This is a genomic window from Paenibacillus chitinolyticus NBRC 15660, assembly GCF_000739915.1.
In the GTDB taxonomy this organism is placed as follows: domain Bacteria; phylum Bacillota; class Bacilli; order Paenibacillales; family NBRC-103111; genus Paenibacillus_F; species Paenibacillus_F chitinolyticus.
The window spans coordinates 1-115,343 of record NZ_BBJT01000005.1 but is presented as its reverse complement, the minus strand read 5'-3'; the positions used below and the strand labels follow the sequence as shown (position 1 = coordinate 115,343).

Sequence of the window (115,343 nt, the reverse complement as noted above, 5' to 3'; positions counted from 1 at the left end):
AAGGGAATCGGGGAAAAAATGCTCGCGAAGATGAAGCCTTACCTGCAAATTAATCCTTGAGGGGGATTTTGGAAGGCGGTATGAAGAAAAGAGAGCATGCGTAAATGTCGGAATTGAGAAAATCTACTAAACTTTCTTTCATTTTATGAGGAAATATGAGAAAATAGGCCCAATCAAACAGATTCATTCATTGCCACGTAAATGCGATAAAGGAGGAAAGAACCATGTCCGAACAACGTCCTTATTCTTTGGAAACCTTGGCCGTACACGCCGGCCAGCAAATCGATCCAACCACGCTTTCCCGCGCGGTGCCTATTTATCAGACGACCTCTTACGGGTTCCGCGACGCGGACCACGCAGCAGATCTGTTCGCTCTGAAGGAATTCGGCAACATTTATACCCGCATCATGAACCCGACGAGCGATGTTTTCGAGCAGCGGATAACTGCGCTTGAAGGGGGAGCGGGGGCTCTCGCGACCGCATCCGGTCAAGCAGCCATTACATACTCGATCCTCAACATAGCCGGAGCCGGTGACGAGATCGTATCGGCGTCCAGTTTGTACGGAGGAACCTATAATTTGTTCTCGACCACCCTGGCGAAGCTTGGCATCCAGGTGAAATTCGTCGATCCTGCGGATCCGGAAAACTTCCGTAAAGCGATTACGGATAAAACAAAAGCTTTGTACGCCGAAACGGTAGGCAACCCGAGAGGGGACCTGCTCGATATCGAAGCCGTAGCCGCGATTGCGCATGAGAATGGCATACCGTTGATCGTAGACAATACGTTCCCGACGCCTTACCTGCTTCGCCCGATTGAGCACGGTGCCGACATCGTCGTGCATTCCGCGACGAAGTTTATCGGCGGACACGGGACTTCCATCGGCGGTGTGATCGTTGACGGAGGCAAATTCGACTGGAAGGCCAGCGGCAAGTTCCCCGGTCTTACAGAACCGGACCCGAGCTACCACGGCGTCGTTTACGCCGATGCCGTAGGGCCGATCGCCTATATCATCAAGGCGCGTGTCCAGCTTCTCCGCGATATGGGGGCATCCATTTCGCCGTTTAACTCCTTCATGCTTCTGCAAGGCCTGGAGACGCTTCACCTCCGTATGGAGCGTCACAGCTCCAATGCGCTTGCGGTGGCACGTTTCCTCGAAGCCCATGAAGCGGTCGATTGGGTCAGCTACGCCGGTCTGGAGAGCCACAGCTCGTACAAACTGGCGCAAAAATATTTGCCTAAAGGCCAGGGGGCTATCCTGACCTTCGGTATTAAAGGCGGATTGGAAGCCGGCCGCAAAGTGATCGAACAGGTGAAGCTGTTCTCTCATCTTGCCAACGTGGGCGATTCCAAATCTCTGATCATTCATCCGGCAAGCACGACTCATCAGCAGCTTAGCGAGGAAGAACAGCTGAGCGCGGGAGTAACGCCGGGCATGATCCGTCTGTCGATCGGTACGGAAGCGATCGACGATATCTTGCATGACCTGGAGCAGGCCATTCTGGCCAGCCAGCAGTAGGTGCGGCGATGACGGGGCGCAAAGACTGGGACACTTACTTCATGGATATCGCCTATATGGCTTCCACGCGCTCGCAGTGCAGCCGCCGGCATGTCGGGGCCGTGCTCGTGCAGGGCAAGAAGCTTCTCGGCACGGCATACAACGGGGCACCCATGGGAGTTCCGGACTGCTCCGAGGAAGGATGCATGCTTGTCGAGGAGTACGAGCTGCACGTCGCGGACGGTAAGGAAGAAATGATCCGCAAGCAGCGCTGCATCCGTACGATTCATGCGGAGCAGAACCTGCTTCTGTTCACCGACCGCGAGGACCGCGAGGGTTCCAGCGTCTACGTGACGGACCAGCCGTGCTGGACCTGCTCGAATATGCTGGCTAACAGCGGGGTGCGGGAGATCGTGTTTCACCGGCCGTATCCGAAGGACAGTGAAAAGGTGAGTGCCTTAATGGCCGCGAGGGGAATCGCCTTCCGCCAAATACAGGGATACGAGCCGCCCGAGGGAACGGACCACCGGATTGTCAACTGAACGAGTTCGGCGAACGGATCGTTGTCTGTGGGATGCGTTCCCCGGCAAGCTGTTACACTGAACGGAATACAATTAGCGTGAGGAAGAACCTCCGCCGCTCCAGTAGGAGCAGCGGAGGTTCTTTTTGTTGTCCGGTGGAACAAAAGGATTCGGGATGTGGCCGCCGCATGAGGGATACGTTTACTTGGTGAGGGAAGGAAGCGTCAGCGATTACGCGGTTTCCCTATTTAAGCAGGAGCGGAGTGATCTGGAGTTTTGGCCGCCGGGAACCCAGAAGTCTCAAAGGCCTGAAAGGCCTCAAAGGCCTCAAAGGCTTCAAAGGCTTCAAAGGCTTCAAAGGCTTCAAAGCCCCCCTAACCCCGTAAGCCCCACACACCCCAGAAATTTTAATCCTGAAATCTTGGACTTCTCTAAAATTTTGTCTAATTCATCAAAGCTGCAAATCCCCCCATATACTCGACGGGTTGTCCAAAAAGTCCGAATCGAACCCCTATTTTTAATTTTAAATTGACTGAAAGAGTTTGTGGGCTTCTATTTCCTAAACGAATGAGCTTATCGCACATACAGGGAGAGATATGAGAAATGCGTTTAAACCGTAATGACATAGTAGGTTTGGCGGTTTTGTGGGTGATCGGCTACGCCGCGGCCATATACGCGTCCAAACCGTGGATGACCGCCTGGAGCGCCGCAGCTTTCGCCGCTGCGGCCGCGGGTGTCATGGCGCTTCGTCTGCCGAAGCGCCGATGGATCGCTGCGGCGCTTGTCGCCGCCGCAGCCTGCTGCTATTACGTCGATACGGACCGGCGTAACAGCACCGCTCTGCCCGCCGCAGCCGCGGCTGCCGCCCACGGCAGCCAGGTGAGCGTGGCGGGCACGCTGGCCTCGCCTGTCGCCGTCGACGGCGACAGAGCCTCCTTCGAGCTGCGCGTCTCGCAGCTCGGGGAGAGCGGCAGCGAAGCGGGCGCTGCCGAAGGAGCTCCGCCGGAGGAGCGGGTGCAGGTGTCCCTGCGCCTGCTCAGTCCGGCGGAGCAGACCGCCGCCGCATCCTGGCGGCGGGGAGACCGGCTCGCCATGCAGGGCGAGCTGCAGGAGCCCGCTGCCGCGCGGAACTTTGGCGGATTCGACTACCGCAGCTATTTGCGCCAGCAGGGCAAACACTGGCTGCTGGTCGTCAAAGGCGTCCAGCAGGTGCAGCACGGTCCGCCGGCGCCTATATCCGCCGCTCTCACGAGTCCGCGGCTGGCGGCCGAGCGCCTCCTGCGGACGACGGATGCTCTCCGCGGCTATCTGGGAAGCCGCATCGACGAGATTTTCACGCCCGAGCAGGCGGGTTTTATGAAAGGCATGCTCATCGGATTAACCGATGATATGGACCCCGGCCGGTACAGCCAATTTTCGAATCTCGGACTGACTCATATTCTCGCGATTTCGGGGCTGAACGTGGCTGTTTTTCTGGGCGTTCTGATCTGGATGCTGAAAAGGCTCGGGCTGCCCAAAGAAACGTATCTGCTCGTTGCCGTCTTTCTGCTGCCTTTCTACATCCTTCTGACGGGAGCTTCACCGTCCATTGTGCGGGCGGGCCTGATGACGATGATCGGTCTTCTCGCCGTCCGTAAAAACCGGATAAAAGATATTTTGCAAATCGCCTGCCTCGTCGGGTTGGGGCTGTTGATCTGGAATCCCTATTATTTGCTGGACGTCAGCTTTCAGCTTTCTTTTCTGGTGACGCTCGGATTGATCGTCGGCGTTCCCCGCGTTACCGCCCTTTTGCCCCTCAAGAACGGCGTACTCCGCAATACCGCCGCCATTACCCTTGTGTCCCAGCTTGTTTCATTTCCTGTCTCCATCTATTATTTCAATCAATTCTCGCTGCTTTCCTGGCTCGCTAACGCGGCCCTCGTGCCGGTTTTCAGTCTGCTCATTTTCCCGGCGGGCTTGATTGCGACATGTCTCGGGCTGGTGTATGTTCCGCTCGGCCGTTTGGGTGCTTGGGTAACCGAAATGGGGACCGGATTTGTTTTCCGCATCGTTGAGTGGCTGGATCAGTGGGAGGGATTTCGGACGATCTGGCCGTCCCCTTCGGTGTTTTGGATTGTGGTTTACTATCTCCTGCTTGCCGGCATTTGCGGGGGCCTCGAACGTCTGGTTCGGAGCCGCCGCGTTCAAAATGAGGACGGCACTCCGCAGCTTGATGCGCCTGCTCCCGGGCGGAGTATGTTTACCCGGTACGGAACGTCCTCAGCAGCCGTAATCGCGCTGGGTCTTGGCTGGCTCGGGCTTCTTTATTACGGTTACACGCCTGATCGCTGGAGCTCGGAGGCCTACGTGGATATGATCGACGTCGGACAGGGAGACAGCATCCTCATACGGACACCGGCGCATAAGTATATACTGGTAGACGGGGGTGGGACCGTATCTTTCCGCAAGCCCGGGGAGGAATGGAAGCTGCGCAGAGACCCTTACGAGGTAGGAAGGAAAACGCTGGTCCCCCTTCTGAAAAAAAGAGGTGTCCACAAACTCGATGCCGTTATCCTGACCCACGAAGATGCCGACCACAGCGGGGGACTCCAGGCTGTCCTGGAGGATATTCCGGTAGAGGCGTTCATTTTCAACGGCACCTACAAGTCCGGTCCCCAAGTAGAGAAGCTGTTCCGTACCGTTATAGATAAAAAAATACCGCTTATTTCCGCCGCTTACGGAAAAACACTCCGGATGGACAACCGGACACGGCTCGACTTTCTCGCCCCGCTGCCGGAGAACGGGCAGCTTATGGCGGGGAGGGACTCGTCCCGGGACGCATCCGGATCCGGACAACCTGCATTTCCCGATCAGCGCACGGCTGGAAAAACGGGAGCCGAGTTTGCACCGTCGGCCGCACAAGATAATTACGGCTCCACCGATAACCCCATTGTTCTGGAAAACGAGCAGAACGGAGTTTCCGTCGTTTTTCTGATGGAAATGGAAGGGACGAGGTGGCTTTTTACCGGGGATATGGATGTAAAAGCGGAGCGCCGCGTCATGGAGCTTCTGCAATCGCGGAACTCCGTTCCAGGAACGCACGGGACGAAACTTCCGCAGTCCGACACCGGCGCGAAAGAACCGGACGGCACGGAAGACGGTACTCCGCAGACTCCCGGGATCGATGTTCTTAAAGTGGCCCACCACGGCAGCAAAACGTCAACCGGAAGCGAATGGCTCGGCTACTGGAAGCCACGGACCGCGCTTATTTCCGCAGGGGTCAAAAATATGTATAAGCATCCTTCGCCGGACGTTGTCGCAAGACTGGAAAGAAACGATATCCGGGTCCTCCGGACGGATTTACTGGGGGAGATCCAGCTGCTGGTAAAAAACGGGGAGATTTACGTCCGTTCGGTATTGTCCGGTAAGCCTGCGGCTTCGGGGGATAGTTGATCGAGATGCCCTAAACAGCGAAGAATGTGCGCGCTCCCGTGAGAGTTTGGGTTCTTCCGCACTGCGCAAGGCTCCCGGCGCACGATGGTTGGCGTTACAGGAGGGCGGTCAATATATGCAAGGTGCACATTATACGGTGCATGACGGGGGTCTGGCGGTCTTTCATTAGCATATGGCTGAAAAGCCGGTATGCGTTGCCGCACTGCGCGCAGGGAGCTTTCCCCGGTGCGAATGGAACTTATGCCCGGATTCGCGGGTATTGGAAACTTTTTACGGACGGCAGGCAATTTTAAGATTGTTTTCAGCCGAAAGAAACATTTTAGCAACAATCTTGTGCTATTGTTAAGGGACGGAGTTTTTTAATGCGGAAAGTTCGACCGGGAGTTGGGAATTGTTCGCTTATTACGCGTACTTTCCCCATTTTGTTAATAATCTCCGGCTTAAGTGTACCTTCGGAAAAATTTTTGATATTCTTATAGAATGAAAGTACTAAATTTGATGATAAGTTGCAACATTCATGTACATAAATGCGTCTGTATAGTTGCAAGAGAGGGGGATTCTTGTGGTAGCGCCCGAAATGGTAAAAGCGGCACAATCGGGTGACCGGGAAGCGCTAGTTACCTTATTAAGACAAATTGAAACCCATGTCTACCGCACGGCTTATTACCTGCTGGGTAATGAGCAGGATGCCCTCGATGCCTCGCAAGAAGCGCTTATTCGTATTTATACGAAAATCCAGTCTTATGAAGAGAAGGCTCTTTTTAAAACGTGGGTTCAGCGTATTGTGACCAATATCTGCATCGACAAATTCCGCAAGACGAAGCCGACCGTATCCATTGAAGAACACGAACTTACGTTCACTACCCCCAAGGACGTTGAGGACGAAGTGATGATCGGTTACTTGGCGCAGGATATTCAAGAGGCTATCGAGAAACTGCCCGAGCACCACCGATCGGTCGTTGTTTTGCGGTATTTGCAGGATTTCTCCTATCACGAGATTGCGGATTGCCTGGGGCTTCCGCTGAACACGGTTAAATCCTATCTTTTTCGGGCGAGACAGCAGCTTCAAGGGTTACTTCATGAATATCAGAAAGGAGGTGTTCGGGGATGAATTGCAAAGAGGTGAAAGAGCTGATGCAGAGAGATCTCGACGGAGATTTGAACGATCTGGAGCGGCAGCGTCTCAATCAGCACGTCCAGGAATGTTCGGAATGCGGCACCATGCTGCAGCGGCTGCGCCTGCTGTCCAAGGAATTGGAGAACCTTCCGAAAATCATGCCGCCATTCAGTATCGTCGATTCGATTCTTCCGCAGCTTGAGCGGCTGGATGAAGAAAAGTCCAACCGGCGCGAAGAAGCCGCAGGTCTGTCTCCCGCAGTCGGCCGTTCCCCGCGTTCCCCGGAACAGCTTCCTTGGACTCGCCGCATAGCCGCGCATGTCTCCTGGAAAACAGTCAGCGGCGTTGTGGCTGCCGGCTTTGTACTCGGGTTTTTCGCGTTCAACATGGACCGTCCGGCTCAATCGGGTCCGGCGGGCATGTTTTCGGCCTTGACCGGAACAAATACGGAAAACGCAGATACGGGGGCAAAAGCGGTGCAGCCTGCCATCATTCCGGATGAGAACGCATCGGGCAAGCAAAGCGGCGGTACGCCGACGGCGCCGCCTGCGACCCATACGCCCGGAGATTCCAAAAGCGCCGGCAAGTCGCAGACGGATTCAAACGGCGAAGCGAATCGGACGGATCGGACCGCATCGACCGGAGATACAGACAAGGGAAGCGGTGCGGAACAGCAGAAATCAGGTTCCGATTCTCCGAAAGAAGAAGGGTCCCGCAAGGAACAGCCCGGAACGACTTCTACCCCGCAGCCGAATAAACAATCGGACGCTTCTGCGAACGAAGGCAAGGCCCCGGTCGGTACCGACAATCCGACTGTGGACCGTGGAGTATCTCCAGGCTCCGGCGATACGTCCGGCGGTACTTCGGGATCGGGAGACGGACAGACGGGCGGCAAGATCGCCACGACCGATCCGGACAAGAAAGATGTCCACACGTTCACTGCCGCAGGTACCGGAGGAACGTCTCCCGACGGCAAGCTGAGCGCGAAGATCGAAGAGCACAAACTTACGATTGTCAAAACGGACGGAACTTCCGTTTACGTATCCGCCAAGCAGTGGAAAGAGACCGATACGCTGCGGCTTGTCGGCTGGAACGGCAACGACGAGTTCGTCTACGAAGTAAGCAGCGGCAACACGAAGCAGGAGTATGTCGTCTCCTTGAAAACAAAGCAGGAGCGTGCCAAATAAGGCATGCTTCTTTTTGTGTCTGACACGCACCTTTGACGGCTTAGCGCGTATGCTGTATTAACAATCGATCAAAGAGAAATTATCGCAAAGCTGAGGAGAATGACAGGAGAAAACGCGGGTTTACTGTCACTCGGTCAAGAGTTTCTAGAGCTCTTCTCCGGTGTTTAAATAGATGCTGCTCGTACGGGTAACATGCGGTGGCAGCGTATTCTCTTTCTGCTCAGGCAAAGGGATTACGGCAAGACGGTGGGATTCCGTTTTGACGTAATCCCTTTGTCATTGGTAAGATGAGAGCAGGGATTTATGCAGAGGGGAACGAACGAATGGATTACAAACAAGCGATGAAAAGCATAGATGAACAAAAATTCGCTCCGGTGTACGTCGCCTATGGAAGCGAGTCTTATCTGATCGAGCAGTTTATCCGGAGACTTACCGATAAGATGATCGAACCGGAACATCTCGATTTTGCGGTAAGCAAATACGATTTGAATGAGGTTCCCGTCCAGAATGTCATTGCCGACGCCGAAACGCTGCCTTTTATGGTGCCGCGCAAACTGATTATCGCCGGGAATGCCCAGTTTCTCACAGGCAGCAGGGACAGCGGGAAGGTCGACCACCAACTGGACCGTTTAACGGAGTATTTAGGGGCTCCCGTCGATTTTACCGTCCTTGTCTTTACGGTTTCCGTGGACAAGCTCGACGAGAGGAAAAAGCTGGTGAAGCAGCTCAAAGAAAAAAAGGCGCTCGTGCCCTGCCTTCCGTTGACGGCCGAAGAGCTGCAAGCCTGGGTGCGCCGGCAGGCGAAACGGGAATCCTTAGAGCTTGGGGACGGAGTCGTCGACCAGCTCGTATTGTACACGGGCGGGCATCTTCAGTCGCTGGCCGCGGAGATCGAGAAAATTTCTCTTAACGTCGGGCGGGGAGGAACAGCGACCCCCGAACTGATTGATTCTCTCGTGGTTCGCAGCACGGAGCAGAATGTGTTCATTCTGATCGAGCAGGTGGTCCAGCTGCGGCTGGACCGGGCGTTTGCGCTCCTGGAGGAGCTCCTCAAGCAGAAAGAGGAGCCGATCAAGATCGTGATGCTGATGGCCCGTCAATTCCGGATTATGCTCCAGGTGAAGGAACTCTCCAAGCAGAGCTATTCGCACCAGCAAATCGCAGGGCAGCTTGGCCTACACCCGTACGCCGTGAAGGTAGCGGAGGGACAAGCCCGGGCATACGATGTCGAGAAGCTGAGCCGGATCGTGTCGCAGCTAGCCGATCTCGATTTTAAAATGAAGAGCGGTGGCATCGACAAGGTACTCGGCCTTGAACTCTTTCTTCTCGGCCTGGCGGCTTAAGCCGGGCGGGGAAACCGGCGGAAGCAGAGCTTTCGCGGGCACGAAGAGGGGATGTGGGGGCCGGGAAAGCTCCACGGCAGTGCCAAAATCCAAGAGCCGATTCCCCGGGTCCGGCCGCTTAGGCCGATCTTTTGGTACGGCCGGGCCGGATCATCAATGGGACGGGGGTACTCGCGTACAGCAGACCAACTTCATATAGGTTGCGTTCCTTTGCGGACGGCCAGACTCGCCATGTATGCAAAAAAAAGACCGGAGCCAAGGGCTCCGGTCTTTTTTATCACCTATGTGTAGGTCCTGCTTATTAGCCTTGTGCGGAAAGAGCGTTGAGCTTCTTCGCTAAACGGGACTTCTTGCGGCTAGCTGCATTTTTATGGATTAATCCTTTAGAAGCTGCTTTGTCCAATTTTTTGGTAGCGTTGATCAGAGCTTCTTTAGCGGAATCTACGTTATTGCTGGCAACCGTTGTTTCGAAAGCTTTAACAGCTGTACGAAGAGCGGACTTCGCGGAAGCGTTGCGCAGGCGACGTTTTTCACTTACTTTCACTCTCTTGATCGCGGATTTGATGTTTGGCATTGACATTCACCTCCTACTTCAGGTACACAATCGAACGTTTTCCATGATTGTTGACAACTCTAAGTATTTTAACACGCTGACTTTTAAAAATCAATAGCTGACGGGGAGGCTTTCCACACCCGCTTTCCGGGAACGTTCATCGGTATAAATTAGGGTCCGTGTCCGCAAACTAGGGCCATACAGAATGGACAGGAGGAGATCTTAATGGCGGATCTTAGCGCGTATACGGTCCGGACCGATCTTGCGCTCGAGGCGAGAGAACTGGCGTCCGAAGCAAGGAAAAGCCCCGAAATACCGGGAGTGGTCTCGGATATATGGGAAGACGGCGGCATGCGCATTACCCAGATTCAGGTTTTAAACGATGAAGGGGCACAGGCCATCGGCAAGATGCCGGGTCAGTATATGACGATCGAAGTGCCTGATTTGAGAAAAAAAGATACGCAGCTCCAAGACCGTGTAGCTACAAAGTTCGCCCAGGTGTTTGAGCAGTATTTGCAGAAAGCGGGAATCGGCAAAGATTCCAAGGTGCTCATCGTCGGGCTGGGCAACTGGAACGTGACTCCCGATGCGCTCGGTCCGCTCGTGGTTGAAAACATCCTTGTCACTCGGCATTATTTCGAATTGATGCCGGGCCAGGTCAGCCCCGGCTACCGTCCCGTCAGCGCGGTTGCTCCGGGCGTACTGGGGACGACAGGCATTGAGAGCAGCGAAATCGTCGAAGGGATTGTCGAGAAGTCGAGACCGGATCTCGTGATTGCCGTGGACGCTCTTGCTTCGCGCGCGCTGGAGAGGGTGAACACGACGATCCAGATCGCAGACACCGGGATCAATCCCGGTTCCGGTATCGGCAACAAACGCCGCGGTTTGACCCTGGAGACACTTGGCGTGCCGGTCATCGCAATCGGTGTGCCGACGGTCGTGTACGCATCCACGATCGTAAATTCGTGCATCGACATGATGCAGCACCATTTCCGCACCCAGACGTCCAACACGCATGAAATTCTCGGCATGCTGGACGATTTGCCGGAACAAGAACGGCTGTCGCTTGTCCGCGAGGTGCTGAATCCGCTCGGGCACGATCTTCTCGTCACTCCGAAGGAAATTGACGAATTTATCGAAGATATCGCGAATATCATCGCTTCCGGGCTGAATGCGGCTCTGCACGAGGCGGTAGATTCGGCGAACGTTGCCGCCTATACGCATTAAGCATAAGCGGCGGAGTCTTGCGGCCGGTTCCTCAGGGAACCGGTTTTTTTGTGCGCGGGGCGGCGGATTTTTTTCGGAGAGAGAGTTCTAGTGAAAGAGTGAAGTTCATAGATTGGGAGTAGATAGATTCGCCGCCGCGAGGCGCGAGCCGCCTAAATCCGGACATGTACAAGCCCATTCGCTAGGAGGAATCCCCATGAAAAGGAATGCCGTCACCTTCAATCTCAGCAAAATCCGCCAAACGTTCCAGAGCGCCGGAGTCATCGGAAAAACCACGATATCGCTTAGTTTGTTTACCCTCTGCCTGTTTATCCTGCTTGGGGTCGGGAGCATGCTGCAATCGAAGTTGTCCACGTCGCCCGTTTCATCCATGAAAGGGTTGGCGGCTTCGGTCTCCAATCAGTTTTTTCTCGACATGCTCGGATTGGAAGTTCCTCATTTGAGGAACGACAGTCGTAAATTCACTTTTTCCCAGCAAAATATGATGAGCTTTGCGGTCCGGTTCCTGACCGATGTGAACCCCGGCGATCCGAAAAGTCTGATTGCCCAGGAGGTCCCCGGTCTGAAAGCGGACAAGAGCACCGTGCTGCGCTCGGGCAAAGACGGCGATGCAAGCGGTCCGGTCGAATACACACCCGCGGAAGGAGCGGTGAACGGGACAACCGGAGGGACGGCCCCGGAAGCATCTTCCGCCCCGTCACCCGCGCCAAGCCAGGCGCCCGCGGATCAGAAGCCCAAAGGACCTGGCCGGAACATCGCTTTTATTTATCAGTCTCACAGCAACGAATCGTTCCTCCCCGAGCTCAAAGGCGTCACCGATCCGGATAAAGCCTACGATGCCAAAACGAACGTGACCATGGTCGGCAAGAAACTGGCGGAAGCATTGGAAAAAGAAGGGGTAGGGGCCGTTCATTCCGATGCCATATACCCGAATATGATTAAAGATTTTAAATATGCCTACTCTTATAAATATTCTCTCCAGACGCTGGAAGCCGCCGCGAACGCACATCCGGACCTGAAGTTTTTCTTTGATATCCACCGCGATTCCCAGGAACGCAAACGCACGACGGTTACGCTGAACGGCAAAGACTACGCGCAGGTGTATTTTATTCTGGGAGGAGACAATCCCAAGTGGAAAGAAAACGAAGCATTCGCGGGGAAAATCCACGAGGTGCTGGAAGCAAAGGCGCCCGGCGTTTCCAAAGGCATTCACGCCAAGACAGGCCACGAGGTAAACGGCGTCTACAATCAGAACTTCTCGCCGAACAGCGTGCTGATTGAAGTGGGCGGCCCTTACAACTCTCTGGAGGAATGCTACCGGACGGTGGAGCTGCTGGCAAAAGCGGTGTCGGAAGTGATTCTCGATGCGGAAAAAGTAACGGCTCCCGCGCAAGGCAAAAAGTCGTAAGCCGCGGGCCGGTTAAGGCTGGAAGCGGAACGGACAAAGGGATGCTTCATTCAAGAAAAATTCAAATTAAGAACCGGAGGGATCATCATGCCGCGCTGGTACTGGAAGCTGTTCGTATACGGAATTATTCTTTGCTTCTGCATCATGTTCGGGGTGGACCTGGCCTCGCGCGGCATGAACCGCATCGAGGGCCCGGGAGGCGGCTCCGGGGGAGCGGCGCGAACGGGCGGGAGCGGCGGTCCCGCCACATCCGGCTCCCTGCCGGAGGAGACGTTCATCCGGACCGGAGGCGGCCGGAGCGGCGGGCAGCAGCCTGGCGTTACAAGCCAGGCGCAGGGAACGGGGGCATCCGCGCCAAGCCCGGCGGCAGGCCCGGATGCGGCGGCCGGTAACGCCGGTTCCGCCCGGACGGCGGAAAGCGCGAACCGGCCTGCGGAGACGCCGGCCCCGCCGAAACCGACGCCCCGTCCGCTCGGGACGGGAGATCCGCTTGAGGCCGGATCGATGAACCACCTGGGCAACAAGCTGGGAGATTTGCTGCAAATCACCGCTCAAAGCGGAATGGACGGCGTGGTTTCGATGTTCGAATGGGTCGTCAAATAAGGCAAAACACCCCATAACGGTTTAGCATTGCCGCAGCCCCGCCGGACTGATATAATAAAAGGTACTGTATGTAACTGTGTGGGGGTTAGGCATGACTGACATTCGGCAAAGACAAAAGCAAATTCGAAACTTTTCGATTATCGCACATATTGATCACGGTAAATCTACGCTCGCGGACCGCATCCTTGAATTCACAGGGGCTCTTTCGTCTCGTGAAATGCAGGAACAGGTTCTCGACACGATGGACCTTGAGCGGGAACGCGGTATCACCATCAAGCTTCAGGCGGTACGCCTGAACTACAAGGCCGACGACGGTCAGGAATATATCCTGAACCTGATCGACACTCCGGGACACGTCGACTTCACGTATGAAGTTTCGCGGAGTATGGCCGCCTGCGAAGGCGCGCTGCTCGTTGTGGACGCGGCCCAGGGGATTGAAGCCCAGACGCTGGCCAACGTATATCTGGCCCTGGACAACAATCTGGAGATTCTCCCGGTCATCAACAAGATCGACCTGCCGAGTGCCGATCCGGAACGCGTCAAGCAGGAAGTGGAAGATGTGATCGGGCTGGATGCGAGCGAAGCGGTTCTGGCTTCCGCCAAAGCCGGTATCGGCATCAAGGAAATTTTGGAGCAAGTGTGCCAGAAGGTACCCGCCCCGCAGGGCGATCCGGACGAGCCGCTGAAAGCGCTCATCTTCGATTCGCACTACGACCCGTACAAAGGCGTTATCGTGTACGTGCGTGTCGTGGACGGCGCTATCAAGGCCGGCACGAAAATCAAGTTCATGGCGACGGGCAAAGTCTTCGACGTGATCGAAGTCGGCGCTTTCAAGCCGCGCATGTCCATCGTAGACGAGCTGAACGTCGGCGATGTCGGCTTTGTCGTGGCCGGGATCAAGAACGTCGGCGACACGCGCGTCGGGGATACGGTCACGAACGCGCTCAAACCGGCGGCGGAACCGCTGCCCGGCTACCGCAAAATCAATCCGATGGTGTTCTGCGGGCTTTACCCGATCGAAACATCGGATTACAACGATCTGCGCGAAGCGCTCGAGAAGCTGGAGCTTAACGACGCGTCGCTAACGTACGAGCCGGAGACGTCCTCCGCGCTCGGCTTCGGTTTCCGCTGCGGATTCCTGGGCCTTCTCCATATGGAGATCATCCAGGAACGCATCGAGCGCGAATTCAACATTCCGCTGATTACGACGGCGCCAAGCGTTATTTACCGCATCACGATGACGAACGGCGAGATCATCGAGATCGACAACCCGTCGAACTATCCGGATCCGCAGCGCATCGACTTCGTTGAGGAGCCTTACGTGAAGGCGTCGGTCATCGTGCCGAACGACTTTGTCGGCGCGATCATGGAACTGTGCCAGGGCAAGCGCGGCGAGTTCATCAACATGGAGTACCTGGACACGAACCGGGTAACGCTGTCTTACGACATTCCGCTTGCGGAAATCGTGTATGACTTCTTCGATCTTCTGAAATCCCGGACGAAGGGTTACGCTTCGTTCGATTATGAAATTTCCGGGTACAAGAAATCCAACCTGGTCAAAATGGACATTATGCTCAACGGCGAGCAGGTGGATGCCTTGTCATTCATCGTTCACCGGGACGGCGCCTACAACCGGGGCCGCATTATTTGCGAAAAGCTCAAAGAGCTTATCCCGCGGCAAATGTTCGAAGTGCCGATTCAGGCCGCCATCGGACAGAAAATCATTTCGCGCGAAACCGTCAAGGCGATGCGGAAGAACGTTCTGGCCAAATGTTACGGCGGCGACATCTCGCGGAAACGGAAACTGCTGGAGAAGCAGAAGGAAGGCAAGAAGCGGATGAAGCAGGTCGGCAGCGTGGAAGTGCCGCAGGAAGCGTTCATGGCGGTACTTCGTATCGACGATAACTAATTTGAATGTATGACCGAGAAATAGGAGCCGCGCGCTCCTATTTTTATTGCCTTCGATCTTTTCCGCATTTCATAGTACAATGAAGGAACGGCTTCATGCCGGACCCTTTCTGGAAAGGAACTACCCGCAATGAACACACGTTATACCGCCCCCGAGGCGGTTTATATCCATATCCCTTTCTGTACGAACAAATGCTTTTACTGCGATTTCAATTCTTATGTCCTTAAAGGCCAGCCCGTCATGGACTATCTGGATGCCCTTGAGCGTGAGATGGAGCGTACGGTGCAGGCGCAGCCGCCCGGAAAGATCGCGACGATCTTCGTGGGAGGAGGCACGCCGACGGTTCTGCTGCCGGATCAGATGGCGCATTTTCTGAAGCTGGTGAGAACGTATTTCCCGGATCAGCATGAGAATCTGGAATTTTCCATGGAGGCCAACCCCGGGACAACGGACCTCGAAAAGCTGACAGCGATGAAAGAAGGCGGCGTCAACCGCATTTCATTCGGCGTCCAGTCGTTCGACAACGGCCTGCTGGAGACGATCGGCCGCATTCATAACACGGACGACGTTTACCGGAGCTTGGAAAATGCGGCGAAGGCGGGCTTCGACAACATGTCGATCGATTTGATGTTCGGGCTGCCTAACCAGACGCCGGAAATGATGGAGAAGACCCTGAACGCGGCACTGGCTCTTGATCTCAAGCATTATTCGATCTACAGTTTGAAGGTGGAAGAGAACACCTTGTTCCATACGATGTACCACAAAAACCAGCTTCCGCTCCCGAGCGAGGACGACGAGCTGGACATGTACCTGCTCATTATGCGCCGTTTGAAAGAAGCGGGCTACGGTCAGTATGAAATCAGCAATTTCGCACGCCCCGGTTACGAAAGCCGGCACAACACGACGTACTGGCGCAATCAGCCTTATTACGGCCTTGGCGCGGGGGCTCACGGCTATGCCGAAGGACACCGCCATGTGAATGTCAAAGGCGTCCAGCCTTATATTGACCGGACGAAAGAGGGCCTCCCGCATCTGGAAAGATTCCCTGTGACGGAGCAGGAGGCGATGGAGGACTTCATGATGGTGGGCTTGCGTCTCTTGGAAGGAATCAGCGGAGACGATTTTACCGCTCAATTCGGTATTCCGGTGGAGGAGAAATTCGGGAAGACTCTGGAGGACCTGATCAGTCGGGGGCTCCTGGAACGTTCCGGAAACAAGATCCGTTTGTCGGAACAAGGAATTTTGTTCGGCAACGACGTGTTTGCTTCCTTCCTCGAATAGCGGCAGGCAAGAGCGTGGATGCGCTCGTCTTTTACAGGTCAACATCCCTTCAAAATTTTATAAAATGCCACTTGTGCGATTATGCATGCTGATGTATATTTATTCAATATACCAATTCCGCATAACGATTGTACAAGTGGTTTTTTTTATTTGTTCCTATTTTTACCTATATTTTCAGCAGGCGAATGGTGGGATGCGAGATGACAGTGGCTTGCCGCAGAGCAACGGAAGACGATATAGAAGAACTCGTACATATTATACAAGGATATGCACGTCAAGGGATTATGCTCCCCCGAGACCGCGAGATGGTCCGGCAGCATTTGGATACTTTTGTAGTGGCGGAAGACGAAGGCGCGCTGATCGGCTGCGGGTCGCTGACGAGGCTCGGCGAGAATCTGGTGGAAATCCGCTCGTTGGGCGTTTCCGAGGATTACAAGGGGCAGGGCGTCGGGACCAAGCTGGTGGATTCCTTGCTGGAGGAGGCGCAGCGCCTGTCCGTTACGAAGGTAATGGCCCTCACATACGAAGTGAAATTTTTTCAGAAAAACGGCTTTAGAATCGTGCCGAAACATATCTTTCCGGAAAAAGTGTGGACCGATTGCATCCACTGTAAAAAACAGTACTGCTGCGACGAGATTGCGGTACTCCGGGAGTTGGATTGAACTTGACAACAGGCCGAAAGGTCTGTTATTTTTGTAGTAGGAATTAGCACTCGTTAAGGTTGAGTGCTAACGAAGCGGATCGTGCCCGAGGGGCACATTCATGCGGCGGTTTACCCATATGCAAAGGAGGAGTTACTATGTTGACGGAGCGTCAGCGGATGATTTTGAATGCCATTGTAGATGATTATATTCGTTCCGCGGAGCCGATCGGTTCCAGAAGCATTTCCAAACGGGGCGATGTCGGTTTCAGTCCGGCCACGATCCGCAACGAAATGTCGGATCTCGAAGAATTGGGCTTTCTGGAGCAGCCGCATACGTCAGCAGGCCGTATTCCTTCTCATAAAGGGTACCGTTATTATGTAGATCACCTGGTGCGGCACGGTACACTGGACGCTCACGAGCTGGAGACAGTGAAGCTTTTCTTCGCGGAGAAGGTCCAGGAGATGGAAGAAGTCATCCAGCATACGGCGAATATGTTGTCCGGTTTGACCAATTACACATCGATTGTGCTCGGCCCCGAGGTTTTTACCAATACGCTGAAACATCTGCAAATTATTCCGCTGAACGACAAGACCGCCGTTGCGATTATCGTGACGAATACGGGGCATGTCGAGAATAAAACCGTTGCGATCCCCCCAGGATTGCCGATGAACGAAATCGAGAAGGTCGTCAATTTGTTGAACGCGCGCCTTCAAGGAGTACCGCTGCTGCAGTTCAAGTCGAAGCTGTATACGGAAGTGGCCGGCGAGCTGAACAAGTATGCCGTGGGCTACCACGAGCTTCTGACGATGGTCGAGAGCGTGCTTGAGAATGACGAGAAAGACCGCATTTTCCTGGGCGGCACGACCAATATGCTGACACAGCCGGAATTTAAAGATGTGGATAAAGTTAAAAATATTTTGGATCTGCTGGAGCAAACTCCGGTTTTATTCAAATTGGTGACTTCATCGCCTACAGGACTCCAAATCAAGATCGGTTCGGAGAACAGTCTGGCCGCCATGAACGATTGCAGCCTGATTACGGCGACCTATTCGTATGACGATCAGCCGCTTGGAACGATCGGGATACTCGGGCCTACGCGGATGGAATATGCCAAAGTGATCCGGCTTCTCGAGCACTTGTCCGCCAATATGGAAGTTCTTCTGTCAAGGTGGTACAAATAAAGAGACCGGTTTACAATGAGATTTTACACGAAGTTTAAGCGGGATTAGCTGGGGCAAACTTAAACGTGGCCGGCAGGCGCCGGCCCGTCCACTCTTTCAAGGAGGTGAACACGACAAGTGAGTACCGAAGAAACAAAGAACATCAACCCGGATACGAACGCCGCGGAAGCAGAAAAAGCTACATATGACGCGGAACAAGCAGAAGCTGCCGAAGCAGCGGCTCCTGATGCGGAAGGCGCGACGAACGCGGAGCTGGATGAGCTTCGTAAAGCGGCCGAGGAGAGCCAGCAGCGTTTGCTGCGCGCTCAAGCCGATTTCGACAATTTCCGCCGCCGTACACGCCAGGAGAAAGAAGAGTTTGCGAAATACGCTTCTCTTAAGCTGATCGAACAAATGCTGCCGGTCATCGACAATTTCGACCGTGCGCTGGTTTCCAGCCGCGAGACGCAGGATTTCGAAGCTCTTACCAAAGGGATCGAAATGGTGTACAGACAGCTCGATCAGGTGATGACCCAGGAGGGTCTGACGCCGATCGAAGCGGTAGGCCAGCCCTTTAACCCGGAATTTCACCAGGCGATCATGCAGGTGGAATCGGATGAGCATGAAGAAGGCATCGTTGTGGAAGAAGTCCAGAAGGGCTACATGCTGAAGGATAAAGTGATCCGTCCTTCGATGGTTAAAGTCAGCATGTAAGCCGCAGGGGCTTTAGGCCCGGCGAATTCATATATACACACCCCTAATAAGGAGGAAATAGATTATTATGAGCAAAGTAATCGGTATTGACTTAGGAACCACCAACTCCTGCGTAGCCGTAATGGAAGGCGGCGAAGCCGTCGTTATCCCTAACGCCGAAGGAAACCGCACCACTCCATCCGTAGTGGGCTTCAAGAAAGACGGGGAGCGTGTTGTGGGCGAGACGGCAAAACGCCAGTCCATCACGAATCCGGACCGTACGATTATCTCCATCAAGCGTCACATCGGTACGAACCATAAGGAATCCATTGACGGCAAGGACTACACGCCTCAAGAGATTTCCGCGATCATTCTGCAAAAGCTGAAAGCCGACGCGGAAGCTTATCTGGGCTCTCCGGTAACGCAAGCGGTAATCACGGTTCCCGCTTATTTCAACGACAGCCAGCGTCAAGCGACCAAAGACGCCGGTAAAATCGCCGGTCTCGAAGTGCTCCGTATCGTCAACGAGCCTACCGCGGCCGCACTTGCTTACGGTCTGGAGAAATCCGAAGATCAGACGATCCTCGTGTACGACCTGGGCGGCGGTACGTTTGACGTATCTATCCTTGAACTCGGCGACGGCTTCTTCGAAGTTAAAGCGACAAGCGGCGACAACAAGCTGGGCGGCGACGACTTCGACCAAGTGATCATCGACCACCTGACGGCTGAATTCAAGAAAGAGCACGGCATCGACCTGAGCAAGGACAAAGCGGCTGTGCAGCGTTTGAAAGATGCGGCCGAGAAAGCCAAGAAAGAGCTTTCCAGCGTCCTGACAACGACCGTTTCCCTGCCGTTCATTACCGTTGTCGACGGAGTGCCTCAGCACTTGGAGCTTAACCTGACCCGCGCCAAGTTCGAAGAGCTTTCCGCTTCTCTGGTTGAAAGAACACTGGGCCCGACTCGCCAGGCTCTGAGCGATGCAGGCTTGTCCCCAAGCCAAATCGACAAAGTCGTACTGGTCGGCGGATCGACTCGTATTCCGGCTGTTGTCGAAGAAATCAAAAAGCTCATCGGTAAAGATCCTCATAAAGGGGTTAACCCGGATGAAGTCGTTGCTCTGGGCGCTGCCGTTCAAGCAGGCGTTCTTACCGGCGACGTTAAAGACGTGGTCCTTCTGGACGTAACTCCGCTGTCCCTCGGTATCGAAACGGCAGGCGGCGTATTCACCAAAATGATCGACCGCAACACAACGATTCCTACGAGCAAATCGCAAGTGTACACCACTTACGCGGACAACCAGACGAGCGTGGAAATCCACGTTCTGCAAGGCGAGCGCTCGATGGCTAACGATAACAAAACACTCGGACGCTTCATGCTGGGAGATATTCCTCCGGCTCCGCGCGGCATTCCGCAAGTCGAAGTTACCTTCGATATCGACGCGAACGGGATCGTTAACGTGTCCGCTCTCGATAAAGGTACAGGCAAAAGCCAGAAGATCACGATCACTTCTTCCAGCGGCCTGAGCGACGAAGAAATCGATAAAATGATGAAGGATGCGGAGGCGCACGCCGAAGAAGACCGCAACCGCAAAGAACTCGTCGAAGTCCGCAACCAGGCTGACCAACTTGTTTACAGCACGGACAAAACGATCAAGGAACTGGGCGACAAAGTAGACCAAGCCGAGATCGACAAAGCGAACGCGGCGAAGGAAAAAGTGAAGCAGGCGCTCGAAGGCAACGACCTGGATGCAATCAAAGCGGCTACGGAAGAGCTGACCGAAGTGGTTCAGCAGCTTTCCGTGAAGCTGTATGAGCAGGCTGCTCAGCAGCAGGGAGCGGGCGACGCGGCAGGCGAAGCGTCCGACGCCGGCAAGAAAGACAACGTAGTCGATGCGGATTACGAAGTAGTTGACGAGGACAAAGACAAGAAATAAGGGAATTTCACACCGGGAACTGTCAGACACAAAGAGAAGTCAAAGCCGTCCGAAAACGGCTTTGACTTTCCCTATGTTTTGACAAGACCGTCCGGTTGGGGTTGCCGTTAAAGCAGCGGGGGTGGAGCGATGAGTAAACGGGACTATTACGAAGTGCTGGGCGTGGGCAAGGACGCGTCCGCGGAGGATGTCAAAAAAGCGTATCGGAAGCTGGCGCGCCAGTATCATCCGGACGTAAATAAGGCAGACGATGCCGAAACGAAGTTCAAAGAGGCCAAAGAAGCGTACGACGTATTGGGCGACGATCAGAAGCGTTCGACGTATGACCGTTTCGGGCATGTCGATCCGAATCAGGGAATGGGCGGCGGAGGTATGGGCGGCGCCGATTTCGGAGGATTCGGGGACATCTTCGACATGTTCTTCGGGGGCGGAGGCGGCGGCCGGCGCAATCCGAACGCGCCTCAGCGCGGAAGCGATCTGCAGTATAACCTGCAAATCGAATTCAAGGAAGCGGTATTCGGCAAGGAGCTTGACCTGCAGATTCCGCGCACGGAAAACTGCGACAAGTGCTCGGGTTCGGGCGCCAAACCGGGGACACACCCGGAGACTTGTACCACCTGTCAAGGTTCGGGTCAGCAGGAAGTGGTTCAGAATACGCCGTTCGGCCGTATCGTGAACCGCCGTCCTTGTTCGACCTGTAACGGCCAGGGCAAAATTATCCGTCACAAGTGCGGAGAGTGCGGCGGCTCCGGCAAGGTCAAGAAACAGCGCAAGATACACATCAAAATCCCGGCCGGCGTAGACGACGGCGCTCAGCTGCGCGTCAGCGGAGAGGGCGAAAGCGGTACGCGCGGAGGCCCGGCGGGTGACCTGTACGTCGTTATTCACGTAAAGGCGCACGAATATTTCGAGCGCAGGGACGACGATATTTATCTGGATATGCCGCTGACCTTCGTTCAGGCTGCGCTCGGCGCGGAAGTGGAAGTGCCGACGCTGACGGAGAAAGTGAAGCTCAAAATTCCTGCGGGCACGGATACGGGAACGTATTTCCGCCTGCGCGGCAAAGGCGTACCGAAGCTTCGCGGCTACGGACAGGGCGACCAGCACGTGCGCGTCGTGATCGTGACGCCAAAAAACATGACCGAAGAGCAAAAGGATCTGCTCCGCGAGTTCGCGAAAGTAAGCGGAGAAGATACGAAAGAGCACGAGGAGTCCTTCTTTGACCGGATGCGCAAAGCGTTCCGCGGAGATTGATTCCCGGATAGAGTACCGCATGGCGCATGCCTGCGAAGCAAGCACCTTTCCCTGGCGGAGAGGTGCTTTTTCTTGTGCGGATGGTTAAAATTTCGGGCTGGAACATCATGCAATTTCCTGTATAATAATTCGTTGTGCCCTTATAGAGGCGCTCCGCCACGGGAGCGCGGACGGCAATTTTCAACGCAAAAGGAGAATCTTACGTGAAACCCAACATGGAATTGCAGCGGACGCTTAAGCTTTGGCATATCGTGGTCATCGGCCTTGGATATATGGCTCCTATGGCGGTGTTCGATACGTACGGAATCGTGTCGGAGGAAACGGGAGGGCACGTCCCGGCCGCTTATGCGCTGACTCTGCTGGCGATTCTTTTCACCGCGTCCAGTTACGGCAAAATGGTGAGAGTTTACCCGACGGCCGGCTCCGCTTACGCATACGCGCGGAATACGATTCATCCGTATGCGGGCTTTCTGGTCGGCTGGGCGGCGCTGCTGGATTACTTATTCCTGCCCATGATCAACGCTCTGCTGACCGGCATTTATTTGTCCGCGGTTTTCCCGGAAATTCCGGCCTGGATCTGGATCGTCGGTTTTGTGCTCTTTATTACGGCGCTGAACCTGCTTAAGGTGAAAATAACGGCTTCGGTCAACACGTTCCTCGTGCTGTTCCAGATCGTCGTTGTCATCCTGTTCGCCGCACTCGCCGTAAAAGGTCTCATGAACGGGCAAGGAGTCGGAGAGGTGTTTACCGCTCAGCCTTTCTACGCCCCGGATATGTCCATCCCCGCCCTGCTCGTTGGCGCCTCGATCCTGTGCTTCGCCTTCCTCGGATTCGATGCGGTATCGACATTGACCGAAGAAACGGTAGATCCCGAAAAGAACACGCCGCGGGCCATCATTCTCGTCGCGATGATCGGCGGACTCCTGTTTATGACGGCTTCCTACTTTACCCAGTCGCTGTTCCCGGACGTTTCCGTATTCGAAGACCCGGAGGGAGCTTCACCGGAAATCGCCCTGTTTATCGGGGGCAAGGTGTTTCAGCTCGTGTTCCTGTCCGCGGCGCTTTCGTCCACACTGGCTTCGGGCCTCGTTTCCCTGACCAGCGTTACCCGGCTTTTGTACGCCATGGGCCGGGACAGCTATTTGCCGAGGAAATTTTTCGGATATGTGCATCCAAAAACGGGGACGCCGGTCTATAATGTCCTGTTTATCGGCTGTATATCGCTGATCGCGTTAAAGCTCGATCTCGTGACGGCAACCTCGTTTATTAACTTCGGGGCGCTGATTGCGTTCACGTTTGTGAACCTTTCCGTCATTATCCATTATATTTTCAAAAAGAAGCAGAGAAGCTTCGGCGATTATATGCGGTATCTGGTTGCCCCTCTGATCGGAGCGGGATTTGTGGCGTACATCTGGACGCATCTGGACCGTCATTCGATGACACTGGGATTGATCTGGACGGCAGTCGGCGTCGTTTATCTGATTTATCTGGTTGCGGTCGCGAAACGGGACGTGAAAAAAATCCAAATGGACGATTCCGGCAATTAATGAAAGCTGGCGGATAAATCGTAAGAAATCCGGTTCAAACGGACGACGATAGGCCCGAGCGGGCGTTGCCTGCTGCATAAAAAGAGCCTCTGTAAAGCATGCTAATTTTTAGCTTGCATAAGGAGGCGCAAAACGATGAGTGAAAACCGGAACGAACAGATTTCTCAGCTGATTCCGATCGGCAAAAACGAGGATGTGGAGTTCAGCTCGGAAGAAGCCGACGCGGAGGATCTGGAAGCCCTGCAGCGCGCGAATGCCGCGGACAGCCGTCAGGAGCGGCAGGGTTCATGAGCGAGAAGAGCATACTCGCGACTTTCCGCTCCCCCGAGGAAGCCCAGGGGGCGGAAGCCAAGCTGAAAGCACTGCGGGTGATCGACATGCAGATCGCCAGGTTCGACCGCTTTCAGGGAGAAGGCGTTCAGCGGCAGATGAATCCGCTGACCGGGGATTTCGCCAGCCTCGGCAACTTGACGCAGAGTGCCGAGTGGTATTCGCACGACGCCGGCATTCTCGCGGCGGCGGACCCTACCGCCAGCGGAATGAGCGACGGCGGGTCGGGGATGCCGACCGGCCGCGATATTCTGCTGACGGTCGTGGTGGACGAGAGCACGCATCACCAGGCGATGCGTGTGATCCGCGAATGCGGGGGCGAGATCTGACGTCCGGCCTGTAACCCGGCCGGACGCTGCGACCGCTTCCCCGCACAGGGGCCAGCCGTGGCCGGTTACACGGCGTATGGCGCGCATAACGCGCAACCGACGCGCGGCCGGTGAAATCGCGCTGCCGATCAGCCGGAAGCCCACCGGCATCGGCAAAAGCTCTCACCTCCGGTTTCACAGCGGAGAGTGAGAGCTTTTTTGCATACTCCGCATAAGCCGGTATCGCGGCCGGTGCGGACGGTTTTACCGGACTTGTAAAGTATAGTACAATAACAAGATATGTGAGCGGATAAGCAAGGTTAAAATCCGCAAGGGGGAACAAGCTGCGATGCGTTGGCATGAAATTACGGTAAACACGACGGAACAAGCCGTTGAAATGATTTCTAATTTTCTTCATGAATTTGGAGCCGGAGGGGTTTCCATCGAAGAATCCGGCACGTTGAATAAGAAGCGGGATACTTCGCTCGGACAGTGGTACGAGCTGCCTTTTAACGATATTCCGGAAGGCCGCGCCGTTATCAAAGGGTACTTCGTGGAAGGAACCGACCTGGAATCCATTATGACTACGCTCAAGCAGTCGGTTGAAGGGCTGGCCGAATTCGGCATCGATACGGGGAATCCGTCTTACGAGCTGCGCGAGGTGGACGACGAAGACTGGGCGAACGCCTGGAAGCAGTATTTTAAACCTGTCCGCATTACGGAACGTTTAACGATCAAACCGACATGGGAAGAATATACGGCATCGGAAGGCGAGATTATTCTGGAGCTCGATCCGGGAATGGCTTTCGGAACGGGAACGCATGCGACCACGTCGCTGTGCCTCAAGACCCTTGAAGAGGTCATCAAGGGCGGCGAAGATGTGATCGACGTGGGTACGGGATCCGGCATCCTGTCGATCGCTGCGGCCAAGCTCGGAGCCCGGCGCGTTCTTGCCGTCGACCTTGACCCGGTTGCGGTTTCGAGCGCAAGCGAGAACTCCAAGCTCAACGGCCTGGAGGATCAGATTCACGTGAAGCTGAGCGATCTCCTGGGCGTTTTCAAAGAAAGCGAAGCGGGCGGGGGCGCGGATCTCGGCGTGAAACTCCCCGTTCAGGTGGTCGTCGCGAACATTTTGGCGGAAATTATTCTGCTCTTCCTTGACGATGTATACAAAGTGTTGGCGCCGGGCGGCTGCTATGTCGTGTCCGGGGTCATTCTAAGCAAGCAGAAAGATGTGGAAAACGGCCTTCTCGCCGCAGGCTTCGAAGTCGAGGACGTGCGCCGCGACGGAGAGTGGGTCGTGCTGATCGCGCGGAAACGGTAGGCGGGCGGCATGGGGGATTTCAACGCCATTTTACAGCTGCTGCCGTTCACGCTGCTCGTGCTCATCATCGCCTTTACGGTGCATGAGTTCGCGCACGCCTACTCGGCTTACAAATTCGGGGACCCTACCGCTTACAAGGAGGGCCGGGTGACGCTGAATCCCCGCGTCCATCTCGATGTGCTGGGGACGCTGCTGTTCGTCATCGCCGGGTTCGGCTGGGCGAAGCCCGTTCCCGTCCGGCGCTCGAATTTCAAAAAGCCCCGCCTTATGGGCGTCATCGTCAGCTTCGCCGGGCCTTTCAGCAATCTGGTGCTCGGTTTTCTCGGGCTTATCGTATTCTATGTGCTGCTGAATTACACGGGAATCGTGGGCTGGTCCGCCGGCGTTCAGAAGGCTGTGCTTATTTTTATGATTCTGTTCGTGAAAATGAACGTGCTGCTGTTCATCTTGAACTTGCTTCCGGTTCCTCCGCTCGACGGATACCGGATTTTGGAGGATGTGCTCCCGGTCGCCGGGCGCGAAAAGCTCAGGCAATATGAGCAGTGGGGGATGCTTGTCCTGCTGCTGGTTGCGTTTGTCCCGCCGTTGTACCGGGTGACGCTGGGGCCGATTTTCTCGCTGCAGTACGATATCATTTACGCGTTTAACGATCTGATCGGTTCACTGTTCGGCCAGCGGCTGCCCATCGACCAGTTTTTCAGACTGATCCGATAAAAGGGCGCCGCGCTGTTCTCACGGAGGGGACAGGCCTATCTCATAAATGGCGCAGAAGGCCGGGCAGCCCCGGCCGGTTTTGTGAAAATTTGTGCCAGCGGTAGCTTTTGAGACCAGAACATTGTAAGATGAAATGTACGCGATTTTTAGCATTTTCGACAAAGAAAAGAGTGGCCGCAATGCAAAGATATTTCATTCCAGCCGGAGATTTCGGCGCGGATTCCGTCGCGATTACAGGCGACGATGCCCATCATCTCGTGCGCGTCATGCGTGCCGAAGAGGGCGACCGCTGCATTTGCAGCGACGGCGTCAGCCGTGAAGCGATCGTTGAAATTACGGCGGTCGACAAAAACCGCGTCGAAGCGAAAATCGTCGAGACGCTGGAAATGAGCGCGGAGCCTGCCGTCGAGGTATGGATCGCGCAAAGTCTGCCGAAGGGCGACAAAATGGAGACGGTCATCCAGAAGGGGACCGAAATCGGAGCCGCGCGTTTTCTGCCGTTCGTGTCCGAACGGACCGTCGTCCAGTACGATGCGAAGAAAGAAGCCAAGCGCGCCGAGCGCTGGAATAAAATAGCCAAGGAAGCGGCGGAACAGGCGCACCGGAACCGGATTCCGGTCATCGAGCCCGTGCTTTCGTGGAAAGCTCTTTTGAAGCTGGTTTCCGAAGCCGCCGACGGAGCCTGGATCTGCTACGAGAAAGAAGACGGATTCGGCATCGGAACGGCGATCCGCCGTTATTTCGGATCACGGGACAGCCGGACGGACGAAATCGGAGCTTCGCGGACAGCGGGTGCGGACAGCGCAGCGGACGGAAAGCCGTCGAAGCTGCTGCTTCTTGTAGGCCCCGAAGGCGGATTCACCGAGCAGGAGATCCGCGAGGCCGAGGCTGCGGGCTGCGTGTCCGTGTCGCTCGGACGGAGAATTTTACGCACGGAGACGGCCGCTATGGTCGGGCTTGCGTGCATCCTATACGAATCCGGAGAGATGGGAGGATAACTTCATGTCAACTGTGGCATTTCACACCTTGGGGTGTAAAGTTAATTTTTACGATACCGAAGCGATCTGGCAGAAGTTCAAAGGCGAAGGGTATGAACAGGTCGATTTTGAACAGACGGCGGACGTTTACGTGATTAATACGTGTACCGTTACGAATACCGGCGACAAGAAAAGCCGCCAAATGATCCGCCGCGCCGTGCGTCGCAATCCGGAGGCCATCGTGGCCGTGACGGGCTGCTACGCGCAGACTTCGCCGGCCGAAATCATGGCGATTCCGGGCGTCGATCTCGTCATCGGGACGCAGGACCGCGACAAAATCATTTCCCTGGTGAAGCAGTTCCAACAGGAGCGCCAGCCGATCAACGCCGTGCGCAATATCATGAAAACGCGCCAGTTCGAGGAACTGGACGTACCGGATTTTGCCGACCGCACCCGCGCGTTTCTGAAAATCCAGGAAGGCTGCAACAATTTCTGCACCTTCTGCATCATTCCGTGGTCGCGCGGCCTTATGCGCAGCCGGGAGCCGGAGAGCGTAGTCAAGCAGGCGCACATGCTCGTTGACGCGGGCTACAAAGAAATCGTGCTGACGGGCATTCACACCGGCGGCTACGGTGAAGATATGGAAGATTACAGCTTGGCCCGCCTATTGTGGGATCTGGACAAGGTAGACGGTTTGAACCGGATCCGGATCTCCTCGATCGAAGCGAGCCAGATTACGGACGAAGTACTGGAAGTGCTCGGCGCCTCCGATAAAATGTGCCGTCATCTGCACATTCCGCTCCAGGCCGGCAACGACCAGGTTCTGGCACGGATGCGCCGCAAATATACGACCGCCGAATACGGCCGTAAAATCGAGCTGATCCATAAAGCGCTGCCGGGCGCGGCCATCACGACGGACATCATCGTCGGCTTCCCGGGCGAAACGGACGAAATGTTCCGCGAAGGCTATGCCTTTATGGAACAGATGAAGTTCGCCGAAATGCACGTATTCCCGTATTCCAAACGGACGGGAACGCCCGCCGCGCGGATGCTGGACCAAATCGACGAAGAGATCAAGAACGCACGCGTTCACGAGCTGATCGATTTGTCGGAGAGAATGCAGTTGGAGTACGCCAAGCAATATGTGGGCAAACAGCTGGAAGTCATTCCGGAGCGCGCCTACAAAGGTGCCGCCGAAGACAGCGGCCTGCTGATGGGCTACAGCGACAACTATATACAGATGGTATTCGAGGCGCCGGAAGAGATGATCGGCCGGGTATGTACGGTCGAAGTGCAGGAAGCCGGCGTGAACGAATCCAAAGGCAAGCTGATCCGCGTGGCGGAGGAGCAGTCCGCGGCCGCAAACCGGATCAAAGCGATTGTCTGATAAACGTTTTATAGCGGGTTGACAGACCCTGGGCACGGTGTTAAGATGGGGTACAATTCCATTGATTTCCATCTACCGGACAGCCGGAGACATAAGCGAGAGCTTATTGTTTCCGGCTTTTTTGCGTAGCCAAAAGGAGTGAAGCGTACGGGCCGCGGGAAGAAGAGGCGGCGTTTTTTAAGGATGGGGGGTGTGAATGAGGAAGGTTGTCTAGTGGCTATGCATACTTTTTAATCCGACTAAAAACATGTGAAAAGTTTAATATTCGGTGTGTGAAATACGAACATGAAGGAGCGTGGGAGCATGGGAAACGCAGTTTCGGAAGTGGAATTCGGCTGGTTTATTCCGACCACGGGTGACGGCAAATATATCGGAGTCGAGCCGGAAAGGGAATCATCCGCCGACTATATGATTCAAGTGGCGCAAACGGCGGAGGAAGCGGGCTTTACGTTCGCCCTTATTCCCACAGGCGGATCGTGCCTGGATGCCTGGATTGTCGGCTCCATCGTCGCTTCGCATACGAAGACGCTCAAGCCTCTGGTGGCAATGAGGCCGGGGCTGATCGCGCCCGTGCTTGCCGCCAGAATGGCCGCCACGCTCGACGTCCTGTCCGGCGGCCGGGCTCTGATCAACGTCGTAACGGGCGGATCTCCGTCCGACTTGTCGGCTGCGGGAGATCCGCTCGCCGGCGATCATGACGAGCGGTATGTGCGCACCCGGGAATTTCTGCATATCGTCCGCAGCGTGTGGACGCGTTCGAACGATGGCGGGGAGAAATTTCTCGCCGGCGGCGGGTACAAGTACGGCGATTCGGAGAAGGTCGAATTCAGCGGGAAGTATTACCGGCTCGAAGGAGGAGCGGCACTGCCTCTGCCCGTGCAAAAGCCTTATCCCCCTCTTTATTTCGGGGGCAGCTCCGAAGCCGGGAAGCGGACGGCCGTCGAAACCTCGGACGTCTACCTGATGTGGGCGGAGCCGCTTGCCTGGATACGGGAGCAGATCCGGGAAGTGGAGGAGATCCGGGCCGAAGTGAAGGCGTCCACCGGGAAAGAGCGCGAGCTCCGCTACGGGCTGCGTGCGCAGGTGGTCGTCCGTGAAACGGAGGAGGAAGCCTGGAAAGACGCGTGGGAGATTATTTCCAAAGTGGACGACAGCGCGATCGAATGGTCCAGCCACCGTTTTAAGGAAACGGATGCGACCAATCAGCAGAGACAGAACTCGCTGCGAGAAAGCTCCCGGGCAAACGGATATGTGATCGGCCCGAATTTGTGGGCGGGCATTTCCATCGTGCGCGGGGGCGGCGCCATGACGTTCGTCGGCAGCGCCGAGCAGGTGGCGGACCGGCTGCTGGAATTTACGGCTATCGGCATTTCTTCGTTTATTCTTTCGGGATATCCGAATCTGGAAGAAGCCCGGATTACGGGAGATTTGCTGCTGCCGGTTTTCAAAAGAAAGCTGGCGGAGCGCGGAGCCGCAGTGGACCTTGCTTTTTCAGGGCATGGGGAGAAGATTGAGGCGTAGGCTGACTCGGGGTGGCCGCACAAGAGACTCGAACCGGAACGAAAGGGGAGAAAGAATGAAAGCTGCACATGAAACGGTTCCGGCGGCGGATGAGAGAAGACGTGGTTACTGGCGGGCGATACCTTTTGCGCTCCTGATGACTCTGCTGCTTTCGGGCTGCATCGGCAGAGGGGAGCAAGCTATAACGGAAGGGGCGGCCCCCGCCGGACAAAGCGGGAAAGACAAAGTGACGGTGAGCATCGGAATCCAGCAGAGCCTGGGACCGCTGCTGATCGCCCGGGAGAAGAAATGGTTCGAGGAAGCATTCGCGAAAGCGGGGGCGGAGGTCAAGTGGCAGGAGTTTCAGAGCGGTCCTCCCCATTTCGAGTCCATTACGGCCGGACGGCTCGACTTCGGGATCGTCGGAAACGGGCCTGTCATTGCCGCCCAGGCAGGCAAGGTGGAGTTTAAAGAAATCGCCGTAAGCGGCGACGGGAAGAAAGGGAACGCGATTCTCGTTCCGAAAGGCAGTCCGCTCCAAACGGTGCGGGATCTCAAAGGCAAAAAAATCGCCGTGGCCAAAGGCAGCAGCGGCTGGATTTTTCTGTACAGGGCAATCGTCCAAGCCGGTTTAAAGCCCGACGACATCAAAATCGTCCAGTTACAGCCGGATGAGGCGAGGCCCGCATTCCAGACGGGGGCGGTGGATGCCTGGGCGGTCTGGGAGCCGTTTATAACGAGCGAAGTCGTGACGGGAGGCGCATCGGTACTGGCGGACGGAAAGCAGCTCGATCTGCTCGGGCCGGGCTTTATCGTTGCGCGAAGCGAGTTTACCCGGGAACACCCGGAGTTGACGGTGCTTTTCCTGAAAACGTACGAGGAAGCCAGGCTGTGGCTGACGGAACATCGGGAGGAGGCGGTCGGCATCTTGGCCAAGGCCAAAAAGCTGGACCCCGAGATCGTGCGGAAAGTGCTGAGCAATCTCGAAGCGCTGAACGCGGTCATTACGCCGGAATTTGTGGAGGCTCAGCAGTCGACAGCGGATTTTATGCTCTTGCAGGACGCGATCAAGCAGAAAATCGACGTGACCAAGGTGGTGGATAATTCTTTCATCGAGCAGGCGCTGAAACAGGCTGCGGCAGGAAAATAAGCGGCAGGCGGAGCGCAAGGCGCGCCAAAACGGGTTGGCTGCGCAAGTTTCCGGAGAGCGGCCGCACACTTTTTTATCGGATAGGAAAATAGAGAAAAAAGAAGCTGCGGATCGGCTGCCTATAGAGGCGGAGGTCCGTTTTTTCATGGGCAAAAACGCGCCGTGTGTTTAAAACCTGTTTTCCCGGTGGTAATAGGTAGCAGACATGTTACATACACAGCTGGATGGAGGGGGACGCATGGCCGACACCGAGCAGACGGATAAGCCCGGAAAAAAAGATCGAACGACATCGAAGAAGAAGAGAACAGCGCGTAAAATCGCCGGTTTTGTCGTTCTGGGAGCATTAGTCGTTGTACTTGGTGCAGGAGCGTGGGCAGCGAAGACGGGAATCGAGATGTACCGGCAGACGGATCTTTCGAAGCTGGCGCAGGAGCCGCCGATGCCGCTGCGGATTTACGATGTGAACAAGGAGCTGATCACGGAGCTGACCAATTCCAGAATGGAATATGTTCCGTATTCGGCGTTTCCGAAAGTGCTTACGAATGCGATTGTTGCGGTGGAGGATTCCCGGTTTTACGAACATGACGGGATTGATTACAAGGGGCTGAGCCGCGCGTTGTTTACAAATGTGAAAAACGGGGAGGTTGTGCAGGGAGGGAGTACGATTACCCAGCAGCTTGCCAAAGTGAAGCTTTTCAGCTCGGAGCAGACGCTTGAGCGCAAAATCAATGAAGCGGTGGCCGCGCTTAAAATCGAAAACAATTACGGCAAAGAGCAGATTCTGGAGCTGTATCTCAATTATATTTACTACGGGCGCGGCGCCTGGGGGATCGAGCGGGCTTCGCAGATCTATTTCGGCAAAAGGACACAGGAGCTTACGCTGGCGGAGGCGGCGCTGCTTGCGGGGCTGCCCAAGTCGCCGAATGCGTATTCTCCGCTTAACAATCCCGATAAAGCGAAAGAGCGCCGGGACCTCGTGCTCGGCATGATGGCGTCGCAAGGGAAAATTACGGCCGCGGAACGCGACCTTGCCCAGAACGAACCCATTAAGCTAACGGAGAATACGTCTCTTTCGGCAAGCAACAAGTACCCCACTTACGTGGATTATGTCATTCAGGAGACGCTGGATAAAACGAAAATGTCCGAGCAGGAAATTTTATCGGCGGGGCTGGAAATTTACACGAACCTGGACCCGAAAGTCCAGGATGCGGCGGAAACCGTCTACCGGGACAAGAAAAACTTCCCCGGGGACAAAGGCGGGCTGCAGAGTTCCGTCGTCGTCCTGGATGCGAAGACCGGCGCGGTGAAAGGCCTGGTCGGCTCCCGCAGCGAAACGAAGGAGTTCCGTGCGTTTAATTACGCGTCGCAGCTACAGCGCCAGCCGGGCTCGACGATCAAGCCCGTGGTCGTGTACACGCCGGCGCTGCTGGCCGGCTTCAAGCCCGGCGATCTGATCAACGATGTGGAAACGGAATTCGCCGGAGGCTACAAGCCGAACAATTACGGCCATCGGTTCCACGGCTGGGTGACGATGGAGGAAGCGCTGGCCCAGTCCTATAATGTGCCCGCCGTGGCGATGATGAAGGAAGTGGGCGTCGAGAAGGCGCTGGCCTTCGGACGCAAAGCGGGTCTTCCGCTGGAAGATGACGACCGGGTTTACGGCCTTGCCCTTGGCGGCATGAAATACGGCACTTCCCCGCTAGTCATGGCGCAAGCTTACACGATGTATGCGAATGGCGGCAGCCTGGCTCACGCTTACGCGGTCACGCAGGTGAAAGACCGAAACGGCAACGTCATCCTGGAGCAGCAAACGAAAACGGAGCGGGTGATCGATGGCGATACGGCCTACACGATGTCGGAGATGCTCCAGAAGGTTATCACGGAGGGATCGGGCCGCAACGCAAGGCTTAACCGCGATGTGGCGGGCAAAACGGGAACGACGCAGCTTCCCGATGTGGCCGAGTTCCGCACTTCATCCGGGGGCGTTATCGATGGCTCCAAGGATGCGTGGTTTGTCGGCTATACGCCGGAACTGGTGACGGCCGTGTGGGTCGGTTACCCGGTGACGAACCGCGAGCATTACCTGACGACAGGCGGCGATAAGCTTCCGGCCGCCATTTTCCAGAAAATCATGAGTCAGGCGCTCAAGGGACAGCCGGTCACCGCATTCAAAGCTCCCCGAGGCTACCGCCTTGCCGGAGGAAAAATCCAGCGGATCAACGGGGAGAACGGCAAAGCCTACGCCGCCGTCGATTCCGGAGAGCGCCGAAGCGGAAGCCGCACGCGGACGGAGGATTCTACGGCCGGGGAAACACCCGCGACTCCGCCGCCATCGCCGCCGTCGCAAACGCCGGCGGATGGGACGGACACCGCTCCCGGAGGGAAAGAGACCCCGGCGGCGGGCACCGGAAGCCCGCCGCCTAAGGACGGGACGGGAAGCGTGAAGCCTCCCGTCGCGGGCAAAGAGCCGCCGGAAGGCACAGAGAAGCCTTCCGGGGAGGCGACCCCGCCGCCATCGCCGGGAGTAAAGCCGCCGAAGGGCGAGACTGCGCCTACGGCCTCCACGCAACCGACTTCGAAGCCTCCGGCGGCGAAGCAGGAGGAGGGAGGCGCTGTGGGGGCCGGGGTGAGCGCCTCCCGGCAGAGCCCCGTTCCTTCGTCATCGCCGGCCGGTGAAGGTGCAGCGGTCGGCAACTGAACCGGCGGGTGCTTGGGCGGAGACGGGGAAGGGACGCGTGCGTCCCGGTTCGGACCCGCACGAAAAGCTTGCCGGAAAACGAGAACGAACACCGGGGAGCTTAAGAAGAACGGCAAACTTGGAAAAGCCCGCTCACCTTTATAGGGAGCGGGCTTTTTTTATAAATAAATAGGAATCATATGAGTCCGAAAATTACTGTCTTAATTTAGACCAGGTAGCGGAACCGACGATTCCGTCCGAAGTAAGCGAGTTAGCCGTCTGGAATTTCTTCACGGCCGTATCCGTTCCGCTGCCGAAAATTCCGTCGGCCGTGACCGTGTATCCTTTTTTGGTCAACAGACGCTGAAGAACTTTCACTTCGTCGCCGGAGCTGCCCGAGCGGAGGACGGTCGTGGTGGTGGAAAGCGTGTCCAGCTTGGCGTTGGTTGCTACGCCTACGATTCCGTCGGAAACCAGGGCGTGCGCGGACTGGAACTGTTTCACCGCGGTATCCGTGCCGCTGCCGAAGATGCCGTCCGTGGAGACCGTGTAGCCGACTTTGTTAAGCTGCTGCTGCAGTTCCGTTACTTCCGGACCTTGGTCTCCGAGCCTCAGCACGCCGTCGTCCGGTGTCGTGGAGCCGCCGGCAACAATATGGTGAACGCCGTCGGTCGTCGGAAGCGGGAAGCTGAGGCCGGCCTGCGCCGCCACGTCTTTCAGCTGGCTGTTGACGAACGTTCTGCCGTTCAGGGCGTTGCCCGCCGAGTCCTTTACGATGGCGTCGAATGCGATGCCGCGAGTGTGCGGAGCGGTATTGCTGGGCTTCGCGACTTCCGTGCCGAGTCCGTGCGCCGCTTTTTCCGCCGCCACGCAGGACGATTTGGAAGCATTCTGTACGATTTCATACAAATGCCGCTGATACTGGTACGGACGGTAAGCCGAGTTGAAGGTGATCGTCCAGTTTTTCTGCTTCAGCAGGCTGACGTACTTGTCCCGTTTTTGAATCAGGACGGGGTCTACATTGTCCCAGATTACTTTCTCTCCGTTTTCCATTCTGATTGCGAGAGGGTCCGTCATATTGGACAAATACCCTCCACACGTCTCGGTTGCGGATGCGGAGTTGGCTATCATCAGGGAAGAGAACATGAGGCCCGTACATGTGACTGCGATCATTGATTTTTTACCTAACATAAGTTACCTCCTGTAAAATCTAAATTTGGGCAACATACCCATATATAATTAAACAAAATAAAATATTTTTAAGCAATATATTCCAGATTAAGATTTTATAAACATAATTTTAAAAGCATCTTATCTAAAGAAAGTCTCTAAATTTTCCACTAACCGGAAAGCCTCGAAATCTCGCACAAAAAAAGAAGCGCAGCCGCCTTCTTTCCGTTGCTTGTCTCCCTGTTTATTCGTTAGAATGTAAAGAATGACCCCGGCACAGGCCGGAGGCTGGAAAGGATGGTTCCGATGAAGGAGATTTCGGGAGGCGGCGTAGTGTTCCGCAAACAGGAGGAACGCACGGAGGTGCAGCTGATTCAGGACCGTTTCGGGAAAATGACGCTGCCCAAAGGAAAGATGGAGCCGGGCGAAACGATAGAGGAGACGGCGCTGCGGGAAATCGCGGAGGAGACGGGCATTGCGGGCCGGATCGTGGAACCGCTGGATGTGATCTCGTACCGTTACGAGCATCCGGAGCATGGCACCGTGGAGAAGGAAGTTCATTATTATCTGGTGGAAGCGGTCGGCGGCGATCTGCAGGCTCAAATAGAAGAAATCAGCGGAGTGGAATGGATGAGTCCGGAAACCGCTTGGAAGAAGCAGGCGGAATCGGGATACGATAACAACGACGGGGTTGTGCTTGCGGCTTTGCAAAAACTCGGATACGAGGTGAAGCTCGTATGACAGGGATTAGCGATCTGGCGTCTTATATCGATCATACGCTCTTAAAGCCGGAAGCGCAGAGCAGCGCTATCCGTAAGCTTTGCGGAGAAGCGAAGGAGTTCGGCTTCTACAGCGTGTGTGTGAACAGCGGATGGGTGCCCCTGTGCAGAGAGGAGCTTCAGGGCACCGCGGTGAAAGTATGCGCGGTTGTCGGTTTTCCTCTCGGCGCGTCTTTGCCGGAGGTCAAAGCTTTCGAAGCGGCAAAAGCGGCGGAGTCCGGAGCGGAAGAGATTGATATGGTTCTGGCGGTGGGCAGCCTTCTGGAAGGAAACGCCGAAGCGGTGAGGGGCGATATCCGGCAAGTCGTGGATGCCGTGAAAGGCCGGGCGATCGTGAAGGTGATTCTGGAGACGGGATTTCTGAGCGACGAGCAGATTGTACTTGCCTGCCGTCTTGCCGAAGAAGCCGGCGCCGCTTTCGTGAAAACTTCTACCGGATTCGGACCTGGAGGAGCGACTGCCGAGCACGTGCGTCTCATGCGGCAATCCGTATCCGCAGCCGTTCGTGTCAAAGCTTCCGGCGGTGTCCGCGATCTGGAAACGGCCCGCAGCATGATAGAAGCCGGAGCGCAGCGTCTGGGCATGAGCTCCGGCGTCGCTCTCATGTCCGGGGCTGCAGGTTCTTCTTCCTACTGAAAGGGAGATAGCAGAACGGCAGCGCAATCAGTGAACTGGCCACGTTAAAAAGAGTCTGGGCGCGGGCGATTTGCGCCGACGGATCGGCGCTCATCCAGGACGAGACCTCTTGAAGCAGGCCGATCAGCGGGAAGAAGAGCACCGTGCCTCCTACGTTGAGCAAAATATGCGACCAGGCTACGAACACGCCCGCCCGCGTGCCCCCGATGCTGGCGAGCCAGGCGGTTACGCACGTCCCGACGTTGGAGCCCAGGGTGACGGCGATGCCGAGTTCAGGCGATATGACCCCGCTTGCCGCAAAGCCCATGGCCATCACGATGACCGCGCTGGAGCTGTGGATCAGAGCGGCGACGGCCGCGCCGGCGATGACGCCCCACAGCAGGCTGACCCGGGCCTGCTCGAGAAACCAGGCGAACAGGCCCTGATGCTGGAGGGCCGGACCGATGCTCTGCATGATCCGGATGCCGATCAGCACGAGGGCGAAGCCGGCCGCGGCCAGCGCGGCATAGCGGACGGCGTGCAGCCAGCCGCGCCCGGCGGGCGGCTCCTGCGCAGGGCCTTGGTCGCCGGCCGGCCTCGAATCCGGACGGACAACATCATGCGCGTGGGAGGAACCGGGCGTCTCCGAGCGCACCGGCGGCCAGGCGCGGTCCGGGGCCGGGCGAGAACCGGCTGCGAGGCCTCCGTCTGTACGCGCAGAGCCTGCAGGCCGTCCCTCCCGGGTACCGCCGCTTCGCAAAGCCGGCGCCGGACTACCGGCAGGGCCCGTCTTTGCGTCGCCGGAAGCGGAGCCCCCGGGCCTGTTTCCGGCGACGGCTGCCCCGCCCGCGCCCGCTTGGCGACGGCCGGGACCCGGCATCCAGCTGGCGAGCCACACGGCGCTGGACGCCAGCAGCAGAGGCAGCGCGGCTGCGCCGAGGTTCAGCCCGATCAGCTCGGTCGTCAGGCACGTGCCGATGTTCGTGCCGAGAATGATGCCGAGCGTTCTCGGGAAAGTCAGGACGCCGGCGTTGACCAGGCCGATCGAGATCACCGTGACGGCGCTGCTGCTTTGGAGCAGCGCCGTCAGCGCGGTTCCGGTGACGAGGCCGTGGGCCGGCGTCCGGGTGGCGGTTTCGAGAAACCGGTATATATGGGGACCGGCCAGCTGGTTTAAGGCCAGCTCCATCATTTTCATCCCGAATAAGAAGACAGACAGCCCTGCGAGTAGGGGGAGAGCCAGTGATAGCCACATAGGTCCTGCTCCTTTAATCATATTCCGCGTAGAACGGGGTTGTCTTAGCAGTATATGAGCGGGCGGCGGAGGGCATGACAAGCACCCCGCCCGCCCCGATTGATTTGATGTGCTTCCCGTCCAGGCAGGACGGGGGTTTTGGCAGGAGGAAGGAGCCTTACAATGGCAGCAATCGTCTTACAGAAAAAAAGAAAAAAACGGCTTGAACAGGGCCATCCCTGGATTTTCGCAAGCGAAATCGAACGCGTGGAAGGCGAGCCCGTTCCCGGACAGGTCGTGGAAGTGCGGACCCATGCGGGGCAGCCGCTCGCGTCGGCTTACTACAATCCGAAGTCCCAGATTACCGGACGGGTAGTCAGTTATAAACCGCTTGAAGCGATGACGAAGGAGTTTTTTGTCGAGCGTTTCGGGCGCTGCGCCAGACACCGGGCGCGGTTTTTGCACGATTCGGATTCTTACCGTCTCGTGTACGGGGAAGCGGATTTTCTGCCCGGGCTTACCGTCGATAAATTTGCGGACGTCCTTGTGGTGCAGATTTTGACGCTCGGCATGGATGTGTGCCGGGAAGCGATTACGGCGGCTTTGGTGGAAGTGTTCGCGCCGCAGGGCATTTACGAGCGCAGCGACGTGCCGGTGAGAGAGCTGGAGGGTCTGACGCAGACCACGGGTGCGCTTTACGGGGAATGTCCGCGTTACGTCCGCATTCTCGAGAACGGTCTTCATATCGAAGTCGATATCGAGCAGGGACAGAAGACGGGCTATTTCTTCGACCAGAGGGAAAACCGCGCGGCAACCGAGCCGCTTATGAAGGGCTGGGGAGCCGAAAGCGGCATCGCCGTCCGTGAGGTGGACCACGAGGGGCGGATGCAGCGGCTGCCGGTTAACGCGAACGGCAAAGTCGTCACGTTTCCGTACTGGGACGGGGCCACGGTGCTCGAATGTTTCTCGCATACCGGCAGCTTCACGCTGCATGCGTGCAAATACGGGGCGAAGAAAGTGACCTGCCTGGACATTTCCGAGCATGCGGTGGAGAGCGCCCGTACGAACGTCAAGCTGAACGGATTCGAAGACCGGGTCGAGTTCGTCGTGGCGGACGCTTTCGAATACCTGCGCAGACAGGTGAAGGGAGTCGAGGAACGGCGCCAGAGATCGCTGGCCGGACAAGGCGCGAAGGTCGATACCTCCAAACCGGTCGGAGAAGGACGGACGTGGGACGTTGTCATTCTCGATCCGCCGGCCTTTGCGAAGACGCGCAGCGCCGTCGAGGGCGCCTGCCGCGGCTACAAGGACATTAACCTGCACGGGATGAAGCTGGTCAACGAAGGCGGCTATCTGGTGACGGCTTCCTGCTCGTACCACATGGCGCCGGAGCTGTTCCTGGAGACTGTCCATGCGGCCGCCGTCGATGCCGGGAAGATACTCCGGCTGGTCGAATTCCGCGCCGCGGGCAAAGATCATCCGCGCCTGCTCGGGGTCGACGAAGGAAATTATCTGAAGTTTGCCATCTTTGAAGTACGGAGCCGCTGACCGCGGTCTCCGGCTTTTTTTATTCCGGTATGCGGCATGGTACAATAAAAGGAAAAGCATACAGACGAGCGGAACAACGCGAGACCCGGAGGGGATTAGTTTGGTAACCTTTAAAGATATTGTGCCTTATATGGATAATGTGCGCCGCCAGCTTACGGAAGTTCTGAATTCGTTCGGCCCGGACGAAAAGCAGCTCCGCGAGAAGCCGGACGGCTGGAATGTGACCGAAGTGGTGGAGCATCTGGCGAAGCTGGAAGGAATGATCCTGTATCAGCTTAAGCAGGTTGTGGGCCAAACGCCGGCCGGACCTTCCGAGCCGCTGGACGAGAAGGCGACGGACGTGATGGGCATTCTGCAAGCCAGCGGAATTATCGGCCGGAAGATCGAGGCTCCGGACCCGGCCCGGCCTACGGGCGCCTCATCTTACGAAGAAGCGCTGCAAATGCTGGATGAAGTGCGAGCGGCGACGAAGGCGCTCATCCCGAAGCTGGCCGAACGGAACACCAACGATCTTCTGTTTCCGCATCCGGCGGGTTTTGAAATGAACGCCGCCCAGTGGGCGCATTTTATCGCCATCCACGAGACGGTCCACGTCAATCAGCTCAAAAGAATCCGCGCAGCCAACCGCCGATAAGCGGCGGCTGACGGGATTAAACCGCGCGGGGCGAAGCCCTGCGGCGGTTTTTTTGCGTCCGGAAAGCGCGTTTGTATGATACAATGGCAAGGATAGCCACTACATAGAATACGGATGGACACCATGAACAAAAAACGAAAGAAGAACAAGAAAACGGCCTCGATTTTTCTTTTTCTGCTGATTGTACTCGTCTCGGTCGTCGCTAAAAGCCTCGGATTGTTCGACGGCGAGACGGGCAAGAGCACTTCTGCCGACCAGACGATCTATTTCCCGAGCGACAAGTATCCCGAAACCGCTAAGCACATCAAAGACGCGATTGCAAAAGGAGCTTCGTCCGTCTGCACGATCGACCGGAAGGGAGCCGAGGAGAACCGCAGGCAGTCCCTGGCCGGTGTCGCGACCAAAAAAAATTACGACCGCGACGAATGGCCGATGGCGATGTGCGCGGAAGGCGGCAAGGGAGCGGATATCGCTTACATCAAACCTTCGGACAACCGGGGGGCCGGATCTTGGATCGGCAATCAGCTAGATAAACTTCCCGATGGAACGCGGGTCGAGATCGTGGTAAAGTGAAGAGTCGGAACATCATTGACGGATTTTAATTTGCACACAGGGGAGTTAATGAAGATGGGTAAAAGAAAGAACGCAGATAGCGAGTCGCTGGACAAGTTGGATTACCGGGTTAAGGTCCTTTTGAAAGAATGGGCCGGACTAAGCGGCTTTTACGGATATAAATCCATGAGCCTGGACGAGATTTTAGAGCTGGTGAATACGGACGGCTGGGAAACGAAAGTCGATAAATCCGACCCTTCGGTCAGAAGAGTGGTTATGGTCAAAGAAGATACCGTCCGGAAGGCGAAATTTTTTCTCGATGAAAAGGGAAGAGCGCTTAAGGCCGACTAAAAACAGCGAAAACAAAAAAACAACCACTGAGAAACGATCAGTGGTTGCTGCGTTTTCACGTGCCTGTTTAAAATGAGGGATAAAGACTGACGGGACCCAAGCTGCCGTAACTGCCTGGGAACTCTCCTTTAATAACGTACGTTCCCGGGGATAAGTAACCTACGGAAAATTCTACCGGGCTTGCCACGGCCGGACCGATAGCTACGTTTTTGGAGTAGAGGGGGCTCAACTGTCCGTTCGGGCTCTTCGAATAAACCGTTATCTGGACGACCTCGTTCGTTGTGCTCCACAGTCCTATGCTCGCTTTGTGCGGCGCGGCCTGGCTGACGTACAGGTCTTGGGAGACGGCCGTATAGGCTGCCGATGCGTTGGCGGAAAAAGCGAAAAAAGCGGCAAAGATCAGGACGACGATTCTTTTCATTCGTTTACCTCCTTTCTCACTTATAAGGGAACCGATTTCGATTGTTCTTGTCTATTTTACCATATATAGGTTTGGTTGTCTGATTTTTCTTTCCCGACTAACTGACGAGAAGTGATGAAAGCATGACCTATTTTATACATATCTTTCTCAACAATATCGTGCCGCTGGCGGTAATGATTCTGATCGGTGCGGCGATGTTCCGTGCGTTCCGCCTGGATATCAAGACGTTGTCGAAGTTGAATTTTTACGTATTTGCTCCTGCGCTTGTTTTCGTCAAGCTGTACGAATCGGAGTTATCCGTGGCGATTCTCGGTCAGGTGCTTTTGTTCTTCCTGCTGTTTTTCACGGCCATTTCCGTGATGACCGAATTGTTCGTGCGCATCCGCAGGTACAAGGGCGGAATGAAAGGAGCCATGCGCAACAGCATCATTTTTTACAACAGCGCCAATTACGCGATTCCGCTCAATCAGATGGTATTTGTCGGGGATGCGTTAACCTTGTCCGTGCAGATGATCGTGATGATGATGCAGAATCTGCTGCCCAATACGCTCGGTGTTTACAACGTTAACGCCCATAAGAGCAGTTGGAAAGAAATATTGAAAACGGTCGCTTACCTGCCGACGATTTACATGATTCCGCTCGCCTTCGTTCTGCGGCATTATCAGATTGCGGTGCCCCAGCCGCTTAGTATTCCGCTGCACTATATCGCGGACGGCTTTATGGCGACGGCTCTGCTCACCCTGGGTGTCCAGCTCGGCGGCATGAAGTGGGCCTTCCGGTTCTCCGACGTGCTCTGGTCGAATTTCCTGCGGCTGTGCATGGGTCCGCTGATCGGTTTGGGCGTCGTCTGGCTGCTGGGGCTTCATGGCGTGATGGCGCAAGCGCTTGTCTTGTCCTGCGCCGTGCCGACCTCCCTCAGCAGTGTTCTGCTGGCGGTCGAGTACGACAACGAGCCGGAGTTTTCTTCGCAGGCCGTGTTTATGTCTACCGTACTCAGAATGTTTACGGTCACGCTTGTCATTTACCTCCTGCCTTACATCGGGTAAACGGGATAGGCCCTATACACAGAATGTTATGGAATGATTCGGACTACAAATGGAGGGATTTCCATGCTCAAAAAATAAAATCGCAAACGGATCAGGAAAAAATCAGGGAACTGCTGGGCTATGCCGTGTTTCCGGACCCTGAATCCGTGGAAGAAGCGGTGAGGTTCTACGGGCAGGCACCCGGGCGCGAGCTGTACGGATACGAATCGGAAGGAGACCTTATCGGGCTGGTCGGCTTTTCGACGGATGCGGAAGGGACTCTGACGATCCACCACTTGGTCGTGGATCCGGAGTGCAGGGGGGCCGGTTACGGCCGGGGACAGATCCTGGAGCTGATCCAGCTGAAAAAGCCCCGGGAAATCGTGGCGGAGACGGACGAGGACGCCGTCGATTTTTACCGCAGCATCGGCTTTACGGTAAGTTCGCTGGGAGAGAAATACCCCGGCACGGAAAGATTCGTCTGCCGCTACGAGGCAGAGCCGAAAGAGGAAGAGTAAGCGGAAGCGTTCCTTACTGGTAACGGGACGCGTGTCTGCGTATCTCCCGGCAAACGTGATGAGAAGGGCGGTCTTCGGACCGCCTTTTTTGGTGCGAAAAAAAACCTATCCGCCAAAGCGCCTCTCCATCCGGAAGGGAATAAAGCGGGAAAGTGACACTTGGGCCCTCTTATACATAGAATGAAACACGGTCAGTCTGGTTTGGAGGGGGTTCGGATGGTGGGTTCAATTATCGGGAATATCAAAATCAACAGTGTCTCTAACAGTTCCAACGTTCAAATCGGAAATGCCGCTTTTATCGTAATGTCAAGCAACAACAAAATGAGCGGCGGAGCCGCATCGTTTTCGCCGGGCGACAGCTTCGGAGGTATAAGCAACAACCCTAACAGCATAACGAACGAACCGGAAATCAATCAAGGGACGCGGGCTTTGAACGGCTAAAATTGAAAATAGTCCCATGCCCTCCGCTTGCCTCCCCTCTCGCAACTTATGTTACAATAGAGCGATAGAGAACATAGATTCCCCACGGGGACAAGTAACATGGCGAAAGGGGCGTACCCGACATGCCCGTACGTTTTATAACCGGCCGTGCAGGGAGCGGCAAAAGCAAGCTCTGCATGGATGAAATCATAGAGAACTTGAAACAGCGGCCGGAGGGGCCGCCTTTGATTCTGATCGTACCCGAGCAGGCGACTTTTCAGACGGAGCTGGCGCTTGTCGATCATCCCGATGTGGGCGGAACGATACGCGCGCAGGTGCTCAGCTTCCGCCGTCTGGCCTGGAGGGTGATGCAGGAGAGAGGCGGAACGGCCCGCCAGCCTATTGACGACGTAGGGAAAAAGCTTCTTCTGCACAAGCTTTTACATAAGCGGAAAGGCGACCTGCGTTTCTACCGGTCGGTGTACGAGCAGACGGGCTTCGTCGACCGGCTGAACGATCTGTTCGCGGAGTGGAGGCGCTACTGCGTGACGGGAGAGAGTCTCCGCGAACATGTGGACAGGTACGACGATTTTCTCGGCAGCAAAAAGCAGCTCCTGCGGGATAAAATGCGGGATCTCCAATTGATTTACGGGGCTTTCGAGCACGAAATTTCACTCCGGTATCTCGACGGGGAAGGAACGCTGGCCAAACTGGCCGAGGAGCTCGGACAGTCGTCGCTTGTTCGGGACGCGCAGATTTGGATCGACGGGTTCCACGGTTTTACGCCCCAGGAGCTGATGGTGGTAAAGGGGCTTTTTGAGCACGGAGCCGGGACCACGGTGTCGCTCTGCGTGAACCGGCCTTATTATGCCGGAGAGATTCCGGACGAGCTGGATCTGTTCCACCCGACGGCACGTACGATGGCGCAGCTCCAGGAGCTGGTGGATGCCGTAGGCGCCGGGCCGGCTGAGACCGTGGCCGTACAGCCTGTTCTGTCGCCCCGGTTCGCCGCCAGTCCGATGCTCGCCCATCTGGAGAACTCGTTCGAGCAGCGCATCGGCCGGTACGGCAGCCCGTATATTCCGGCCGGACCCGGCGAACGGGAGCAGCTTTCGCTTTACGCCGCCGTCAACCGCAGGGCCGAAGCCGAAGGCGTAGCCCGGGAAATGACGAGGCTGGCCCGCGAACAGGGAGTCCGCTGGCGGGATATGGCCGTGATGGTCCGCAACATGGCGGACTACGAGGATCTGCTGGAGACCGCTTTTACCGATTACGGGATTCCTCACTTTTTTGACCAGAAAAGAACGGTGCTGCATAACCCTCTTGCGGAATTCATCCGCTCGGCTCTGGAAACGGTGCTGCATAACTGGGGCTACGATGCGGTATTCCGCTGCGTAAAAACAGACCTTCTCCTGCCCTGGGACGGGGACGCCGAAGAAGTGGGGGCGAAGACGCTGACGGAGCAGAGGGCGGCGATGGACCGCCTCGAAAATTACGTGCTCTCCTACGGAATCCAGGGGAACCGGTGGACCGACGGCAAGCCGTGGACTCACCGCAGCAGGGCTTCGCTGGAAGACGAAGAGACGGCGGCGAATGAGGCGGAGGAGCGTTATCTGCAGGAAATTCAGCAGACCCGGGAATGGGTGGCGGAGCCGCTGCTTCGTTTCCAGAAAAATCTCAAGCGGGCCAAAATGGTCCAGTCGAGAACGCAGGCGCTGTACGAGCTTCTGGAAGACGTGCATGCGCCGGAACGGCTGGAGCAGTGGTATGCGGAGGCGGCTGCAAACGGCCGGCCGGAGAAAGCCCGGGAGCACAGCCAGATCTGGGGCAGCCTGATGGATCTGCTCGATCAACTGGTCGAGCTGATGGGCGAGGAAGAAATATCGGCCGAGCTGTACGGCGAGCTGCTGGAAACCGGGCTGGAGAGCATCAAGCTCGGCCTCGTTCCTCCGGCGCTCGACCAGGTGCTCGTCGGCAGTATGGACCGTACCCGTTCCATGAAAATCCGGTACGCCTTCATACTCGGCGTCAGCGACGGGGTCATTCCGGCGTCGCCGACGGAAGACGGCGTTCTGGCCGAAGCGGAACGCGAGCTGCTGCTTCAGACGGGGCTGCCGATGGCGGACGGAAACCGCCGGAGGCTGCTGGACGAGTCTTTCCTGATTTATTCTTCACTGGCCGTTCCGAGCCGCCGGTTGTCCTTGTCTTACCCGCTTGCCGATGAAGAAGGCAAATCGCTGCTTCCCTCGGAACTGATCCGCCAGGTGAAGGGACTGTTTCCCGAGCTGCGCGAGGTCCAGTGGATGGGCGAGCCTTCGCCGCTTATGTCCGCAGAGGAACAGCTTTCCTATATGCAAAACCCCTCACGGGCGATGTCTTACCTCGGCGTTCAGCTGAAGCAGTGGATGAGAGGAGCGGCCATCGGCGATTTGTGGTGGGGCACATACAACTACTTTGCGGGGGAGCCGGAGTGGAAGGGCAGCATGAACCGACTCGTTCAAGGGCTGCTGTATGCCAACCGGGAGGACAGGCTGCCACGGGAAACGAGCCGTCTTCTGTACGGCCGTCATCTCCGTGCGAGCGTATCCCGGATGGAGCGCTATGTCGCGTGCCCGTTCGCCCATTTCTTGACACACGGCCTCAAACTCAAAGAGCGCCGGGTGTTCCGTCTGGAAGCTCCGGATATCGGGCAGCTGTTCCACGGTGCGCTCAACTTGTTCGTCCGCGGTCTGCAGGAGGACAAGGTCGATTGGGCGAGCCTGAGCACGGAAGAAACCTACCGGCGGACATCCGACGTCGTCGACCGGCTTGCGCCACGGCTCCAGGGCGAAATTCTCCTGAGCTCCAAGCGGTACCGGTATATTTCCCACAAGCTGAAGCAGGTTGTGGGCAAAGCGGCCGTCATGCTGGGCGAGCACGCGAAGCGCAGCCTGTTTTCACCGGTGGGGCTGGAAATCGATTTCGGGCCGGGGGGCATGCTGCCTTCTCTGACGTTCCAGCTCGACAACGGATGCACGATGGAAATTATCGGACGGATCGACCGAGTGGACCAGGCCCGGGGGGACAGCGGTCTGCTGCTTCGCGTGATCGATTACAAGTCAAGCCCCACTGCGCTGGATTTGTCCAGCGTCTATTACGGTTTGTCCCTTCAGATGCTCACGTATCTGGACGTGATCTTAACTCATGCGCCCCAGTGGCTCGGCATGAGCGCTACACCGGCAGGGGTGCTGTATTTTCATGTGCACAATCCCCTGCTTCAGTTCACGAACGGTATGACCGTCCAGGACGTAGAGAAAGAACTGCGCAAGCGGTACAAGATGAAAGGACTCCTTATGGCCGATCCGGAAGTCGTGAAAATGATGGACAGCGACCTTGCGGGCGCGACGGGCCACTCCCAACTGGTACCGGCCGCCTTGTCCAAGGATGGAGGCTTTTATAAGTCGTCCTCCGTCGCTTCGGAAGAGCAGTGGGATACCCTGCGCGGTTATGTGCGGGACCGGATCCGCGATATCGGCACGGAGATTACGGAGGGACGGGTGGATATCACCCCTTACCGCACGGGCAATAAAACGGCCTGCCAGCACTGTTCCTACAAGGCGGTGTGCCAATTTGATCCCGCGCTGGACGGCAACGAGCCCAAACATTTGGCCAAAATCGGACGCGACCGCGTCTGGGCCGAACTGACCAGGAAAGAGACGGGAAGCGGAAAGGAGGAGCAAGACCGATGACAACGACACCTAGAACGAAACCTCCGGGAACCACGTGGACGGATGAGCAATGGGACGCCATCGCCCTGCGGGGGCAAAACATGCTTGTGGCCGCAGCGGCCGGCTCTGGGAAAACGGCCGTACTGGTCGAGCGGATTATCCGCCGCATTTCCGACGAGGCTTCTCCCCTGGATGTGGACCGTCTGCTGGTCGCGACCTTTACGAAGGCAGCCGCAGCCGAAATGAAGCAGAGAATACGCGAGGCGCTGGAAAAAGAGCTGACGGCTAACCCGGACTCTCAGCACTTGAAGCGGCAGCTTGCCCTGATGGGGCGGGCTTCCGTGACGACCCTTCATTCCTTCTGTCTGGAAGTGATCCGCAGACACTACAGCCTGATTCGGCTCGACCCCGGGTTCCGTATCGCCAACGAGACGGAAGCGGAGCTGATGCGGCATGACCAGCTCGAAGAAATGATGGAGCAGTACTACGGGGAAAGCGGGGAAGACAGCCCGTTCTGGCGGCTGGTCGATACGTTCGGCGGCGAGCGCAGCGACGTTCCCCTCCATCTGCTGATCCAGAAGCTGTACGACGAGTCGCGCAGTCATCCGTGGCCGGAACATTGGCTGCGTGAGATGGCGCTGATGTTCGGACCGAAGAACTACGAACTCATCACGGGCAGCGATTCTGCCGGTGAAGACGAAATGACGGCCGCCTTGGCGGAAGTCAGCGAAGGCTATGCGGAAGCGGCTGCGGCTTCGGATTCGGCTGTTGTCGGAACTGCGGCGGAAACCGCTTCGGCGAATGCGGCGGAACCTGCGATAAACCCCGCAGATACACTGGCGGATACCGGAGGTGCCGATATCGCCCTTACGGCGGAGAATGCGGATAAGGCCGCAGAAGCCGGGGATGAAGGCGAAGGCGCGCCGGCGGAGTTCTGGCTCAAGGGTCTCACCGAGGATGTCCGGCTGGAACTCCGGGGGACCGCGGAACTCTTGAAGCAGGCTCTCGAAATCACCGGTCAGCCGGGCGGGCCGCTTCCTTACGCGACAGCCGTACAGGATGATCTGACCATGGTCGAGGGACTTACGGACATAGCCGAGAACTATCCGTGGGACATTCTGTTCAGCGCGTTTCAGTCCGTGTCTTTCGGGAAGCTCAAGCCGTGTAAGAAAGACGAAGTGGACCCGCAACTCCAGGACCAGGTGAAACAGCTGAGGAGCCGGGCCAAAGAACGCATCACTTCCCTTCAGGAAGAATTGTTCGGGCGGCCGCCGGAGCGGTTTCTGGAGGAAACGCGGGAAATGGCGCCCGTCATTCACGCGCTGGTCGATCTCGTCATCGACTTCGGAGGGCGCTACAGCAAGGCCAAGGCCGCCAAAGGTCTGGTCGATTTCGCCGATCTGGAGCATTTCTGCCTACGCATTCTGCGCTCCGAAGAGTCAGCCCCGGATCGCCTGATCCCTTCGCGGGCGGCGCTCGAATACAGGGAGCAGTTCGCGGAGGTGCTGCTTGACGAGTACCAGGACACGAACCGCGTCCAGGAAGCTATCGTCGAACTGATCGCCGAACCGCTCCCGGGCAACCGATTTATGGTCGGCGACGTGAAGCAGAGCATTTACCGCTTCCGGCTGGCGGAGCCCGGGCTTTTTCTGGAGAAGTACAAAAGCTTCACCGGAGACGGCAGCGGTCCGGGAAGACGGATCGACCTGGCCCGGAACTTTAGAAGCCGGGCGGAGGTAGTCGATGCCGTCAACTTTATTTTCCGGCAGATCATGAATGAGGGCGTCGGCGACATTGCTTACGACGAGCGGGCGGAGCTGGTGAACGGCGCGTCTTATCCGGCGGCCGAAGGCCAGAATCTGTCCGTCGAAATGATGCTCATCGACCGTGCGGCAGCCGGACAGGCGTCCGACGGAGAAGAGACCGATGCGGAGGAGTCGGCCGGGGAGATTTCAGCCGAGGAGCAGGAGGGCGAGCTGGGCGGCATCCTGGAAGGCCAGGAGCTGGAAACCGCCCAGATGGAAGCCCGGGCGATCGCCCGCAAAATACAGGCCATGCTAGATCCGCAGGACGGGCGTCCCTACCTCGTGTACGATAAACGGTCCGGCTCCATGAGACCCGCCACGTACCGGGATATGGTCATTCTGCTGCGTGCTACCCAGCAGTGGTCGCCGATTTTTATTGAAGAATTAAGACAGCTAGGCATTCCGGCTTACGCCGATCTGAATACCGGGTATTTTACGGCGACGGAAGTCGAAGTCATGCTCGCGCTGCTGAAAGTGATTGACAACCCGTATCAGGACGTTCCGCTTGCGGGTGTCCTCCGTTCGCCGATCGTGGGCCTGACGGCGGATGAACTGGCTTCTTTGCGTATATCCGGCAAAAATATCCCGTTCTACGAGGCGGTCCGGGCTTACGCCCAAGGAATCCGTCCCCTGGGCAGCACGGAGGGCGGAAGCGATTTACAGGAGGCCGGCGAGTGGAAGCCGGACGAGGAACTCCGCGGCAAAATCGCGGATTTTCTGCGGCGGCTGGAAGAGTGGCGGAGCGAAGCACGGCAGGGAGCGCTCGCCCGTCTCATCTGGAAGGTGTACGGGGACACCGGCTACTTCGACTTCGTGGGAGCGATGCCCGGAGGGCAGCAGCGCCAGGCGAACCTCAGGGCGCTTTACGACCGGGCGAGGCAGTACGAGAACACTTCGCTGCGCGGGCTTTTCCGGTTTCTCCGCTTTATCGAGCGGATGAAGGACACCGGAGGCGACCTCGGTACCGCCCGGGCGCTGGGCGAGCAGGAGGACGTCGTGCGGATCATGTCCATCCACAAGAGTAAGGGACTCGAGTTTCCGGTCGTTTTCGCAGCCGGACTCGGCAAAATGTTCAACCAGCGCGATCTGCTCGACCCGTTCCTGATCCATAAGGAACTGGGCTTCGGTCCGCGCTTTGTGGATACGAAGCTGCGGGTCGGCTATCCGACCCTTCCACAGCTTGCGATCCGGCGCCGGATGCGCATCGAGACGCTTGCCGAGGAACTGCGCGTCCTGTATGTGGCGCTCACCCGGGCACGGGAGAAGCTGTTCCTGCTCGGCACGGTACGTTCGCTGGACAAGCAGCTCCAAGGCTGGAGCAGGCACCTGGAGAGCGACAACTGGCCGCTTCCGGACGACGAAGTGGCGCGTGCTCGCAGCTACCTGGACTGGCTGGGGCCCGCACTCATGCGACACCGGGATGCGTCTTTGTGGAGAGAGAAAGCCGGGCTTCAGGAACACAGCCCTCCGGCGCTGGCGGCAGACGGCTCCAAGTGGAGCTTCGAAGTGATTGCGCCCGAAGAGCTGGCGGCCATGGGGAAAGCCGACGAATCCGTCACGATTCAGGCGGACCGCCTGGAAGCGCTGAAACACTTGAACAAGGTGCCGACTTTCACCGAGGAGTGGGACGTTGCGCTTGCGAAGTCGCTGTCGTGGACGTATCCGTTTGCCCAGGCGACCGCTTATTTTTCAAAAACGTCCGTTTCCGAGCTGAAAAGGCAGGCAGACCGCAGTACAGCTTCCGATCACGAAGAAATTCCGTCGGCCGAGCTAATGCCGAGTCCGGGGAGCGGGCTCATTTTGCCGACCCGGCTGTTGAAAATGGCGGGGGCGGCGGAAGCTTCCCGGCTGAACGCGGAGCATTCTCCCGGTACGCCTGCCTCTGGGCGCGATACGGAAGGAACTCGCAGCGGAGGGAATCCGGTTTTTGATCTGACGACTTTTATGGACAGCCCTGCGTTCGTGCAGGCGAAAGAGCTGCGGGGGCGGGAAGCGGCTGAGACGCAGGACGAACAAGAGCCGCAAGAGACAAGGGACGCAGAAGACACGCAAAAGGCAGAAAACGTACAGGACCCGGAAGTAGGGTCACAGGGCACGCAAGACGCAGGGGACACACAAGAAGCGCAAGCGGCGCAAGGCACGCAAGCAGCGCGCGGGCCGATTGAGCCACCTGGTGAAGCAGGCGGGGAAGTTCCGTCCGGTGCTGCCGTACCCGGTACGCCTTCGGCCGGTTCCTCGGCAAGAACGTCGCTTCTGAGGCGTCCCCGTTTTATGGAAGAGAAGAAATTGACCCCTGCGGAGCGGGGAACCGTTTTTCACGCCGTCATGCAGCATATGCCTCTGAAAGAAGTGACGCCGCAAGCGGTGGAAGCTGTTATCCGGGACATGATCGACAAGGAACTGCTTACCCCCGCTCAAGCAAGAGCTGTGGATACGGAAATCCTTGCGGGCTTTTTCCGGACGCAGATCGGTCTGAAGCTTGCCGCCGCTACCCGGGTATGGCGTGAAGTGCCTTTCAGCTTGGGGCTTCCCGCCGGTCGTGTCTACCCGAATGCGGATGCGTCGACCCGCGGGGAGACGGTGCTTGTGCAGGGGGTGATCGACTGCCTGTTCGAATCGGACGGCAATCTGATTATGCTCGATTACAAGACGGACCGTGTCAAAGGCGTCGGCCTCGAAGCGCTCCGGGAAAGATACAAGATCCAACTCGGCTTGTACGGACAGGCAGTGGAAAAAATCTGGAAGCGTAAGCTTGCGGGAACCTACCTGTTTTTCTTTGACGGCGGGCACGTGGTTGAAATTTGAACGGAAGAGGCCGGACCAAAACCGCTTGATTAAGGCGGGCCGGCCGTTTTTACAGATACAATCAGATTTGGGGGATAGGTATGCGCATACTGCACACCGGTGACTGGCACTTGGGGAGAACCCTGGAAGGGCGGAGCCGGTTTGAGGAACAGGTTGCTTTCGTGGACGAACTCGTCCGTATTGTCAGAGAAGGGAATATCGATCTCGTGCTGCTGGCGGGAGATGTGTACGACACCGTCAATCCGCCTGCCGCTGCGGAGCAGCTTTTTTACGACGCTCTGTCCAGGCTGGCCGAGGACGGCCGCAGGGAAGTTGTCGTCATTTCCGGCAACCACGATCATCCGGATCGTCTGGGGGCGTCTTCTCCGCTTGCCAAGGCGCAGGGAATCTCTCTGATCGGGCTGCCGAAAGCGGGTCTGATGGAGATCGGGATTCCGAGAACCGGCGAAACGGCCAAACTGTTTGCGCTGCCGTATCCGTCCGAGTCGCGGCTGGGCGAGCTGCTCAGCGACGATGCCGGCGAAGAAGTGCTCAGGAGAGCCTACTCCGAACGGGTAGGCGAGCTGGTCAAGGCTCAAACGGCGGGCTTTCGTCCCGATACCGTGAACCTGATCATGAGCCACATTTACGTGCTCGGGGGAAAAGAAAGCGAATCGGAGCGTCCGATTCAGGTCGGCGGAGCGTACACGGTCGATACATCGGCACTCGATGTCGGCGCGCAGTATGTGGCGCTCGGCCACCTGCATCGTCCGCAGACGCTTAAAGCGCAGAGCCCCATCCGCTACTGCGGTTCCCCGCTTGCCTACAGCTTTTCCGAAGCGGGCCAGGCCAAGTCGCTGACCGTTCTGGACGTCAAACCGGGAGAACCGGCCTCGATTGAAGAAATCTATTTGACATCCGGCCGCCCGCTGGTGAACTGGAAAGCGAAGGAAGGGCTGGCGGAGGTGCACCGCTGGCTGGATGAAGGGCGGGACGCAAACGCGTGGATCGACCTGGAAATCCACATCGCGGAAGCGATGTCGCTGCACGACATTCAAACCCTGCGCAAGGCGCACAGCGGGTTTATCCATATCAAACCGGTCTATCCGCAGCAGCAGCCGGCCGAGGAAGAAGCGGCCGCACTGTCAAGCGCGGGTCTGCCGGTGGACGAGCTGTTCCGCCGATTCTACGAACGGCAGACGGGCGGGGCGAGGCCCGAGCCCGAGCTCGTGCAGCTCTTTATGGAGCTGCTGCAGGATCACTCGGACGGCCCGGAGCAGGCCGAATAAAGGGAGGCGAAGCGTATGCGTCCGATACGGCTGCAAATGTCCGGTCTGCAAAGCTACCGGGAGTCACAAGAAATAGATTTTACGCAATTGTGCGATGCCGGCGTGTTCGGTATTTTCGGACCGACGGGAAGCGGAAAGTCGTCCATTCTGGACGCTCTGACGCTGGCGCTCTACGGCAAAGTCGAACGGGCCTCCGGCGGTACGCAGGGGATCATGAACCATGCCGAGAATACGCTGGCAGTCTCGTTCACTTTCGAACTCAGCCATCCGACGGGCGCCGTCCGGTACCGGGTGGACCGTCAGTTCAAGAGAGGCTCGGATGTCTCGGTTACGAATACCGTAAGCCGTTTTGTCCAGCTGAGCGGGGAGGAGCCGGTCGTACTGGCCGATAAATCGACGGACGTAACCAACCGGGTCCACCAGGTGCTCGGGTTGTCCATGCAGGATTTTACCCGCGCCGTGGTGCTTCCTCAGGGGAAATTCGCCGAATTTCTTTCGCTGACCGGCAAAGACCGGCGGCAGATGCTTCAGCGGCTGTTCCATCTTGAAGCATACGGCGATCATCTCAGCGCGCGCGTAAGCGGACGGCTGAAAGAAGCCGACGGCCTGCTTAAACAGATCGCCGCCGAGCAGCAGGGACTGGGAGACGCATCCGAAGAAGCGCTGGCCCAGGCCGGCGAGAGGTTGAAAGAGGCGGCTGAGTATGCCGTCGTCCAGCGCAAGCTTTTTCAACAGGCGTCCTCCCGCTACGAGGAGATGAAGCAGATTGTAAGCGTGCAAAAGGATGAGCGGCAGACGGAGCTGGAGCTTCGCAAAACCGAGGAAGAAGAGCCGGGAATCCGTCAGCGCGAAGATAACCTGAAGCGCGCGGAGGAAGCGGAGAAGCTGCGTCCTTATGTCGAGCACGCGGAAACTTCGGCGAAAGCGGAGGCGGAACACCGGGGGCGGATCGCTCAGGCAAGGGACCGCTCCAGCCAAGCCGAAGTGAAATTAGACACGGCCTTGCAGGCGTCCGAGCGGGCCCGGCAGGAACTGGCCGGAAGCGAGGAGCCGCTGCTGATCCGGCTGGAGCATTTGAACCAGGCACTGGAGCAGGAGCGTCAGCTTGCCGACCTTCACAAGCAGTGCGAAGGTCTCAAAACGAGCGAGGAACAACTGCTTTCGCAGCTTTCCGCGGTAAAAGAGGCATTCCGCAAGGAGCGGGAGACGAAGGAAAAGGCGCTGGGCAAGCAGGCGGAGCTGAAAGAAATGCTGAAAAGCGTAGAGGTTGGCTACGAGCAGCGCAGCCTTCTCCAAGAAGCGTGGGACGCCAAAAGGGAGCTGGACATGCAGCTGCGCCAGCTTCAGGAGCTGCGGCAGGAGACGGGCGGCAGACGCCGGACGATGGAGGCCGGAGAGCGTGAGCTGGCGGTCCGTGCCGGGGAACTGACCGCTTGGACGGAACAGTTTGCCCGCTGGCTCGGTGAACTCGGCGCCGGCAGGACGGAAGCTCTGCAGCTGCGTCAACGGCTGGCGAAGCAGGAAGAAGCGGCGGCCGCAGTACTTCAGATCCGCAAACGGGAAGACCGCGAGCGCGAGCTGCGGAATCTGGCCGAAAAGCTGGCACACGAACTGCACGAAGGGCAGCCCTGCCCCGTATGCGGCGCTGTGGAGCATCCGGCTCCATACCGCGAAGAAGAAGAGGCGGAGAAGGCTTCCCCCGGCGCAGAGGAATGCGAAACTCTCCTTCGTGCCATCCGGGAAGCCGGAATGGAGACGGACCGTCACGTTTTCGGCCTCGATAGTCTCGCCAAGCGGGCGCTTGAGCATGAGCGCGCCGGAACGGATCAGGCAAGCAATCCTGCCGCCAAATCCGCTTCCGGGGACGAGACCGGCCATGCGGCCGTGGAGGCGGCTCTCATGCTGGCAGAAGCGGCTGCGGCGGTTGGGGCGGATCTGGAACTGCCGCCTGATAAGCTTACGATAGGTGCCGCGGACCTGACCGATGACAAAGACGCCATAGCGGCTGCGTCCGCAGAGGCGGCAGAAAGCCTCGCCGCCACCGCTGGTATCCGGCAGGGCGAAGCCGGAATCTCTGAGGGCGAGGCGCTGCGGAATCTGGCCGCTTTCGAAGGGCCGCAAGCGGAGACCGCGCGTGTTGGTCGTTTGGCGGCAGAGCTCGAAGCGGGCTTCCAAGCCCTCCTGAGACGGCTGAAGCCGCTTGAAACCGGCATGCAGGCCGCCGAGGCGGAGCTGCGTTCGCAGCGCGCGGCTCTTCAGGCCGACGAAACCAAAGCGCAGGCTTTGGAGCAAAGCATCCGCGGCCGGGAAGACGCCTGGCGGAAGCGGTTCGGCGCCCGGGGCCTGGAGCTGGACACCGTGGAGGCTCGCCTGAAGCAGTTGGGCGAGCAGGAGCGCCAGGCGGAGGAGCTGCGCGGCCGCATCGAGAAGAGCATCCCGTTCATCGACGGGGTGTTCGCGAAGATCGAGCAGCTCCGCACCGAGGCGGCGGAGCTCGACAAAACCGCCCTGCAGCTCGCGACCAAGCTGCAGGGGCTGTCCCAGCTCGCCGCCGAGAAGGCGCAGCAGCTGCACGAACGCGTCGGCAGCGAGCCGGTGCCGCGCCAGATCGCGGCGGCTCAGACCGAGCTCGATGCGCTGCGCACCCGCGCGGAACAAACCCGGCTCGCGCACGAGCAGGCCCGCCGCGAGCAGCAGGAGGCGGCCCGGGCGCTCAGCGCAGCCGAACAGGCCGCCGCATCTGCGGCCGGGCAGCTCGCAGAGGCGCAGGAGCGGCTGGACCGCGCGCTGAAGGCGTCCTCCTTCGCGGATGCCGACGCCGTGCGGAGCGCGTACGTCGCCGAAGCGCAGCGCGCCGAGTGGAGCGCGGAGGCGCGGCGTCACCGCGAGCGCGAGCAGACGCTCCGCTCCCGGCTCGCGCAGCTGCGGGAGCAGCTTGCCGGGCGGACGGTCGGCGAAGAAGACTGGACCGGCATGCTGCACGAGCTGCGCGAAGCCCAGGAGCGCGACGAGGCCGCGCTCGCGGTCCGCGCCAAGGCGGAACGCGACTGCGAGGAGCTGCAGGCGAAGCACGAGCAGTGGCGCCGGCTGGAAGAGCGGCGCAGCGCGCAGCAGACCTTGCACGGTCGGCTGGCGAAGCTGCAGTCCGTGCTGAAAGCGAACGCCTTCGTCGAATTCCTCGCGGAGGAGCAGCTGATGCAGGTGAGCCGGGCCGCTTCGCAGCGGCTCGGGCAGCTCACCCGGCAGCGCTACGCGATCGAGGTGGACTCCGGCGGCGGCTTCGTGATCCGCGACGACGGCTCCGGCGGGGTGAAGCGCCCGGTCGGCACGCTGTCCGGCGGCGAAACGTTCCTGACGTCGCTCGCGCTCGCGCTTGCCTTGTCGGCGCAGATCCAGCTCAAGGGCGAGGTGCCCCTGGAATTTTTCTTCCTGGACGAAGGGTTCGGCACCCTCGACCAGGATCTGCTGGATATGGTGGTCACCTCTCTTGAGAAGCTCCACATGGACCGGCTGGCGGTCGGCGTTATCTCGCACGTGCCGGAGCTGAGGGCCCGGCTGCCGCGCAAGCTGATCGTTGAACCGGCCGAGCCGTCCGGACGCGGCAGCCGGGTAAGGCTGGAGCTGCTCTAAGGCCGGAGATCCTTAAACGGCCGCACTGCGAGGCCTGCCTGCGTTTTTAGGCCCGCGGGAACGCCCCTTTTTCATATAAACGCGATAACGGTATTCTGGTTTGTCCAAGAAACCGGTCAAGAAAGCACATTCCCCGTTTAACGGTGCGAGTGTGCTTTTTTTTGTAGGACGGCCGGATCTGTTCACATTTCTTTCAAGCGATGTTCACATCTGCTTCCCGTCCTGTGACTTTTCTCACATCTGACCGGCACCGAAGACGTTTATACTAAGTATGTGCTTAATTTCACAAGTGAAACTTTTCAAAGATCGACCAAGGTAGGGGGCGTTAGGCAATGAATCGCAGAAAATTGGTGCTTATCGGAAACGGAATGGCTGGAGTGGGTGTGATCGAGCAGATTTTAAAAATCAACACCGGCTTGTTTGATATAACGATTGTGGGGAGCGAGCCTCACCCGAATTATAACCGGATTCAGCTCTCTTATGTGCTTGAGGGCAGCAAAACGACGGATGAAATCGTCCTGAACGATTGGAACTGGTACCGGGAAAACGGCATTAAGCTTCTGACGGGGACGACAGCGACTGCGCTGGATACGACGGCCAAAACGGTCACGACCGACCGCGGGGATGTCCTTCCTTATGACGCGCTGATTTTGGCAACGGGCTCGAAGCCGTTCATTCTGCCGGTTCCGGGCGCGGACAAAGAGGGAGTCGTCGGTTTCCGCGACATTGCCGATTGCGAAGCGATGACGGAAGCGGCCCGGACTTATCGGAAGGCAGCCGTCATCGGCGGGGGCCTCCTCGGTCTCGAAGCGGCCAAGGGCCTTTCGAAGCTGGGCATGGAAGTGACGGTCGTTCATCTGATGGACGATCTGATGGAACGCCAGCTGGACCCGGCTGCTTCGGGGATGCTGCGGGCGGAGCTGGAGCGCCAGGGACTGCGTTTCGCGATGGGGAAACAGACGAAGGAGCTCACCGGCGGAGTGCGGGTCGAAGGACTGGCGTTTACGGACGGAACCGTGCTGGAAACGGACTTTGTCGTCATGGCGGCGGGAATTAAGCCGAACAGCGCTCTGGGCGCAGCCGGAGGCCTGGAGGTCAACCGCGGAATCGTCGTGGACGATTTCATGCGGACCTCGGCGCCGGACGTGTATGCCGTCGGCGAATGCTGCGAGCACCGCGGCGTGTGTTACGGGCTTGTCGCCCCGCTTTTTGAACAGGGCAGTGTGCTAGCCAAGCATTTGTGCGGGACGCAGACGGCTCCTTACGAGGGAACGGTGCTGGCCACCAAGCTGAAAATATCGGGTGTGGACGTATTCTCGGCCGGCGAGTTTATGGACCAACCGGATCTTACGATCGTCAAAATGCAGGATGACTGGAGAGGCGTTTATAAAAAAGTGCTCGTCCGGGGCAACCGGATCGTAGGCGGTGTGCTGTTCGGCGATGTCGGCCAGGCGACCCAGCTTCAGCAGTGGATACGAAGCGGCCGCGAAATGACCGAAGATGTGCACGCCGCCCTGATGGGAACTCCCGCGGGAGAGGAAAGCGGCGGCGGGGCGGAGCTCCTGGCCGACGATGATATCGTATGCGGCTGCAACGGGGTGACGAAAGGAACCATCGTGGAGGCAGTCCGCACACAGGGTCTGAAAACAGTCGACGAAGTGAAAGCCTGCACCGGAGCTTGCCGCTCGTGCGGAGGCTGCAAGCCGCTTGTCGAGCAGATTCTGGCCGGCGTGCTGGGCGATGGCTACGAAGCGGGTACGGCGGCCCATGGCATCTGCGGCTGCACGCAGCTCGGGCGGGATGAAATTGTCGCCGCCATGCGTGAGCGGAAGCTGACGACGACCCGCGAGACCATGGCCGCTCTCAATTGGAGCAACCCCGAGGGCTGCTCGAAGTGCCGGCCCGCGCTAAACTACTACTTGACGATGCTGTGGCCGGAAACCTACGTGGACGAGAAAGAATCGAGATTCGTCAACGAGCGTCTGCATGCGAACATCAACAAGGACGGCACGTATACGGTCGTACCGCGGATGTACGGCGGCGTAAGTTCGGCGGAAGAGCTGAAACGGATCGGCGATGTCGCCGTGAAATATAACGTCCGTGCCGTCAAAATGACCGGCGGGCAGCGGATCGACCTGATGGGCGTCCGCAAGGAAGATCTGCCGAAAGTCTGGGAAGAGCTCGGTATGCCATCGGGCTATGCGTACGCGAAAGCGCTCCGTACGGTCAAAACGTGCGTAGGCTCGACCTTCTGCCGGTTCGGCACCCAGGATTCGATGGGGATGGGACAACTGCTGGAGAAGAAATTCGAACGGATCGACATGCCCGCCAAGTTTAAAATGGCCGTGAACGGCTGTCCGCGCAACTGTGCCGAATCGTGCACCAAGGATGTCGGAATCGTCGGTAATGACGGCGGCTGGGAGATTTACATCGGCGGTAATGGGGGAATCAAGCCGCGGCTTGCCGATCTTGCGGTAAAGGTGAAGACGGATGAGGAGCTTCTGGAGATTACTTCGTCGCTGATCCAGTTTTACCGGGAAACCGCCAATTACCTGGAAAGAACATCGGATTGGGTCGAGCGGCTGGGATTGGCTTATATCCAGAACCATGCGATCACGGATGAAGCGAACCGGCGGGAGCTTGTAAACCGAATGGAGACCGCCCTGACACGAGCCCACGATCCATGGCAAAAAGTGATTGGCGACCGTCAGCTCCGTCAGGAACTGTATGAAGGCGTCAACGTGCCGGTAGGGCCGCCGACGGAATAAAGCGCATCTGACATACAGGGGCTGCCAGGCAGCCCCCCAAAAAGGAGGAGAAATCGATGAACCAACAGCTTCAGGAAAAACCGGAAACTTACGTTTGCATCGGTAGTCAGGGTGATTTTCCGGCCCGGCTGGGAAAGACCGTTTTCGTGGGAGAAGAAGAAATCGCCGTGTTTCATTTGACGGACGGCCGTCTCTTCGCGCTCCAGAACCGGAGTCCTCACCGTAAAGGAGGTCCTCTCTGCGAAGGGATGGTATCGGGGGACCTGCTTTACGATCCTCTGTATGACTGGAAAATCAACCTGCTGGACGGTAAAGTGCAGGCGCCGGATACGGGACAGGTGAAAACTTATCCGGTGAAACTCGACGGGGGGCATGTCTGGATCGGGCTGTGATGCCCCTTCAGGCCGTAGTTCCGCCCTGCCGGCTTGTACGCACAAGAGGCTTGCCCGGAACATCCTTCGTCCGGATTAACCCGCTTTCAACCCGCGAGGAGATGACGCATAATGTTTACTGAAACCGTGGAAAAAATGGCCGCCGCGGCCGCGCAGAAAAAGAACTTTCTCTCCGAAAGTCTTCTTCGCTACCTGACGGCGGCCGGTCTGGCCGGCGCTTACGTGGGGCTCGGCATCGTCCTTATCTTTTCCGTAGGGGCCCCGCTGTTTGCCGCAAAATCACCGGTTACGACAACGGTTATGGGCCTGTCGTTCGGAGTCGCGCTCACACTGGTGATTTTTGCCGGATCGGAGCTTTTTACGGGGAACAACATGTATTTCACTATCGGGGCGCTTTCGCGCAAAGTCACGTGGAAGGATACGCTCGTCAACTGGTTCTGGTGCTACCTGGGGAACCTGACGGGGGCCATGGTCCTCGTTCTGCTCGTCGTCGGTGCCGGAGTGTTTGCCAATATTAAGCCGGACCATTTGTTAATGACCATCGCCGCCAAAAAAATGAACATGGACACCACGCAGCTGTTTTTCCGGGGAATTCTTTGTAACTGGTTCGTCTGTCTGGCGATCTGGACTTCGATGAGAGCCAAGGAGGACACGGCGAAGCTGATTCTCATCTTCTGGATGCTGTACGGGTTTATCGCATCCGGGTATGAGCACAGCGTGGCGAATATGACCGTGCTCGGGCTGGCCCTGGTTCTCCCGCATCCCGAAACGGTTACCCTGGCTGGCTGGTTCCACAACATGATCCCGGTAACGCTGGGGAACATTGTCGGCGGGGCCGTGTTTGTCGGGCTGCTGTATTACTTCATCTCGCCTGCGAAACGGGCGGACGGAAAGCTGAAAGCTTAAGCGCAGGCATACTATCCCTGCAAGCGCAAAAAAACTCCCTGATTCCAATCGGAGAGTTTTTTTTGCGGTCCGCAGCCGCGTGACCGGAGGCCATCATCCCGCTCGGGGGATGGCCGACCGCCGCCATGCGCCCGCGCTTGCGATTGCGCCTTGCTGTGCCGGACCACGCCTCCGCGGCTTCCCGTGCCCGGGCTTCCCGTGCCGGCAGAGTTTGGCCTCACTCGCCCGGGCGCCCGGATAGTTCAGCGCCGCATGGCACGGGGAACCGCTTCGTCCGGCCCAAATAAAAAAAGTGTGCCGGTTACATCCGGCACACTTCTACGGGGCAGTTTTCGCAGTGGCAAATGCCCCTTAAATAATTCAGATCGCGAATGACGATGTAGCCGTTGTCCATTTCAATGGCCTGAGCTTTGCGCAGGTCGCTGAACATGCGGTTCACGCTTTCACGGGTGGAGCCGATCATATCCGACAGCTCGGAGTGGGTGAGCTTCTTCGTAATGCGGATCGTCCCGTCTTCTTCGGGCCGGCCGTACGTGTTCGACAAGCGGATGATAGTGGAGCAGAGGGCTCCGGGTTTTCCATACAGCATCATATCGCGGTATTTGGTCTGCGTCATCCGGTGGCTGAGCCCCATCCAGCGCATAAATTCCAGAGCGAATTCGCCGCTCTGCCAGATCAGCATTTCCACGTCTTTCTTGTGAGCCACGCCGATCAGGGTTTCTTCCAGCACTTCCGCGCTGTACCAATGCTTCGTGTCGTCGTAGGGATCGATCATGCCGATCAGATCGCCCTGCTGGTATAAGTAAAGCACGAGATCCTTGCCTTCGTCCGTAGACTTCGTAGCGCGTACCCGGCCGTTTTTTATAAAATAAAGCTTGTCAGCCGTATCGCCTTCCCAAAACAAGTAGGCGCCGGGTTGGAGCTTCTGCTCATGCATAATATCCGTCAGCTTTTGCAAATTTTCCGTCTTAAAGGCAGCCGTGTTGCGGGGATTCGTATAGTAAACGGGATTTGTGCCAGTGTTCATGATGGCTTCCCTCCTCTTTGACTTCTACTTCCAGTATACCGGATATGACGTAGATCATATATGACAAAAATCACATTTTCCTTACAATGTTGTTACCACGCCTACCCGTATTCAACGCAAACCTTTCGTTTTCAGGCTAAAGGACGCAAAAAACCGGAGTTCCGTCTGCATTCGGCGGCTCCGGTTTCTTTTGATCGGGAAAAGCGGCTTTCTACGAATAAAACTGCTCGATATCGGTCAGCATCTGCTCGGCGAGCGGGAATACCCATTCTTTTTCTTTGCGCATATGCTCAAGAAGAATGAAGCACGACTGGAGCACGTGGGATACCGAACGTTTGGCGCACAGGGGATCGAGGGTATGACTGTCTTCTTTGAATGCCTGGAAGAACAGGCGCAGATTGTGGACGGCCATGTTGTATTCCTGCTTCATCACGGCGGTAGGGCCCATTTTGTCGCCCGTGTACAAATCAACGATTGGGAAAAGCGTTTCCTGTTCGTCCTGCTGATACTGCTGGAAAAACTTCAGGAACCGTTCGGCGCGCACCTTCAGCTGGTTTAAATCGGTTCTGAGCGAATCCCGGCTTCCGGCGGCTCCGATTCCGCGTGCGAGCATTTGCAGCTCCAGCAGATCGGCCTCAAGAAATTCATGCTGCTGCTTCAAATAATATAGGGCGTCGGACAACTGGCTGCCTGGGTCCATTGCGGCATACGGCAGACGTTCCACGGTTATTGTGCTCATCGTCATTTCCTCCTGTCGGGTCCTGCGGATGATGGTAAAGCGCGCGCGTGTTTCCTGTCTTCACCATAAGGCGAAGCCGCTCTTTTTGTCTGTGAGAAATGTCATAGTGAAAAAATTCACAAGCTCCTATAATGAAGGTGTAGAAAGAACAGAGGAGGCGGAGAGATGGCTGTACAGGAAAATGAGACCGTAAAACCCGCAGCTGCGGCGGCCAAAGAACAGGTAGACCGGCTGGTGCAGAACGCGAAGAAAGCGCAGGCCGCTTTTGAAGGCTTGGACCAATCCCAGGTTGACCGCATCGTACAGGAAATGGCGCTGGCCGGCGTAGACCGGCATATGTACCTCGCCAAACTTGCGGTGGAAGAAACGGGGCGCGGTGTATATGAAGACAAGATCATCAAGAACTTGTTCGCGACCGAGTATATCCATAATTCCGTGAAGTACGACAAAACGGTCGGCGTGATCGACGAAGATCCGACGACCGGCCTTACGTCCATCGCCGAACCGGTCGGAATTATCGCCGGCGTCACCCCGGTAACGAATCCGACCTCGACGACGATGTTTAAGGCGCTGATCGCGATGAAGACGCGGAACCCGATTATTTTCGCCTTCCATCCGTCCGCGCAGAAATGCAGCTCCGAAGCGGCCCGCGTTCTTTACGAAGCGGCGGTAAGCCACGGAGCGCCGAAAGATTGCATCCAGTGGGTGGAGAAGCCTTCCATGGAAGCGACGCACGAGCTTATGCACCACGAGGGAGTGGCCCTGATTCTGGCTACCGGCGGCTCGGGCATGGTCAAATCCGCCTACAGCGCCGGTAAACCCGCTCTCGGCGTCGGCCCGGGCAACGTGCCGTGCTTCATCGAGAGAACCGCGGACCTGCGCCAGGCAGTCACGGATCTGATCCTCTCAAAAACGTTTGACAACGGCATGATCTGCGCATCCGAGCAGGCCGTTATCCTGGACGAAGCGATCGCGGCGGAGGCCAAGGCGATGCTGAAGGCCCAGGGCTGCCATTTCCTAAGCGCCAAGGAAACGAAGAAGCTGTCCCAGTTCGGCATGAACGCCGGATGCGCCGTAAACGCGGCGATTGTGGGCCAGCCGGCGGCACGCATCGCCGAAATGGCGGGGTTCGAGGTTCCCGCCGGGACGAAAATCCTGATCGCCGAGCTGGACGGCGTCGGTCCGGCCTACCCGCTGTCCGCCGAGAAGCTGAGCCCTGTGCTCGCCTGCTACACGGCCGCCAGCGCTCAAGCGGGCATCGCCCGGGCCGCGGAGATCGCGGCATTCGGCGGACTCGGCCACACCTCGGTCATCCATTCGGACGACGAAGGAGTGATCGCCGCTTTCGCCAAGGAGCTGCCGACCTGCCGCATTATCGTAAACGCGCCTTCGACCCATGGGGCGATCGGGGATATCTACAACGCGAATATCCCTTCGCTGACGCTAGGCTGCGGCTCGTACGGCCGCAATTCCACTTCTTCGAACGTGACGGCGGTCAACCTGATCAACGTCAAAAAAGTCGCACACCGGACGGTGAATATGCAGTGGTTTAAAGTACCTGAGAAAATTTATTTCGAGAGAAACGCCACCCAGTACCTGGCGAAAATGCCGGACATCACCCGTGTTTTGATCGTGACCGACCCGATGATGGTGAAGCTCGGCTACGTGGAACGCGTGGAACATTATTTGCGCCAGCGCCGGATGCCGGTAGCCATCGAAGTTTTCAGCGATGTAGAGCCGGACCCTTCAGTCGATACCGTTGAACGCGGTACGGACATGATGAACGCCTTCCAGCCGGACTGCATCGTGGCGCTCGGCGGAGGATCGCCGATGGATGCGGCCAAAGCGATGTGGTTGTTCTACGAGTATCCCGACGTCACGTTCCATTCGCTGAAGCAGAAGTTCATGGACATCCGCAAGCGGACGTTCAAGTATCCGAAGCTCGGCACGAAGGCGAAGTTCGTTGCCATCCCGACGACTTCGGGAACCGGTTCGGAAGTGACATCGTTCGCCGTCATTACGGATAAAAAGAACGGCCACACGAAATATCCGCTCGCCGATTACGAGCTTACGCCGGATGTGGCCATCGTCGATCCCGAGTTCGTTTACTCGCTCCCGAAAACGGCCGTGGCCGACACCGGCATGGATGTGCTCACACACGCGATCGAAGCTTACGTTTCCGTCATGGCGAACGACTATACGGACGGGCTCTGCCTGCAGGCCATCAAGCTCGTGTTCCGCAACCTGGAGCAGTCCCATGCGACGGCCGACAAGCTGGCCAGGGAGAAAATGCACAATGCGTCCACGATCGCCGGCATGGCTTTTGCGAACGCCTTCCTGGGCATCAACCACAGCCTGGCGCACAAGTGGGGCGGGCAGTACGGAACGGCGCACGGACGGACCAATGCCATCCTGATGCCGTACGTCATCCGGTATAACGCGTCGAAGCCGTCGAAATACGCGTCGTTCCCGAAATACTCGCACTACTGCGCCGACGAGCGTTACGCCGAAATCGCCCGGTTCCTGGGGCTTCCCGCCGCTACCACGGAGGAAGGCGTCAAGAGCCTCATCGACGCCATCCGCGAGCTGAATCAGAAGCTGGGCATCCCCGCTTCGTTCAAAGAACTCGGATTCGATGCCGACGATTTCGAAAGCCGTGTGGAGTACCTGGCGGATAAAGCTTTCGAAGACCAGTGCACGACCGCGAATCCGAAAATGCCGCTCGTCAGCGAGCTGGCCGACGTGTACCGGGACGCTTTCTACGGCAGAATCTGAGCAAGCGGACCGGAACTTATCTGCTGCCTGAATAAGCGTAAAGCGGCGCCACGGCAGCCGGTACGGTGAAACGGGCACAAGGACAAGGGCACCAAGACAGTGACAATTACGGCGCGTGCAGGATAGTTTGAACCGCAAACGAAATCAGTTTTGCCGGGCGGCCGCTCCGCGGCCCGTCCGTTCATTCCAAGGAGGGAACAAAAATGGCTATCGAAGAGCGCGAGATGCGCATGAAGTCTGCTGAAGAGGGAGTATACCGCGGGTTCCGCAAAGGAAAGTGGCAGCACGGGATCGACGTCCGTGACTTTATCGAGCTTAACCTGACGCCTTATGAGGGAGACGAGGCTTTTCTTGCCCCTCCGACGGAAGATACGAAGGCGCTGTGGGAAGTCGTCAAGGACCTGACCCGTCGCGAAAGAGAGCAGGGAGGCGTGCTCGATGTGGACGTGAACACCGTGTCCACGATCGTTTCCCATGCACCGGGCTATCTCGACAAAGACAAGGAGCGCGTAGTCGGGCTCCAGACGGATGAGCCGTTCAAACGTTCCGTCCAGCCGTTCGGCGGCATCCGGATGATGGAGGACGCCTGCGAAGCTTACGGCTTCAAGCTGCCGCAGGACATGGTCCGGTTGTTCACCGATATCCGCAAGACGCATAACCAGGGCGTGTTCGACGCCTACACCAGCGACATGCGGGCCGCCAGAAAAGCCGGCATCATCACGGGCTTGCCGGACGCTTACGGACGCGGACGGATCATCGGGGATTACCGGCGGGTAGCGCTGTACGGCATCGACGCCCTCGTGGCCGAGAAGAAGAAGGATCTTCTTCTTCTCGAAGTGGATGCGATCACGGAGGATGTCATCCGTGCCCGCGAGGAGCTGTCCGAGCAGATCCGGGCGCTCGGCGAGCTGAAGAAGATGGCCGCCGACCACGGTTTTGACATCACGGGACCGGCCTCCGATGCCCGCGAAGCGTTCCAGTGGCTGTACTTCGCCTACCTGGCGGCGATCAAGGAACAGAACGGCGCGGCGATGAGTCTGGGACGGGTGTCCTCTTTCCTCGATATTTATATCGAAAGAGACCTCCGCGAAGGAATCTTGACCGAAACGCAGGCGCAGGAGCTGGTCGACCATTTCGTCATGAAGCTGCGGATTGTCAAATTCCTGCGTACGCCGGATTATAACGAGCTGTTCAGCGGCGACCCCACGTGGGTGACCGAGTCCATCGGCGGTATGTCCCTGTCGGGCCGGACCCGCGTGACGAAGAACTCCATGCGGTTCCTTCACACGCTGTATAACCTGGGTCCCGCTCCCGAGCCCAACCTGACGGTGCTCTGGTCCGAACAGCTGCCGGAGGCGTTCAAGAAGTACTGCGCCAAAGTCTCGATCGAAACGAGCTCCATCCAATACGAGAACGACGACCTGATGCGTCCTTTCTACGGCGACGATTACGGAATCGCCTGCTGTGTATCCGCCATGAGGATCGGCAAGCAGATGCAGTTCTTCGGAGCGCGGGCCAATCTGGCCAAAGCTCTCCTGTATGCCATTAACGGCGGCGTGGACGAAAAACTCGGGGTCCAGATCGGACCCGAAAGCGTGCTGATTACGTCCGATGTGCTCGATTACGATGAGGTTATGCATAAATTCAAGGGTGTCATGGAATGGCTGGCGAAGCTGTATATGAACACGCTGAACGTGATTCACTATATGCACGACAAATACTGTTACGAGCGGATCGAAATGGCTCTGCACGACCGGGAAATCGTCCGTACGATGGCCTGCGGCATCGCGGGATTGTCTGTAGTCGCCGACTCGCTGAGCGCGATCAAATACGCCAAAGTGCGCCCGATCCGCAACGAAAAAGGAATCGCCGTCGATTTCGAAATCGAAGGTGATTACCCGATGTACGGCAACAACGACGACCGCGTCGATTCCATCGCCGTTTCTCTCGTCGAAGCGTTCATGGGCATGATCCGCAAGCACAAACCTTACCGGGATGCGGTTCCGACCCAGTCGGTCCTGACCATTACGTCCAACGTCGTTTATGGCAAAAAAACCGGCTCCACGCCGGACGGGCGCAAAGCGGGCGAACCGTTCGCACCGGGCGCGAACCCGATGCACGGACGCGACCGCAAAGGCGCGCTGGCCTCGCTCGGCTCCGTCGCCAAACTGCCTTACGAGCACAGCCTGGACGGCATCTCGAACACGTTCTCGATCGTGCCCAAAGCGCTTGGCAAAGAGCCGCAGACGCGCAAGGACAATCTCGTCCATATGCTGGACGGATACTTCGAAAGCGGAGCGCACCATCTCAACGTGAACGTATTCGACCGGCAACAGCTTCTGGACGCGATGGAGCATCCCGAGCAGTACCCGCAGCTCACCATCCGGGTTTCGGGCTATGCGGTCAACTTTATCAAACTCACCCGCGAGCAGCAGCTCGACGTTATTAACCGGACGTTCCACGGCGCCATGTAAAAGGGACCGGGGCACGCCGAAGCAAAGGACGTGTTAGTCATGAAAGGCAGAATCCATTCCATCGAAACGTTCGGCACGGTAGACGGCCCCGGTATCCGGTTTGTTCTCTTCATGCAGGGGTGCGCCCTGCAGTGCGGCTACTGTCACAACCCCGATACGTGGGACACCTGCGGAGGACGTACGGTGACCGTCGATGAAATCCTCGCCGAAATGGAGCCTTATCTTCCGTACTACCGGAAGTCGGGCGGGGGAATCACCGTAACGGGAGGAGAGCCGACGCTGCAGGCGGCGTTTGTCGCGGATCTTTTCAAAGCGTGCAAGGAACGCTTCGGCGTGAACACGGCGCTCGACTCTTCGGGCTTTTGCGAAGTGGGCCACGAGCATGTCCGCGAACTTTTTGAAGAAACGGACCTCGTTCTCCTTGATCTGAAAATGATGGACCGCGACAAGCATATCGCGCTGACGAGCCAGCCCAACGACAAGATCCTGCGCACGGCGCGCTGGCTTTCCGATCACGGCAGGCCGATGTGGATCCGGCGGGTGCTCGTTCCCGGAATGACGGATGCGGAAGACGAACTGGAGCGGCTCGGTTCATTTCTGGCCGGTCTGGCGACCGTGGAAAAATTCGAGCTTCTTCCTTATCACAAGCTGGGGACCTATAAATGGGATCTTCTTCACCGGGAGTATCCGCTTAAAGACGCCCGCACGCCGACGGAAGAAGAAGTGGCGAGAGCGTACGAGCTTATCGAGCGTGCGCGAAGCCAAAACGTTTCGCAGCCAACCTGCCAGTCTCTCTAAAAATTGGTCTTTACAGGAAATAAAACTTCCTCTATATTTAAGCTTTCGGCCTCTGTGCCGGAAGCTTTTTTCGTCATGCTTGTACATTTTTTTACAAATGTAACGGCAGCGTAACGGCTTCTTTGTTTAAATGTAATGGTTTCGTAACTACTTGTGTCGAAAGATGGAGTACACTTAGGATAAGGTAATACGTTGAAGGGAACGGACCCGGGGAATTAAGGAGAGGACGCCTTGCCGCGTCTGTCGTTCCTATGTGTTGGAAATCATAGACAGGCTGGTAGATTCATAGACGTCAGCCGACGAAACAAATGGGAGATGGAAGGAATCATGAAAAAAAGAAAAGTGTTCAGACTGCGCTATGTCCTTATGATAGCGCTGGGGTTGTTTATCGCATACAATGTCAGCCATGCATTGTTGACCAAAGAAACGGCTACCGGCCCCTCCAGTGGAGAGACGGCGGTTACGCCAAGTCCGTCTCCGGTCCCGACCGCGAATGAACCGGAGAAGAAGCCGGAGAAGAGCGCGCGTCCCGATCCTACGCCGACGCCTGATCCGACTCGGAAGCCGGATCCTACGCCCGATCCTACGGCCACGCCTGATCCTACGCCGACGCCGCAGACAACGAAAGCCCCGCAGGGCGGCGGGACGGCAAACACGGCTTCACCGATTTATTCGATTTCGACCAAAAACAAACTCGTTGCGCTTACGTTCGACGACGGTCCGGACCTGCACTGGACGCCGCAGGTGTTGGAAGTGCTGAGCAAGTACAACGCGAAAGCGACGTTCTTCCTGGTCGGTCGCCAGGTCGATAAATATCCCGATATGGTGAAGCGGATCGTGGACGAGGGCCACGCGGTCGGCAACCATACCTGGAGTCACGCGCAGCTGCCTAAGCTGACGCCCGAGCAGGCCCGCGAACAGATGACGAGCACGGACGAGGCGCTGAAGAAGGTGCTCGGCAAGGGAACCTATCTGTTCCGTGCCCCGTACGGCGCCGTCAACGATAACGTCAAAGCGGTAGCGGCCCAGCAGGGGCAGCTTATCATCGGCTGGTCGATCGACACGAAAGACTGGGCCGGCAGCACGCCGGATCAGATTATGAACAATGTGAAACAGCATATTCATCCCGGCAGCATAATTCTGCAGCACAGCTTCGGCGGCAAAGGCGGGGACCTCAGCAATACCGTGGAGGCCACCCGCAGAATTTGCGAGTATCTGCAGGCTCAGGGTTACCAGTTTGTTACCGTGCCGGAATTGTTGGCTGCGAAATAATGGAGTGTCCCGGTACCGGCTTTGCGAAAGGCTGCCGATCCGGCGGAAGCGAGCCGTCCATGCCGTATTTGCCGGCATCGGACGGTTTTTTCGTTCGCGTCCATGCAGAATTTTCAGGTCCTGCTTCCGGGTCGGCTTTGCTATAATGGAACCAGCACTAGAAAAGGGGAATGTCATGAAGAGAAGAATCAAATGGATACCGCGACCCGCAGCGGCCCTGCTGACGGCCGGACTTTCCATGCTGCTGCTCAGCGGCTGCCAGCTCATATCTTCTTCTCCAGCCGCTTTGCTGAAGGCTCCGGCCATGAGTTCGAGCCTGTATCAGCTCAAAGAGGCGGTGACCCACTATCTGCCACCGGGCGCGGTGCTCAACACGCCGCTCAAGCTGCCCGATAACTCGGCGGCCGGCCCGATTTACCAGGTGGACCTTAACGGGGACAACCAGAAGGAAGCCGTCGCTTTTTACAGGCTGCAGAAGAACGAGTTTGAACTGGGAGCCCTCATTCTCGAACAAGTAAACGAAGAATGGCGGAAGGTCACCGATATCCATGAGCTGGGCAGAGAAATCGACCGCGTCGACTTCGTGGACGTTACGGGAGACGGGGCTCCGGAAATGCTCGTGGGCTGGAGTGCCGGAGAGGCGGTTAACCTCAACAAAGAATTGTTCGTTTATTCCATGAAAGGTTCGGTGGTGAGCCAGATGGAGAAAATTCCGTACACCGAGATCGCGATCGGCGATCTGACCGGCGACGGAGTGCCTGAGGTGGCCGCCCTGCTTCTCGACCGCGACAAGCTGGACGCTTCCGCTTCTTTGTACTCGTTCAAGAACGGGGAGAAGAAGCTGATGCAGAAGCTGCCTATGGACGGCGGCGTCAACGGCTACTACCAGGTCGTGATCGGCAAAGCGACCGACTCGCAGAACGGGATTTTCGTGGACGCGGGGCTTGGCGCCAATACGTCCTATACGTCTCTCCTGGTCTGGAACAACGGCAAACTGAAAGACGTTTTCAGCGCCAAGGACGAACAGGGGAACGTTCAAACCTTCAAAGAATACAAAGGAAGGTCCCAGGACGTCAACGGAGACGGTATTATGGAGATCGAGCTGCTTAAGATCCCTCCTTTTATCGAAAACAGCAATCCGACCGATATGCCCTGGATCCACCAGTGGTATCAATGGGACGGCGCGAACGGGCTCAAATGGGTGCACGAAAATTACTACGACAACAATGTCACGTACCGGTTTGATTTTCCCGAATCGTGGAGAGGCAAAATTACGCTGGAACGGTCCAAAAGCGATCGTGCCGACGGGTACACGACTTTTTATTATTTAAGCGCGAACCGCAAGGAAAAAGCCGAGCTGCTGACCATCCGGTATTACCCGACGGAGCAGTGGGAGAACATGAAGAACGAGCTGCAGAAGAAGGAAATTGACTTCGTGGAGCTTGATACGTCGTACGGACGCAAAACCGTAGCGTTTTTGCCGGAGAAGCCGACGAACCTGTCCGTCAAATCCTTGCAGGAATATAACCAGATGAAACTCGGATTGAAAGATATACAGGAGCGGCTGAAGCCGGTCTATTATTAGAGAAGGGGAGGGAGACCGGAATGAGAGTACTGATTTTGGAAGATGAAGAATCGATCCGCGGATTTATCCGGATTAATCTTAAACGCAACGATATTGATGTTACGGAGGCGGCGACGGGCGAGGAAGCCCTCCAGCTTGTAAAGGATGAAGGCCCTTTTCACATCGCCATTCTGGACGTTATGCTCCCGACTCAATTATCGGGATTCGACGTATGCGCGCAGCTGCGGAAAATGTATCCGAAAATGGGCATCATCATGCTGACCGCAAAATCGCAGGATACGGACAAAGCCGAAGGTCTGGAGATCGGAGCGGACGATTACGTGACGAAGCCGTTCAGCCCGGTGGAGCTCATCGCGAGAATCAAGGCCCTGTACCGGAGGCTGGAAATTCCCGAGCAGGAGTCGGCCAAACAAAGCCTGAGCTCCGGCATCTTTACGCTGCAATTGAAGGAACGGAAACTGTTTAAGGGACGGACCGAAATCGATATCACGCCGACCGAGTTTGCCATTCTGAAGCTGTTCATGGAACAGCCCGACCAGGGAATTTCCCGGGATGAAATTCTGGATGCCGTATGGGGCAAGCATTTTGTCGGCGATTTAAAAATCGTGGACGTCAACATCCGCCGTATCCGCCAAAAAATCGAGGTAGATCCGTCGCACCCTGCACATATCGAAACCGTTTGGGGTTATGGGTACCTCTGGAAGAAGGAATCCGCCCTTGAGCAGCATAAGGAGTAAAGTAGTCTGGAATTTTCTGCTGATCATCGTATTTATTGTGCTGCTTCTCGGAGGCTTGTTTCTGGGAACCATCTATCAATATTATTACGGAAGCGCCCTTCAGGCCTTAAGTGAACGCGCAAAATTCACAGTCGACTACAACAACCGCTACAATTCGCTTTCTCCTCTCCAGGAGAGGGCCCGCAACATTTTAAAAGAGCTTGCGAAGGACGAAATCAGCCGGGTCGAGGTGGTGGACCTTGAGGGGAATCTGATCCGGGATTCGTACGGGTTTACCTCCAAACGGAAAATCGATACGTCGGACGTCCAGTCCGCTCTGCTCGGAGAGCCCGGCAAGTGGATCGGGTTGAATACCGACACCAAAGAGAGGATCATGGCGCTTTCCTATCCCCTCAAGAACGGGGATCGTGTCGTCGGCGTCCTGCGGTTCACGACTTCGATCGAGCAGGTAGACCGGATGGTCATGAGGACAGCCTGGATCATCATCGGCATCGGCGTGGCCGTCATTCTCGTATCGCTGGCGGTCAGTCTGCTTCTCGCCAACCGGATCGTGAGACCTATCCGCGAAGTCACGGATGTCGCCCAGAGCATGGCCCAGGGGGATTTCCACAACAAGGCCGTCAAACGGCATGACGACGAGGTCGGACATCTGGCGGATACGCTCAATTACATGGCGGACGAAATTCTCCGCAACGACCGCTTGAAGAACGAGTTTATTTCCTCAATCTCCCACGAACTGCGGACACCGTTGACATCGATTAAAGGCTGGAGCGAGACACTGGTTTCGGGTGACCTGAACGAGAAGGAAGAAACACTTACGGGTCTTTCCGTCATTTCCAAAGAAACGGACCGTCTGATCGGGCTGGTTGAAGACCTCCTCGATTTCTCCAAGCTCCAGTCCGGCAATATGAAAATGCACCGTGAACCGGTGGACGTCAACCGCCTCGTGAAAGACATTTACCAGCAGTTTGCGGGGAACTGCCAGCGGCGTAGAATGGAGCTGCAAATCTCCCTTGCGGAGAACAGTCTCTACGTTTTCGGAGATCAGAACCGGCTCAAGCAGGTATTGATCAACTTGCTTGACAATGCGATGAAATTCACGCAGGAAAACGGAGTGATCCGCATCATGACCCGTGTGGAAGGCAGTCTCGTGCAGCTGATCGTGGAAGATGAGGGCGAAGGGATTTCTCCAGAAGCGGTGAAGTATGTGACGGAGAAGTTTTACAAGGCCGACAATCGACAGCCGGGCAGCGGCCTAGGTCTGTCGATTTGCCAGGAAATCGCCCAACTGCACGGAGGAACGCTGCAGGTCACGAGCGAGCTCGGCCAGGGAACGACCGTAACCGTCGAGCTGCCGCGTATGCCGGAAGAGGAGAAGGTCCTGTAAACGGAATGCCGCACGACCAGCCATGAACGTTGGGCGTTCAGACCGACGGGAAATCGCTTCGGTTGGCGGCGTTTGGCAGTATTTTTGCAGCGAACCTTTTCCCGGCACGTGGCTAGGCGTTACATAACGGTGGTCAGTTTTATGCGAGTACCGTACTGCTAAGATTGTTTGAATGGGATCCAGCTATCAAAGCCTTGCTGCACCCACTGAAATGATTTCGATCTAAACCGACATATGCTGCCGCGGTTCTCTTGTAGCTTGGCAGCACATCGTACTGCAAAGCCTACTCTTATCTCCGTTCCTTGAGGAATGGATGGTTCTGGAGGGGACGATTTCGCAACAGTTTTTAAAGCCGTCCGCTCGGGCAAGCAACAGAACTGATCCATGTGACAAAAGCATGGCTTCAACTGGTAGAGGCACCCATTCGGGTGCCTTTATGCTTTTCGTCCTTCAGATGACAGAGAAGCCTTAAGTAGCACATAGAAGCTGCCTGTCAATAACCCAGGCAGCTTCATTTTTTTGACGACCACTATTGCTGAGGCACGTACCCTTTATTGTTTGAGGTGTCAAAGATTGTTTTTTTATAATCAAAGCTGATATCATTAACGACTATTTTATTAATAACGACTCCATCAACGTTGAATGTATTTAACTTTAAAAGTATTCCTGTTTCTGTATCCACCCATAATTTAAATGATGTAGATAATAGTTTTTCTGAAAGCTCTTTAGATAATTTCCCTTCTATTACGGTCGCTTTGCGATTTAATAAATCCTCTTGCCCTGTAATTTTATAATTCTTTAACTCGTCATCCAGCCAAAATGCAATAGTTTGAGGGAAAGTTACGGTGGATGCTGCACTAGCATTAGCAGGATCATTTCTATACATATACTGATTGGCTTCTTCACCATCAGGACCTTTATCTTTACTTATCCGAGGGGCGAGTATTTTTGTTCTTTCGGCTGTTTTACTTGATTTACTGTATTTTTTATTTTTCTCATCAACCTGGATTATTTCATTGCTAGAGGAGGTAACCCGAAACAAATTTTCTTTAGTAGAACTATCTTTTAATACAATATTGCTTCCTAAATTTTTGCTTTGATCAACTTCAAAGTCAATTGTGTATTTTTGGTTTGAATTTGAAAAATCATATAAAAAACTTCCTCTTACATAATTATAATAGTCAATTGCGTTTAACATTTTTTCTTTAATAGAAGCTGCATCTAATTTCAAATTTTCACTTTCAACAGTGTTTTCTTGTGTAGATACAATTGTATTAGTGCTATAATAAACTCTCACACCATCCGCCCCTACAGACGAATTAATTGAAAGAGGTTCAACAGCTACATGCGCTTGCTTTCCATTACTCCAAGGGTGGGTCTTATAAGGGAAATTATTCCACCCTACTGGAGCTGTATTTTGGTCTAACCCCCCAATATTCATACCTTCAATATAGTAATTCGCATTACCAGTAAAAGATGCGCTATTAAGATAAAATCCAACCGAATACTCACCGGTTGAATTGCCACCGAGTGGGAATACAGTCCAATTATATCGAGACCTATTGAAAGTCTGCCCCCCTTTATAAAAACGATGATCAGAATTAAAGGAAGAGGGCTTGTTCGTGTATTTCTCCCAGTTTTCTCCTGCAGATCCTTGGCAGTATGTATCGCTGGAAGGAGGATCATTATCACACGTCATGTAATCAGCAAGTACGACATTTGAACTACAAACAAATAGAAAAATTGAAGCTAAAGATGGGGCTAAAATTTTTTTCATTTAAAATTCCTCCTATATTTTACAATAATTTGAATCGAGAATATCATATCATAAAATTACCTATTTTTGGTATTTTTGTATTTTAATTTTCTGTAAGCAACTCCGCATGCGTTGCCGTTCACGACATAACCCGTTCCCTCGCCCCACAATCATAACCTGAATAACCTATATGCAATTCCAACGGAGCTTCCTTACAATATAGGCATTCCAACGGCTTTTATGAAACCTCCCTATTCAATAGCCATGCTCAGTTATCTTTGAAAGAGGCGCCTTGAATGGCGTTTTTTCTACTTCTCAGGAAGAAGCCCGCCCAAACCGAAATGCCTTGGCTGAAGCCAAAAGTGTGCTTCGTACATCTTTTCTATCTCGGTCAAAACCAACATGAGGCAATGAAAGCATGCCGGTCCCATGGCTGCCCGCTTGTTCATGAGAGACCCGATGAAATTCCGTCGGGTCTTTTTTGCCGTTTGCGGCTGAGATGTAAAAAACAGCTATGAATGATTGTTTCCCGGTTAATTCGGTCCTTTTCCTGCTAGACTGGGAATCAGATAGGATGAAAGGTGTGTTCATGGATTGAATTTAACTGAACTAGGCTGGAACGAAGAGCTCCGGCAAGCTTTGACGGGTATGTCGGCGGAAGGTCTCACGGCAGGCCGCGTCGCGCTTGAACATAAGAGAATGTACAGGGTCAAAACCGACTCCGGCGAAGTGCTCGCCGAGGTGTCGGGCAGTATGCGTTACCAGGCGCGCAGCCGGGGAGATTACCCCGCAGTCGGCGACTGGGTGGCTTTAAGCGTGCGCGAGGAAGAGGGGCGCGCCACCATTCACGGGGTCCTGCCGAGAAAAAGCATGTTCGTCCGAAAAGTGGCGGGCAACGTGACCGAAGAGCAGATTGTCGCCGCGAACGTCGATGTCATCTTCCTCGTTAACGCGCTCAATGCGGATTATAATCTCCGCCGGCTGGAGCGCTACCTCGTCATGGCATGGGAGAGCGGCGCCTCTCCCGTCATCATCCTCAGCAAGGCGGACCTGTGCGCCTCGCCCGAGGAAGTGGCCCTCCGGGTCGCCGAGACGGAGGCCATAGCGCCGGGCGTGCCGGTCCATGCCGTCAGCTCGCTCCTCGGCGAAGGGGTGGAGGGCCTCCGCGCCGCCTACCTCGGCATCGGCCGGACGGCCGCAGTCGCCGGGTCCTCCGGAGCGGGGAAGTCCACGCTCATCAACGCGCTGCTGGGCCACGAGGCGATGGACACCGGCGCGATCCGGGAGGATGACGCCCGGGGCCGCCATACGACGACCCACCGTGAGCTTCTCCTGCTCCCCGGCGGGGGCGTGCTGATCGATACGCCCGGCATGCGCGAGCTTCAGCTGTGGGAGGCGGACAGCGGGCTCATCCAGTCGTTCGACGATGTCGAGACGCTGGCGGCCTCCTGCCGCTTCCCGGACTGTCGCCACAGCAGCGAACCGGGCTGCGCCGTGAGAGGCGCCATAGAAGACGGGACGCTGGACCAGGCGCGTTATGACAGCTACGTCAAACTCCAGAAGGAGCTGGCCTTCCTGGCCCGCAAGGAAAGCAAGTCCCTCCAAACAGCGGAGAAGGACAAGTGGAAGAAGCTCCACAAGGAGATGAGGCGCAAGCCCTCCCAACCATAAAAAGCGGCGGAACCGCGATCCGGGCGCGAGTGCGGACCCGGCTCCGCAGATTCACCTCCCCTTCAACTAAATGCGCGAATCGGTGGCCTTTCGCCCAGATGTGCATACGTTGAAGGCAGGAGGTGTTTGTTGATGCAGAAACACGAAGCGAAGTCCTTGTGTCAGCAGCATAAATACCGGTATGTTCTCATCCAACTGACCGACGGTACGGTGCATGACGGAATTATCGAGAACGTTGACGATGACTATGTATACCTGGCCATTCCCGTGGGCGGCAGAGCGGGCGGCGAAAGCGAGACACGGGCGTTCGGCTGGGGATATCCGTATTACCGCTACCCTAACCACGGGTACCCGTATTATCCGCGGCGCCGCTTTTACCGGGGGATCTTCCCTCTGGTGGCTCTTACGGTCATTTCTCTGCTTCCGTACTATTGATGCAAAAACCCATAACCGCCAGGGAGGGACAGACGTCTTCCGGCGGTTTACTTTTTTTCGAAACGGCGCTAACTTTTTATTTTCTTTTTGCCCCGTTATTCAGTATGATAAATAATATACATACGAACCTATACACACGAGCATGTACGATTCGATAAAGGAGGAGACGAAACAGTGGATTGCTTATTCTGCAAAATCAGAGACGGACAAATTCCTTCGAAGCAGGTATACGAGGACGAGCAGGTTCTGGCTTTTCACGATATCCAGCCGGCCGCTCCGGTTCATATCCTGATCATTCCGAAGAAGCATATCGCCTCGATGAAAGACGCCGGAGAAGAAGACTGGGCGCTGATCGGTTCGGTTCACAAGGCCGCACAGCAAATCGCCCGGGATTTCGGCATCGAAGAGAGCGGCTACCGGCTCATCAACAACTGCGGACCCGACAGCGGACAAGTGGTTTTCCACATCCATTACCACCTGCTCGGCGGCACGAATTTGGGTCCTCTAGTAGCCCAAAGATAATTCATAGAATTTATTGTCATAGGAGTAAAGCTTTTAGGTTGACACCTAGAAACGTTTTCCCCTATAATGAAGTTTGATGAACCGCTTTGATTGGACGGTCTGTTCGGAGGGAGGGAAAACTGGTGTCAGAAACTCGAGTTCGCAAGAATGAAACCATAGATGCTGCACTTCGCCGCTTTAAGCGTTCCATTGCTAAGGATGGCGTATTGGCGGAGATTAAAAAGCGCAAGCACTACGAGAAGCCGAGCGTTAAGCGCAAAAAGAAATCTGAGGCTGCTCGTAAGAGAAAGTTCTAGGAGGCAACCCAAGTTCATGAGCTTAAGCGAACGTTTGAACGATGATATGAAGCAAGCGATGAAGAGTCAAGACAAGTTTACACTCTCCGTAATCCGTATGGTAAAAGCATCTATCAAGAATATCGAGATAGACCAGCGACGAACCTTAGATGACAATGAAGTGCTTGACGTTCTGAATCGCGAAGTCAAACAACGCAAAGATTCCCTCCAAGAATTTAAAAACGCCGGCCGGGACGATTTGGCCGACAGCCTGCACGCTGAGATCGACATTCTAATGAAGTACCTGCCGCAGCAGTTAACAGAGGAAGAAGTAAGCGCAATTGTAAAGCAGACCATCCAAGAAGTTGGCGCTTCCTCCAAAGCGGATATGGGAAAAGTAATGACGGCGCTCATGCCGAAAGTTAAAGGTCGGGCTGATGGGAAATTAGTTAACCAACTGGTGCAACAAAACCTGTAATAAACCGACGGGGTCGGAAGCAGTGATGCTTCCGGCCTTTTTTCATAGCCGGAAAGCGATAAAACGGAGGCTGCTGCGCAAACAAGCTTAAGCGGCTGCTCCGGCTTGTTCGCGGAACTTGCCGCCAACTTATGAACATTTGGTGAAACGTTTTCCATTCCGTTACGTAAAAAAGACTATAAGACAGTTACAGGGTTAGGAGGAGAAGCCATGATCAGCTTACGGAGGACATTTCTGGGCTGTGCCACGGTCCTCGGATCAATCGGCTGCCTGCCCGGTTTGGCGGCGGCATCAGCCGGAACTGCGGCGCAGCAGGGCTTTACGAGTGCGCTTGGCGGGTTCCTGACACATCCGGCCGTTGCCGCAATCCTGCTTCTGATCGGGATTGTCGGAATCGGGCTCGAGCTGCTTTTCTGGACGTTCGGCCTTCTCGGATCCATCGGGGTTATCGGCTTCGGGCTGTATTTCCTAGGCAATTATCTTGCCGGGGGAGCGGGGTCCGGAGATATCGGGCTGTTCGTTTTGGGCGTGCTGCTTCTGCTGCTTGAACTGGTCATCCCGAGCTTCGGCATACTCGGTATAGCCGGTAGTATCTCCTTGTTCAGCGGAGTGATTCTGGCGGCCGACAACCCTCAGACGGCGGCGCTTTTGCTCGTCATCGCTTTCGTTGCGGCGGCTGTTCTTCTCTTTATCGCCGTCAAGAAGTTTCCGGCGAGGGGAGTATGGAACCGTTTTATCCTCAAGGAGGAGCTGACTACCGAACAAGGCTTTGTGTCCAGTTCGTTCAAGCTGCATCTTATGGGGCAGACGGGAACTTCGCTTACGCCGCTTCGTCCGTCCGGTACCGCCCAATTCGGGGAAGACCGGGTGGATGTGGTAACGGAAGGCGGATTTATTCCTGCCGGACGTCAGGTCAAGGTCGTTCTCGTGGAAGGCAGCAGAGTTGTGGTGCATGAAGAAGAAGCCGGCGCAGAAAAATAGGTACAGCCGGCAGAGCGCCATTTAATTACGTATAGGGAGGTTTTTTGACACATGGAATCTTATTTTTATCTGTTGATTGCCGCAGTGGTTCTGATTTTGTTAATGGTATTTTTCACGTTCGTTCCGGTTATGCTCTGGATTTCCGCTCTGGCATCGGGCGTACGTATCAGTATTTTGACACTGGTGGCGATGAGGTTGCGGCGCGTTATTCCGAGCCGGATCGTGAATCCGCTCATTAAAGCGACGAAAGCCGGGCTGGGACTGAACATTAACCAGTTGGAAAGCCACTATCTGGCGGGCGGTAATGTTGACCGCGTTGTCAATGCCCTGATCGCGGCACACCGCGCGGATATCCAACTGCCGTTCGAGCGGGCGGCTGCCATCGATCTGGCCGGCCGTGACGTGCTCCAGGCCGTTCAAATGAGCGTAAACCCGCGTGTCATCGAGACACCGACCGTTTCCGCGGTGGCCAAAGACGGGATCGAAGTGAAAGTTATCGCACGGGTAACGGTTCGGGCGAATATCGACCGCCTCGTCGGGGGTGCCGGAGAAGAAACGATTATTGCCCGTGTCGGCGAGGGGATCGTTACGACTGTCGGATCCAGCGGCTCGCATAAGGACGTTCTCGAAAATCCGGATATGATTTCCCGGACCGTACTCGGTAAAGGTCTGGATGCAGGTACCGCTTTTGAGATCCTGTCTATTGATATTGCGGATGTCGACGTAGGCAAGAACATCGGGGCGCACCTTCAAACCGAGCAGGCCGAAGCCGACAAGCGGATCGCGCAGGCCAAAGCGGAAGAACGCCGCGCCATGGCCGTTGCCCAGGAGCAGGAAATGAAAGCCCGCGTCGTGGAAATGAGAGCGAAAGTCGTCGAGGCCGAATCCGAGGTGCCTCAGGCAATGGCGGATGCTATGCGTAACGGAAAACTCGGCGTAATGGACTACATGAATTATAAAAATATCGATGCCGATACGCATATGCGCAGTTCCATCGGCAAAATGTCGGAAGAGGGTAAAGAAGTCAAAGAATAAAGGCGGTTAAACATCTCCGGGCTCTGTCCGGCAGATGTGTCGGTTCTACCCGGTCTCGGAGGGGATCGGCATCCCTTTATTAGTTGCTTCACCGAAGTTTACCCGGGCATCACTTGTTGAGATTGCCTCGGGGAAGGGGGCGTGATGATGGAGCGTCTGATCGAACTGATTGCGAACAATTTCTTTTTCGTTATAATGATCGGGATTTTTCTGGTCTCCATGCTGTCGGGCAAGCGCAAAAAGACCGGCAATCCGAACCGGATGCCGGATTTCAGCGGCCAGGGTCTTCCTCGCCGTCCGGCTGCATCTACACGGTCTGCGTCCGGAAGCGACCGGGAGCCCGACCGGCGCGGTGATTGGTCCGCCGAAGATGCGGCGGCCGATTGGACCTCGGCCGAGCCTGCAGCGGCCGGTCGCGGGCGCAGCGGCGGCTTTGCCGCCAGCGATGCCCGCGGCAGTTCCGCAGCGCCGGCGGATACGCCGCGCAAGCGTGAGACGCGCGCCGTGCGCGAAGAGACTGCCGTCAGCGGGGGCTCTGCTGACGGTGTCGACCTGCACCCGCGTCAGGCGGTGCAGGGGGTTATCTGGGCCGAAATACTCGGCCCGCCACGGGCTAAAAAGCCGTTCCGCCGGTAATACCGGACGGAACGGCTTTTTTTTGTGCCCGAGCGAGCCGTGCCCGAGCGAGCCCTGCCGACGGACTGGCATCCCAAAGACCGCAGAATGCCCGTAGAGGCATTCTGCGGTCTTTTCCAATCTATTACTCATCAGAAAAATAGGCGTCTCTCAAGGGTGTTTGGAGGCGTCTTGCGCGTGGAAATCTTCCTCTGTCGCTTCGGGACGAAACATCGCTCATAAATCACGCACGGCCCGCATAGATTGGAAAAAGCAGCGTCTATACAAGAAGCGCCTGAATTTGCGCCTGCGTGCTGAAAGCATGGGGCAAAAGCTGGGAGGGACGAGAGATAATGCGCCGGCTCACGCAAAAGTGGAAGCAAATGACTGCTAATATGCTCGACCTTCCGCAGGATGTCGTACAAGATATTCCCCGGATCACGATGATCGGCAACGTCCAGCTTTACGTGGAGAATCACTGCGGGGTTTTGCATTTTTCCAGCGAGATGCTGCGTCTGCAGCTTACACGGGGGAAGCTTGAGGTAAGCGGGAAGGAATTGGTGATCCGCGCCATTTTAACGGAAGAAGTACTTATCGAGGGTATTATCGCGGATATCAGATATATGCCATAACGGGTCCGGAAAGGGGAGTTTCGGCGTGCAATCGGCGGTGTTAAAGTGGATACAAGGATATGTGAAGATCGAAGTGAAGGGCGAGAGAGCGGCGGAGTTTATCAATCGCGCACTTTCCAAAGGGCTTTCGTTATGGGACATAAGGGTGTCGGGAGACAAGCTGGTCGAGCTCTGCCTGCCTTGCCGGGATGCGCTGCGTCTCCGGCCGCTTCTGAAAGAGACTGGCTGCCGGATGCATCCGCTGAAGCGCGAGGGAATGCCCTTCGCTGCCCGGAAATTGGCCAAGCGTAAAACCTTTTTGGCCGGCGGCGTCGCTTTTATCGCATCCCTTTTCATTCTGTCCTCATTCGTATGGTCGATTAAGGTGGAAGGCAATGTAAAAATCGGGACTCAAACCATCCTGGATGCCGCCCGCAAAGAGGGGCTGTACCTCCATCAATGGAAATACCGGATGGGCGATTCCGAGAAACTTTCGTTTGGCCTGCAAACCCATCTGCCCGGCACGTCGTGGGTCGGGGTGGAGATTAAGGGCACTCAGGTTACGATCAAAATCGTCGAAGCGGACAAGCCGGAAGAAAAACCGCTCGTCAGCCCTCGCAATCTTGTGGCGTCCAAACATGCTGTCGTGACGGAAATTCAGGCGAAAAGAGGCCGTCCGCTCGTCCAGCCCAATGCCTACGTCCGCAAAGGGGACGTGCTTATTTCCGGCACGCTCGGCGATGAAGCGAATCAGAAGATCGTTGTAGCGGACGGATACGTGAAAGGCATGGTCTGGTACACCTCCAAAATCGAGGTGCCGATCATCCAAACGTACGAAACGTATACGGGCGAGTCGAAGACGCGGAATTATCTCGTGTTCGGCTCCAAGGGGCTCCAGGTAAGCGGCTACGGAAAGCTACCATTCGAACACTATCAGACGATTCCGGAGCAGAAAATGCTCCAATGGCGCTCTTTTAAGCTGCCTGTCGGCTGGTTAAGCGAGAAGCTTATGGCTTCCGAAACGGTTGAGCGGAAATTGGACCCGGCGGAAGCGAAAGCCATCGGTCTGGAGCGGGCCCGGGCCGATCTTATGAGCGAAGCGGGGAAGGACGCGCGCATCGTAACCGAAAAAATTTTGCATGAAAAATCAGAGAATGGTAAAGTTTATATGGAAGTGCATTTTGAAGTGGAAGAATTTATCATGGAAGAGCAACCTATCGTACAGCAAGGAGAATGAGGCCTTTTGGGAGAAAACGCTAAGACTATTAAAGTAGCACTTGCAGATACTTCGGTAGCGCAGGCCGTATTCGGTCCGCAGGACCGCTTTCTGCATCTGATCGAGCAGGAAACGAACGCGCGCATTTTTACCCGGGACGCGGAGCTTACGATTCAGGGGGATGCGGAGGAAGTCCGCAAGCTGGAACATTTATTCGAGGTACTGCTGGAACTGGTCCGCAACCAATATCCGCTTTCGGAACGCGATGTGCTGTATGCCGTCGAGCTCGCCAAGCAAATGAAAGCGGATCAACTGCTGGAGCTTTTCAAAGGGGAGATTACGACCACCCACAAAGGAAAGCCCATTCGCGTTAAAACGATCGGACAAAAACAGTACGTCTCCACCATACAGAAGAAAGACATCGTGTTTGGAATCGGACCGGCAGGTACGGGAAAAACGTACCTGGCGGTTGTTCTTGCCGTTACGGCTTTGAAGGAAGGCAAGGTCAAACGGATCGTCCTGACCCGGCCCGCGGTTGAAGCGGGAGAAAGCCTAGGCTTCCTGCCGGGAGACCTCCAGGAAAAGGTTGACCCCTATTTACGTCCGTTGTATGATGCTCTTAACGATGTTCTGGGCCCCGAGCAGGTTGTGAAATCGCTGGAGCGGGGGCTTATCGAGATCGCGCCGCTCGCTTATATGCGCGGCCGTACGCTTGACGATTCCTTCATTATTTTGGATGAAGCGCAGAATACGACCCCGGAACAAATGAAAATGTTTCTGACCCGTCTAGGATTCGGTTCCAAAATGGTTGTAACGGGTGACGTGACGCAGATCGACCTTCCCCGCGGCAAAACGTCGGGCCTGATCGAAGCGCAGCGCATTCTGAACGGCATTGAAGAAATCGGATTCATTACATTTGCGGAGCAGGATGTCGTCCGTCATTCCTTAGTTCAAAGAATCATCGTCGCTTATAATGAGGACTCGCTAATATCGGGTTGAGTTACAGGGAACGAAGAGGCAAGAGAGGGATGACCTTCCATCATGAAAAAAGAAGTTGCGGTACATGATATGCAAACCAACACGAAGCTAAGCGGCTGGAAAACGAGTTTTCCGGTTCGCTTGCTTCTGCTTTTCGCGCTTATGCTCATTATTTGCATGACTTTGTTTTCCAGGCTTATTCCACAAACATTTGACATCAAATTGGGTGCGGTTGCGGAAAAGAACATCTATGCCCCCTTCCAGATCGAGAACTCTGTGGCGACCGAGAAAGCGAAGGAAGACGCAGCCAAGAAACTTCAACCTATCTATAAAATCGTGAATCTTCGGAACGAAGCGATGATCGATGCGATTTACGACCGGATTTTGCAGATCAATGCGGACCCCGACGTAAAGTTCGAAGATAAGGTAAGCGTCTACCGGACCGTTATTCCGGCGATTATCTTGGATACGGAAAAAACGGCGATCCGGACGATCGGTGAAAATAATTTCGGCAACGAAACGTTTATCGATGAAATCAATTCCAAAGTCAGCGATCAGAAATACCGGATTCCGGAAGAAATTTATTACAAATTTCCGCGCTTAACGAAGGAAGATGTAGCTGCAATGGCGCCCATTACCCGGGAAATTGTTTCCAAGTTGATGAGCGATCAGATTTCGGATGCCCAGACGGCCCGGGCGAAAGTAGCCGAGCTTGTCAATTCGTCCGACTTGTCCAAAAATACGCTGCGCGAACTGGTTCAGGAGATTGCCAGAGTCGTCATCACGCCGAATAAATTTCTGGATCAGAAAGCGACGGACGATGCGAGAGGCGAAGTCCGCGAGAACGTCAAACCCGTTTATATCAATCAGGGGGACATTATCGTCAACGAGGGCGACGTCATTACCGATGAGATCTATAAACGTCTGAAAGCGGCCGAGCTGCTGAAGGAGAAAGCGAACTACTGGCCTCACGTCGGACTCGTGCTGCTGGGCCTGCTGTTCGTTGCGATGATCTATCTGTTTGTCCGGCAGAGTACGCTGCCGATACGGACAAACAATTCACAGCTTCTGATGTTCGTTCTTATTTTCGCCATTAATATGATCGGCATGAAAGTGGTGGCCCTTGGGCAAAATCCGGAATATCCGTTCATCGGATATTTGGCTCCGGCAGCTATCGGCAGCATGCTCATTACGATTCTGCTGAATCCGCAACTCGCTTTTATCGCCAGTGTCCTGTTCAGCATTATGTCCAGCATTATTTTCAACATGCACGGGACTCAGCTATTCGATTACAGATACGGACTGGTCACACTCGTCACGTGTTTCGCTTCGGTCTTCGTTATTCAAAAGGCCAGCCAGCGCTCTTCCATTCTGAAAGCGGGAATTCTCATCTCGTTTATCGGCATGATTACGATCGTTTCACTGATGCTTCTCGACAACTTGACGCGCCAAGACATGCTTTACTCACTGTCTTTTTCGGCCGCCAGCGGAATTCTTACGGCCGTGTTTGTAATCGGGCTTCTGCCCTTTTTCGAGACGGCGTTCGGAATCTTATCCCCGCTCAAACTCGTGGAGCTCTCAAACCCGAATCATCCGCTGCTGCGCAAGCTGCTGACGGAGACACCCGGGACGTATCACCACAGCATCATGGTCGGCAATCTCGCGGAATCGGCCGCCGAATCCATCGGAGCGGACGGTCTGCTGTGCCGGGTCGGTTCTTATTACCATGACATCGGCAAAACGAAGCGGCCGAGCTATTTTATCGAAAATCAGACGAATATCGAAAATCCGCACGACCGGATCGATCCCGCACTGAGCAAAAGCATTATTACCGCCCACGCCCGTGACGGGGTGGAGATGCTTAAGGAATACAACATTCCGAAGCCGATTCGCGATATCGCGGAGCAGCACCACGGAACGACGCTGCTCACGTTTTTTTATCACAAAGCAAGGAAGCTGGCCGAGGAAGAAGGCCGTGAAGTGCGGGAGGAAGATTTTCGTTACGAGGGTCCCAAAGCGCAGTGCAAGGAAGCGGCCGTAGTCGGAATCGCGGATTGCGTGGAGGCGGCGGTTCGTTCCCTTCGCAATCCGACCATCGAACAGATCGATACGATGGTCCGCAAAATCATTAAATCCCGTCTGGATGACGGCCAGTTTAACGATTGCGATCTGACGCTGAAAGAACTGGACACCATCGCGAAGACGCTGAACGAATCTCTGCTGGGCATTTTTCACTCCAGGATCGAATATCCGAGCGAACTTCCCGCCAAAGCGAAATAACCATTTGACCTATACATCTAGGAGGAATTAAACGTGGCCCTGATTTTAGCCTGGAACGACGAGCAGGACATCCTGCCGATCTCCCCTAAATTCGCCGAGAAGCTGGAAGAGCTTCTGAAGCTTGCAGGAGAAGAGGAAGGCGTTGAGGACGGAGAAGTCGCCCTTACGTTTGTAGACGACGAGACGATTCACGAGCTGAATCGTACGTACCGGAACATCGACCGTCCGACGGACGTTCTGTCTTTTGCGATGCTGGAGCAGGGGGAGGACGAGCCTGCTATTCTCTACGGCGAGGAAGAGCCGGATGAAGATTCGGCAGAAAGCGATGCCCACGTTGACGGGAACGGGGAAGAAAGCTTTGAGGAGCCGCTCGGCGATATCGTCATTTCGGTTCCCCGGGCCGCTGCGCAGGCTGAAGAGTACGGCCATTCCGTGGAGCGTGAACTCGGATTTTTATTCGTTCACGGATTTCTGCATCTGATCGGATACGATCACGACAACGAGGAGGCCGAACAGGAAATGTTCGCGAAGCAGGAACAGATCCTGCAGAAAGCGGGGCTTACCCGTTGAGTTCCTTTCAGCGTTTTCTGCGGGGCTTCCGCTTCGCTTACGAAGGAATTAAATACGCTTTTGATACTCAGCGCAACATGAAATTTCATTTCGTTGTTGCCTTTCTTGTATTTCTGGCTGCCGTTATTTTGGGACTGCCGCATTGGGACGTGCTTTTCCTGCTGCTGGCAGTCGTTCTTGTCATCATGACCGAACTCATTAACACGGCGGTGGAAAAGGCAGTGGATCTGGCGATGCCCGAGCTGCATCCGCTGGCGAAGATCGCGAAGGATACGGCGGCCGGGGCCGTTCTCGTGGCTGCCCTGTTCGCGGTCGTCGTCGGCATGGTCGTGTTCTACGGCCCGGCGGACCGGATGCTCCGCAAAGCGCAGGAGGCGGCCGCAGCCAACATGCCGGGCATGGTATGGACGCTTATCGCCCTCGTCGTTCTTGTCACGATTGTAATCGAGACAAGGTTCAGCGACCGCGGGAAGCTGGTCCGGCCCAGCCTGCTGGCGGCGGTTCTGGCGGCGCTTGCGACCTTGATCGCGGTGATCGCCGGCCAGACGATCGTGACGCTGCTCTCCGGCACGCTTGCGGCGCTCGCCCTGATGGTTTTGGCCGAGCGGAAGCACCGGGAGCTGTCATCTCTGCTGCTCGGTTCCGTTATCGGCGCGGCCGTCACCCTTCTTGCCTGGTTGTGGAGAGGCTGGGGGTAGATGCCTGACCGGCCGGCCTGAATGGTTACATCATGTGGGTTAACGGAAAGGAAAAGATGCCTTATGAAACCGGAAGAACTGCTTGAACATGCGCGGCAGGCACGCCTGAAAGCCTACATCCCATACTCGAACTTCGGGGTGGGAGCCGCCCTGCTGGATAAAGACGGTGGGGTCCATCACGGCTGTAATATCGAAAATGCGGCTTACGGTCCGACGAATTGCGCCGAACGCACCGCTGTTTTCCGCGCCGTCGCGGACGGGCACAAGCCGGGCTCCTTCCAATCGATCGCGGTTATCGGCGATACGGAAGGACCGATTTCACCGTGCGGGGTATGCCGGCAGGTTTTAATCGAACTCTGCGGACCGGACATGCCCGTTATTTTAGGTAACTTAAACGGCGATTATACCGTAACGACAACGGGCGAACTGCTGCCCGGCGCGTTTACGTCGAAAGATTTGCAGTACTAGGAGGAAATAATTACAGCATGAACAAAGAAAAATTCAAATCCGGATTCGTTTCGATTATCGGGCGGCCGAACGTAGGGAAATCCACCCTGATGAACCAGGTAATCGGTCAGAAGATCGCGATTATGTCCGATAAACCGCAGACCACTCGCAACAAAATTCACGGCGTGTATACGACCGATAATTCCCAAATTGTATTTTTGGACACGCCGGGTATTCATAAACCGTCTTCCAAGCTGGGCGATTACATGATGAAAGTTGCCCACAGCACCTTGGGGGAAGTCGATGCCATTCTGTTTCTTGCCGACGTTTCGGAAGGAATCGGCGGCGGTGACCGCTATATCATCGAACAACTGAAGAACGTTAAGACACCGGTCATTCTAGTCCTGAACAAAATCGACCAAGTGCATCCCGAAGAATTGCTGCCGATCATTACGACCTATAAAGATCTGTACGAATTCGCGGAAATCGTACCGGTTTCGGCTCTGCTCGGCAATAATGTGAACACGATGCTGGAGCAGGTCGTTAAATATTTGCCGGAAGGTCCGCAGTACTATCCCGCGGATCAGATAACCGACCATCCCGAGCAGTTCGTTTGCGCGGAGCTTGTCCGCGAGAAGATCCTCCATATGACAAGGGAAGAAATTCCACATTCCATTGCGGTAGCGATCGAGGATATGAAGGTCGAAAAAAACGGTGTGGTTCATATTTCGGCCGTCATCTACGTAGAGCGTGATTCGCAGAAAGGCATTATTATCGGCAAGCAGGGCTCGCTGCTGAAAGAAATCGGCAAACAGGCGAGACATGATATCGAAGCGCTGCTCGGCTCCAAAACGTTCCTTGAGTTGTGGGTGAAAGTCAAAAAAGACTGGCGCAATCAGGAACGCGTGCTGCGGGATCTGGGCTTCCGAAACGAATAACCGCAAGGCTTTTCCCGCCGTTCCATTAATTGCCGGGTTTAGACTGCTTCAACGGGTGCATCCTAAGGGTAATCATCAACACGAACATCTTACGGAGAGGATGATCCAGAATGAGAGATTTTACCTGGCACTATTTTTGGTCGACGGGGGAAGTGGACGCTTACCTGCTGTACAAAGATTTAGCGTCTGATCCCGAACTTGCAGGAGAAGAGCTGATGCAGCAAGAGCAGGAAGCCGTGCATTCGGTCGAAGCCTGAGAACACATGGAGACTGATCCGGCGTTTCCGGAAAGGAAGCGCATAAGAGATGCTGCACCGGGTACAAGGAATTGTTCTCCGTAGCGTCGATTACGGGGAAGGGAATAAAATCATTACGCTTTATACCCGTGAACTGGGTAAAGTAGGAGTGGTCGCGCGCGGAGTGAAGAAGGTGAAAAGCCGGCTCGGCGCCGTCACCCAGCTGTTCACGTACGGGGATTACGTTTTTTATAGACAGGGGAAGCTTGGAACGCTTAACCATGGGGAGATCATAGAACCCCATCACAAATTGAGAGAAGATCTTTATAAATCTGCGTATGCCTCTTACCTGGTTGAAATGGTTGACCGGATGCTGGGAGAGGAGGATCGCAGTTTATTCTTGTTCGATCAGTTGGAAGCGGGACTCATGGCCATCGAGCAGGAGAAGGATATGCAGATCGTCGCGCATGTTTTTGAGCTTAAGATGCTGGCTGCCTCCGGGTATACGCCGGTTCTCGACAAATGCGCGTCATGCGGGCGCACGGAGGAACTTGCCGCTTTCAGTGCAGCGGCGGGCGGCGCAATGTGCAGCCGATGCAAGCATCTCGACCCTTATGCCGCGGCCGTGACGGAAAGTACGCTGAAGCTTATGCGGCTTTTGCAGCAGGTCGATCTTAGCCGGATCGGCAATGTTAACGTAAAGCCCTCTACGAAATCCCAGCTGAAGCACAGTATGAGATTGTATATGGACGCCCACGTGGATGTCCGCTGGAAAGCCCGAAGCTTTTTGGATCAGATGGATAAATACAATATTTAAGTTTATAGGTTTGACAAATGTAAGCTGGTTCCTTATAGTAAGTGATTGGAAGCAGTAACTGGTACGGATAACTGGAAGAACAGAGTATTACAATGTTGCCGTGGTGACAAACCGCCGGGACCTTAGGGTCGTACGTGGCGGCCGCTTTGATTTTCGAAGCTACCACGGTCCTTTTGTCTTCGTTTCCGCTTAAGTATTCCCGAATAGCTACAGGGAGGAAGAACTTACATGAATCCTTCAAACAATCCGGTTATCGTTTACGTGGTATCGGATGCGATCGGAGAGACGGGAGAATCTGTCGTCAATGCCGTCGCGCTGCAATTTTATCCTGCCCCGATCGTGATCGAGCGGGTTCCTTTTGTGCATGATATCGAGGAAATCGACCGCCTTCTCGCCAAAGTCGCCCGTCAGCAGGGAATCATCGCGTTTACGCTGGTCATTCCCGAGCTTCGCGATTATTTGACCCAGAGAGCGGAACAGGCGGGGTTCGCTTACGTCGATCTACTGGGACCGCTTATTCAGACGTTCGAAAAAGCGTTTAACCGCAAGGCCCGCCATCAGCCGGGTGGCAATCATCCCCTGGATGAGGATTATTTCAAAAAAATGGAGGCGATCGAGTTCGCCGTTAAATACGACGACGGCCGCGATTTCAGCGGGATCGTTAAGGCGGATATCGTCCTCGTCGGTGTATCCCGGACGTCGAAAACTCCTCTTTCCATGTACCTGGCGCACAAAAAATACAAAGTCGCCAATGTCCCCCTCGTTCCGGAAATGCAGCCGCCCGAAGTGCTTTTCAAAGTGCCTAAAAACAAGGTGATCGGCCTGCTTATCGACCCGGACAAGCTCAACGCCATCCGCCGGGAACGGCTGCGCACTCTCGGACTCGCGTCCAATGCAACTTATGCCAAAACAGAACGTATTAAACAAGAGCTGGAGTTCGCGGGAACGGTGCTTTCCCGGATCGGATGCCATGTCATCGACGTATCCAACCGCGCCGTCGAAGAAACGGCCAGCCTGGTTCTCGAACAAATTCGGCGTCACCCTCATTTATCCTGAACATGCAGGATTTTTCGAGAGATGAGCGTATATACTAGTACAGCAGGACTATTAGCTGGTATCGGGGGCATTATCCATTCAACATTCATCCTTTCAAATTGTTGTGGATGCGGATGCGTGTCCGGTTAAGCCCGAGATCATCCGGGCGGCCGCGCAGTATTCGGTTCACGTGCTTATGGTGGCTTCGTTCGATCACCGGCTGAAAGGGCAGGAAGGAATCGAGGTGATCCAGGTCGACCGTTCGGACCAGTCCGTCGATTTGTTCATCGCCAATCATATCCGGCGCGGAGATATCCTGGTTACGCAGGATTTCGGTCTGGCCGCCATCGGTCTGGGCAAAGGGGCGGTATGTCTCTCGAACCGCGGGCAGGAATATACCGACCGGACCATTGATTTTCTTCTTGACCGGCGTCATACACAGGGGAAGCTGCGCCGTGGAGGCAAGCATTCCAAAGGACCGAAGCCCTTTACGGATGAGGATCGGGAATTTTTTCTACATGGTTTGACAAAAGTTTTACTTCGTTTGCAGGAGAATAGGCCTGTTTAGCGAATACGTATAGTTGTTTACCGCACATGAAGCTTTTTTATAAGGATTGAAGGTGGGGGAAATGGGTTACGGACGCATTCCGGATGAAGTGATCGAAGCTGTTCTGCAGCGTCATGACATTGCCGATGTGATAGGAAAATACGTCCATTTGACCAAACAGGGCCACTACCTGAAGGGGCTTTGTCCGTTTCACTCGGAAAAATCGCCCTCGTTTACGGTGACGCCCGAGAAACAGATTTACCACTGCTTCGGATGCGGAGCGGGGGGCAACATGTTTCAGTTTCTCCGGGAAATCGAAGGCTACACGTTTGCCGAAGCCGTCCGGCACCTGGCGGAGGAAGCGGATATCCCCGTTACGTGGGAGGAGTCATTGTCCGCGGACAACCCGCAGCAGAAGGACCGGTCCAAAATGCTGGAGGCCAACGAGAAAGCGGCCAAACTGTACCGTTATATTCTAATGAATACCGATCAAGGCAAGAACGCACTCGATTATGTGCGCAACCGGCAGATGTCGGATAAATTGATCGACACTTTTCAGATCGGATATGCTCCCGCCATGTGGGATACGCTTGTACAGCAGCTTCAGAAAGCGGGCTACGATCTTCCGCTGATGGAACGGGGAGGGCTAGTTTCGGCCCGTTCCGAGGGAGACGGTTATATCGACAAGTTCAGGGACAGAGTGATTTTCCCGATCTGGGACGCGCAGGGCAAAGTCATTGCCTTCGGCGGCCGGGCGCTCGGGGATGTGCAGCCTAAGTACTTGAACAGTCCTGAGACGATGCTCTTCAACAAAAGCCGTGTGCTGTATAATTTTCACCAGGCACGTCCGCAAATCCGGAAAACGAATACCATGGTATTGTTTGAAGGATATATGGATGTGGTAAAAGCTTGGGAAGCTGGGGTGAGAAATGGTGTCGGTACGATGGGTACCGCGCTGACCCCCGAGCATGCGGAACTGATCCGGCGCAACGCCGGACGGATCGTGATCTGTTACGACGGAGATTCGGCCGGACAGAATGCGGCTTACAAGGCAATCCCTCTGCTTGAACAAGCAGGCTGCGAAGTGAAAGTGGCTATGCTTCCGGATGCCAAAGATCCGGATGAATACATTACCGCATACGGCTCCGAGAGATTTGTACGGGAAATCATTGATTACGCCGTACCCTCGATCAAATACAGGCTGCACTACATTCGCCGGCATTTCCGTTTGCAGGAGGAAGGCGATCGGATACGCTACCAGCAAACGGCTTTGAAGATGATTGCGGACTTGAGCTCGATCGAACGGGAGCATTATTTAAAACAGCTCGCCGGGGAGTTTGAGACCTCTTACGAGTCGCTCAAGCAAGATTTGGCCAACCTCCGGATGAAATCGGAAAAAAACCGGACAGTCAGGGATAATATCGACGTTCCGTGGAATAATGGTAGGCATAATAGGAAGGAAACGCCAAAAGCGCCGCTTTATCCGGCTTATCATAACGCGGAACGGCAGCTTCTAGCCGTCATGATGCACGATCGGGATGTTAGCGCCTATGTGGAAGAACGTTTAGGCGACGAATTTAACGTGGATGCTCATGCCGTTCTGGCGGCTTATTTATATGCTTTTTACGCCCAAAACTCCACACCGAGCGTGAGCCGTTACATGGCGATGATTCAGGACGACAAGCTCGAAAATCTGGCGAGTTCCATCGCGATGATGGGCGCGCACCACGGTGTGAACGAAATCGTCATCGACGATTTCATCAAAGAAATCAAAAAATATCCGAAGCAGCAGGAAATATCCAGAAAAAAAGAAGAAATGATCCGTGCGGAACGCTCAGGGGATCCTTTGCGGGCTGCGCAAATTCTTAGTGAAATTATTGCCCTAGAGAAACAGCTTAAATTTTCGTAACGCAGGTTCCGGATAATCTAGGGAGGAGGGAGTTGGATTATGGCGAACGATCAACATACTGAGATCGAAACCGAGTTGACCCTGGAGCAGGTAAAGGAGCAGCTTATCGAGTTAGGCAAGAAGCGTTCCTCGCTCACTTATAAAGACATCACAGAACGGCTGGCTCCTTATGATCAAGATCCGGAACAGATTGACGAGTTTTTCGAACAATTGTCCGAAATGGGAATTGACGTAGGGAACGAGTCCGATGAGGACGAAGGAAGAATGCGTCGGGAGGGCGATCAAGAGAACGATGAGTTCAGCTTTGAAGATGATCTGACTCTCCCGCCGGGCATTAAAATCAATGACCCGGTGCGGATGTATTTGAAAGAGATCGGGCGTGTTCCCCTTCTTTCGGCAGAGAATGAAGTGGATCTGGCGAAAAGAATCGAGCAGGGCGACGAGGAAGCGAAGCGCCGTCTGGCCGAAGCGAACCTCCGTCTCGTCGTCAGCATCGCCAAACGCTACGTCGGACGGGGCATGCTGTTCCTGGATCTGATCCAGGAAGGAAACATGGGTCTGATCAAAGCGGTGGAGAAATTCGACCATACCAAAGGGTATAAATTCAGTACGTATGCCACCTGGTGGATTCGTCAAGCCATTACGCGCGCCATTGCCGATCAGGCGAGAACGATCCGGATTCCGGTTCATATGGTGGAAACCATCAATAAGCTGATCCGGGTATCCCGCCAACTGCTGCAGGAATTGGGGCGCGAACCGACGCCGGAAGAAATCGCGAAGGAAATGGAACTGAGTACGGATAAAGTCCGCGAAATCATGAAGATCGCACAGGAACCGGTATCCCTGGAAACTCCGATCGGGGAAGAAGACGATTCCCATCTGGGAGACTTTATTGAAGATCAGGAAGCGCTGGCACCGGCGGATGCGGCGGCTTACGAACTTCTTAAAGAACAGCTTGAAGATGTTCTCGATACGCTGACCGAGCGTGAAGAAAACGTGCTTCGTCTTCGCTTCGGTCTGGATGACGGGCGTACCCGGACTCTGGAAGAAGTGGGCAAAGTTTTCGGGGTTACCCGTGAACGGATTCGTCAGATCGAAGCCAAAGCGCTTCGCAAGCTGAGGCACCCGAGCCGCAGCAAACGGTTAAAAGATTTCCTTGAATAGAATCCGAATGCCCGCCTCCGGCGGGTTTCTTTTTTTCAAATAGAAGGAGGAAGGTTGAAATGTCAAAGACCCTGTTGATCGGTTTGTGCATACTTGCGGTTCTTGCTGTGGCTTTGACAGCGGCAGCCTTCTATATGTTCGGGTTGGGAATACGCCGCAGCAGCAAGGAATTTCTTCAGAACAGCCCGGATCTTGCGCATCACATAGAAGAAATCGCTGTAGACCCGTCACCGGCTTCGGCGGATAACTGGCTTGCCCGTCAGACGCTGGAGCAGGTGTCCATTCAATCGGCGGACGGCCTTCGTCTAAACGGCTGGTATCTGGAGGCCGAGCGGCCTTCGGACGTAACGGCGCTGCTGGCGCACGGGTATTCCGGGCAGGGCAGGGACATGGCCAGCTTCGCTCAAATTCACCATGAGCTCGGGTATAACGTGCTCATGCCGGACAACCGCGGGCACGGACAGAGCGAAGGGGAGTATATCGGCTTCGGCTGGACGGACCGATTGGATTACGTCAACTGGATCCGGTATATTTTGCAGCGGAGCGGCGAAAACGCCCGGATTTTGCTCCACGGCGTATCCATGGGCGGAGCTACCGTGCTGATGGCAAGCGGCGAAAGATTGCCGGATCAGGTGAAGGGAATCATCGCGGATTGTTCCTATACGTCCGTCAAAGACATTCTGAGCTACCAACTCAAGCGGATGTTCAAGCTGCCCGCGTTTCCGCTTATTCCCCTGACCAGCCTGATCTGCAAATTAAAAGCGGGCTATTTTTTCGGGGAAGCTTCGGCGCTGCGTCAGGTAAAGCGTACGGAAAAGCCGATTCTGTTTATACATGGAGAAGCGGATACGTTCGTTCCGTTTTTTATGGTGCACGGCTTGTATAAGGCGGCTCCCGCGGGCAAAGATCTGTTCATGGTTCCCCGTGCGGGACACGGACTTGCTTTTATGACGGACAAGGACGGCTACCGGAGCAGGGTGACCGATTTCGCCAAGCAATGCCTGGAAGAAAAGCAAAAGGTCCTGCAGGCACGGTCGGAAGCTTGAATCCGCAAATGCAGGATCATCGGATTTCCTTCTCAAATTCGGAAGGCGGCGAACCGATAAAGTTCTTGGGAAGGTGAAGCTAATGGATGACGAGAAACGAACGGCTATTATTAAAGAAATCGAACACTGGCGGAGATCTAAGCTTCTGCCCGCGCAGTACTGCGACTTTCTGCTGAATTTGTACATGGAAACGGGTGCGGACCATTCCAGAAGGGTTTTGGGCATATCGACCAAATCCATCCGGGGGAGCCACTGGAAATTCTGGGTTGCAGCCGTCGTAATTATTATTGTTTTATCATTGACGCTCCTTAATTTTAACTCTTTTGGAATTTCTTTGCAAATTGGCGTTTCGGCCGTATTTGTTGTATCTTGGTATATAATCGGCTTTCGGCAAAAAGAAGAACAGCCTTTCAGGGCCCAGCTTTCGACGGGCATCGCTTCGGCGTCTCTGATCGGTTTCGGAGTCTGGATTCTTTATGGAAACGGCTTGACTGCACAGTTGTACATCGGGTCCTTCGTAGCTCTTTGCGGCCTCGTCTGGCTGCTTGTCGGCCTTCTCGGGCGGACGCCGCTGCTTCAATACTGCGGATGGCTGGCACTGCTTATTACGTACGGATTCGTACTGAGCCAGCGTCTGGAGCCCGCTACCTGGTACAAGCTGCAGCTTGCCTGGCTTCCGCTTTCTTTTATCCTCATGTGGATCGGGTGGCTCATTCAGCACCGCTGGAAGAAACCGGGCCTGGTTCTGCTGCTCGCGGGAGCTACCGTATGGATCGCGCCCGAGCTGTTCGGACTCGCCTGGGGCACCTCGGCGCAGCAGCTACTCCAGCTATCGCTTGCCGGTAAAGTGGCGGCGGCGGGAATCGCGCTGTTTGCCTATCGTAAAAATTGGACGGAATGGGTTGCTTAAAATATGGTGAAATTGTCTCAACGTTTATTGGAAATTGCGAAAAAAGTCCCTCATGGGGCAAAACTTGCGGATATCGGATCCGATCATGCCCTGCTGCCGACCTTTCTGGTGCAGCAGGGCACTGTTCCGTCTGCGGTTGCGGGCGAAGTGAACCGCGGTCCGGCCGAGGCGGCGCAGCGTCAGGTCCGCGACGCCAATCTGAGCGGGCAGATCGAAGTCCGGCTCGGGGACGGCCTTTCCGTGCTGCGGGCGGGCGAGGTAGATGCGGTGACAATCGCGGGGATGGGCGGGGCTTTGATAGCGTCCATTCTGAATGCCGGCGAGGACAAGCTGACAGGCGTGTCCACGTTGATTTTGCAGCCGAACGTAGGCGAGGACATTGTCCGCAAATGGCTGCGCAGTCACGGCTGGCACCTGGCCGGCGAGACCATTCTGGAGGAGGACGGCAAAATTTATGAAATTTTGACGGCCGTCCGGATGAAACCGGAGGATGAGGGAGACGCCGGGTTATATGCGGATCGCCTTCTTGACGGGCTTCGGGTAACCGGAGAGACACTCCTGCAAATGGGTCCCTACCTGATTCAGAATCCTCCGCCGGTCTGGTATGCGAAGTGGGAGTATGAACTCGATAAACTGGCCATGATCCGAAGACAGCTCGACCGTTCGGTTTCCGGAAATGCGGAAGAGAAGCGGTCCGGTCTGGAGGCGGAAATCTCGCGTATCAAGGAGGTCTTGGAATGTTTGCGAAAGGACAAACCGTAATTCAAATGTTCGAAAAGCTGGCGCCCAAGCACTATGCCGTGCCTGACGATAAAATCGGCCTGCAGCTCGGTACGCTGCAGAAGGAAATCAAAAAAATCCTCGTGGCGCTGGACGTAACCGACGAGGTTGTGGATGAAGCGATCCGGACGGGAACGGATCTGATTATCGCGCATCATGCGATCATTTTCAGACCTCTGGCCCACCTGCAGACGGATACGCCGGCCGGACGGTTGTACGAGAAGCTCATCAAGAACGATATCGCGGTCTATATCGCGCATACGAATCTGGATGTGGCGGAAGGAGGCATCAACGACCTGATGGCTGAGGCTCTGGGCTTGAAGGACCTGGTGCCTCTGGACGAGGTTCACACGGAGAAGCTCAGCAAGCTGGTCGTTTTCGTGCCGGAAAGCCATCACGAGAAGGTGCTTCAGGCGCTGTTCCAGGCCGGAGCGGGCTGGATCGGCGATTACAGCCACTGCTCGTTCAACATTTCCGGCACGGGGACGTTTATGCCCCGCGAGGGCACGAAGCCCTTCCTGGGCGAGCAGGGCAAGCTGGAACGCGCGGATGAGGTGCGCGTGGAGACGATCGTACCCGCGGGCATCCAGCGGGCGGTGGTGCAGGCGCTGCTGAAGGCGCATCCGTACGAAGAGGTCGCTTACGACCTCTATCCGATGGACCTCAAAGGCCGTACGTTCGGCCTTGGACGCGCCGGCAAGCTGCCGGAGCCTCTTACGCTGCGCGAGCTTGTCGAAGCCGCGAAGCAGGCTTTCGACGTGCCGACGGTGCGCGTCGTCGGCGATCTGGACCGCACCGTCCGCAAGGCTGCGGTGCTGGGAGGCTCCGGCGGCCGGTATGTGCGCAGCGCGATGTTTGCGGGAGCCGATGTCCTCGTGACCGGGGACATCGACTACCACACCGCGCACGACGCGCTTGCCGCCGGCATGTGCCTGATCGACGTGGGGCATAACGTCGAGAAAATCATGAAGCGCGCGGTGGCGGATTACATGAACCGCGCGCTTGCGGAAAAGAAATACGAAACGGTTGCGGCGGCATCGGAACCGAGTACGGAACCGTTCCAATTTGTTTAAAAACGCGAATTGGCTGCATTCCCAGTCATTCGTTGTTGAATTCGGCGCCGATAACCTGTATACTAGCAAATGTTCTCGGAAAGTTTGACAGACAATCGCTGGTGATGCTTGCATCACGAGAGGAAAGTCCGGGCTCCATAGGGCAGGGTGCTGGATAACGTCCAGTCAGCGCGAGCTGAAGGATAGTGCCACAGAAATGGACCGCCGATGGCGTCGCAAGACGCACAGGCAAGGGTGGAACCGTGGTGTAAGAGACCACGAGGGGTACTGGTGACTTTACCCCTGGTAAACCCCACTTGGAGCAAGACCTAATGGGACGCGGTCTGCAGGCTTTGCCTGACAGACAGCCTTAGCCCGAGGCGCGTCCGGGTTGGTCGCTTGAGCTGTATAGCAATGTATGGCCTAGATAGATGATTGTCACTTCAATGGTGGGAGGGTATCGTAGCCCGCTGCACCACCGGAAGTACAGAACCCGGCTTACGGCAAGCTTTCCATCCTTACGACATCGAAAAACCGCCCGTTATCTTCGGATAACGAGGCGGTTTTTGAGTTGTGCGCAGAGACGCGTATTTTTTTCTTCTTACTTTAACATGTACCCAGGCCGGGACAGCATAGTTAAGGGGCTACGGGCGCCGGTTTCGTTCCGGGAAGGCCGGCCTGTACGGGACCCCGACCAAGGGCGGCTTCCACGGCTTTGTCCACATTGATGAGGCCGTACCCGAAGGAAGTGTCGCGGCCTTTGTCTCCGATATCCGTAGCGGTCTGGCGCATCAGCTCCATCACTTCGGTATTCTTGAGGGACGGATTCGCCGAACGGAGCAGGGCCGCCAGAGCCGTCACATGCGGGCAGGCCATGGAAGTGCCGGAAAGCGCCGCATATTGGTTCTGCGGGTAGGTACTGGCGATGCTGACACCCGGAGCGGCAACGTCGATATAGTCACCGTAGTTCGAGAAAGACGCCCGCCCGTTGCTGGAATCCGTGGCGGCGACCGCGAACACTTCAGGATAAGCTGCCGGATAACCCGGCCGTTCCGTGTTGTCGTTGCCGCTGGCGGCGATCAGTACTACGTCGCGGTCGTACGCGTATTTGATGGCATCATGCAGGAAATCCGAGCTGGCATAGTTGCCGAGACTAAGGTTAATCACCTTGGCACCGTGGTCGGTAGCCCAGATGATTCCCTGGGCAACGGCATACGTGCTGCCGACTCCGCTGCTGTCCAGAGCTTTGACCGGCATAATTTTGTTATACCAGGTCATACCGGCTACTCCCAATCCGTTATTAACCTGCGCGCCGATAATTCCGGCTACGTGCGTGCCGTGACCGACATCATCCATCGGCTGCGCGGTCGGATCCAGGACGTTGTAGCCTTCGATGAGTTGACCTTTCAAGTCCTCATGATTGACGTCGGCTCCCGTATCCACGATCGCCACCTTGACATCCTGAGTGCCTTTGTTAAAATTCCAGCCTCTCAGCGTATTCGTGATCGGAAGGTTCCACTGATATTTGTTGAAAAGAACGTCATTGGGAATGACGTCCGGCTGCTCGGCCGCCTGCTCCCCGGCCCCGGAGCGTGTCCGTCCTGAATTGTCGCTTCGGCTGCCGGGCCACCAGTCAAAAAACCAGCTTAGCGGTTTGGTGCCGCGGGACAAATCATTCGTTTCGTAAATATAATGGGGCTCCGCAAAGCGAACATCCTGGCGTTTGCGGAAATAATCCATTAGCTGCTTGGCTTCGAGGCTGCGGGCGGTAATAATATACGTATTTCCGATAAGCTTGACCTTGGTGGCACCGATTTGGGTCCGGATACGGGATAGCTCGGCTTCGCTAGGAGGACGGTTAAACTGGACCACGACGTCATGACGCTCGTAATGGCTGGTGCCTTCATGGTCGTCGGGATGAGTCACCCGTTTGCTGCGCAGCGTGTCAGTATCTACGCTTTCGATTTTCCAGCGGCTTTTATCGGAATGGAAAGATTGCAGCCGGAGATTTTTGCGCTGATGATTGGACACCTCCTGTAAAATATGCTGGCGTACGACGGCGACGACTGAGCTTTTCTTGTCGGGAGCGGGCACGTTCAGCACAAAGTACGGTTTATCCGCTACCGTGAAATTAGGCGACTGATATGTCTTTCCTTGTGAGGCCGCTTTTTTCGCCTCCTCGATATAAGGCTGGGCGCTCTTGGCAAGTTCTTTGGACAGTTTGCCGGAGACGATTTCGCCGGAGGAAGCGGAAGGCGAGGTGCCCGCACCGGACGGAGCCGAAGACGCGCCTGAAGCTCCTGGGACGCCGGCATTGCCGGAACTTCCTGCGGCACCCGCACCAGGACCGGACGGAACTGTAGTTCCCCCGGGAGCGGCAGGTGCGCCGGCAGAAGGGGAACTGCCCGGGGTGCCGCTGCCGGTTTTCACGGGTATCCAGTTCAGGCTAATAATATGGCCGTGTTTGCTCTGCATCTCCCGCATCGTTTCTTTGATCTTCTTGGGATCGGCGTGGTTCAACGAAGCATACATCTGGTTAACATGGAGCAGGCACTGATTCCGGCACAATTGGTCGGTTACGGCGACATCCTGGTCCAGAACCGCTTGTTTATATTTCAGCTCGGCTTCCGGCTGTACGGGTCTGGCTTCTGGTTTCGTCTGACAGGCGCTTGTTACGACAAGCAGGCTGCCGAGTATCATGCCGCCTAAGGCGGCAGTAGGGCGTCGCATGGGTCGGAGGCCTCCTTTCCTTCGTCTGATCTACACTTAAAAGTAGGGTGGGAAAGGGGCGCTTTTTTTATACCGAAACCGGACATTTCCACTCAAGAATCGGGTACCTTTTCCAGAGAAAGTGTGATACTATATGGATGGGCTGAGCCGGGTGCGAGTTCCCGCTCTGTTAACTAGAGGAGGTCATAACCGTAATGGCAATGGATAATGTTAAGAAGGCGTGCGAGACAACGAGAAAGAAACTGAAGGAAGCGGCGGACCGTATCGAGTCGTTTCTGAACACCTACTCTCTTCCGCAGTTAAATGCAGAGTCCGATCCCGAAATGGAAGATTTTTACCGCGGCTATTTGCAGGATACTCGTCACCTGCTTGTTTTCTGTGAGGTGGCTTACGAGAAGCTCGGAGTCAGCTTGCGCAGACCGACCTTTAACGTGGATTTTACCGAAAAAGTGCTGTATGAAGTGTATCACAACTGTATCAGCCCTTTCTTTTACCCGAAGAACGAGTGCTACTCCGAAGACGGCCGTTACGCGTATACCGGACAGGATGCCATTCGTTTCCGCAAAAAACCGAATCGTGAAGTACGCGATCTGACGATCGAATTATCCAAGATTTTCGAAGAACTCCGCGAAGAACTGTCTTACTATGAAAATGACTACATTACCCAGCGCCGCATGCAGGGCGAACGGGTTTAAAATAAGAGATACGAAGCCTCCGCGCGCGGGGGCTTTTTTGTTTGCGGTCATGAGGTGGGGGCATGGCTGCGGGGGTGGTAGCGATCAAGTCCGTTTGTCAGGTTGTGACAGGACTCCTTGCGGATATCCCAACAGCCTTCGTGAGACCCTATGCTTGGGGGTGATCAATATGCCAGAAGTCAAATGCGCCGTTTCGAACTGTGCCTACTGGGGACAGGGGAACAACTGCCGCGCGGATATCATTATGATCGAAGTGGACGAGCACGCGGATGCCGACCTGTCTTCCGAATTTGCCGGTGAAGAATTTGATACGCGTCATAAGGATCAGGCTGCGGACCGTGCCAATACGTGCTGTCACACGTTCAAAGAGAAGAAGTAACACGCGCACCCGGGATTCCTCAACAACAAGAGGAGGTCTTCACGTATGACTCACCACAAAAACCGCAAGAAGCAGGGGCGCACGCGGGAACATTCTCAAAAGCTTGACCCGGCCGAAGCGAATTCTTCTGCGGGGCGGGAGCATGCCGGGCGATCGGACCGTGAGGAATATGCGGGCGAACTGGCTCCGGGGCTTGCGGGACGCAATGTGGAAGACGCAGGCGCCCGAAGCAGGGAGGATGCCGACTCGGATGCGTGGATAAGCGCTCGTGCGCTCGGAATAATGGCGCTCGTGTCGTCCGTTCTTTCTTTTTTTCTGCTCCCGTTTGTGCTCGGACCCCTTGGGGCGATTCTCGGGTACATGGCGTTGGCGGACGGAAGCAGGAGAGCCGGCGGCTGGGCAATCGCGATCGGACTGATCAGTTTTTTTTCCAATTTGTTTTTCGTCCCGTTTGTGATCTAGCGAGCGGCGAAAAAGGGCCTCCGGGCCCTTTTTTTATAGGGGTCTTGGAAGGGACGGGGCAGACGAAATTAGACGAAACCCCTTTAAACCGTTATAATTTGCTCAGACATGCTATGCTGGATAGGATTGGAGGATGATCCAATGGAAACCGAACAAGCTATGGAACTGGTAGGCGTATCGAAAACGATAGGCGGAAAACCGATTATCAAGGACTTGTCCTTTTCCGTCCGGCGGGGGGAAATCTGCGGTTTTCTGGGACCGAACGGTTCCGGTAAAACGACGACGATCCGCATGATGGTCGGCTTGATGTCTATGAGCGCGGGCGAAATCCGGATTGCGGGCTTTCCCGTAAGGACGCGGCGTTCCGAGGCGCTTGCCCATGTGGGCGCTATTGTCGAGAACCCCGAGCTGTACCCGTATATGTCGGGCCATAAAAATCTCGTCCACTTTGCCCGGATGGCGGCCGGACCCGTACCGGCGGGACGGATGGAGGAAATCGTGGAGCTGGTCGGGCTGACCGATGCGATTCACGACAAAGTCAAAACGTACTCGCTCGGCATGCGGCAGAGGCTGGGAATCGCTCAGGCGCTTCTTCACCGGCCGACGGTGCTTATTCTGGATGAACCGACCAATGGTCTCGATCCGGGCGGCATACGGGAACTCCGCGATTATTTGCGCAATTTGGCCAAAACGGAATCGATTGCGATTCTCATCTCTTCTCACCTCCTGGCGGAGGTCGAGCTGATCTGCGACCGCGCCTTGATCATCCAGGAAGGCCGGCTTGTCGGCGAGCGTATCGTTCGCGGCGGAGCGACCGCAGAGGACGAGTTGGTGCTGGTTGAATTCGAACTGAAGGGAATCGAGGCGGGAGAGCACACGGCCGGGGAATACGGGCTGCTGAGGCGCGAAAACGGGCTGTATACCGCCAATTTGTCCAAGTCGGCGATTCCGGAAATCGTGTCCCGGCTCGTCGGGCAGGGGATAGATGTGTATCAGGTGGCCATCCGCAAGCCGACGCTTGAAGACACCTTCCTCCAGCTGACGAAAGGAGAGGACAGCCGATGAAATTCCTTTCGCTCGTACAAAATGAAATCATGAAAATCACAAGCAAAAAATCGACTTGGATTTTCTATATCTTTCTGCTGCTGCTCAGTCTGTTTGTGGGTCTTCCCATTAAACTGTGGATTCCCGGTTTTTCGGACGGCCACAATTATATCAGCTTTGCCGGCACCGTTTTTATGGTCTGCTCGCTGTTTGTAACCTTGTTTGCCCTCGTTCTTGGGGCGCAGACGGTGACGGAAGAGTACAAGGACGGAACGATCAAGCAGCTGCTGATCCGCCCGGCCGGCCGAACAGCCATTCTGCTGTCGAAATATGTCGCCTGCGTAATTATGGTGCTCATCGCTTACGCGGTTCTTTTTCTGAGTTCCGTAGCGGTAGGGGCCGCACTGTTCGGGACGGCCGAGCTGCCTAACGAGCATTTTATCGTTCTGTCCAGCTCGTATTGGTATTCGCTGCCGGACATGCTCTTTATGTTCACGCTCGCCTTCTTTATCGCGACGGTATTCCGCAGCAGCGCGCTGGCGATTACGGTGGCCATTGTCATGAATCTGGCGGGCTCGGCTTTTGCCGCCCTGCAGTACAACTGGGCACGGTACCTCATATTCAACAATACGAACTGGAAGATCTATGATACCGATCCTCTGATCAATCAGGGTACGCCGCCTCCTTTCCCGGGAATGACCTTTGGATTTTCCCTGACGATCTATGTGCTGCATCTGGTCATTCTTCTGGGCGTCACGATCCTGGTCTTCCGGAAAAGAGACGTGGCCTGAGCGGGTAATTCCGGTAATGGAGCCGGATTTTCGGCGAATTTGGCAAAAAGGGTTCAAAACGGGACGCTTCGTGCCGATATAAGGTTTATAATTTGCTTAGGGGCTTACAAACGGGGATGAGAAAATGGTATCTATTGATCCGCGATTAATGAAAGAGCTTTTAAAACTGGAGATGCTGAACAAATCGACGCTGTTTTCCGGCGCCGGCGGAGGAGTGTCGGGTGCTTCCGAACCGGGCGAGGAATTCAGCTCGCTCCTCAACACGCTTCTCATGGAGCAAGGCGGCCTGTCCGCCGATCCGGCCGGGGAGAGTGCACTCGGCATTCTGCCGCTGGAAGCGCTGCAGGGCGCGTGGACGGGCTCGGCTGGGGCGGTTCCCGCTGCCGCCGGCACGGGTTTAAGCGTTCAGCGGCAGGCGAAGGCGCTCCGGTCCTACGAAACGGCCGCCGGAGCCGTACAAGCTTCTCTGCCCGCTTCCGCACGCGAAGCGGCTTACGACGCTTACATCGTACAAGCAAGCGAACGTACGGGCGTAGATCCCGCCCTGATTAAAGCGGTGATCCGCCAGGAGTCCTCCTTTAACCCGAATACGGTTTCGAGAGCGGGAGCGAAGGGGCTTATGCAGCTGATGGACGGCACGGCAAACGGACTGGGCGTCACGAACGCCTTCGATCCGGAGCAGAATATCCAAGGCGGAGCGCAGTACTTGTCCTACCAGCTTAAGCGTTTCGACGGAAATGTCGGCGTCGCTCTGGCGGCCTATAACGCGGGACCCGGTCGGGTCAACAAGCTGGGTATCAAAAACGATTCCGATTTACTAGAGAAAATGCATCTGCTGCCGAACGAAACCCAGCAGTATGTGAAAAAGGTTATGAATGCCAAGGAACGGTACGACCGGGAGTTTACTTAAGCTTAAATAACGTTGGAAAGAAGCGGTTTCTCCGGCTGGAGAGGCCGCTTCTTTCTGTTTTTTCAGAAGGTCAGGCAAGGTGCGGAAGCAATCTTGGAAATGGCGATCGGCTTACGTTGAAGATAAAGGCGGCTTGTGTTCGGGGTGGTTTTGCGATTTAATGAGGAATATGCACGTGACAGGCACAACCCATAACGCGATTTTTTTTCTATTAGAAAGGACAGAGATAGATGCTTTATTTGGATAACGCGGCAACAACCCAGCCTTACAAGGAAGTGGCGCAGACGGTTGCGGACGTGATGCTCCAGCATTTCGGCAATCCGTCTTCGATTCATAAATTCGGCCTGGACGCCGAGAAACTGGTTAAAAAGAGCCGCGAGGTGATTGCCTCCGCTCTTAGGGCCCGGTCGGAAGAAATTATTTTTACGTCGGGAGGGACGGAGAGCAGCAATCTGGCCATCAAAGGAGCGGCTTACCGGTACCGCAGCCGGGGCCGTCATCTCATTACAACAGCGGTCGAGCATGCTTCCGTAACGGAGGCTTTCCGTCAATTGCAGGCGGAAGGCTTTGAAGTGACGGTGCTTCCCGTAGACGAAACTGGCCAAGTCCGCGTGGAGGATGTGAAGGCGGCCGTCACCGGCGAGACCATTCTCGTCAGCGTCATGCATGTGAACAACGAGACGGGGCGGATACAGCCGGTCGGGGAGATCGGCCGGTGGCTGCGCGAGAAGCAGACCGTGCTGTTTCATGTGGACGCCGTACAGGGAGTAGCCAAGCTGCCCCTTTCTCCGGACGAGCTGGGTATCGACTTGATGAGCGCGTCTGCCCACAAGTTCAAAGGCCCCAAAGGAGCGGGCTTCCTCTATAAGCGGACGGGCATCGACCTTCAGGCCCAGCTTGTCGGGGGAGGCCAGGAGCAGGGAATACGCTCGGGCACCGAGAACGTGCCCCTGATCGTCGGGATGGCCAAGGCACTTCGGATCGCCACCGATAATCTGGCAGAGGACATCCGGCGTAAGCGGGCTTTCCGCAGAATTGCGGTCGAAGGCATTCTCGGGCTTCCCGAACTGGCTTTGACAGGTTCCCGCGATGAGGAAGACATGGCGCCCCATATCGTTCATTTTACGTACCCGGGCATGAATTCCGAAGTTGTCGTACATGCTTTGGAGCAGCGCGGCATATATATATCAACGAAGTCGGCTTGTTCTTCGGGAGAGCCGGAGCCCAGCAAAGTGCTGCTCTCCATGGGGCTGGACCGGGCGCATGCCTCAAGCGGACTGCGGGTGAGCTGGACCGAAGAGCATTCGGAAGCGGATGCCCGCCGGTTCGTAGAAGCGCTCCGCGGCGTAATCGCCGATCTTGTACCGGTGTCTGAGCGGACGAAAGGGGGACGCTGATCATGATGTCTCCTTTGAAGCCCGATCTGCTGCTCGTCCGTTTCGGAGAAATGATGCTGAAGGGCAAAAACCGCTCGCGCTTTGAAAAAAAGGTCGTCAGCCAGCTCCGCGGCGTTCTTGCGCCCTTTTCCCAGGTCAAGCTGGTGACCGAATACGGCCGGGTGTATATCCGGCTCTCCGATGCGCCCGCCGAAGATGTAGGCAAAGCCGTCTCGAAAGTGTTCGGTATTGAAACATACAGCCCCGTGTACACGGCTCCATCCGACAGCGAAGCGATTCAAGCGGTGGCGGTCGCGCTTATGAAGAAAGTCGTGAAGCGTCCGCAGACGTTTAAAGTGGAAGTCAAGCGCGTGGATAAAAGCTTTCCGTTCGATACGCTGGAAATGAACCGGATCGTCGGCGGCGCCGTGCTCCGGGCTTGTCCGGAGCTCAGCGTAGATGTGCGCAGCCCCGAAACGACACTCCGGGTGGAGCTTCGGGAGAAAGGGGCGCTGCTGTTCGTGGAGACCTTCGAGGGAGCGGGCGGTTACCCGCTCGGCACGAACGGCAAAGCCGTGCTCCTGCTCTCCGGCGGGATCGACAGCCCGGTGGCGGGCTGGCAGGCGATGCGCCGGGGGCTTGAGCTCGAAGCTGTGCATTTCCACAGCTTCCCGTACACGAGCGAGCGGGCCAAGGAGAAGGTGATCGAGCTGGCCCGCAAGCTGTCCGCGTACAGCGGCGGAAGCATCAAGCTGCACCTCGTGTCTTTCACCGAGGTGCAGACGTCGATTTATGCCGCGTACAAGGACAATCTGCTCGTCACCATTCTCCGCCGCGCCATGTACCGCATCGCGGAGACGATTGCGGAGCGGGAGAAGGCGCTGGCGCTGGTGACGGGAGAAAGTCTCGGGCAGGTGGCGAGCCAGACGCTGCCGAGCTTGAACGCGATCGGCCGGGCCGTATCGCTTCCTGTTCTGCAGCCTTTGATTGCGACGGACAAGAAGGAGATCATCCGCATGGCCGAGCAGATCGATACGTATACGTTATCGATTCAGCCTTATGAAGACTGCTGCACGCTGTTCCTGCCGCCGTCGCCGAGCACCAACCCGAACCTCCGGGTCATCGAGGCGATCGAAAGAGGCCTTCCGCAGCTCGACGAATGGATTCTGCGGGCTGCGCAGGAGGCGGAAACCGTCGTTGTGACTCCCGAGGATCAGGCGGAGGAGGACGCCTATTTCTGATTCCTTCCGTCACGGACGGATGAGGAGAAGGAAGGTGACCGATCCGGGAATGTGAGGCGGCGGCAGGCTGCGGGCAGCTTTAAGCTCTAGGTCTAGGCGGCTTTGCTTGGACTGCAGTGGAGCCTGATGCGGAAGGGGAGAAGCGGTGTGCTTGAACAGTTGGGACTGTTTCTGCAAATCATGCTGATCAACATCGTACTCAGCGGAGACAATGCCGTCGTCATCGCGATGGCAAGCAAAAATCTGCCGGCCGCACAGCGCAGGCAGGCCGTATGGTGGGGAGCGTTCGGCGCGATCGCCCTGCGGCTCATTTTGACCATTATCGCCGTGGGCGTTCTGAAAATCCCCTTTATCCAGGCGGCAGGCTCGGTATTCCTGCTCTGGATCGCCGTGAAGCTGCTGATGGACAACGATGCCCATTCGTCCGTTCTGCAGGCCAGCACCCTGTCGAAGGCGGTCTGGACGATCATCGCGGCCGATTTCGTCATGAGTTTGGACAATGTACTGGCGATTGCCGCCGCTGCCGGGAATAATCTGACCATTCTGATCCTGGGGATCGGCCTGAGCATACCCATCATCATCTGGGGAAGCGCCGTTGTCGTGGAGCTTCTGGAAAAGATGCCGGTACTCATTTACATGGGGGCCGCCGTTCTGGGCTTTACCGCCGGAGAGATGTTCCTTAGCGATGCGAAGCTGAGCGGCTGGCTTCTCGGGGAATGGCCGCATTGGCCGGTTCCGTGGCTGGGGGCCGTTCTGGTCGTAGGCATCGGTCTCTTGAAAAAATGGCTGCTTCCGGCCAAAAGAAAAACCGTGTTCTGACACGGCATCGCAGTCTAGCCTGCTTTTCCAAGACGCATGCGGAGTCTGATTATTCAAACGGCCGGTCCTTCGGGGCCGGTCTTTTCATGCCGGATGCGATATGGTAAGATGGACACAATTGATAACGGTTCTCATTTTCGTGAAAGTAGTGAAGACAAGGCACTGCCGACCCGGCAGGCTGATTTTACAGGCGGTGAGAGATGTGCAGACGGAAAACAATCACGCATGGACGGAAGATCCGGCGAAATTCCGGGAATTTTATGCCAAACAGTTTCGGGTCCATCTAGGCGGAGAGAAACTCCTTGAGAACACGACCGGAGAAAGCGATTTTTTGCAGGAAGGCTTGGAGGAAATAATCGGGCATTACAAGGATGTATATAAAACCGAACACCTTCGGGCAATCGGCGCCACTCTGTCGAGCTACCTGAGCCTGATTCCGGCCGCTTTTCTTCACGCCATGTCGCACCATAACATCGCATTGCCGCTGGATCCGGCTTCAACGTCCATCCAGTACGATGGAGAATCGTTTTACTTGCATCTGAGTGGAAGCCCCTCAACCTTTGTGGTGCCGGAACTTCCGCGGGAAGAGAGGCGGGCACATCTGGTCGGCAGCCTGTTCGATTCTTATATGAAGCCTGTTTTTCAAAGGCTCCGAGAACTGACCGGGATAGATAAACACTCCCAGTGGTCATACGCGGCATTAACGCTGCAACGAAGCTATGATAATTGGATGGATAAGGCTTCCACGGAAGAACTTAAATATCTTCTTCGGGAAGACTATGAATATGTCGTCGGGGGCTCGGACCCTGCCTGGTTCGAACGTTCGGGAGTCCGGGACAGGCATCCGCTGGATCTTCCTTTCAAGTTTGTGCCCGACGTTTATAACGAAGGCAAAACGGTGCGTATGAAATACCGCTGTTGTCTGTATTACAAGCTGACGGGCACCTACTGTTACACGTGTCCGGCCATTACGGAAGAACATCGTTCCCGCCGTGCGGAAGAAATTATTTCGGCCCGTAGCAAGTAGACTGCGGGCAAGCCGGCTGCATCTGCGGTCCCGGTCGTTGAACCCCCTCGCGCACCAAAAACCGCCGTTACTCCTGGAGTAGCGGCGGTTTTTATTTGGGCTCGAGTAATTTGGCAAGCCTGCAGCTTGCATCTGATGCAGCGTCAGCTTGTGACGGACGTATCGCACATGGTTGACGGCCGGCATGTGACCTCGCATCGTGCGCCGGGGCCCTGCCTGTGCGGGATCGCGAGGTGTTTTGTTTTTGCGCGGCGTGCGCCCGGTTTGCCGGGTGTCTGGGTTAAGCTGCCTCGAGCCGCCTCGAGCTGCGTTAAGCCGCTTTAAGCTGCGTGCTTTTACGCCGTGTCAGCAGCAGATAGACGCTGTAAATGACGATCAGCAGCACGATGAGCAGGACGGACCAGCGGTAGGCGGCCCCGTAGCTGCCGACAAGGGAAGCGAAGGCGCCGAGCAGCATCGAACCGGTCCCGATGCCCAGATCGTTGGCGGAGTAGAACGTGCTGTTGGCCGCTCCCCTCCTGGACGGCGCCGTCCGGTCGATCGTCCACGCCAGCAGGGCCGGCTGCACGGAGCCGAACCCCGCGCCGAAGACAGCCGCGGCTGCGGCAAGCGACGACGCGGAATGGGCGTAGGAGAGCAGCCACAGACCCGCGCCGGTAAAGAAGGCGCCCGGAAACAGCACCCACGCGGGCCCCTTGCGGTCATAGACCAGTCCCGTCAGCGGACGGGTGATCAGCAGCATGACCGCATTGCAGACGAAGAACCAGCCGACGTTGCCGATACTGGCTTCTTTACCGAACAGGGTGAGGAAAGTGACGATTCCGCCATAGCAAACGGCCGTACAAAACAGCAGAAGGGACGGAAGCAGCGCACCCGGCTCGATCAGCCCCTTGCGGAACCCGCGCCAGGAGAAGGGGCCGGAAGAAGCGGGTGGTTTTTTACGCTCCGAACGGATAAACAGGGAGAGCAGCAAAGCCGAGAAAGCGAGAACGGTGGAAAAAATGAACAACGGGTGAAAACCGTACTCCGCGGCGATCCAGAGGCCCGTCAAGGGGGCCAAGGCCATCGCCATCGTATTGGACAATCCGTAGATGCCCATCCCTTCGCCCCGGCGTTCGGAAGGGACGATATCCGAAATCACCGTCCCGAGCGAGGTGGTGGAAATTCCCCAGCCGATTCCGTGAATAAAACGGAGCGCGAGCAGCATAGCGACAACGGCGGCTGCCGAATAACCGAGCACGGCCAGCCCGCACAGGGCGAGTCCCGCGGAAAGCACATGCCTCCTGCCGATCGTGTCCAACGCTTTGCCCGCGAACGGGCGAGTCAGCAGAGAGGCGACGGTAAAAGTGCCCATGGCAAGCCCGATCTGGGTCTGCCCGCCGCCAATACCGGCCGCGTAAAGGGGAATGGTCGGAATGAGCAGTTGAAAACTGAAAAATAAAAGCAGGTTCGAAAGGGAGGTCACCGCAAAGTCTCGGGTCCAGAGCGGTTTTTTCTTGGATTTCCGGTTCGTAGCCATCTCCGTTCTCCTGTCCTTCTGGTTACCGGTAGTATCCCCTTTTTACATCGGCTTAATAGTATCCCCTTAATTTAACAAACTTGCGCGCTTTCTTTTAACTGTCGGAAATAATAAAGCCGTACGATGAAACTTGTTGGGAACTTAAAGTCGGAGGGGATTCTTTTGAAAAAGATCATTCATCGTTCGATGATTGCCGGAACGGCAATCGCACTTCTTCCACTCACGCTGGCAAGCGGCGCACTGGCCGCAGGCACAACGGCAGCAGAGAAAGAACAGAAGGCGGCATCCAAGAATGTGATCGTGCTGATCGGCGACGGAATGGGACCGGCCCAGGTGTCGGCCGGACGTACGTTTTCCAAAAATAAGCTGGGCAAAGATCATTTGGAGCTAGACTCCTACTTCGTTGGACAAGCCACTACATATGCGGACCGGGGAGAAGACGGCGGCACAATCGTTTCCGGTGAAGTGACCGACTCCGCTTCGGCGGGAACGGCTTTCGCAACGGGTAATAAAACGTACAACGCCGCGATCAGCGTTTCGAACGAAGACGTGTCCAAGCCGTTCGCTTCCGTGATCGAAGCTTCCGAGCTGGCGGGCAAAGCGACGGGACTCGTCACCACCGCTCGTATCACTCACGCTACACCGGCCGTATACGCTTCTCACGTGCGCAACCGCGACAACGAGAGCGCCATCGCGTCCCAATATTTGAACGACGGAAATGTGGACGTGCTGTTCGGCGGCGGCAAGCAGTTTTTCCTGAGCAAGGAAGAGAAGGGCAAGCGTACGGACAAAACGATCATTCCGGACTTCGAAAAAGAAGGCTACAAAGTCGTGTACGACAAGCAGGGGCTGGCATCGTTGGACGGCAAAACCGGAAAAGCGCTCGGCCTGTTCGGAAACTCTCACGTGGATTATGTGCTGGACCGCACGAATACCGTCCCTAATCTCGCGGAAATGACCAGCAAAGCGATCGACATTCTTTCCACGAATCCGAAAGGGTTTACGATGATGGTGGAAGGCGGACGCATCGACCATGCGGGACATGCGAACGATCTGCCGTCCGTCGTGCAGGAAATGCTCGATTTTGACGCAGCCGTTAAAGTAGCCATGGAATTTGCGAAAAAAGACGGCAACACGTCCGTCGTCGTAACGGCGGATCATGAAACCGGCGGCCTGTCGCTTTCCCGCGACAATATTTATGAGATCAACGTGGACGCTTGGGACGACCAGCAAAAATCGTCGGAACTGATCGGCGGAGAACTCAAAAACGCCAAAACCATCGAAGACGTAAAAGCGCTCGTAGCCAAATATACCGGCCATACGGATCTGACTGATGATGAAGCGAAATTCATTCTCGCCGGAGACGGCTCTTCGTACAAGCAGGAAGGCGCATTTAACGCCGTGATGTCCAAGCGTTATCTCGTAGGCTGGTCCGGACACGGACATTCCGCTGTCGACGTGGGCGTATGGGCGTATGGTCCTATCGCCGAGAAGGTCAAAGGCCAGATCGACAACACCGAGATCGCACGCGCCGTGGCTTCCGTGGCGGGTATCGATTTGAAAGCGGCGACAGACAAGCTGCAAAGCGAATATGTGTACCCGAAATTCAAAATAACCCGCGAAGGCGCGGTTCTTTATCCGGCCAGAGCGCTGGCTGAAACGCTGGGTGCCCAAGTGAAATGGAACGGAGATTCTCGCGAAGTCGTTCTGAGCGCGGGCGGCAGCAATCTTTCCGTAAATATCGATACGCAGGCAGCGGCCTTGAACGGCCAGGCAAGCGGCTTCCAAGCGAACATCGATAACAACGTCCTCTATCTTCCGCTGGAAGCATTCAACAAGCTTACGGGCAAAAACTTGACATGGGACGCGCTCTCCGAGCGGATTAAGCTGAAATAATCGGCCGGGCGGAGCAGTGCCGGCATCATCCGACGGACAGGGGCATAAAGCTCCTGTCCGTTTTCAATGGAGGCTGATACAAGATGATTAAGCTTACAGGCGTTAAAAAACAGTTCCGGCTGCCCGGCGAAGGGAAGCTCCCCATTTTATCCGTTCCGGAATGGGAGGTGGAGGAAGGCGAGCAGCTCGCGTTAATCGGTCCCAGCGGGAGCGGCAAAAGTACGCTGCTCCATTTGCTCTGCGGCGTACTCGCTCCGGACGAAGGGCAGATAATTGTCGACGATGTGCCTCTTCATGCCCAATCCCAGGCCCAGCGCGACCGCTTCCGTTCCGAGAAGGTCGGAATTATCTTTCAAGATTTTCACCTCATGGCCTCGCTGACGGCCAGGCAGAACGCGGAGCTGGCCTTGCCCGTGAAAATGCCTAAATCCCGCAAGCGGGAACTCACAGCGGAATGGTTCGAACGCGTCGGGCTGGCCGACCGGATGAACCATCTGCCCGGTCAACTGTCCCGCGGACAGCAGCAGAGGGTGGCGATGATCCGGGCCCTGATCCGCAGTCCGAAAATCGTGCTGGCCGATGAGCCGACGGGAAGCCTGGACCGGGAAACGGCCGAGGACGTGATGCGGCTTCTCCTTGAGCTTACCGCATCCGCGAATGCGACGCTGCTGGTCGTGACCCATGATCTCGAACTGGCGGCCGGGTTTCGGACGCGGACGCACATCGGGGAGCTTAACGAGTGGTACACGCCGAAGGGAGCGGCCCACCCGGCAGGCGGGTCTGGTCGCGACCCTATTTTGCCGGGAAATATGGCTGAGCCCCTGGGGACGTCCGGCTGGAAAGGGGAAAAGCTGGGATGAATGTATTTCAGGTTATCTGGCGCAATGCGCTTCACCGTAAAACATTATCGATCTTAACGATGCTTTCGGTCGCCTTGACGGCCGCTTTGCTGCTCTTCGTGCTGATGTGGAACGAAGGCGTGGAGAAAGGCGCCGAGAAAGGATACGGTCCTTTCGAGATTACGATGGGCGCGGAGGGGAGCAAGACCCAGCTTGCGATGAGCACCTACTATCACATCGGGGCGCCGACCGGGAATATTCCGAATGCCATATACGAGCAGGTGAAGAAAGAAGCCGAGGCGGAGGAAGTTTTCGCCATAACGACGGGAGATAATCTGAACGGTTATCCCATAGTCGGCGTAGACGCCGGGTATTTCGCTGTCCGGTACGGAGATAAACAGCTCGCGTCGGGAAGCTTGTACGGCGGGCTAGGCGAAGCGGTTATCGGTTCGCATGCCGCCCGCACGCTCGGCTTGAAAGTGGGAGATACGTTCAAGGGCGGGCACGGCCTCGTCCATTCCGCCGAAGCGGCGGGAGAGCATGCGGAGGAGCACCATGAGAAAGAGAGCGGGGAGCATGCGGACGCAAGCCGTGAGGGCGCACAGGGCGATCATAACGAGCATGAAGGGCATGACGAGCACGACGGGCATGAAGCTTTCTCGTACAAAGTCGTCGGCATCCTGCCGCCCCTGCACTCTCCCGACGATCGTGCCGTGTTCACGACGCTGGACTACGCCTGGGCGGTCCACGGGGAAGAGGCGCAGCACGACCGCGAAGTGACGGCACTTATGGTGAAGCCGAAATCGCTTCTCGGCGCCCAAGCGCTCAAAAACAAATACGACGCAATGACGGGCCTTCAGGCCATGTATACCGGCAAGGCCGTAGCGGATGTCGTCAATGTGGTGGATAAAGGAACCCAGGTTGTGCAGATCGTTACGTACCTTTGCGTCCTTCTGGCCGCTTTGACTCTGCTGCTGTCTTTGCTCGCGGCGGCAAGTGAACGCCGCAAAGATGTCGCGCTGCTGCGCCTGATCGGCAAGCCGGGACGCTACGTGTGGACGGCGCTTGTCGGCGAAGGTGTTTTTCTGACCGCGGGAGGTCTGCTTTTCGGCCTTCTGCTTGGCCATAGCGCCGGAGCCGCCGCAAGCTCTCTGCTGTTTGACTTCGCGGGAATCCAGATCGATCCGTGGTCGCTTGCGCCCGGCGAGCTGCTTTTGGCGGGAGGAGCCGTCCTGCTGGGAATAGCCGCTTCGGCGATTCCGGCCTGGCAGGTTTACCGGGTGGACCCCCTGTATCTGTTCCGTTCCTGAACTGGCTGCAAGCAGCGCAGCAGACAGGCTGTCCGTAAAGACCGGACAGCAATCCCATTCAAATATATAGGAGGAAATCCATGATGAACTATACTCGCACGGTCTTGACGATTCTCGCCGCCGCGCTCCTGACCGCCGCTTGCGGCAAAGAAGAGGCGCCGAAGCCTGCCGCGCAGTCGTTCGGCTCCGCAACCGCCGCGCAGACGCCGGCAGACGCCGCCGCATCCCCGACCGCGGCAGCGCCTCCCGCGGGAAGCGCCGCGCCGGAGGCGACGCCTGCTCCGAC

At 56.2% G+C, this 115,343-nt stretch carries 97 protein-coding genes, 1 other RNA gene and 2 pseudogenes (1 of these 100 running past the window's edge); 91 read left to right on the top strand and 9 right to left on the bottom strand.

Annotated features, from left to right (window positions below):
• The 7 genes from PCH01S_RS13750 to holA all read left to right on the top strand — a co-directional run.
• Positions 1–60: the 3' portion of a ComEA family DNA-binding protein gene (locus tag PCH01S_RS13750; protein ID WP_241688723.1), read on the top strand. Its footprint begins 645 nt before the window's first position; 60 of the gene's 705 nt are visible here — the last part of the coding sequence; its start codon lies off the left edge, out of view; the stop codon is at positions 58–60.
• 164 nt (positions 61–224) lie between these two features.
• The gene (locus tag PCH01S_RS13745; RefSeq protein WP_042230167.1) at positions 225–1,517 is read left to right on the top strand and encodes a homocysteine synthase; all 1,293 of its coding nucleotides are present in this window, start codon (positions 225–227) and stop codon (positions 1,515–1,517) included.
• A gap of 8 nt (positions 1,518–1,525) precedes the next feature.
• Complete coding sequence (locus tag PCH01S_RS13740) at positions 1,526–2,038, top strand: deoxycytidylate deaminase (RefSeq protein WP_042230165.1); 513 nt, start codon at positions 1,526–1,528, stop codon at positions 2,036–2,038.
• 582 nt (positions 2,039–2,620) lie between these two features.
• Positions 2,621–5,449 carry a ComEC/Rec2 family competence protein gene (locus PCH01S_RS13735; RefSeq protein WP_042230163.1) on the top strand — a complete coding sequence of 943 codons (2,829 nt, stop codon included), beginning with the start codon at positions 2,621–2,623 and terminating at the stop codon, positions 5,447–5,449.
• A 577-nt stretch (positions 5,450–6,026) separates the two neighbouring features.
• The gene (locus PCH01S_RS13730; RefSeq protein WP_254634720.1) at positions 6,027–6,560 is read left to right on the top strand and encodes an RNA polymerase sigma factor; all 534 of its coding nucleotides are present in this window, start codon (positions 6,027–6,029) and stop codon (positions 6,558–6,560) included.
• Positions 6,557–7,753, top strand: coding sequence for an anti-sigma factor family protein (locus PCH01S_RS13725; RefSeq protein WP_042230160.1), 1,197 nt, complete (start codon positions 6,557–6,559; stop codon positions 7,751–7,753). The genes PCH01S_RS13730 and PCH01S_RS13725 overlap by 4 nt, the downstream gene beginning before the upstream one ends.
• 323 nt (positions 7,754–8,076) lie before the next feature.
• The gene (gene holA, locus PCH01S_RS13720) at positions 8,077–9,096 is read left to right on the top strand and encodes a DNA polymerase III subunit delta (protein WP_042230158.1); all 1,020 of its coding nucleotides are present in this window, start codon (positions 8,077–8,079) and stop codon (positions 9,094–9,096) included.
• Between the two features lie 301 nt (positions 9,097–9,397).
• Here the strand turns inward: holA and rpsT are convergent, their stop codons facing one another.
• Positions 9,398–9,670, bottom strand: coding sequence for a 30S ribosomal protein S20 (gene rpsT, locus PCH01S_RS13715; RefSeq protein WP_042230156.1), 273 nt, complete (start codon positions 9,668–9,670; stop codon positions 9,398–9,400).
• Between the two features lie 204 nt (positions 9,671–9,874).
• On the opposite strand from rpsT, the gene gpr reads away from it, so the two are divergent.
• The 20 genes from gpr to PCH01S_RS13620 all read left to right on the top strand — a co-directional run bounded on the left by gpr (position 9,875) and on the right by PCH01S_RS13620 (position 33,696).
• Positions 9,875–10,876 carry a GPR endopeptidase gene (gpr, locus tag PCH01S_RS13710; RefSeq protein ID WP_009675370.1) on the top strand — a complete coding sequence of 334 codons (1,002 nt, stop codon included), beginning with the start codon at positions 9,875–9,877 and terminating at the stop codon, positions 10,874–10,876.
• Positions 10,877–11,072: 196 nt separating this feature from the next.
• On the top strand, positions 11,073–12,284 hold the full coding sequence (gene spoIIP, locus PCH01S_RS13705; RefSeq protein WP_042230153.1) for a stage II sporulation protein P: 1,212 nt from the start codon (positions 11,073–11,075) through the stop codon (positions 12,282–12,284).
• Between the two features lie 87 nt (positions 12,285–12,371).
• Positions 12,372–12,887 (top strand): hypothetical protein, encoded by a 516-nt coding sequence (locus PCH01S_RS13700; protein WP_042230152.1) that lies wholly within the window; start codon positions 12,372–12,374, stop codon positions 12,885–12,887.
• Between the two features lie 91 nt (positions 12,888–12,978).
• Complete coding sequence (lepA, locus tag PCH01S_RS13695; RefSeq protein ID WP_042230151.1) at positions 12,979–14,796, top strand: translation elongation factor 4; 1,818 nt, start codon at positions 12,979–12,981, stop codon at positions 14,794–14,796.
• A gap of 129 nt (positions 14,797–14,925) precedes the next feature.
• Positions 14,926–16,077, top strand: coding sequence for a radical SAM family heme chaperone HemW (gene hemW, locus PCH01S_RS13690; RefSeq protein ID WP_042230150.1), 1,152 nt, complete (start codon positions 14,926–14,928; stop codon positions 16,075–16,077).
• 200 nt (positions 16,078–16,277) lie between these two features.
• Positions 16,278–16,739: an N-acetyltransferase gene (locus PCH01S_RS13685; RefSeq protein ID WP_042230149.1), complete on the top strand. Its 462-nt coding sequence runs from the start codon at positions 16,278–16,280 to the stop codon at positions 16,737–16,739.
• Positions 16,740–16,876: 137 nt separating this feature from the next.
• Positions 16,877–17,902: a heat-inducible transcriptional repressor HrcA gene (gene hrcA, locus PCH01S_RS13680; protein ID WP_042230147.1), complete on the top strand. Its 1,026-nt coding sequence runs from the start codon at positions 16,877–16,879 to the stop codon at positions 17,900–17,902.
• Between the two features lie 117 nt (positions 17,903–18,019).
• Positions 18,020–18,595: a nucleotide exchange factor GrpE gene (gene grpE / locus PCH01S_RS13675; protein WP_042230145.1), complete on the top strand. Its 576-nt coding sequence runs from the start codon at positions 18,020–18,022 to the stop codon at positions 18,593–18,595.
• 67 nt (positions 18,596–18,662) lie between these two features.
• Positions 18,663–20,507, top strand: a complete 1,845-nt coding sequence (dnaK, locus tag PCH01S_RS13670) for a molecular chaperone DnaK (protein ID WP_042230144.1) — start codon at positions 18,663–18,665, stop codon at positions 20,505–20,507.
• A gap of 129 nt (positions 20,508–20,636) precedes the next feature.
• Entirely contained in the window at positions 20,637–21,761 is a 1,125-nt protein-coding gene (gene dnaJ, locus PCH01S_RS13665) for a molecular chaperone DnaJ (protein WP_042230142.1), read from the top strand.
• 203 nt (positions 21,762–21,964) lie between these two features.
• Positions 21,965–23,308 carry an APC family permease gene (locus PCH01S_RS13660; protein ID WP_084706599.1) on the top strand — a complete coding sequence of 448 codons (1,344 nt, stop codon included), beginning with the start codon at positions 21,965–21,967 and terminating at the stop codon, positions 23,306–23,308.
• Between the two features lie 135 nt (positions 23,309–23,443).
• Complete coding sequence (locus PCH01S_RS29785; RefSeq protein WP_084706598.1) at positions 23,444–23,599, top strand: YfhD family protein; 156 nt, start codon at positions 23,444–23,446, stop codon at positions 23,597–23,599.
• A complete protein-coding gene (locus PCH01S_RS13655) occupies positions 23,596–23,967 on the top strand; it encodes a hypothetical protein (RefSeq protein WP_042230140.1) in 372 nt (123 codons plus the stop codon). The genes PCH01S_RS29785 and PCH01S_RS13655 overlap by 4 nt, the downstream gene beginning before the upstream one ends.
• 328 nt (positions 23,968–24,295) lie before the next feature.
• Positions 24,296–25,270: a 50S ribosomal protein L11 methyltransferase gene (prmA, locus tag PCH01S_RS13650; RefSeq protein ID WP_042230138.1), complete on the top strand. Its 975-nt coding sequence runs from the start codon at positions 24,296–24,298 to the stop codon at positions 25,268–25,270.
• 9 nt (positions 25,271–25,279) lie between these two features.
• Positions 25,280–25,984, top strand: coding sequence for a site-2 protease family protein (locus PCH01S_RS13645; protein WP_042230137.1), 705 nt, complete (start codon positions 25,280–25,282; stop codon positions 25,982–25,984).
• A gap of 179 nt (positions 25,985–26,163) precedes the next feature.
• Positions 26,164–26,982, top strand: a complete 819-nt coding sequence (locus tag PCH01S_RS13640; protein ID WP_042230135.1) for a 16S rRNA (uracil(1498)-N(3))-methyltransferase — start codon at positions 26,164–26,166, stop codon at positions 26,980–26,982.
• A 4-nt stretch (positions 26,983–26,986) separates the two neighbouring features.
• Positions 26,987–28,348 carry a tRNA (N(6)-L-threonylcarbamoyladenosine(37)-C(2))-methylthiotransferase MtaB gene (mtaB, locus tag PCH01S_RS13635; protein ID WP_042230134.1) on the top strand — a complete coding sequence of 454 codons (1,362 nt, stop codon included), beginning with the start codon at positions 26,987–26,989 and terminating at the stop codon, positions 28,346–28,348.
• A gap of 303 nt (positions 28,349–28,651) precedes the next feature.
• On the top strand, positions 28,652–29,869 hold the full coding sequence (locus PCH01S_RS13630) for an LLM class flavin-dependent oxidoreductase (protein ID WP_042230132.1): 1,218 nt from the start codon (positions 28,652–28,654) through the stop codon (positions 29,867–29,869).
• A gap of 55 nt (positions 29,870–29,924) precedes the next feature.
• Positions 29,925–30,998: an aliphatic sulfonate ABC transporter substrate-binding protein gene (locus PCH01S_RS13625; protein WP_084706597.1), complete on the top strand. Its 1,074-nt coding sequence runs from the start codon at positions 29,925–29,927 to the stop codon at positions 30,996–30,998.
• Between the two features lie 238 nt (positions 30,999–31,236).
• Positions 31,237–33,696, top strand: coding sequence for a transglycosylase domain-containing protein (locus tag PCH01S_RS13620; protein WP_042230131.1), 2,460 nt, complete (start codon positions 31,237–31,239; stop codon positions 33,694–33,696).
• Positions 33,697–33,888: 192 nt separating this feature from the next.
• Here the strand turns inward: PCH01S_RS13620 and PCH01S_RS13615 are convergent, their stop codons facing one another.
• Positions 33,889–34,866: a peptidoglycan-binding protein gene (locus PCH01S_RS13615; protein WP_042230129.1), complete on the bottom strand. Its 978-nt coding sequence runs from the start codon at positions 34,864–34,866 to the stop codon at positions 33,889–33,891.
• A gap of 276 nt (positions 34,867–35,142) precedes the next feature.
• On the opposite strand from PCH01S_RS13615, the gene PCH01S_RS13610 reads away from it, so the two are divergent.
• A complete protein-coding gene (locus PCH01S_RS13610) occupies positions 35,143–35,586 on the top strand; it encodes an NUDIX hydrolase (protein WP_042230126.1) in 444 nt (147 codons plus the stop codon).
• Positions 35,583–36,260 carry a deoxyribose-phosphate aldolase gene (gene deoC, locus PCH01S_RS13605; RefSeq protein ID WP_042230124.1) on the top strand — a complete coding sequence of 226 codons (678 nt, stop codon included), beginning with the start codon at positions 35,583–35,585 and terminating at the stop codon, positions 36,258–36,260. The genes PCH01S_RS13610 and deoC overlap by 4 nt, the downstream gene beginning before the upstream one ends.
• On the opposite strand, the gene PCH01S_RS13600 is transcribed toward deoC, so the two are convergent.
• Positions 36,226–37,494 carry a Na/Pi cotransporter family protein gene (locus PCH01S_RS13600; protein ID WP_042230121.1) on the bottom strand — a complete coding sequence of 423 codons (1,269 nt, stop codon included), beginning with the start codon at positions 37,492–37,494 and terminating at the stop codon, positions 36,226–36,228. The two genes, deoC and PCH01S_RS13600, sit on opposite strands and share 35 nt — an antisense overlap.
• 162 nt (positions 37,495–37,656) lie before the next feature.
• On the opposite strand from PCH01S_RS13600, the gene PCH01S_RS13595 reads away from it, so the two are divergent.
• The 4 genes from PCH01S_RS13595 (at position 37,657) to PCH01S_RS13580 (ending at position 40,558) form a co-directional block, all read left to right on the top strand.
• Positions 37,657–39,021 carry a class I SAM-dependent rRNA methyltransferase gene (locus PCH01S_RS13595; protein WP_042230119.1) on the top strand — a complete coding sequence of 455 codons (1,365 nt, stop codon included), beginning with the start codon at positions 37,657–37,659 and terminating at the stop codon, positions 39,019–39,021.
• Between the two features lie 100 nt (positions 39,022–39,121).
• Entirely contained in the window at positions 39,122–39,655 is a 534-nt protein-coding gene (locus PCH01S_RS13590) for a DinB family protein (protein WP_042230117.1), read from the top strand.
• A 123-nt stretch (positions 39,656–39,778) separates the two neighbouring features.
• Positions 39,779–40,228 carry a NucA/NucB deoxyribonuclease domain-containing protein gene (locus PCH01S_RS13585; protein WP_129112529.1) on the top strand — a complete coding sequence of 150 codons (450 nt, stop codon included), beginning with the start codon at positions 39,779–39,781 and terminating at the stop codon, positions 40,226–40,228.
• Positions 40,229–40,282: 54 nt separating this feature from the next.
• A complete protein-coding gene (locus tag PCH01S_RS13580; RefSeq protein ID WP_042230113.1) occupies positions 40,283–40,558 on the top strand; it encodes a hypothetical protein in 276 nt (91 codons plus the stop codon).
• Positions 40,559–40,625: 67 nt separating this feature from the next.
• On the opposite strand, the gene PCH01S_RS13575 is transcribed toward PCH01S_RS13580, so the two are convergent.
• A complete protein-coding gene (locus PCH01S_RS13575; protein ID WP_042230110.1) occupies positions 40,626–40,979 on the bottom strand; it encodes a hypothetical protein in 354 nt (117 codons plus the stop codon).
• A gap of 122 nt (positions 40,980–41,101) precedes the next feature.
• On the opposite strand from PCH01S_RS13575, the gene PCH01S_RS13570 reads away from it, so the two are divergent.
• The 10 genes from PCH01S_RS13570 to PCH01S_RS13525 all read left to right on the top strand — a co-directional run bounded on the left by PCH01S_RS13570 (position 41,102) and on the right by PCH01S_RS13525 (position 60,223).
• Positions 41,102–42,025, top strand: coding sequence for an AEC family transporter (locus PCH01S_RS13570; RefSeq protein WP_042230108.1), 924 nt, complete (start codon positions 41,102–41,104; stop codon positions 42,023–42,025).
• A gap of 23 nt (positions 42,026–42,048) precedes the next feature.
• A complete protein-coding gene (locus PCH01S_RS13565) occupies positions 42,049–42,522 on the top strand; it encodes a GNAT family N-acetyltransferase (protein ID WP_042230106.1) in 474 nt (157 codons plus the stop codon).
• 216 nt (positions 42,523–42,738) lie between these two features.
• Positions 42,739–42,963, top strand: coding sequence for a spore germination protein (locus PCH01S_RS13560; RefSeq protein WP_042230104.1), 225 nt, complete (start codon positions 42,739–42,741; stop codon positions 42,961–42,963).
• Positions 42,964–43,085: 122 nt separating this feature from the next.
• On the top strand, positions 43,086–46,670 hold the full coding sequence (addB, locus tag PCH01S_RS13555; RefSeq protein WP_042230100.1) for a helicase-exonuclease AddAB subunit AddB: 3,585 nt from the start codon (positions 43,086–43,088) through the stop codon (positions 46,668–46,670).
• Positions 46,667–51,259, top strand: a complete 4,593-nt coding sequence (addA, locus tag PCH01S_RS13550) for a helicase-exonuclease AddAB subunit AddA (RefSeq protein ID WP_042230097.1) — start codon at positions 46,667–46,669, stop codon at positions 51,257–51,259. Before addB ends, addA begins: the two co-directional genes overlap by 4 nt.
• Positions 51,260–51,339: 80 nt before the next feature.
• Complete coding sequence (locus PCH01S_RS13545; protein WP_042230095.1) at positions 51,340–52,527, top strand: exonuclease SbcCD subunit D; 1,188 nt, start codon at positions 51,340–51,342, stop codon at positions 52,525–52,527.
• A 15-nt stretch (positions 52,528–52,542) separates the two neighbouring features.
• Positions 52,543–56,157, top strand: coding sequence for an AAA family ATPase (locus PCH01S_RS13540; RefSeq protein ID WP_042230092.1), 3,615 nt, complete (start codon positions 52,543–52,545; stop codon positions 56,155–56,157).
• A gap of 332 nt (positions 56,158–56,489) precedes the next feature.
• The gene (gene nirB, locus PCH01S_RS13535; protein WP_042230090.1) at positions 56,490–58,925 is read left to right on the top strand and encodes a nitrite reductase large subunit NirB; all 2,436 of its coding nucleotides are present in this window, start codon (positions 56,490–56,492) and stop codon (positions 58,923–58,925) included.
• Between the two features lie 56 nt (positions 58,926–58,981).
• A complete protein-coding gene (nirD, locus tag PCH01S_RS13530) occupies positions 58,982–59,317 on the top strand; it encodes a nitrite reductase small subunit NirD (protein WP_042230087.1) in 336 nt (111 codons plus the stop codon).
• Positions 59,318–59,428: 111 nt separating this feature from the next.
• Positions 59,429–60,223 carry a formate/nitrite transporter family protein gene (locus PCH01S_RS13525; protein ID WP_042230085.1) on the top strand — a complete coding sequence of 265 codons (795 nt, stop codon included), beginning with the start codon at positions 59,429–59,431 and terminating at the stop codon, positions 60,221–60,223.
• A gap of 301 nt (positions 60,224–60,524) precedes the next feature.
• Here the strand turns inward: PCH01S_RS13525 and PCH01S_RS13520 are convergent, their stop codons facing one another.
• Positions 60,525–61,250, bottom strand: a complete 726-nt coding sequence (locus tag PCH01S_RS13520) for a Crp/Fnr family transcriptional regulator (protein ID WP_042230083.1) — start codon at positions 61,248–61,250, stop codon at positions 60,525–60,527.
• 211 nt (positions 61,251–61,461) lie between these two features.
• The gene (locus PCH01S_RS13515; RefSeq protein ID WP_042230081.1) at positions 61,462–61,989 is read right to left on the bottom strand and encodes a hemerythrin domain-containing protein; all 528 of its coding nucleotides are present in this window, start codon (positions 61,987–61,989) and stop codon (positions 61,462–61,464) included.
• A gap of 165 nt (positions 61,990–62,154) precedes the next feature.
• Here PCH01S_RS13515 and adhE point away from each other — a divergent pair, with 165 nt between their 5' ends.
• The 7 genes from adhE to PCH01S_RS13480 all read left to right on the top strand — a co-directional run bounded on the left by adhE (position 62,155) and on the right by PCH01S_RS13480 (position 73,017).
• Positions 62,155–64,764 carry a bifunctional acetaldehyde-CoA/alcohol dehydrogenase gene (adhE, locus tag PCH01S_RS13510; protein WP_042230078.1) on the top strand — a complete coding sequence of 870 codons (2,610 nt, stop codon included), beginning with the start codon at positions 62,155–62,157 and terminating at the stop codon, positions 64,762–64,764.
• Positions 64,765–64,967: 203 nt separating this feature from the next.
• Positions 64,968–67,238: a formate C-acetyltransferase gene (gene pflB / locus PCH01S_RS13505; protein ID WP_042230076.1), complete on the top strand. Its 2,271-nt coding sequence runs from the start codon at positions 64,968–64,970 to the stop codon at positions 67,236–67,238.
• Positions 67,239–67,277: 39 nt separating this feature from the next.
• Positions 67,278–68,036: a pyruvate formate-lyase-activating protein gene (gene pflA, locus PCH01S_RS13500; protein ID WP_042230074.1), complete on the top strand. Its 759-nt coding sequence runs from the start codon at positions 67,278–67,280 to the stop codon at positions 68,034–68,036.
• Positions 68,037–68,363: 327 nt separating this feature from the next.
• Positions 68,364–69,308: a polysaccharide deacetylase family protein gene (locus tag PCH01S_RS13495; RefSeq protein ID WP_241688722.1), complete on the top strand. Its 945-nt coding sequence runs from the start codon at positions 68,364–68,366 to the stop codon at positions 69,306–69,308.
• 175 nt (positions 69,309–69,483) lie between these two features.
• The gene (locus PCH01S_RS13490; RefSeq protein WP_042230070.1) at positions 69,484–70,893 is read left to right on the top strand and encodes a hypothetical protein; all 1,410 of its coding nucleotides are present in this window, start codon (positions 69,484–69,486) and stop codon (positions 70,891–70,893) included.
• A 20-nt stretch (positions 70,894–70,913) separates the two neighbouring features.
• Complete coding sequence (locus tag PCH01S_RS13485; RefSeq protein WP_009675036.1) at positions 70,914–71,630, top strand: response regulator transcription factor; 717 nt, start codon at positions 70,914–70,916, stop codon at positions 71,628–71,630.
• A complete protein-coding gene (locus PCH01S_RS13480; RefSeq protein ID WP_053228710.1) occupies positions 71,611–73,017 on the top strand; it encodes a HAMP domain-containing sensor histidine kinase in 1,407 nt (468 codons plus the stop codon). The genes PCH01S_RS13485 and PCH01S_RS13480 overlap by 20 nt, the downstream gene beginning before the upstream one ends.
• 529 nt (positions 73,018–73,546) lie before the next feature.
• Here PCH01S_RS13480 and PCH01S_RS13475 read toward each other — a convergent pair.
• Entirely contained in the window at positions 73,547–74,794 is a 1,248-nt protein-coding gene (locus tag PCH01S_RS13475) for a LolA-like protein (protein WP_042230066.1), read from the bottom strand.
• A gap of 573 nt (positions 74,795–75,367) precedes the next feature.
• Between PCH01S_RS13475 and rsgA the strand changes: the two genes are divergently transcribed.
• The 27 genes from rsgA to rnpB all read left to right on the top strand — a co-directional run bounded on the left by rsgA (position 75,368) and on the right by rnpB (position 98,535).
• Complete coding sequence (gene rsgA, locus PCH01S_RS13465) at positions 75,368–76,444, top strand: ribosome small subunit-dependent GTPase A (protein ID WP_042230063.1); 1,077 nt, start codon at positions 75,368–75,370, stop codon at positions 76,442–76,444.
• Between the two features lie 132 nt (positions 76,445–76,576).
• Positions 76,577–76,879, top strand: coding sequence for a hypothetical protein (locus tag PCH01S_RS13460; protein ID WP_042230061.1), 303 nt, complete (start codon positions 76,577–76,579; stop codon positions 76,877–76,879).
• 174 nt (positions 76,880–77,053) lie between these two features.
• Positions 77,054–77,401, top strand: a complete 348-nt coding sequence (locus PCH01S_RS13455) for a histidine triad nucleotide-binding protein (protein ID WP_009675046.1) — start codon at positions 77,054–77,056, stop codon at positions 77,399–77,401.
• Between the two features lie 122 nt (positions 77,402–77,523).
• Positions 77,524–77,697, top strand: a complete 174-nt coding sequence (rpsU, locus tag PCH01S_RS13450; protein WP_024094532.1) for a 30S ribosomal protein S21 — start codon at positions 77,524–77,526, stop codon at positions 77,695–77,697.
• A 16-nt stretch (positions 77,698–77,713) separates the two neighbouring features.
• Positions 77,714–78,154, top strand: coding sequence for a GatB/YqeY domain-containing protein (locus PCH01S_RS13445; protein WP_042230058.1), 441 nt, complete (start codon positions 77,714–77,716; stop codon positions 78,152–78,154).
• 210 nt (positions 78,155–78,364) lie between these two features.
• Positions 78,365–79,135, top strand: a complete 771-nt coding sequence (locus tag PCH01S_RS13440; protein ID WP_042230057.1) for an NfeD family protein — start codon at positions 78,365–78,367, stop codon at positions 79,133–79,135.
• Between the two features lie 51 nt (positions 79,136–79,186).
• Entirely contained in the window at positions 79,187–80,170 is a 984-nt protein-coding gene (floA, locus tag PCH01S_RS13435) for a flotillin-like protein FloA (RefSeq protein ID WP_042230054.1), read from the top strand.
• 147 nt (positions 80,171–80,317) lie between these two features.
• Positions 80,318–80,806, top strand: a complete 489-nt coding sequence (locus PCH01S_RS13430) for a hypothetical protein (RefSeq protein ID WP_042230052.1) — start codon at positions 80,318–80,320, stop codon at positions 80,804–80,806.
• A gap of 332 nt (positions 80,807–81,138) precedes the next feature.
• On the top strand, positions 81,139–81,417 hold the full coding sequence (gene yqfC, locus PCH01S_RS13425; RefSeq protein WP_042230050.1) for a sporulation protein YqfC: 279 nt from the start codon (positions 81,139–81,141) through the stop codon (positions 81,415–81,417).
• A gap of 25 nt (positions 81,418–81,442) precedes the next feature.
• Complete coding sequence (yqfD, locus tag PCH01S_RS13420; RefSeq protein WP_042230047.1) at positions 81,443–82,633, top strand: sporulation protein YqfD; 1,191 nt, start codon at positions 81,443–81,445, stop codon at positions 82,631–82,633.
• A 6-nt stretch (positions 82,634–82,639) separates the two neighbouring features.
• Positions 82,640–83,611 carry a PhoH family protein gene (locus tag PCH01S_RS13415; RefSeq protein WP_042230044.1) on the top strand — a complete coding sequence of 324 codons (972 nt, stop codon included), beginning with the start codon at positions 82,640–82,642 and terminating at the stop codon, positions 83,609–83,611.
• A 42-nt stretch (positions 83,612–83,653) separates the two neighbouring features.
• Positions 83,654–85,870: an HD family phosphohydrolase gene (locus tag PCH01S_RS13410; RefSeq protein ID WP_042230042.1), complete on the top strand. Its 2,217-nt coding sequence runs from the start codon at positions 83,654–83,656 to the stop codon at positions 85,868–85,870.
• A gap of 33 nt (positions 85,871–85,903) precedes the next feature.
• Complete coding sequence (ybeY, locus tag PCH01S_RS13405; RefSeq protein WP_042230040.1) at positions 85,904–86,440, top strand: rRNA maturation RNase YbeY; 537 nt, start codon at positions 85,904–85,906, stop codon at positions 86,438–86,440.
• On the top strand, positions 86,437–87,138 hold the full coding sequence (locus tag PCH01S_RS13400; RefSeq protein WP_042230039.1) for a diacylglycerol kinase family protein: 702 nt from the start codon (positions 86,437–86,439) through the stop codon (positions 87,136–87,138). Before ybeY ends, PCH01S_RS13400 begins: the two co-directional genes overlap by 4 nt.
• A gap of 63 nt (positions 87,139–87,201) precedes the next feature.
• Positions 87,202–87,606, top strand: a complete 405-nt coding sequence (locus tag PCH01S_RS13395) for a cytidine deaminase (RefSeq protein WP_042230035.1) — start codon at positions 87,202–87,204, stop codon at positions 87,604–87,606.
• 17 nt (positions 87,607–87,623) lie between these two features.
• Positions 87,624–88,523 carry a GTPase Era gene (gene era / locus PCH01S_RS13390; protein ID WP_042230034.1) on the top strand — a complete coding sequence of 300 codons (900 nt, stop codon included), beginning with the start codon at positions 87,624–87,626 and terminating at the stop codon, positions 88,521–88,523.
• Between the two features lie 110 nt (positions 88,524–88,633).
• Entirely contained in the window at positions 88,634–88,780 is a 147-nt protein-coding gene (locus tag PCH01S_RS29780) for a YqzL family protein (protein ID WP_009671644.1), read from the top strand.
• 49 nt (positions 88,781–88,829) lie between these two features.
• A complete protein-coding gene (recO, locus tag PCH01S_RS13385) occupies positions 88,830–89,576 on the top strand; it encodes a DNA repair protein RecO (protein ID WP_042230032.1) in 747 nt (248 codons plus the stop codon).
• Between the two features lie 228 nt (positions 89,577–89,804).
• Entirely contained in the window at positions 89,805–90,632 is an 828-nt protein-coding gene (locus PCH01S_RS13380; RefSeq protein WP_042230031.1) for a pyruvate, water dikinase regulatory protein, read from the top strand.
• A gap of 103 nt (positions 90,633–90,735) precedes the next feature.
• Positions 90,736–91,179 carry a YaiI/YqxD family protein gene (locus tag PCH01S_RS13375; protein ID WP_009671649.1) on the top strand — a complete coding sequence of 148 codons (444 nt, stop codon included), beginning with the start codon at positions 90,736–90,738 and terminating at the stop codon, positions 91,177–91,179.
• Positions 91,180–91,240: 61 nt separating this feature from the next.
• Positions 91,241–93,067 carry a DNA primase gene (gene dnaG, locus PCH01S_RS13370; RefSeq protein WP_042230030.1) on the top strand — a complete coding sequence of 609 codons (1,827 nt, stop codon included), beginning with the start codon at positions 91,241–91,243 and terminating at the stop codon, positions 93,065–93,067.
• 39 nt (positions 93,068–93,106) lie between these two features.
• Positions 93,107–94,231: an RNA polymerase sigma factor RpoD gene (rpoD, locus tag PCH01S_RS13365; RefSeq protein ID WP_042230028.1), complete on the top strand. Its 1,125-nt coding sequence runs from the start codon at positions 93,107–93,109 to the stop codon at positions 94,229–94,231.
• Positions 94,232–94,290: 59 nt separating this feature from the next.
• Positions 94,291–95,277 carry an alpha/beta hydrolase gene (locus PCH01S_RS13360; protein WP_042230026.1) on the top strand — a complete coding sequence of 329 codons (987 nt, stop codon included), beginning with the start codon at positions 94,291–94,293 and terminating at the stop codon, positions 95,275–95,277.
• Between the two features lie 82 nt (positions 95,278–95,359).
• Positions 95,360–96,187, top strand: a complete 828-nt coding sequence (locus PCH01S_RS13355) for a hypothetical protein (protein WP_042230023.1) — start codon at positions 95,360–95,362, stop codon at positions 96,185–96,187.
• Positions 96,188–96,190: 3 nt separating this feature from the next.
• Positions 96,191–96,949, top strand: coding sequence for a tRNA (adenine(22)-N(1))-methyltransferase (locus tag PCH01S_RS13350; RefSeq protein ID WP_042230020.1), 759 nt, complete (start codon positions 96,191–96,193; stop codon positions 96,947–96,949).
• Positions 96,925–98,040 carry a Nif3-like dinuclear metal center hexameric protein gene (locus tag PCH01S_RS13345; RefSeq protein ID WP_042230018.1) on the top strand — a complete coding sequence of 372 codons (1,116 nt, stop codon included), beginning with the start codon at positions 96,925–96,927 and terminating at the stop codon, positions 98,038–98,040. The genes PCH01S_RS13350 and PCH01S_RS13345 overlap by 25 nt, the downstream gene beginning before the upstream one ends.
• Before the next feature lie 79 nt (positions 98,041–98,119).
• Positions 98,120–98,535, top strand: an RNA gene (gene rnpB, locus PCH01S_RS29340) — RNase P RNA component class A.
• A 120-nt stretch (positions 98,536–98,655) separates the two neighbouring features.
• Here rnpB and PCH01S_RS31110 read toward each other — a convergent pair.
• A complete protein-coding gene (locus tag PCH01S_RS31110) occupies positions 98,656–100,749 on the bottom strand; it encodes a S8 family peptidase (RefSeq protein WP_053228709.1) in 2,094 nt (697 codons plus the stop codon).
• Between the two features lie 194 nt (positions 100,750–100,943).
• On the opposite strand from PCH01S_RS31110, the gene PCH01S_RS13335 reads away from it, so the two are divergent.
• The 10 genes from PCH01S_RS13335 to PCH01S_RS13290 all read left to right on the top strand — a co-directional run bounded on the left by PCH01S_RS13335 (position 100,944) and on the right by PCH01S_RS13290 (position 109,493).
• The gene (locus PCH01S_RS13335) at positions 100,944–101,444 is read left to right on the top strand and encodes a YpuI family protein (protein ID WP_042230013.1); all 501 of its coding nucleotides are present in this window, start codon (positions 100,944–100,946) and stop codon (positions 101,442–101,444) included.
• Positions 101,445–101,613: 169 nt separating this feature from the next.
• Positions 101,614–101,823 (top strand): DUF1540 domain-containing protein, encoded by a 210-nt coding sequence (locus PCH01S_RS13330; protein WP_042230010.1) that lies wholly within the window; start codon positions 101,614–101,616, stop codon positions 101,821–101,823.
• A 45-nt stretch (positions 101,824–101,868) separates the two neighbouring features.
• On the top strand, positions 101,869–102,285 hold the full coding sequence (locus PCH01S_RS13325) for a DUF4190 domain-containing protein (protein ID WP_042230007.1): 417 nt from the start codon (positions 101,869–101,871) through the stop codon (positions 102,283–102,285).
• A 141-nt stretch (positions 102,286–102,426) separates the two neighbouring features.
• On the top strand, positions 102,427–103,350 hold the full coding sequence (locus PCH01S_RS13320) for an ABC transporter ATP-binding protein (RefSeq protein WP_042230005.1): 924 nt from the start codon (positions 102,427–102,429) through the stop codon (positions 103,348–103,350).
• A complete protein-coding gene (locus PCH01S_RS13315; RefSeq protein ID WP_042230002.1) occupies positions 103,347–104,120 on the top strand; it encodes an ABC transporter permease in 774 nt (257 codons plus the stop codon). Before PCH01S_RS13320 ends, PCH01S_RS13315 begins: the two co-directional genes overlap by 4 nt.
• Before the next feature lie 124 nt (positions 104,121–104,244).
• Positions 104,245–105,030: a lytic transglycosylase domain-containing protein gene (locus PCH01S_RS31605; protein WP_042230000.1), complete on the top strand. Its 786-nt coding sequence runs from the start codon at positions 104,245–104,247 to the stop codon at positions 105,028–105,030.
• A 230-nt stretch (positions 105,031–105,260) separates the two neighbouring features.
• Positions 105,261–106,427, top strand: a complete 1,167-nt coding sequence (locus tag PCH01S_RS13305; protein ID WP_042229997.1) for a cysteine desulfurase family protein — start codon at positions 105,261–105,263, stop codon at positions 106,425–106,427.
• A gap of 2 nt (positions 106,428–106,429) precedes the next feature.
• The gene (thiI, locus tag PCH01S_RS13300) at positions 106,430–107,647 is read left to right on the top strand and encodes a tRNA uracil 4-sulfurtransferase ThiI (protein WP_042229995.1); all 1,218 of its coding nucleotides are present in this window, start codon (positions 106,430–106,432) and stop codon (positions 107,645–107,647) included.
• Between the two features lie 147 nt (positions 107,648–107,794).
• A complete protein-coding gene (locus PCH01S_RS13295) occupies positions 107,795–108,466 on the top strand; it encodes a TerC family protein (protein WP_009674003.1) in 672 nt (223 codons plus the stop codon).
• Positions 108,467–108,566: 100 nt separating this feature from the next.
• Positions 108,567–109,493: an IucA/IucC family C-terminal-domain containing protein gene (locus tag PCH01S_RS13290; protein WP_241688721.1), complete on the top strand. Its 927-nt coding sequence runs from the start codon at positions 108,567–108,569 to the stop codon at positions 109,491–109,493.
• A gap of 310 nt (positions 109,494–109,803) precedes the next feature.
• Here PCH01S_RS13290 and PCH01S_RS13285 read toward each other — a convergent pair.
• Positions 109,804–111,018 (bottom strand): annotated as a pseudogene (locus PCH01S_RS13285) (MFS transporter); the annotation flags it as partial.
• A gap of 156 nt (positions 111,019–111,174) precedes the next feature.
• Between PCH01S_RS13285 and PCH01S_RS13280 the strand changes: the two are divergent.
• The 4 genes and pseudogenes from PCH01S_RS13280 to PCH01S_RS13265 all read left to right on the top strand — a co-directional run.
• A complete protein-coding gene (locus PCH01S_RS13280; RefSeq protein ID WP_042229989.1) occupies positions 111,175–112,908 on the top strand; it encodes an alkaline phosphatase in 1,734 nt (577 codons plus the stop codon).
• 83 nt (positions 112,909–112,991) lie between these two features.
• Complete coding sequence (locus PCH01S_RS13275; protein ID WP_042229988.1) at positions 112,992–113,768, top strand: ABC transporter ATP-binding protein; 777 nt, start codon at positions 112,992–112,994, stop codon at positions 113,766–113,768.
• Positions 113,765–115,057, top strand: coding sequence for an ABC transporter permease (locus tag PCH01S_RS13270; RefSeq protein ID WP_042229987.1), 1,293 nt, complete (start codon positions 113,765–113,767; stop codon positions 115,055–115,057). Before PCH01S_RS13275 ends, PCH01S_RS13270 begins: the two co-directional genes overlap by 4 nt.
• A gap of 80 nt (positions 115,058–115,137) precedes the next feature.
• Positions 115,138–115,343, top strand: a pseudogene (locus PCH01S_RS13265) (hypothetical protein); the annotation flags it as partial.

What these genes read in the sequence shown, in the direction of transcription:
- PCH01S_RS13745 (WP_042230167.1), top strand. Translation starts at nt 225, where the DNA reads ATGTCCGAACAACGTCCTTATTCTTTGGAAACCTTGGCCGTACACGCC.
- PCH01S_RS13740 (WP_042230165.1), top strand. Translation starts at nt 1,526, where the DNA reads ATGACGGGGCGCAAAGACTGGGACACTTACTTCATGGATATCGCCTAT.
- PCH01S_RS13735 (WP_042230163.1), top strand. Translation starts at nt 2,621, where the DNA reads ATGCGTTTAAACCGTAATGACATAGTAGGTTTGGCGGTTTTGTGGGTG.
- PCH01S_RS13730 (WP_254634720.1), top strand. Translation starts at nt 6,027, where the DNA reads ATGGTAAAAGCGGCACAATCGGGTGACCGGGAAGCGCTAGTTACCTTA.
- PCH01S_RS13725 (WP_042230160.1), top strand. Translation starts at nt 6,557, where the DNA reads ATGAATTGCAAAGAGGTGAAAGAGCTGATGCAGAGAGATCTCGACGGA.
- holA (WP_042230158.1), top strand. Translation starts at nt 8,077, where the DNA reads ATGGATTACAAACAAGCGATGAAAAGCATAGATGAACAAAAATTCGCT.
- rpsT (WP_042230156.1), bottom strand. Translation starts at nt 9,670, where the DNA reads ATGCCAAACATCAAATCCGCGATCAAGAGAGTGAAAGTAAGTGAAAAA.
- gpr (WP_009675370.1), top strand. Translation starts at nt 9,875, where the DNA reads ATGGCGGATCTTAGCGCGTATACGGTCCGGACCGATCTTGCGCTCGAG.
- spoIIP (WP_042230153.1), top strand. Translation starts at nt 11,073, where the DNA reads ATGAAAAGGAATGCCGTCACCTTCAATCTCAGCAAAATCCGCCAAACG.
- PCH01S_RS13700 (WP_042230152.1), top strand. Translation starts at nt 12,372, where the DNA reads ATGCCGCGCTGGTACTGGAAGCTGTTCGTATACGGAATTATTCTTTGC.
- lepA (WP_042230151.1), top strand. Translation starts at nt 12,979, where the DNA reads ATGACTGACATTCGGCAAAGACAAAAGCAAATTCGAAACTTTTCGATT.
- hemW (WP_042230150.1), top strand. Translation starts at nt 14,926, where the DNA reads ATGAACACACGTTATACCGCCCCCGAGGCGGTTTATATCCATATCCCT.
- PCH01S_RS13685 (WP_042230149.1), top strand. Translation starts at nt 16,278, where the DNA reads ATGACAGTGGCTTGCCGCAGAGCAACGGAAGACGATATAGAAGAACTC.
- hrcA (WP_042230147.1), top strand. Translation starts at nt 16,877, where the DNA reads ATGTTGACGGAGCGTCAGCGGATGATTTTGAATGCCATTGTAGATGAT.
- dnaK (WP_042230144.1), top strand. Translation starts at nt 18,663, where the DNA reads ATGAGCAAAGTAATCGGTATTGACTTAGGAACCACCAACTCCTGCGTA.
- dnaJ (WP_042230142.1), top strand. Translation starts at nt 20,637, where the DNA reads ATGAGTAAACGGGACTATTACGAAGTGCTGGGCGTGGGCAAGGACGCG.
- PCH01S_RS29785 (WP_084706598.1), top strand. Translation starts at nt 23,444, where the DNA reads ATGAGTGAAAACCGGAACGAACAGATTTCTCAGCTGATTCCGATCGGC.
- PCH01S_RS13655 (WP_042230140.1), top strand. Translation starts at nt 23,596, where the DNA reads ATGAGCGAGAAGAGCATACTCGCGACTTTCCGCTCCCCCGAGGAAGCC.
- prmA (WP_042230138.1), top strand. Translation starts at nt 24,296, where the DNA reads ATGCGTTGGCATGAAATTACGGTAAACACGACGGAACAAGCCGTTGAA.
- PCH01S_RS13645 (WP_042230137.1), top strand. Translation starts at nt 25,280, where the DNA reads ATGGGGGATTTCAACGCCATTTTACAGCTGCTGCCGTTCACGCTGCTC.
- PCH01S_RS13640 (WP_042230135.1), top strand. Translation starts at nt 26,164, where the DNA reads ATGCAAAGATATTTCATTCCAGCCGGAGATTTCGGCGCGGATTCCGTC.
- mtaB (WP_042230134.1), top strand. Translation starts at nt 26,987, where the DNA reads ATGTCAACTGTGGCATTTCACACCTTGGGGTGTAAAGTTAATTTTTAC.
- PCH01S_RS13630 (WP_042230132.1), top strand. Translation starts at nt 28,652, where the DNA reads ATGGGAAACGCAGTTTCGGAAGTGGAATTCGGCTGGTTTATTCCGACC.
- PCH01S_RS13625 (WP_084706597.1), top strand. Translation starts at nt 29,925, where the DNA reads ATGAAAGCTGCACATGAAACGGTTCCGGCGGCGGATGAGAGAAGACGT.
- PCH01S_RS13620 (WP_042230131.1), top strand. Translation starts at nt 31,237, where the DNA reads ATGGCCGACACCGAGCAGACGGATAAGCCCGGAAAAAAAGATCGAACG.
- PCH01S_RS13615 (WP_042230129.1), bottom strand. Translation starts at nt 34,866, where the DNA reads ATGTTAGGTAAAAAATCAATGATCGCAGTCACATGTACGGGCCTCATG.
- PCH01S_RS13610 (WP_042230126.1), top strand. Translation starts at nt 35,143, where the DNA reads ATGGTTCCGATGAAGGAGATTTCGGGAGGCGGCGTAGTGTTCCGCAAA.
- deoC (WP_042230124.1), top strand. Translation starts at nt 35,583, where the DNA reads ATGACAGGGATTAGCGATCTGGCGTCTTATATCGATCATACGCTCTTA.
- PCH01S_RS13600 (WP_042230121.1), bottom strand. Translation starts at nt 37,494, where the DNA reads ATGTGGCTATCACTGGCTCTCCCCCTACTCGCAGGGCTGTCTGTCTTC.
- PCH01S_RS13595 (WP_042230119.1), top strand. Translation starts at nt 37,657, where the DNA reads ATGGCAGCAATCGTCTTACAGAAAAAAAGAAAAAAACGGCTTGAACAG.
- PCH01S_RS13585 (WP_129112529.1), top strand. Translation starts at nt 39,779, where the DNA reads ATGAACAAAAAACGAAAGAAGAACAAGAAAACGGCCTCGATTTTTCTT.
- PCH01S_RS13580 (WP_042230113.1), top strand. Translation starts at nt 40,283, where the DNA reads ATGGGTAAAAGAAAGAACGCAGATAGCGAGTCGCTGGACAAGTTGGAT.
- PCH01S_RS13575 (WP_042230110.1), bottom strand. Translation starts at nt 40,979, where the DNA reads ATGAAAAGAATCGTCGTCCTGATCTTTGCCGCTTTTTTCGCTTTTTCC.
- PCH01S_RS13570 (WP_042230108.1), top strand. Translation starts at nt 41,102, where the DNA reads ATGACCTATTTTATACATATCTTTCTCAACAATATCGTGCCGCTGGCG.
- PCH01S_RS13565 (WP_042230106.1), top strand. Translation starts at nt 42,049, where the DNA reads ATGTTATGGAATGATTCGGACTACAAATGGAGGGATTTCCATGCTCAA.
- PCH01S_RS13560 (WP_042230104.1), top strand. Translation starts at nt 42,739, where the DNA reads ATGGTGGGTTCAATTATCGGGAATATCAAAATCAACAGTGTCTCTAAC.
- addB (WP_042230100.1), top strand. Translation starts at nt 43,086, where the DNA reads ATGCCCGTACGTTTTATAACCGGCCGTGCAGGGAGCGGCAAAAGCAAG.
- addA (WP_042230097.1), top strand. Translation starts at nt 46,667, where the DNA reads ATGACAACGACACCTAGAACGAAACCTCCGGGAACCACGTGGACGGAT.
- PCH01S_RS13545 (WP_042230095.1), top strand. Translation starts at nt 51,340, where the DNA reads ATGCGCATACTGCACACCGGTGACTGGCACTTGGGGAGAACCCTGGAA.
- PCH01S_RS13540 (WP_042230092.1), top strand. Translation starts at nt 52,543, where the DNA reads ATGCGTCCGATACGGCTGCAAATGTCCGGTCTGCAAAGCTACCGGGAG.
- nirB (WP_042230090.1), top strand. Translation starts at nt 56,490, where the DNA reads ATGAATCGCAGAAAATTGGTGCTTATCGGAAACGGAATGGCTGGAGTG.
- nirD (WP_042230087.1), top strand. Translation starts at nt 58,982, where the DNA reads ATGAACCAACAGCTTCAGGAAAAACCGGAAACTTACGTTTGCATCGGT.
- PCH01S_RS13525 (WP_042230085.1), top strand. Translation starts at nt 59,429, where the DNA reads ATGTTTACTGAAACCGTGGAAAAAATGGCCGCCGCGGCCGCGCAGAAA.
- PCH01S_RS13520 (WP_042230083.1), bottom strand. Translation starts at nt 61,250, where the DNA reads ATGAACACTGGCACAAATCCCGTTTACTATACGAATCCCCGCAACACG.
- PCH01S_RS13515 (WP_042230081.1), bottom strand. Translation starts at nt 61,989, where the DNA reads ATGAGCACAATAACCGTGGAACGTCTGCCGTATGCCGCAATGGACCCA.
- adhE (WP_042230078.1), top strand. Translation starts at nt 62,155, where the DNA reads ATGGCTGTACAGGAAAATGAGACCGTAAAACCCGCAGCTGCGGCGGCC.
- pflB (WP_042230076.1), top strand. Translation starts at nt 64,968, where the DNA reads ATGGCTATCGAAGAGCGCGAGATGCGCATGAAGTCTGCTGAAGAGGGA.
- pflA (WP_042230074.1), top strand. Translation starts at nt 67,278, where the DNA reads ATGAAAGGCAGAATCCATTCCATCGAAACGTTCGGCACGGTAGACGGC.
- PCH01S_RS13495 (WP_241688722.1), top strand. Translation starts at nt 68,364, where the DNA reads ATGAAAAAAAGAAAAGTGTTCAGACTGCGCTATGTCCTTATGATAGCG.
- PCH01S_RS13490 (WP_042230070.1), top strand. Translation starts at nt 69,484, where the DNA reads ATGAAGAGAAGAATCAAATGGATACCGCGACCCGCAGCGGCCCTGCTG.
- PCH01S_RS13485 (WP_009675036.1), top strand. Translation starts at nt 70,914, where the DNA reads ATGAGAGTACTGATTTTGGAAGATGAAGAATCGATCCGCGGATTTATC.
- PCH01S_RS13475 (WP_042230066.1), bottom strand. Translation starts at nt 74,794, where the DNA reads ATGAAAAAAATTTTAGCCCCATCTTTAGCTTCAATTTTTCTATTTGTT.
- PCH01S_RS13460 (WP_042230061.1), top strand. Translation starts at nt 76,577, where the DNA reads ATGCAGAAACACGAAGCGAAGTCCTTGTGTCAGCAGCATAAATACCGG.
- PCH01S_RS13445 (WP_042230058.1), top strand. Translation starts at nt 77,714, where the DNA reads ATGAGCTTAAGCGAACGTTTGAACGATGATATGAAGCAAGCGATGAAG.
- PCH01S_RS13440 (WP_042230057.1), top strand. Translation starts at nt 78,365, where the DNA reads ATGATCAGCTTACGGAGGACATTTCTGGGCTGTGCCACGGTCCTCGGA.
- floA (WP_042230054.1), top strand. Translation starts at nt 79,187, where the DNA reads ATGGAATCTTATTTTTATCTGTTGATTGCCGCAGTGGTTCTGATTTTG.
- PCH01S_RS13430 (WP_042230052.1), top strand. Translation starts at nt 80,318, where the DNA reads ATGGAGCGTCTGATCGAACTGATTGCGAACAATTTCTTTTTCGTTATA.
- yqfC (WP_042230050.1), top strand. Translation starts at nt 81,139, where the DNA reads ATGCGCCGGCTCACGCAAAAGTGGAAGCAAATGACTGCTAATATGCTC.
- PCH01S_RS13410 (WP_042230042.1), top strand. Translation starts at nt 83,654, where the DNA reads ATGAAAAAAGAAGTTGCGGTACATGATATGCAAACCAACACGAAGCTA.
- PCH01S_RS13395 (WP_042230035.1), top strand. Translation starts at nt 87,202, where the DNA reads ATGAAACCGGAAGAACTGCTTGAACATGCGCGGCAGGCACGCCTGAAA.
- era (WP_042230034.1), top strand. Translation starts at nt 87,624, where the DNA reads ATGAACAAAGAAAAATTCAAATCCGGATTCGTTTCGATTATCGGGCGG.
- PCH01S_RS29780 (WP_009671644.1), top strand. Translation starts at nt 88,634, where the DNA reads ATGAGAGATTTTACCTGGCACTATTTTTGGTCGACGGGGGAAGTGGAC.
- recO (WP_042230032.1), top strand. Translation starts at nt 88,830, where the DNA reads ATGCTGCACCGGGTACAAGGAATTGTTCTCCGTAGCGTCGATTACGGG.
- PCH01S_RS13380 (WP_042230031.1), top strand. Translation starts at nt 89,805, where the DNA reads ATGAATCCTTCAAACAATCCGGTTATCGTTTACGTGGTATCGGATGCG.
- dnaG (WP_042230030.1), top strand. Translation starts at nt 91,241, where the DNA reads ATGGGTTACGGACGCATTCCGGATGAAGTGATCGAAGCTGTTCTGCAG.
- rpoD (WP_042230028.1), top strand. Translation starts at nt 93,107, where the DNA reads ATGGCGAACGATCAACATACTGAGATCGAAACCGAGTTGACCCTGGAG.
- PCH01S_RS13360 (WP_042230026.1), top strand. Translation starts at nt 94,291, where the DNA reads ATGTCAAAGACCCTGTTGATCGGTTTGTGCATACTTGCGGTTCTTGCT.
- PCH01S_RS13355 (WP_042230023.1), top strand. Translation starts at nt 95,360, where the DNA reads ATGGATGACGAGAAACGAACGGCTATTATTAAAGAAATCGAACACTGG.
- PCH01S_RS13350 (WP_042230020.1), top strand. Translation starts at nt 96,191, where the DNA reads ATGGTGAAATTGTCTCAACGTTTATTGGAAATTGCGAAAAAAGTCCCT.
- PCH01S_RS13345 (WP_042230018.1), top strand. Translation starts at nt 96,925, where the DNA reads ATGTTTGCGAAAGGACAAACCGTAATTCAAATGTTCGAAAAGCTGGCG.
- PCH01S_RS31110 (WP_053228709.1), bottom strand. Translation starts at nt 100,749, where the DNA reads ATGCGACGCCCTACTGCCGCCTTAGGCGGCATGATACTCGGCAGCCTG.
- PCH01S_RS13335 (WP_042230013.1), top strand. Translation starts at nt 100,944, where the DNA reads ATGGCAATGGATAATGTTAAGAAGGCGTGCGAGACAACGAGAAAGAAA.
- PCH01S_RS13330 (WP_042230010.1), top strand. Translation starts at nt 101,614, where the DNA reads ATGCCAGAAGTCAAATGCGCCGTTTCGAACTGTGCCTACTGGGGACAG.
- PCH01S_RS13325 (WP_042230007.1), top strand. Translation starts at nt 101,869, where the DNA reads ATGACTCACCACAAAAACCGCAAGAAGCAGGGGCGCACGCGGGAACAT.
- PCH01S_RS13320 (WP_042230005.1), top strand. Translation starts at nt 102,427, where the DNA reads ATGGAAACCGAACAAGCTATGGAACTGGTAGGCGTATCGAAAACGATA.
- PCH01S_RS13315 (WP_042230002.1), top strand. Translation starts at nt 103,347, where the DNA reads ATGAAATTCCTTTCGCTCGTACAAAATGAAATCATGAAAATCACAAGC.
- PCH01S_RS31605 (WP_042230000.1), top strand. Translation starts at nt 104,245, where the DNA reads ATGGTATCTATTGATCCGCGATTAATGAAAGAGCTTTTAAAACTGGAG.
- PCH01S_RS13305 (WP_042229997.1), top strand. Translation starts at nt 105,261, where the DNA reads ATGCTTTATTTGGATAACGCGGCAACAACCCAGCCTTACAAGGAAGTG.
- thiI (WP_042229995.1), top strand. Translation starts at nt 106,430, where the DNA reads ATGATGTCTCCTTTGAAGCCCGATCTGCTGCTCGTCCGTTTCGGAGAA.
- PCH01S_RS13290 (WP_241688721.1), top strand. Translation starts at nt 108,567, where the DNA reads ATGGTAAGATGGACACAATTGATAACGGTTCTCATTTTCGTGAAAGTA.
- PCH01S_RS13275 (WP_042229988.1), top strand. Translation starts at nt 112,992, where the DNA reads ATGATTAAGCTTACAGGCGTTAAAAAACAGTTCCGGCTGCCCGGCGAA.
- PCH01S_RS13270 (WP_042229987.1), top strand. Translation starts at nt 113,765, where the DNA reads ATGAATGTATTTCAGGTTATCTGGCGCAATGCGCTTCACCGTAAAACA.